This window comes from Caballeronia sp. LZ001 (assembly GCF_031450875.1).
Classification (GTDB): Bacteria; Pseudomonadota; Gammaproteobacteria; order Burkholderiales; family Burkholderiaceae; genus Caballeronia.
The window spans coordinates 802,878-891,253 of sequence record NZ_JARTVX010000005.1 but is presented as its reverse complement, the minus strand read 5'-3'; the positions used below and the strand labels follow the sequence as shown (position 1 = coordinate 891,253).

Genomic DNA, 88,376 nt, shown 5'->3' with positions numbered 1-88,376 from the left:
AGCGCGCCGAGCGCAAGCCAAATGCCCATCACCGCATGCACGTTCTTCCACAAGGGCCGGCCTTTAAGCGAGAGCCGCGGCAGCAGCGCATCGCGCGCGGTGGTCTTCGTGCGTGGCCACCATAACGCAACCCCGGTGCCGATCATCACGAGCGTCCAGCATGCGGCGAGTTCCATCAACAGCTCGCCAGCCTTGCCGAGTAACAGTTTGCGATGCACCATGCGATCGAGCTGGATGAACCGGTTCTCGACGCTTAGCGTGCCGAGCACCACGCCGGTGTACGGATTGAGGTAGACACTTTCCTTTTCGCCGCTCGGCAGCTTGAAGACGAATTCGGCGCTGCGAGAAGGATCGTCGAGAACGTGCACCGTCGATGTGACCGCGCCATGCGGCACCGCCGCGCGTGCATCGTGCATCAGTTGATCGGGAGGCAAACGTGGCGTGGTTCGCGGTGCAACCACCATTTGTTGTCTGTATAACAACGGCTCGATTTGCGGCTGAAAACAATAGATCGTTCCCGTGATGGCGAGGACGATCAGAAAGGGCATCACGAAGAGCCCCGCGTAAAAGTGCCAGCGCCATAGCGTTCGATAACTGCCCTGGGATGCGCTGGCCGCCTGGGCCGCACTCGAGGCGGCGCTGCTGGTCTTCGCGTGCATTGTGTTTCTCCATGCCACTTTCGGTGGCGTACCGTGGGATCGGGACATCACGATGCGATGCGCGCGCATGCCTGCGCGGCGTTCGGCATCGATCAAGCGGATATCGGCTTCAGGAGAAAGCGGGCGGGGCGCGCGCATGGCGCGAGGTGCGCGGCTCGATGCGTAACGTGCTGATAAAACGCGTGGCGACGAGTTGCGCGATGGCGCGAGCGGTGACCGCAAAGCTCACCGGCAAGCCCGGAATGAAGGGCACATGCGCAAGCAGGCCGCAATAACCGCATGCTTGTCCATCCGGCATCGTGGTGTGCGAGTGAGACGCGTGGTCTGCGTCGTCGCTCATCGATTGCATTCGTTCCATCGGGCAATCCGCGTCCATCGTCATGGCCGGCATGCGCGCGGCGACGACGAGTTGCGAAACCGTAGGCGCGAGCGTTGCCATGAGGATCGCAAGCAATCCAAGCAAGCTGCACCATGTCCGAAAGAAACGGCTCTGCATGTCGCGGTGGGTCAATGAAGATGCCTTAGAAAGCGTAGCGCATGCCCGCGAAAATGCTACGTCCTTCGCCCGGATAGAAGATTGCGTTCGAGGTCGTGCGAGCATCGGCGACCGTGCTGATGTCGCTCACGTAACGCTTGTTCGTCAAGTTGCGCGCATCGACGAAAACCGAGAGACCATTGCGAAAATCCATTCCCGCCTGCACGCCGAGGAGCGTGTAACCGGGCACGCGCAAGGTGTTGGCGTCATCCGCCCATGCGCCCGCCGGAACCCAGTCCACCGATGCCGATATATGAAACCCGTTGGGCCGCGAATAGCCAAGCGCCGCGCGGATCACGTTCACCGGCACGCCTGCGATGCGGTTGGAGCCGTATTGCGGATCGTCCTTGAAACGGAAATCGCTCAGATTCCAGAGCCCGGACAACGTGATCTTGTCGCCCGCGCCGGCATGCGTGATGTCGCGCAGCACATCCACCGATACACCCGCCTCGATGCCTTGCAGCACGGTCTTGTTGGCGTTGAACGTGGAGGCCGGAATGTCGGGATCGGTCGTGTATTGAAGCAGCTGATCGCGCACGAGCGAGCGATATGCGGTCAGGTCCCAACTCACGCGATCGCGCGTGCCGCGCGTGCCGATCTCGAGCGTCCATGCATGTTGCGATGCCAGCGGCGTGAAGCGCGTGGTGTTCGAGAAGGTCTGCGTGAGGTCGGTGAAGTCCGGAACATCCTGGCTGCGCGTGACATCCACGAATGCCTGAATGTCCTTGTTCGGCTGCCACAGCAGGCCGAGCTTCGGATTCACGCCGCTGAAATTTTCGCTCGCCGACTTGTAGTTCGGATCGGCGGCGAGACCGCCATGATCGACATATTTGCGCACGTCGCGCAGCGCCTTGAAGCCAGCCATCACGGCGAAGGTCGGCAGAAAGAAGAGCCGGTCTTCGACATACGCTTCGTAGTTATAGGCGCTTTGCGTCGAGTCGAGCGTTTGCGTGCCGCGCTCGCCCGACACGTTCACGTACTGCCGCGCCTGGGTGTTGCCGCCGAAGAAGCGCGCGCCCGCGATCACATCGTTGCGCATGCCGCCCACGTCGATGGTCGCCGTATAACGCGGCGCGAAGCCGTAGGTCCAGCCATCCTGATCGATCAACTGGAAGATCGGGTGATAAAGGCTCTTGTGAATGGCCCACGTGACGAAATCGAGCTGTCCGACATCGAGCTTGACCGTCGTGCGATTGGCAATGCGCTCGGTGCGCGTGTCGCGCGCCTGATCGCCGGCAAGCGCGCTCGCGGAAGCCTTCGTGGGATTGTTCAGGGCATCGCTCAGCGACAGCGTGCCGGGCAGTTGCTGATCGATGATGTACGCGCCGAGATAGAAGCGCGTTTCGACATCGGGCGAAAATTTATAACCGATATTTGCGTTGAATTGCTCGTACTGGCCGCGATCGTGATCGCGATAACCGTCCGCATGATTCACCGAGAAAGTGCCGATGAAGTCCAGCGGCCCGACCACGCGCGAGAACTGCGCGCTGCCCCGGATGGTGCCGTAACTGCCGCCCTCCAGCCGCACGATGTTGGGCGCATCCGCCGTGTAGGCGGTGGGCGTAAGGAAATCGATGGCGCCGCCGAGCGTCGACGAGCCATACGCGAGACCGTTGCCGCCTTTATAGACCTCGGCGGATTGCAGCGCGAGCGGGTCGATCTGGTAGTAGTCGCCGCTGCCATCGGCGAGATTGGTGGGAATGCCGTCCTGAAGAATTTCGAGGCCGCGCGTGTGATAGCCGCGTGCGATGCCCGAGCCGCGAATCGACAAGCGCAACTCTTGTCCGTAGCGCGTCTGCACGAATACGCCGGGCACGTTCTTGAGCACGTCGCGCAACGTGAACGCGTAGGTGTCGCGGTAATCGGCGCTATCCACGAAGCCCACGGAGCCGACGGTCTGATCGAGCGTCTGCTTTTGCTTGACGACAGTTTGCGATGTCAGCGAGTTCGCGGACTGGCCCTGGACGATGACTGCGGGAAGTGTGGCGGTCGCGTCGTCTTGCGGCGTCTGCGCAATGGCGCGCGTTGCGAAGAGCGCCGTCATGCCTGTCATCAACGCGCCCTTTCTGGCAAGTCGTCTCATGATCGCGTCCCCCGTGCGGAAGACGCGGAAGACGTCCCGGCGGGGACGTGCGTATGACGCGTGGACGGCAAAGCGCCGCCACGTTCGAATGTGGTGAACATGGTTCATCTCCGAGTTCGATTGATCGGGACTCGCACGAACAGACGAACGTGCGAGACCGCGCAACGCCTCACGGCAGTGCGGCATTGCGTTGGCAAAACGAAGTCAGATCAGAACGGGAGGCGCGCGCGGTTGCGCGGTGGTGAACGGCTGTGCGGGACGCTCGATCTCGGTCCGTGCGACCGCGATAGCGCGTGCTGCGGGAACATCGAGCGCGAAGCTCGCGCTTGCGCCCGGTACGACGGGTGTATGCGCGAAGAAGTGACAATAGCCACACGCTTTGCCGTCGAATTGCGAGAGCGCGTCGGGCGAGTGATGACCGGAAGCAGCATCGCCCGATGCAGCATGTGCCGAACACAATTCGGCGAGCGGGATGCCGTCATGCGTATTGGCGGCAATCAGCTGCGAGACCATCGGCGCGAACGTAATCAGCAGCATTGCAAGCAATGCCAGCAGAGAACCCGTTCGTTGATGAGTGCGGCTGCGCATAGGCCCAGGCGGGGAGGCAGATAAAAGTTAGCCGATTATGCCATCCGGCTAACTGTCTTTACACGCCGCTAGCGTGAAAAATTCCCGCTATAAGAAATGCTGCGTGGATCCATGTCGCAGGCGGGATCAGCCGCGCGCGTCGATCCAGTCGCGTGCCCAGATGCGTGAGTAATTCACGGCGTCGGCTTCTTTCGAAAAATAGCCGAGCGAATAAAAACGATACTGCGTGTCGATAGGATCTTCGTCGGAACGCTCGAGGAGGAGATTCGCCGAGAAGCTTTGATCGCGCAAACGATGCGCGGACGGATATACCGCATAACCGCGGTAGTTTTGAGAATGTGCCATTTTAATTTTAATGAAGAGGCCTTCCGGCAATAAACACGGAAAGTCAGCGGACTAATGCCGCAAAAACGAAAACTGAAGGATGTCAGGCGAATTAGCCTGTTTGATGAACTGCGCGGGAGAAAATCTGGACTGCGAGATTTGGACTGCGAGGCTCAACTAAAACCCAACTGATATAAAAAAGGACCCGGTTTCCCGGGTCCTCACGCTACGAAGCTACTTGGAGCTTACAGCGGCGTGATGTTCGAAGCTTGCATGCCCTTCGGGCCGCGCTTCGTTTCGAAGCTTACCTTCTGTGCTTCGACCAGGGTCTTGAAGCCTTCCGAACGGATTTCGGAAAAATGGGCGAAGAGGTCGTCGCCGCCGTTATCCGGGCTGATAAAGCCGAAGCCCTTGGTGTCGTTAAACCACTTGACGGTACCGGTATCCATGATATTCCTTGGAAAAAATTTGGATGAAAATTGCTTTGAAACAGCGAAGCTGCAAGGAGGGAATGGACAACGAATACCGCGGAAAACGCACTATTGATGAGCAGCAATCAACTTCTTGAACTTCAGAACGGATTATCACAATTCCACATATTTTAGTCAAGTATATATTTGTCACCGTGAATAAAAGGCGGACCGGAGGTCCAAAAACCCGGCTCCGAACCCGCCCGTAACCCATGCTCAGGCTGCCGCAAGCGCGTAGCGCCGGCAATGTTCGAGATAGCCGGTTTCGTGACTGCCCACGAGTTCGACGATGCTGCTCCAAAGCCACAATGGCGCGTCGATCGATTTGGTCTTCGTGCGCCGTAGCTCCGAGAGCCAGCTACGGCGCGTGTTCTTGTCCATTTGGCGCGCGTGCGCCTGACCGACGACGAGCGCGAGATAACGCGCGACTTCCATCGCCTCCGTTTGTCCGATCTGCTCGATCTCCAGCTTCAAATCCTGCGGCAACAATTCGCGCAGGATTACCGGCCGTCCCTGCAGACTCGCGGCGCGCATGCGTTCGCCGAGATGAGGCGAGAGATGGCGCGCGCCTTCCACGACGCGTTCGGCGTGATCGCGCGGCATCGACGTGCCGGGATAGCGCGGCGCGGCGGCCTTGACGCCTTCCTTGATGTCCATGATGCACAGGTCGTCGCCTTCGATCACGCCGCCGTCGACATCCAGCAGCACGGCGTAGCGCAGACGTCCGAGCGAGCTACAACCCTTGACCCAGTAGGCGGCGTCGAGCACCGTGACTTCGCCGGTATCCGGGCGTCCGCGCAGGCTCGTCGCGAGTTGCGTCACGCTGGCCTTTTCGAAGAGCGATACGATTTCGGCGCGCTCTTTCTTGCTGATCGGCCAGAAACGGTTGCCGAATGGAATGGTGGGCTGCACGTCGTCGAGCCGCTCGCGGGCAAGATGCTTCCACGAACGGCGTACCGCTTCGCGCATCACCACGCGAACAACTTCGGGCCTGCGCACGGAATTGGCGTCGCTATCCTTGTCGAAGGCTTCGGCGTAACCCGCGAACAGCGCTTCGATCATGTTGATGGTCGTAACGCCTGGCAGCGCCGATCCGCGCGCGGCCGTCGCGAGCGACAAGCCAAGCCGGATCAAATCGTGCGCGGGATTGCCGATAACCGTCTGGTCCAGATCGCGTATCTGGATTTCGATCTTCCCTTTCGCGTCCGCGATCGGGCCGAGATTGCCGGTATGACAATCGCCGCAAATCCAGATGGCCGGACCGTGCGGCAAACTGCGAATCTCGGCTTCTTCGAGCCAGTCGTAAAACTTGATCGTGTTACCGCGCACATAGGCGTGCGTCGAGCGTGCCATCTTGGCGTTGCGCTTGAGCTTCAGGATGTCCTGACGGCTTTCGGAATCAGGCACCTTGGTTTTAGGTTTGAGCATGTGGAGCAAGTAGTCGTGGGCAGAACGGGCGCATCGAGCGCGATTCGACGCTGGCTGCCGATCATCCGGCGCGCCATGTCGTTTTCGAAGCGATGCAATCGCACACCGTGTGCCTGAGCGGCAGACGCGGATTACATCTCCGGAATGCGGATATCCGCCTGGACGATTTCGCTGCCGCGCGCCGATGCGGCGTTGACGGCTTCGTCCTTCTTGCTATATGGACCAATGGTTTCGGCGCCATCGAACGGAAAGAGCAGACGGCCGTCGGTCTTTCTGACGACTTTGAGCGTGCCGAAAAACCCGGAGGTGGGCGAGCCGCGGTAAGACGCATAAATTTCGAAGTCGCCGGCGCTGACGCCAGGCGCGGGAACGGTATAGCGGGAGGGGGAAAGCACGAGCTTCGGTCTTCGTCCAGTCATGATCTTCATCGGTAGCGTACGAGGGCTCGCCGGGAAGCAGCCGGACACCGGGGCAACGGTTTGAGCATCGCGCCGCTCGGGTTTGTCGATCTTTCCGACGAGCGGTGCGAGTACTGACTACCCAGCACTAACCGTTCCAGTCATCGGCCGCCTTGCTGTGCGGGTTTCGACAGGATGAAAAGAAAGCGGTATCCGCTCAACGCGACGCTTATGGCGCAAGCAACGGGTCGATAAGCTTGGTGGACCAGGGAAGGATGACGGGCGCGGGCATGGCCAAATGCTGCACGGACAAACGCGAATGCCACGTAACGTGCGACGCGGAACGTGCCGTTACTTCGCGCGGCCCGCAAACCGTTCCATTGCCTTTTCGAAGCGCGGATCGCCGAGATAGCCGACGTTGAAGCGGAACCACGGCGAGACGCTATTCGCGTGCGCCGAGAAAATGGTGCCGGGCGCGAGAATCACGTGCTTGTCGAGCATCTCGCGTGCGAAGGCGATGGAGTCGTCGCAACCGGGCAGCCTGGCCCACAGGTACAGACTCTGATCGCTCACCTTGTAAAGCGTCGCGCCGCAACGCGTGAGCACTTCGACGCCGTTGGCCGTAGCGCGCCGCAGCCGGTCTTGCAGGCGATTGGTATGCCGCAGGAAATGACCGTCGCTGACGATGGCGTCTAGCGTGCGTTCGCAGTATTCCGAGCTGCTGACGTGTGTGAGCATTTTCACGTCAGCCAGATCGCTTGCCAGATCCGCGCCGCACGCCAGAAAGCCGACCCGCAGTGCTGCCGATACCGACTTCGAAAAGCTGCCGACATAGATCGTGCGCCGCAATTGATCGAGCGCGCAGATGCGCGTGGCCGAGCGCGGCTTAAGATCGGCGAGGGCATCGTTTTCGACGACGATCAGATCGTGCGCTTCGGCAAGCCGCAAGATGCGATGGGCCTTGGCCGCGCTGATATCGGTCGCGGTCGGATTATGGCCGACCGATTGCGTGAAGAAGAGCTTCGGACGATGCGTCTTGAGCTGCTCTTCGAGCGCCACGATATCGGGCCCGTCCACACCGCGCGGCACGCCGACGATATTCGCGCCCGAGAGTTTGAGCTTGCCGAAGAGCGCGTAGTAACCGGGGTCATCGACGAGAACCGTGTCGCCTGCGCGCACGAAGTAACGCACGACCATGTCCATGGCCTGATTCGCGCCATGCGTGAGGACGATCTGCGGCGGCGCGGCCTCGATCTCGTATCCGGCCAGCTTTTGCTGCAAATGTTGGCGCAACGGCAGATAACCGAAGCGGCTGCCGTACCGAAAGAGCGACGCGACGCCCGTGCGCACCACGCGCTGATGAAAGTGATCGAGCCGCGTCTCTTCGAGCCACGCGACGGGCGGAAAGCCTTCGCCCACGTTGAGAAAGTCGGGCTTGCTCTGCAACTGTTCGCGCATGAGCCAGACGGAATCCATCGCGCGATCGAGTGTGGGCGCGTCTTCATCCGGTGGTTGCTGCCCGGCGACGCTCGCGACGAAAAAGCCCGCGCCGCGTCTCGGTTCGATCAGACCGCGCGCGGTCAACGCGTCGAACGCGCTGATGACGGTGTTTTTCGAGCAACCGTTCGCCTCAGCGTATTCCCTGATGGAAGGCAGTTTGTCGCCGGCGCGCAGGAGCCCGTCTTCGATCTGTCTGGCCAGATTGTCCGCCAGTGTTCCTGACAGGCTGGGCTTCTCATGGCGCATTGCATCTTCCTCTTATCGCATGTTCGCGTCTGTCATGGGTACAGTGCGCGCGCTGTCTTCTCGAATTGTACCTTTCCATTGGGTACAGCAAGCCTATTATTCGCCCAACCGCCGCACGCCCGCAAGCTTCGCGGGCGACGGATCGGACATCCATCGAAAGAGATAAGAGGAAGACACATGACAGATTCGCAATTGCCCAACTTTCGCGCGATGTCACCCGCGCAGCGCCTGAGCCATATTGCCCAGGCGACTGGCATGGACGACGCCGAGCACGCGCTACTGAAGACGCCCGGCGCGCTGTCGCTCGAAACGGCGGACGGCATGATCGAAAACGTGATCGGCACGTTCGAGTTGCCGATGGCCGTCGCAGGCTACTTTCAGATCAACGGTCGCGACGTGCTGGTGCCGATGGCGGTGGAAGAGCCGTCTATCGTCGCCGCAGCCTCTTATATGGCGAAGCTCGCGCGCGTGGAAGGCGGCTTTCGCACGTCGAGCACCGGTCCGCTGATGCGCGCGCAGGTGCAGGTGGTCGGCGTGTCGGACCCGTACGGCGCGCGTCTCGCTATCCTCAAGCATCGCGACGAGTTGATCGAGATGGCGAACGCACGCGACAAGGTGCTGATGGGTCTTGGCGGCGGTTGCCGCGATATCGAAGTACACGTGTTTCCGGAAACGCCGCGCGGCGCGATGGTCGTCGCGCATCTGATCGTCGATGTTCGCGACGCCATGGGCGCCAACACGGTCAACACGATGGCCGAAACGGTAGCCGGGCGTATCGAGGAAATCACGGGCGGCAAGGTGCGGTTGCGTATCCTCTCGAATCTCGCGGACTTGCGGCTTGCGCGCGCCTCCGTGCGCTACAGCGCCGCCACGCTGCAAACGAAGGAGTATTCGGGCGAAGACGTGATCGCCGGTGTGGTCGATGCCTATCTCTTCGCCGCCATCGATCCGTATCGCGCCGCGACGCATAACAAGGGCATCATGAACGGTATCGATCCGGTGATCGTCGCGACCGGCAACGACTGGCGCGCGGTCGAAGCGGGCGCGCATGCCTATGCGAGCCGCGGCGGCCGCTATACGTCGCTGACCACGTGGGAGGTGGCGAACAACGGCGACCTCGTCGGCACCATCGAAATGCCGATGCCCGTGGGGCTCGTCGGGGGCGCGACCAAGACGCATCCGCTCGCGCGGCTCGCGTTGAAGATCATGCAAGTCGAATCGGCGCAGGATCTCGGCGAAATCGCCGTGGCCGTCGGCCTCGCACAGAACATGGGCGCGTTGCGCGCGCTTTCCACGGAAGGCATCCAGCGCGGCCACATGGCGCTGCACGCGCGCAATATTGCGCTGGCGGCGGGCGCGAGCGGCGCGGATATCGACTGGGTCGTGAAGAAGATGGTCGCCGCGCGCAACGTGAGCGTCGACTACGGCATGAGCCTGCTGCAGGGGCCGCGCGATGCATGAGCTTCCGAAGCGCGTGCGGATCGTCGAAGTCGGTCCGCGCGATGGCTTGCAAAACGAACCGTCGCCTGTCTCGGCAACGGTGAAGGCCGAACTGATCGAGCGTCTGATCGATGCTGGCGTGCGCTATGTCGAAGCCGCGTCGTTCGTCTCGCCGAAATGGGTGCCGCAAATGGCCGATGGCGCGCAAGTGCTCGAGCGCGTGTTGCCGTCCGCGCGCCGCACGGGTACGACGCTCGCCGCGCTCGTGCCGAATCTCAAGGGACTCGAAGCCGCGCTCGCCGCACACGCGGATGAAGTCGCGGTGTTCGCGGCGGCGTCCGAGTCGTTCTCGCAGAAGAACATCAACTGCTCGATCGACGAAAGCATCGCGCGCTTCGAGCCGGTAATCGGCGCGGCGCGCAAGGCGGGCGTGCGCGTGCGCGGCTACGTGTCGTGCGTGCTCGGCTGCCCGTTCGAAGGCGAAATCGCGCCGGAAGCGGTCGCGCGCGTCGCCAAACGCCTTTACGATCTCGGCTGCTACGAGATCAGCCTAGGCGACACCATCGGTGCGGGCACGCCGCTCAAGACGCAAGCCATGCTCGACGCGTGCGCCGCGCAGGTTCCGCTGCAGGCGCTCGCCGGCCACTTTCACGACACGTGGGGCATGGGTGCCGCCAACGTGCTGGCCGCGCTGCAACGCGGCGTGGCGACCTTCGACAGCTCGGTATCCGGTATTGGCGGATGCCCTTATTCGCCGGGCGCGACGGGCAATGTCGCGACCGAGGACATCGTCTACCTGTGCGAAGGCATGGGCATGACGACGGGCATCGACCTCGACAAACTTGCGGATGCGGGCGCGTTCATTTCGGCAGCGCTCGGACGCGCAACATCGTCGCGCGTGGCGCGTGCACTGGAGGGCAAACGCCAGCGGGAAAGTGCGGCGCGCAAGGTTTGACGCACGACATCAATACGATACGAACTCCGTATAAGGAGGAGACATGGAACAACAACTCGCCGCGCATCAGCGCGGTCATCGGGCAACGACGAACGCGGCCGAGGCCGACTACAAGCTCGTCGAAATCTGGGGCGATACCGTCGATACGCGGCATCTCGCTTGGTCGGTCGTGCTCGGCATCGCGATCAGCTATGGCGCGTTCGCGGCGGCCAATCGCGTGCTCGCGGCCTATGTACCCGACCCGGCGATGGCGCGCGCCTACGCAATGCTCGTCGGTCTCGCGGGATGCCTGATTGCGGGCGCGGTCTGCGCGAAGTTGTTCCGCCCGAAGCGCGAAGTGATCGAGGAAGCGCATGGCGCGGCGGGCCGCGAGGAAGTGCTCGCGCAACTTGCGAGCGAAGCGGGTGGGCTCGGACGCGTCGCGGATCTGCCGCCCGCGGTGGCGGCGGAAATGAAGGAACTCGGCCTCTACGAACTCTTCGCCGATTACGAAAAGCGCGCCGATGTGCGCGAAGGAGCGCGCTGATGGAACCGCTCGTTCAACAACTGCTCGTCGCGCTGTCGATGGGTCTCATCGGCGCGGTCGTCTTTGCGGGCATCGGCCTCATCTCGGGCACGGACGAAACCACCACGCTCGCGCCGCTCACGCTGCTCGTCGTGTTGCTGGGTGTGCCGCCTGTCGGCGTATTCTCGTTCTTCATGGCGGGCGCGGTCTCCAAGCACATGACACACGCGATACCCACCGCGCTGCTCGGCATTCCCGGCGACACGCTCGCCACGCCGCTTCTGCAACAAGCGACGATGCTGCGCAATCTCGGCGTGCCGCACATTGCGCTGCGCAAGATGATCTCGGGCGCGATCATCGCGGCATTCGTCGCGGTCCCGCTCGCGGTGCTGTTCGCCGTGCTGCTCGCACCGTTCGGGCCGGTCATCACGAAGGCCGCGCCGTGGGTGTTTCTGGCGGCGGCCATTGCCATTGCATACTTTTCGTCGGGACGCTGGGCTTCGGTGCTGCTGCTCGTGCCGTTCGTGCTTTTGATCATCGGCTTGCAGGCGCTTACGGGCAAATATGGCGTCAAGCTCTCGGTCAGCTACTTTCTCGGCATCGCCATCGGGCCGCTTATCGCCGATCTCTTTTCGATACTTTCGCCCGTGGGCCGCGCACATATGCGGCGCGATCGTCCGCGCACGTTTTCGCTCGCGCCCGATGTAAAGGGCTGGACTGGTTACTTCCCGAATCCGCTGAAGGTGCTCGATGGCCAGCAACGCGGCTGGGTCGTCGCGACCGCCGCCATCTCCAGCGCGACCTTCGTGTTCAGCCCGGTCGCCATGACGGTCGTGCTCGGCGAACTCGTCGGCTCGCGCGTGAAGCATGCGTATCACCGGCTCACGACCGTGATTTCGGCGCGTAACGGTGTGACCGAGGCCACGTATATCGCCGAGGCGCTGATTCCGCTCATCGCTTTCGGTCTGCCGCTGAGTCCGGTCGCGGCGGGACCGGCCGCGCCGCTCTTCAACGCGCCGCCGCGCTTTACCGTGGATACCGCGACGGGTCACATCAACAATCTTCACACGATGATGACGACCTGGCAGTTTCTCGGCTTCGGCTTGCTTGCGGTGGTGCTGGCGGCACTCGTGGCCTATCCGCTGTCGATGAACTACGCGCATCGCGCGGCGTCGTTCGTCGCACGCAAGCTGAGTCACGAGGCGATCATCGCGACCTTCGTCGGCTTGATCGTGGTGATCAGCGTGTGGGAAGGGCAACTGCTCGGGCTGCTCGTGATCCTGACCGTGGGGCTGATCGGCGGACTGTTGTCGCGCTTGTTCGGCTTCAACACCGGCGTGCAGTTCATGGGCTACTACACGGCGGTCCTGAGCGTGCCGGCCATCACGAAGCTCTTCGGCGGCTAGCCGCGCGCGGACGTATCCTTGATGGTTCACGCCATCGAGGAGCGAATGTGACGAGTCAGGACTTGAAAGAGCGCGCGGTGTCGCCTCCCGTGGTGCGGCACGCCGCGCCGCAAGGTCCGTGCGATGAACTGATCATTCGCACGCAGCCTGAAGCGACCGATCGACCCTGCCGGCGCAAACGGCTCGCGCTGGCGGCGACGATCCTCGGTTCCAGCATGGCCTTCATCGACGGCTCGGTCGTCAACGTCGCGCTCTCGTCCATTCAAAGCCAGCTTGGCGCGAGCGTCGCGGCCATGCAGTGGGTCGTGAACGCGTATCTGCTTTCGCTCGGCTCGCTCGTGCTGGTCGGCGGGTCGATGGGCGACAAGCTCGGCCGTCGCACCGTGTTCATCGCGGGCATCGCCATCTTCATGCTGGCTTCGGCGGTATGCGGCTTCGCGCCCGATACCGCGTGGCTCATCGGCGCGCGGGCGGTGCAGGGCATCGGCGCGGCGCTCCTCGTGCCGAGCAGTCTCGCGATCATCGGCGCCGTGTTCGAGGGCGAAGCGCGCGGACGCGCCATCGGCACATGGGCGGGCGTTGGCGCAATTACGTCGGCGCTCGGTCCGGCGGCGGGCGGCTGGCTCGTCGATGCCTACTCATGGCGCGCGATCTTCTTCCTCAATGTGCCGCTGGCCGCTGCGACCATCGCGCTCGCCATGCTGGCCGTTCCCGACAGCCACAAGCCCGACGCGACACAGCGCCTCGACTGGCCCGGCGCGGCCTGCGCGGCGGCGGGACTCGCGGCGCTGACCTATGGACTCACGGAAGCATCGGCACGCGGTTTCGGGAATCCGCTCGTGCTGTGCGCGCTGGTCGTCGGCGTGCTCGTGCTTGCCGTGTTCGTCGCGATAGAAGCGAAAAGCGCGGCGCCGATGATGCCGCTCGATGTCTTCCGCTCGCGCGACTTCAGCGGCGCGAACGTCGTCACGTTGCTGCTGTACTTCGGCTTGGGCGGCGTGTTGTTCTTCCTGCCGTTCACGCTGATTCGCGCCTATGGCTATACGGCGACGCAAGCGGGCGCCGCGCTCTTGCCGATGCCGCTCATCATCGGACTGCTGTCGCGCGTGACAGGCGGCGTGACGGGGCGCTTCGGCGCGCGCACATTGTTGACCGTGGGGCCGTGCGTCGCGGGCTTCGGCTTCGGCATGCTCGCGCTGCCTTTCGTGAGCGGCAGCTACTGGACGGGCTTTCTTCCCGCGCTCGTCGTGCTCGGCATCGGCCTCACGATCACGGTCGCGCCGCTCACTTCGGTCGTCATGGCGTCGGTCGAGAGCGAACGCGTGGGCGTGGCATCGGGGATCAACAATGCGGTTGCACGCGTGGCGAGCCTGCTTGCGATTGCGCTGCTCGGCATTGTGTTCGTGTGGTCGCACGACGCCGCGATGGCTTCCAAGGCAGCATCTGTCAGCGATGCCAGCGCGGTCGCCGGCGCATTGCGCGCCGTCGCGTTGCTGTCCGCGCTATGCGCTTTCGCAGCGGGAGGCGTCGCGGTCGCGACGATTCGCTCCGGCCGTTAAGTGTTGTTTATGTTCATTCGACGCTCGGCGGCGTGACGCGCGATGAGCTCGTCGAGCCGCGAAAGAAAGAGGCGCAAGGTCGGCGACTGATTCGACTTGCTATAGCCGACAGCCAGGTCGATAGTCGGTGCATCGCCTGCCAAGGGACGGCTGACGACGGACCACGGCATCAAATTCTGAACGTACGATGGAATCAGCACGAGACCGCGCGTCGATGCCACGAGCGACATGACCATCGCCGGGTTATCGACGCTCTGCGATGGCACGATATGCACGCCCGAGCGCTCGAGATAATCGTCGACGACGGAACGCAGCACCTTCGCCTTGCCCGCCATGGCAATGAACGGTTCGCCCACGAGGTCTTGCGGCGCAATCTCGGCGCGTGCGGTCAACGCGTGATCGCTCGGCATCAACACGACGAGCGGTTCTTTATCGACGATGTAATACGCCAGATCGAAGTCCGGCTCCGCGCGCATGAAGGCGAGGTCGAGCTTGCCGCGCGCGACGCCTTCCGCGAGTTCGGTCGAATAATCGCTCGATACCGTGACATCGACGTTGAGCAATTCGTCGCGAAGGATATGCATGGCGCCCGGAAGCCAGTTCATCTCCTGGCCCGTGAGAAAGCCGAGCGCGAAACGTTGCTTGCTTGGCGTCGCGGCACGGCGCGCGGCTTCGACGGCGGCATCGACCTGATTCAAGGCGATTTTCGCGTGTTCCATGAAGGCCTTGCCAGCGGGCGTCAGATCCACGCCGCGCGCGCTACGCTCGAAGAGGCGCGTGCCGACCTGATCTTCCAGATCACGGATCTGTCTGCTGAGCGAAGGCTGCGACGTGAACAGCCGCTCTTCCGCCGCTTCGGTCAGACTGCCGGTTTCCGCCACTGCAATGAAGTACCGCAGATGCCGCAGTTCCATGGGCTTCCCGTGCGAGTCGTTGAACGTATCACCCGGAGATTATCCGGGCAATCGTCCAACTGCACGAGTCGTCATGCGCGTTCAACGGTCAAAGCTTCGAGCCGCCGTCCACGTGTAGCGTCTCGCCCGTGACCCAGCGTGCGGCATTCGAAGCAAGAAAGGCCACGGCGTCGCCGATGTCGTCCGGCTGCGCAATGCGTTTGAGCGCCTGCATGCCGAGCGTGAGTGCGCGGCCATCGTCGGTCTTCGTGAAGTTCGACATATCGGTTTCCACGACGCCCGGCGCCACCGCATTCACGCGAATGCCGCGTTCGCCGAGCGTCGCCGCGAAGTGCTTGACGAGCGTATCGACCGCGCCTTTGGTCGCGGCGTAAGCGGACAGCGAGGTCACGGACGCGCGCGCCACGAGCGACGACAGCAAGACCACGCTGCTGCCCTTGCACATCGCGGGAAGCAGTTGCTGCACGAGGAAGTAGGGCGCGCGCACGTTCACGGCGTAGAGCGCGTCGAAGTCATCGACGGTCGTATTCTCGATGCTCGCGGCCTTCGAGATGCCCGCGTTGGCAACCAGGATGTCGAGCCTGTCGCCGACCACTTCACGTACACGCCGTGCGAGTTGGTGCGGTCCGTCTGCATCGCGCAAATTCGCCTGCACTTTCTGCGCGGTGCCGCCTGCGGCGCGAATCTGCGCGACGACGGCTTCGGCTTCCTGTTCGCCGCTGCTGTAGTGAACCAGCACGCTTGCCCCTGCACGCGACAGCGCGATAGCCGTTGCGCGACCGATACCGCGCGATGCGCCCGTGACGAGCGCGGTCTTGCCTGAAAGATCGTTCATGTCGTTGCTCCTTTAATAGGGAAGAGAACGCGTCAGCCCGCGGTCTTGCCACCATCGACGGTGACGATCTGACCCGTGACGAACGAGGCCGTATCCGAAGCAAGAAAGACGATTGCGCGCGCGATATCGACAGGCGTGCCAACACGTCCAAGCGGCACCTTCGATGCAAGCGCGGCCTTGCGTTCGGAGGTTCCGGTGAAGCGGTCGAGCATGCCGGTATCCGTGGGGCCGGGCGCCACTGCGTTGACCCGCACGCCGAGCGCCGCGACTTCGAGTGCGGCGGACTTCGTCATGCCTTCGACCGCATGCTTGCTGCCCGCATAGACCGACGCGAACGCCGCACCTTCATGCCCGTAAGTCGACGACACGTTCACGATGCTGCCGTGCTTCTGCGCCTGCATGACGCGCAGTTCGTGCTTCATGCTAAGGAGCGTGCCGAGCACGTTGGTATCGAAAGTCGATGCATAGCTTGCGGCGCTCTGATCGACGATCGCACCGGGCTGGCCTTCGGTGCCCGCGTTGTTCACGGCGGCATCGATACGGCCGAAGTGCGCGACGGCTGCATCGACGAGATCGCGCACGCTGTCTTCGTGGCGTACGTCGGCGGCAACGAAGAGCGCTTCTCCACCGCGTTCGCGCAGTTCGGCTTCGAGCGCGCGTCCTTCGGCTTCACGCCGGCCCGATACGACGATGCGCGCGCCGCTGTCGGCAAAAGCAAACGCCGTTGCGCGGCCAATGCCGGTGAGCGCGCCCGTGATGAGAATGACTGGCTTGTCCATTTCGTGACTCCATCGAGGTCTGAGAGAGACGGGGTTGTGTTGCAGACCCGTCGGTGGAATCAAATGTAGGGTGCGTGCTTGCTCAAGAAAAAGACTTTCGAGGCAGCCGGTCATGCCTGCGAGGCATGACGCATTGGAATCACGAACTGGCCTCGCGTTCGGGAAAACGCCACTCCTGTCCCGCGACGCTATGTGCGTCACGTCACATTCAATCGCCAGGCGCGAGTCTATAAAGACTGGTCGCGACCATCCAGACGTTGCGCGTCATTCGTCGTACTTGCGTACATTCGCAGCCCGCCCCCAACGGAGTTTCCATGAACACGACGATGAGCATGAGCTTCAAAACCCGAATGAAACGCACGATCAAATGGCGGCTGATCGCCGTGGTCGCCGCGTTGCCGGACTGGGTTCAGACGCTGCTCTTCGTCTCGTGGATCAGGCGCTTCGGCGAACGCGTGCCCGTCTTGCGCGTGCTTTATAACGGCTGCTATAGAACGCATCCTATCGACCGCATGCTCGGCACCGATACAGGCGGCATTTATCCGCCCGAATCCGACAGCGGCCCCGGCGCCGATGCGGGCAATCTACCGTATATGGGATCGCAGCCAAGCATTGTGCGGCATGCGCTGCAGCAACTTGGAGACGTGCGTGGCAGCACGTTCATCGATATCGGCTGCGGAAAAGGGCGGCCGATGATCGTGGCCACCGAGTTTCCTTTCGACGCCGTGCTCGGTTATGACCTGGCCGAGCCGCTCATCGAGATAGCGAACCGCAATGCCGAGATCGTTGCGCGCCGGTTTCCGCAGAGGATACGCATGCAGGCCTTCGTCGAGAATGCGCTCGAACTCGCATTTCCGAAGGGCGATCTCGTTGTCTTCCTGTTCAATCCCTTCGGCGCCGCGCTCATGGCAACGCTTCTGAACAATCTGGAGAAAGCGGTTGCAGATGCAACTATCCGCAAACTCACGGTGGTTTATATCTACCCCGTCTGCGCGCATGTCTTCGATCAATCGCCGATCTTGACGCGACAGCTCTCGTGCTCGATTCCCTATGACAGTCACGAAATAGGCTATGGGGCAGAGTCGGAGCAGACTGTGATCGTCTGGAGCAACGCAGCACGAACGGACGTTTGAGTTCCGGCAATGTGCGCTAGTACACGTTCACTTTCGTTGGGTATTCTAAATATTCGTTGAACCCTGCGCGAAGTGAACCATACTTCCTTGGCATTTTCCGATCACTACTGCCACGTCGGCTGACTCATTAGAAGAGTCGGACGCGGAGCGTTCGCGGGCAATCCGCGGGCGCGAGGGGACAAACATGGCTTCCACGATTACCCGGCGCTCGTTCGTCACGGGGACGGCGTCGGCGCTTGCGCTTGCGTCCATACCCGAACTCGGTTTCGCCGCGACGCCCAATGTCATACGGCTCGAATGGCAAGTCTTCAAGACAACGCCTCACTACGCGTCGTTTCTCAATGCCATCCGCACCATGCGAGCCACGGCCGACAGCAGCAAACCGGCATCATGGCAGTACTGGAGCAACGTGCATTCGAATTATTGCCCGCATGGCGTGGCGTACTTCCTGACGTGGCATCGCGGTTATATCTATTACTTCGAGCAACAACTGCGCACTGTGTCAGGCGATAACACGCTGACGCTTCCGTACTGGGATTACTACACGTATCCCGTGATGCCCTCCGAATTCACCGATACCGCGAGCGGCAATCCCTTATACACATCGCGTGTGAACACGAACGTCTATCAGGCGCTCGATTTGAGCCCGTTCGCGCGCAGCGTCGCCAATTTTCAGCGTGGCACGAGCAACGCGTTCGAGACTAAACTGGAGAATGCACCGCACAATCCGGTGCATGACATCATCGGCGGATACATGGCGGATATCATGACCGCGCCGCTCGATCCCATTTTCTATCTGCATCATGCGAACCTCGACCGCCTGTGGAATGCGTGGTCGTTGCGCTCGACGAGCAAGGTTCCTGCAGCCAACAACAAGTACTGGTCCGGCAGCTTCACGTATGCGACCAACCTCACGATGACGAAGGCCAAGACGCGGACGACCACGGGGCTGGGATACGATTACGCCAACGATACCGTTCCAGTCATCTTGCCACCGCAAGCAGAACGCGGCGGAATCATTCGGGTTCAGGCGCAAATGTCACCTATAAGCGGACGTCCTCAGATAGGCACCTTTACCGCAAGCGCGGGGCGCACGGTGTCATCCACGCGGCGTTCGCTTGGCGGCGTGAAGGGCGTGGCCCTTGCCGACAACTCCATCAGCGCGCGCATTGCGCTTCAAGCCGCCAATGCCACGTTGCTGCGCGATACGCTTGCCGTGGCTCCGGAAGCGGACGACAGCAGCGCGATCGAATCGCAAGCGCAGTCGCAATCGCAAGCGGCCAGGCCCGCCGCTTCGGGATTTCGTCATGTGAATCTCGTGCTGGACGGCGTGTCCATGCCGGCGGCGGCACGTGCCGGCGGATTCTTCTACAACGTCTATGTGAATTTGCCCGCAACCGGCGACCCGGATGCTCAACGCGATGCTCACTTCGTCGGCACGCTCGGCGCGTTCGAGGTATCGACAGCGACGCATCACGGCGGCAGCTCGATCGAGTTTCCCGTGACTGAATTGCTCGCGCGCGCGGGCGTGACGAACCCGAATGAAGTGGTCGTGTCGTTCGTGCGCGTGAGCGGTGTGAATGCGGTTAAGGGAACGGCGATATCCATCGGCGAGATGCGCGTCGAACTTGCCGCGGATGCCCCATAAGCCGCGCTCACTGCGTTGATTTCTGTCCGTTTCTCGCGGTGAGTTGCTCGTACACGTCGTGCGACACCGCGAGCAATTGCGGCCGTGCAATCGCGCCCGATACCGCATAGCCGAAGTCGCCATCGACCCAATAGAACACGTTGACCGAGCCGTCCTGATACAGCTTGAACGCGGTGACGTCGCGGCTCACTTTGCGATGAGACACGTTGAGCGTGATGCGTTCGCCATTGGCATCGTGATACATGAACTGCGCGATAGGACCTTCATCGCCGGGCAAGAGACGGCCGCCCATCAGATTGAAGCCCACGCGCGTGAGCACGGGCGCGTGCACGTCGGTGCCGAGGCGGCTCGATAGCCACTTCACGAGTTCTTCTTCCTGATCCGCGCCGACTTCGACGGGACGCGTGACCATCGGCGCATACGTGACATAGGCGATAGCCGATTGCCGCGCGAACGATTCGTCGCGGGAGAGGCTGACGTGACGAAGCGAAGTGTTCTCGCCATTCGGCATGAGCATGTCGCGCGCTGTTTCGCTGAACATGCCGCCCACGCCGATGCCGATACCCAGCACGAGTGCCGCAGCAAGTCCCGCAAAGCGCGGCCAATTCGCGGCTTCACGTCGACCCGCATCGACCTTCGTGACAGTGCTGGATGCCGATTCGAGCGGCAGCACGAGACGTTGCGGCAGCGGCTCTTGCAATACGCGATCGTACCGTTCATGCAGCATGCTGTTGAGCGAAAAGTAGTCGCTCACGCGGCCCGCGAGCGCGTCGTCGGTTTCAAGCAGCCGATCGATTTCCTCGCGCCGTTGTTCGGCGATCACGCCATCCACGTAAGCCTGGATTTCGTCCTCGCTGACGGGAGTCGATTGTCTGTTCATCGCACCACCTTCAATTGAGCGCTGTCCTGCTTGCCTGCCATTAGCGCGCGAAGCCGCTCGCGTCCGCGCGAAAGCCGCGACATTACCGTGCCGAGCGGTATTTCGAGGGCGAGCGCCACTTCCGCATAGCTCATCTCTTCGAGCCCGACGAGCAGCACCACTTGCCGCTGTTCGATGGGCAGACGCTGCAGCGCATAGTCGAGATCGCGCATTTCCAGCGATTGCGTGTCGCGGCTAGCCACCGCGAACTCGCTTTCGTCGATAGCTTCTTCATCGACGGAGACATGCACGGCTCGCGCATCCGCACGGCGCGTTTGGTTGGCGAACACGTTGTGCATGATCGTGAAAAGCCACGCGCGCAGGTCGGTGCCGGATTCGAATTTTTCGGTGTTGCGCAGGGCGCGTTCGAGCGTGTCCTGCACGAGATCGTCGGCGAGTTCCTGATTGCGGATGAGCGCACGCGAATAGCGCCGCAAACGCGGTACGTGGTCCATCAATTGGTCTCGCACGCTCATTGCGGCTCCTTGCAGCGGGCGGTTCGATTGTCGGCGCGGGCGTTCACGAGGCATTCCCTTGCATGTTTTGTTGCTTCGCCAGCAAGTCGGCCGCGCGCATCAGTCCTTGCGTGCCCGCTCTAGCGCCCACCACTGTGCGCACGCCAGCGGTCGAAGTCCATTCGAGAAGGCGCGCCGCATCGATTCTATGCGCCTGCCACGGCGTTCGCATGGATGCCGCGGGTGCGCGCATCGAGAGCAGGACGAGCGGTTCATTTAAAGCGTTGCGATAGGTGATTACGCTGACCGTCGAGAAAGCGCCGAGCGTCACGTTGCGTATGCAGTTAGCGCGAAATCCAAGCGACGAAAGATCGGGCGCGGCAGCGGCGGGAACGGGCGTTGTCGCTTTTGGTGCATCTATCGATAGTGCTTCGACAGCTGCGCGTTCGAGTGCCGCGTCAGGGACGCGCACGGTGACCCAGATCGCCGAAATCATGAGCGCGAAACACGCCAGGATCGCCGCGAGTAACCGGAAGCGCAGGTCGATCGTGGGACGGCGCGATGCTGGTTGAGCGTGGCTGACGTCGTACATCGAACGCAGTTGCACGTTCAGTCGATCGTAAAACACGACTCTGCGCGCTTCGTCCGGCCGCCGCGCCAGATAGGCGTGCAAGCGTTCGGTCCGTTCCGACGCGAGCACGCCGTCCGCGAAAGCCTGGACATCGGCTTCGGATAGACGCATTTCAGAGGGCGGATTCACGATTGCGGGCCTGTTCGAGGATCGGGTCAATGACGCAAACAGCGCCACGCCGCGTTTATTCCGCAAGACGCGAAATATTTTTCGATGCAGCGGCGGGCGAGCTTGCGGCCATCAGGAACCGGCGTAGATATGGCAGAAGCTGTAGGGCCCCACGCATTGCGAGGCGCTCATGTTCATGCGTGCGTTGCCCGAGTCTCTCGTGGACGCGGCGCCGCCGTATGAGGTCGTATCCGCGGAATTCGCATGCGCAACCTGGTTCTGATAGATCGGGCTGACGTCGGGATACGAGGCATCGACCACGAGTCGCGAGCCGTTTTGCTCGGCCTGAACGAGTTGTGCGCGGACTTCGGCGCGTGTGAGACTCTGCGCGAAAGCGCCTGAGGAGAGGACGAGTGCGGCGGATACAGCGGCGAGTTTGACGAGGTTCATGTTCGGCTCCTTGAGCGTGTTTAATGGGCTTGCATGTAGACAAACAACCGTTGCGGCAAATCTATTCCCGAGAATTTTCGGCATGAACGTGCTTGCTGACTGAGGGTTGGTTACTTCGCTTTGTCGTCACGTGCGAGCAGTGCGCGAATCTTTTCCTCGGTCTGCGCGTATTGACCTTCGCCGAAGTGGCTATAGACGAGTTTGCCGTTCTGATCGATGAGATAGAACGCTGGCCAGTATCGATTCCCATAGGCTCGCCATGTCGCGAACTCGTTGTCTTGCGCAACGGGGTATTCAATGCCATTGCGAACGATGGCTTTCCTGAGATTGCCCGTATCGCGTTCGAAGCCATACTCGGGCGAATGCACGCCCACCACGACGAGTCCTTTGTCGCGATAGCGCGCATGCAAGTCCTTCACGTAGGGCAGCGTGTGAGCGCAATTGATGCAGTCGAAAGTCCAGAACTCGACGAGCACCACCTTGCCGCGCAGTTGCTTAAGATCGAGCGGCGCGCTGTTGAACCAGTTGTCGATACCCTTGAAGTCCGGCGCGTTTGCACCGTTCGCTACGGTTGCGGTAGCGGGCAACGAGACATGAGTGGATGCAAAGACCGCGAACGCCGCGCTGCCCGCGATGCCCGCTGCAACAGCGGCGATCCTGAAACGACTGAACATGATTTACTCCTTTGGAGTCGATGTCAGGTCGTATTGGATCGCGGCGGTGTATCTCGCTTGTGGTGGTTATGAATCGGCGTGTGTCGCTTCAGGATGCGGATACGCTGTGATACGAAGCGTATCCGCAAGGCATCAGCATGACGACGCTGTAGCGCAAGCTCAATGGCTCGCGTTGAACGCAAGATAGCGCCAGACGAATTCATCGCCGATGCGCTGCACCTTGCCTGCTGAGGTCATCGGGAAATGCGCGGGAAAGACCGTTGCATTCGTCTCGGCTGCATGGTTCAAGAGCCATTCGCGCGAAGCGCGTGCAAGATCAGGTCGAAGGCAGAAGGTCGAACCGAACTGCGGTCTTGATACTTGCAACGGGCTATGCATGACATCGCCCGAGAAGAGCGCACGCTCGTTGCCGGACGTTATCTCTATCGCCATGTGTCCCGCGCTATGCCCGAAGGTTGGCCAAAAGCGGATGCCTTCGCGAAGGATTGCGCCTTCGTCCGGCACGGTAAGCGCGATGCCCGCATCGATCAAAGGCGCAACGCTGTCATCGAACACCATGCGTCGCGGTGCGCCCGCGGGCGTGTCGAAGAACGCGCGCTCACGTTCGCTGAATACATGAGTCGCGTTGGGAAACACAGGCGTCCAGCGCCCGTTCTCCCAATGCGTATTCCAGCCGACGTGATCGACATGCAAATGCGTGAGCAGCACATAATCCACGCGATGCCGGTCGAAGCCCGCCGCTTCGAAACGCTGCAGTACAGGGTTGTCGAGCCGGTCGAATAGCGCACTGAAGGGTCTTGGCTTTCCGTTGCCGATGCCCGTATCCACCACGAGCGTCAGCCCGTCGATCTCGACGACCCATAGATGTGTGCGTAGCGTCACTTGCTGATTGTCCGAACCGATGCTCGCCAAATCTTCGTTGGGAAACAGCACGTCGGCCCTTAACGAAAATTCCGTTTCGTCGATACGCGTGACCCGCATTTCGTTAAGACGCCAGTCGAGCGCTGTGTTCATGCGTTCTTCCTCGTAGTCGATGCAATGCGCGTCGTCGCCAATGCATAAAGCAGGGCGCTCGCAAGCGCGGATACACCGCCGACGATGGCGAGCGCCGTGCCTAAGCCGGCATGCGCACCCGCGAGATGCTCGTTGAGGTAGCCTACCGCGAGCGGACCGACGCCGCCGCTTATCGCATTGGTCATGAAGACGAGCAGCGCGATCGAACGGCCGCGCATGCGATTAGGCACGGCGATTTGCAGCGGCACAGGGGCGAGCGCCATCGCAATGCTCGCGGCGAGCGCACATGCGCCGTAGAGCAAGATCGCGAGCGTGCTGTTGGTCACGAGCGGCATGGCGATGGCGGCGGGCACCAGCGCGGTCACGGCGCATGTCGACAGCAGGAGGACTTTGTGTAGCGTGCGTTCGTCGGTGACGCGCGCGGCGAGCATGCCAGCAAGCGCCACGCCCATCATGCCGCCGATCATGTAAGCAGGCGCGGCCATCTTTCCGACCATGGCGGGCGCAAGATGGAAGTGCCGCATGAGCAAGGTGGGAAACCACGCGGCATGCGAATAGAACAGCGTGATGAGCGCGACATAAGCGGCGAAGTACGGTGCGCAGAAGCGATTGCGCACGAACAGTTCGGCGAGCACTTCGCGTAGCGAGGGCAGGGCTTCATCAAAATCCGTATTGGCGATGCTGATAGTCGTGGCTTCGCGTCTTGCCGGCTCGCGAATTGTCAAGGCAACGAGTGCTGCCAGCACGAGTCCTGGTGATCCGACGAGCACGAAAACCGCTTGCCACGGCTGAAAGCCATGCGCGGCGAGCCATGTACTCACGTCGCCGCCAGCGGCGGATAGCAGCATGCCGCCGCCGAAAAGTGCAAGCCCGCCGCCGATATACGGTCCCAGCATGAAGACGCTGCTCGCTCGCGCGACCTTACGCGGCGCGAAGATATCGCTGAAGATGGAGAGCGCCGCAGGACTCAGCGCCGCTTCCGCGATGGCTGTTCCCGCGCGCGCGAACAGCAGTTCCGTGAAGCTCGTCGCGAAGCCGCAAAGAGCCGTGGAAATGGCCCAGATCGCGACGCATAGGGCGATCAGCCTGACGCGATTGGCGCGATCCACGAGACGCGCGACGAACACACCCGCAGTCGCATAGCACATGGTGAACGAGAAGCCTTGCAGCAGTCCGATTTGAGTATCGGTGATGCCGAGCGTGAGCTTGATCGGCTGCACGAGAATGCTGACGATCTGACGGTCCAGATACGAAAACGCGAAGCACGTGAAGAACAACAGCACGACGTACAGCGGATGACGGACGTCGAGCGGGGCATCGGCGTTAGAAGCCGACGCAAGCGGATGAGCGCTCATGCGAATGCTCCTTGAAATCAGTCGAGGGATGCTTCGGCGGCAAGAAGCGCAATGCAATCGCCAGCTTCGACGCGGGCAAAGGTGCGCGCACACATCACGCGACCATCGCCACGAAATGCGATTTCGCGCGGCGCGCGCCACGGTTCTTGTGGATCGAAGAGACGGCCCGCGAGCTGACCCGAGCGCACTTCGTCGTTCAAGGCGAAGGCGGGTTCGAAGACGCCCGCATGCGGCGCATACACGTAATGCTGCGTGCCTTCCACGCGTAGATAACGCGTCCTGGGCGGCGCATCGTGCGCCGCATCGTGCAATACATCGAGGCGATGCAGCACGCGCTGCAAACCGCTTTCGACGATAGCGAGATTTGCCGCGTCGCAGCCGGCATGGCCGCCGAATTCGCCGCATAGGAAGAGCGTGTCGTGGCGTTCGGCCGCGGCTGCGAAGGTGCGATCCTCGCCGAGCAGATCCATGATCATGGTGTAGGGCGCGCCGAACGCGCGCACCAGATCGAGATAGCGCGCGCGACGTGCGGCATCGCCCGATGGCGGCGATGCAAGCAGTGTCGGCGCATGTTCGAAGCTCGCGCCGCCCGCGTGCAGGTCGATGACGACATCGGCGCGCGGCAGCAGTTCTGTCTCGACATAATGCGCAATCATCTCGGTCGGCTTGCCGTGACGTGAGCCGGGGAAGAGCCGGTTGAGATTGCCGCCGTCGATAGGCGATGTGCGCGAGCCATTCACGAACGCCGGAAAATTCAGCCCCGGTATGACGATGATACGACCTCGAATCGAAAGCGATGGCATGCGCTGCATGAGCTTCATCAGCGCGACGGGGCCTTCATATTCGTCGCCGTGATTGCCGCCGGTAAGAAGCACCGTGGGGCCGTCGCCCGCGTTCAGGACGGCGAGCGGAATGGGGATATGACCGTATGCGGAACGGTCATGCGACCACGGTAGACGCAGTGTGCCGGTCTGAAAACCGTGGCGTTCGTAGTCGATATCGGTTGCAATGAGCGAGGCTGTAGTGGACATGAGCGGATCTCGAATCGAGTAGGTTCGTATCCACTATTGCCGACGAAATATCCGCTGGCCAATGCCGTTTTCTGCAGCGGGCGATGCCTTCAGGGCATCACGCTTCAGGGTGCTTTTGCGCTTCGAGCAGTTCGATGAAGCGTTGCAATGCCGCGCTGCCATGCTGCGCAAGAAAGCAGAATTCGAGCGGCAACGGCACCGACAGGTCCTCCACTTCGACGAAGCGCACGCGTGCGGGCGGACGTTCGCGATTGGCCGCATTTACGAGCGCCGCGCCGACGCCTGCCGCGACGAGCGAGAGAATCGCGGTTTCGGTGGAGGCTTCCTGGCGAATATTCAGCGTGAGACCGCGCTCGGCGCACGCGGAGATGAGGCGGTCATAGTAGGCCGCATAGACGTGTCGCGGAAACGCGATGAACGGCAGCGCGGCAAGCTCGCTTGCACGCACCCTGGCTTGCGCGGCGAGCGGACATTGCTCGGGCACCGCAAGCACCACGTTCTGTTCGAGCAGCCGGATGCTGGCGAAGCCATCGGGCAGCGCGCCGAAGCGGTAACAAAAGCCGCCTTCGAGCCGTTCGGCGGCGATGGCATCGAGTTGCTCGGGCGTGTTCATCGGCTGCAATTCGAGCGCTATGTCGCGAGCGTTCTGCTGAAACGCGTTGAGCGCGGACAGCACGAGACCGCTCCACGATGCATTCTCGACGAAACCCACACGCAAACGTCCTTGTTCGCCCGATGCAATGCGATGCGCGAGCCGGTTCGCGGCATCGACATGGGCGAGGATCGCGCGTGCTTCGGAGAGATAGGCAATGCCGGCAGCGGTCAGCTTCAGGCCGCGCGGCGTGCGTTCGAAAAGCGTCGCGCCGATGGTCTGTTCGAGATCTTGAATCTGCCGGGAAATGGCGGGCTGCGTGACATGCAGATGCTCGGATGCGGCGCGCACGCTGCGCAATTCGGCAACGGCAATGAAGTAACGAAGATGGCGCAGTTCCATGTGTTGGTCGGGCGTGAGACGGCCATGTGAGCGGTGAGAGACACGAAGAAGTCTCTCACTTTGCCCGAGGAACTGCGATGCGAATGACCTTGGAAGAAGGCTTGGTGTTATGCGGCACGCGCCTGCAACGCGGCGCTTTCTTCGCGCGCGGCCTTTGCGGCCTTGGTCTTGCCTGCACGCGACGGCGGCTGGCAGATTCCGCAGACCATGCCGGTCGTGATGTCCTGCGAGTGCGCCACGAACTTGCCGTGGCAGCGCTTGCAGCCCGCGAGGCGCAGCATGCCGGCTTCCTTGAAGCGCACCAGCGTCCATGCGCGCGTCAGGTCCATTTGCAGCGGCTCGCCTTGCATCGTGAAATGCTCGGCATAAAGACCATAGGCGCGGCTCAAGAGATCGACGCGGTCCAGTTCGCGGCTGTTGGCTTCGAGAAACGCATAGACATTGGCGAACATGGATGCATGGATGTTCGGCCCCCATGTCAGATACCAGTCGGCGGAGAAGGGCAGCATGCCCTTGGGCGGTGAAGCACCCTTCACTTCGCGATAGAGGCGAATGAGACGGTCGCGCGAGAGCTTCGGAAACTCCGACTCGAGCACTTGCATGCGTGCGCCGAGCTTGATCAGCGTAACCGCGCGCAGCACCTGGCTGGCGTCGTCGGCGAGACTCTTCGTCGATGCAGTCGTGCTCATGTTCAGGCCACCAGAAGCGATGCGTTGGATGCGGCAGAAGCGCTTTGCGCGCGTTCCGTGAGACTGGCGAGGCCTGTGAGCAGCGCATCGCCGCCAAGGCGGAAGAAGCACAGCAGTTGCGACGACGAAGCCAGCCGCACGGTCTGGTCGGGCGACAACTGCGTCAGCGTTTGAGCCATTTCGGCGGACAGGCCGAGATGAGCCTGCGCCGCGTCCCGGTCTTCGGTCAGCACACGCTGCGCAAGCAGCAGATAAGACAGGTTCAATTCACGAATCGAATCGAGGGTTTGGCTGTCGTGCGTCATGGCGTTGGACCGAAGTTGACTGTGACGGGGAGTGTCGGAAACATCAGTTGTTTCAGAGCACGGAACCGATTGTGAGGCGATTCCATTTGTCATGCAACACAATGTTACAGAGGCAAACCTTTGCGATCGGACTTTTTTGAGTAGGCAAACGTTTATGGAAAGAAGATAAATACTTTATTGGCGTCCTGTCCGGAGAAAGAATCTTCTCACATGGACGAAATATGGGTCCGCCAGTGACGCTTCTAGTCTGATCAATCGTAAATATTTCCGCTGGTTTAAGAAAATGCTGCTCAGGGATTCGACCGTTAAAAAAGTCATTTTCGGCAAAATGTTCCGTAAAAATTTCTTTCGCCTGATGTATGAAAACGACAGAGTTACCACCCGTGAGGCGGAATTGTTTCCGCAAAACTTGAATCCAGATGTGATTCGGCGGTTCTTTACAGAAGGTTGTCGGCAGGCGAAAACGAGAGTGGGTATCTGCAATGCAACAATTTTGGCCGGGTTTTTGTCATCCCTTCTCCTCAAGGCGCTCGGACCGCCGAGATGCCGCAATTGCTTGCACCGCCTGCCTCGGCGGGGCGTTCTGCAGTCTAGTTCTTCCCTATCTTGGTTTCAGCGCGCATCTATCGTGCAGCACTGCAACAATTTTGAAGCAAGTCTTTAACGGGCTCAAAAACATTGCCATTAAAAAAGCACCACTGGCCGATAAAGGCGCGCAAACGCTAAAACCGGTATTCGAGAAACACTGAAAGACGCTTGAAATGTAAGCAGGGTCATTAAGCGGCGATTTAACGTGTTCGAAACTGAATCATTTTTCATCGGCCGCACTTCGTATGGCCCGGCACATTCCGGCTGACCCCTTGCTGGTATGAGGATTGAGGTCTCCTGGCACGCCTCTCGCTTATGTATGACAAAGCACGGTAAATAGTCGCGAACGGGAATCGAACAAGCGGCTAACGGTGCTACGGGGCTGGCCCTGAGGTTTCGATGATCGCCGTCCGATGCGATCACGAAACCTCAAGTGGCCAGAAAAAAGCACAGCGCAATGCGCACAGACCAAAAAGTCAAAAATCATGTTGAGCCTTCAATCAGACCTGCACGGCAACCATTTGTTGGGCGCGCTTCCGGCGCAAGAATGGCAAGCAATCGCTCCTCATCTCGAACTCGTCCAGTTGCGCACGGAACAGTTGCTTTGCGATTCCGGACAACGCATTCACCACGTGTACTTCCCGACCACGGCTATCGTCTCGCTTCTGCATACGATGGAAGACGGCGGCTCGGTGGAAGTCGCGGCAGTGGGCCGCGAAGGCATGACGGGCGTTCCGGTGCTCACGGGCGGCGACACTATGCCGACGCGCGTTCAAGTGCAGTGCGCGGGTTTTGCGTATCGCATGAGCGCGGGCGCATTGCGTGAACACTTCGGCAAGTCGGACTTTCTGCGTCGTGTGATGCTGCTGTATATGCAAGCCCTGCTGACGCAAGTCGCGCAAACGGCCGCTTGCAATCGTCACCATTCGCTCTCGAAGCAACTGTGCCGCTGGCTGCTGATTCAAACGGACCGCACCCCGTCGGATCAACTGCGCGTGACGCAGCAAATGATCGCGGACATGCTCGGCGTGCGTCGCGAAGGCGTGACGGAAGCCGCAGGCAAGCTGCACGACGCGGGTCTGATCCATCACAGCCGTGGCTGTATCAAGGTGCTCGACCGCGCCGGTCTGGAAGAGCGTGCGTGCGAATGCTACGGCATCGTCAAGCGTGAGTTCGAACGCATGCTGCCGCGCACGCGTCAAGCCGAGGCGCTGGTGTAAAGGCCAAAGCGCTCAGATTGGAAAGCGCTCGATGGTGTCGCGTACCTGCTTCAGTACGTGTTCGAGCGTTTCCATGGGCACTGAACTCAAGCCTATACGTAAGGCTCGCGGTGCATGCCGCGTCGTCGCATAGGACTCTGCTTTCGATACGGCGATGCCCTGCGAAGCCAGCGCCGTCGCTATGCGATCCGCGCGCAAGACTTCGGGCAAGCGAAGCCAGAGGAACAGCGAGGACGGGTGCGCGAGCATCTCCATGTTCGCGAACACGTCTCGCGCGATCGCTTGTCTGCGGCGCGCTTCGCGGCGCAGCATGACTTCGTGCCGCGCGACGGTGCCGTCGGCCATCCAGCGCGTGGCTATCGCGGTGACTATGCTCGGCATGCTCCAGTAACTTGCGCGGATCGTGGCCTTGGTGCGGCTCGTGCAGTCTTCTGGCGCGACGATAAAGCCAAAGCGCAGGCCGCTTGCGAGACTCTTGGCCAAACTCGATACATACACCGTTCGCTCAGGCGCCAGCGCCACGAGCGGCGGCGGTGCGTCGTTCACGAGATACGCGTAGGCGGCGTCTTCGATCAACATACAGTCGTGACGCCGTGCGCTCTCGACCAGACGATGACGCTGTTTAGCCGACAGCACCCAGCCGAGCGGATTGTGCACGGTTGGCATGGTGTAGATCGCGCGTATGCGGTGACGGCGGCATAGCTTGTCGAGCGCGTCGAGATCGGGACCGTCATCCAGGGCGGGGATCGCATGCACAACGCGGCCTTGCGTATGCGCGAGCATCTTGAATCCCGGATAAGTCAGCGCGTCAGCCGCAACGGAATCGTGCGGCTCGAGCAGTGCGCGCGTCGTGATGTCGAGACCTTGCTGCGCGCCAAGCACTAAGAAGATTTGCTCGGCTTCCACGCGAATTCCACGCGCTTTGGCCAGAAACTTGGCGACAATGGCGCGCTCATGAAGCCGGCCACCAGGCGGTTGCTGATGCATGAGCGCGGCAAGGTCGCCTGAAGATGCGAGTTCGCGCAACATCGAGCGCAATAGGTCGGCCTGACCCGGCCACGTTGGATGATTGAACGACAAATCGGCGGTGCTGCCTGAAAGCCGCGCTTCATCGCCGATATCCCACTCGCGTTTTTGCGGCCGGTCGCGCACGAAGGTGCCACGACCGGTTTCGCCGACAACTAGACCCAACGACTTCAGTTCCGCATAGACCTTGGTCGCCGACGCGATGGCAATGCCGTAACGCGTGGCAAGCTGCCGATGCGTGGGCAACAACGCTCCCGGGTGCAGTTTGCCATTGCGTATATCGGCTTCGAGCGTGGCTGCAACTTTCCTGACCTGTGTCGTTGCGCTCATGTGTATGTAGGACAATTATTTGATTGTCCTAGTTTAAGCGATTATCTTCGGCAAAACACCGAGTTGGAGCCGACATGACCGATAGCGCACACCGCCACGTTCCCGTCCTCGAGTTCCTGAAGCGTCAACTAGACGGCAGCCTCACTGCCGATACCGTCACGCACATGCGTTATCCCACCGCGATATCGGCGCTGCTCAAGTTTCGCATCGTCGAAATAGGCGAAGCGCTGGCCGTTATCGAGCTCGATGCCGATTGCGCCATTCACGGCAATCAACAAGGCACCGTGCACGGCGGTCTTTTGTGCGAACTCGCCGATGCGGCTATCGGCACGGCGCATTCCACTGTGATGGACATCGAGGAGAGCTTCACGAGCATCGACCTGAGGGCGACCTTTCTGCGCCCCGTGTGGAAGTCGAGGCTTTCGGCGCGCGCATGGGCCGAGCATCGCGGCAGGACCATCAGTCATTACCGATGCGACATTCAGCGCGAAGACGGCAAAATCGTGGCGAGCGTCGCGAGCACGGTAATGACATTGCGCGGCGCATTAGCAAAAAACCGCTAAGTACCAAGCGGGAAAACACCTACAGATCACGAAGGGAAATGCCTTTGACCTTCTTTCGAATCGAAACTAGACTCTTACGGAACAAAAGACATTTCGACTCGACAATTCGATGCTCACCAACAAGAGTTCGCTTAAGCGGCGGCTGCAGATCGTCGAACTTGTGCGCAAGCGCGGCGAAGTGTCTGTCGAGGAACTCAGTCAGGCGTTCGACGTTTCGAGCGTCACCATTCGAAGTGATCTGACGTATCTCGAGCAGCAGCGTTATTTGCTGCGCTCGTTTGGCAAGGCGCGCTATCTCGTGCAGAAAACGGGCGACGACATTCTTGTGCCGGCGTCGGATGGCGCCACGCGCAAGGCGTCCGAGACCATGATCGCGCGCATTGCCGCTGAAGCCGTGGGCGATCACGAAGCACTCTTGCTGGGAGCGGGAGAGATCATTCACAAGATCATTCCGTTTTTGTCGGACCGCGCCAACCTGTCGCTTCTCGTGCAGGACGTCGCGGTCGCCGGCATGGCGCAGCGCTTTCTGCATTGCGAGTTACTTCTGACCGGCGGCCAACTGGAGCATGGCGCAACTGCCATGACTGGACCTGACGCCGAGGCATCGGTGGCGCGTCATTCGCTCGATCTGTGCATTCTTCAGGCGTCGGGACTCGATCGCGACGGCAATTTGCTGGCTGCCGACCCTGCGCAGGCACGCGTTGCGCAAGCGGCAAGACGTACGGCCAAGCGGACGGTCGTCGTCGCTTATCAGCCGCTGCTCGACGAGCGCAACGGCGAAGTCTTCGCAAGCGTGGCCGATACCGACACGTTGATAATGGATGACGGTATCGATTCGCCGACGCTCGACACCGTGTCGCGCAACGGTCTGCAATTGCAGCGAAGGGATAGCGGCATTCTGGAGTTTAGGCAGACTTAAGTTGAAAGCGCGGTACGCCCTGAACGTCAATCTGCCTTGTTGGCATCCTGACCAAAGAACGCCATGGACGAAGCTCAAGCTCAAGCTCAAGCTCAAGCGCAAGAGGCCGGCCGCACCGGCTACATCGTAACGATGGGCGAGATCCTCGTCGAAATCCTAGCGACTCAAATCGGGCAGTCGTTTCGCCGGCCAGGCACGTTGATGGGACCGTATGCGAGCGGCGCGCCTGCCATCTTCATCGATCAGGTGGCGAAGTCGGGCAGTCGCTGCGCGATCATCGGCTGCGTCGGCGACGACGACTTCGGCGTGCTCAACGTCGAACGGTTGCGTGACGACGGCGTCGATGTGTCGGGCATCTCCGTGATCAAATCCGCGACGACAGGTAGTGCCTTTGTGACGTATCGCGAAGACGGCGACCGCGACTTCATCTACAACATTGCGAATAGCGCGTCGGGGCATTTGTCAGTCGGCGAGATCCGCGAGCACTTGCTGAAAGAATGTGGTCACTTTCATGTGATGGGCTCATCGCTGTTCTCGTTTCGCATCATCGAGGCGATGAAGAAGGTGATCGAGACCGTGAAGGCAAACGGCGGTACGGTTAGCTTCGATCCAAACATTCGCAAGGAAATGCTGCGCATTCCGGAGATGCGCGAGGCGCTCGACTTCATTCTCGACTACACCGATGTGTTTCTTCCGAGCGGCCACGAAGTAATGCTGCTTGCGAATGCGCGAACGGAGCAAGGCGCAATCGACGAACTGCTTGCGCGCGGCGTGCGCGAGGTCGTCATCAAGCGCGGCAAGGACGGCTGTAGTCATTACGACGGCAATCACGCGAGCCACTTCGCGGCATTGTCGGTTACGGAGGTCGATCCTACCGGCGCGGGCGATTGCTTCGGCGGGACATACATTGCGTGCCGCGCGCAGGGCTTTTCCGTGGAGCGCGCGCTCGAGTATGCAAGCGCGGCGGGCGCGCGGGCCGTGACGTTCCGTGGACCGATGGAAGGCACGGCGACCCTTGCCGAACTCGATGCGTTCATCGCCGCGACATCGGAGGCAAAGCATGACTGACATCGTCACGCGCTTGACCGGCGACGAGCGCGCCGCCGGGCGCCTGAAAGGCATCTATTCGATTTGTTCGGCGCATCACTGGGTGATCGAAGCCGCAATGAAGCAGGCGCTCGATGACGACACGCCCTTGCTCCTGGAATCGACATCGAATCAGGTGGATCAGTATGGTGGTTACACCGGCATGAAGCCTGCGGATTTCGTTCGCTTCGTGCATGGGCTTGCCGATCGCATGGGATTTGATCGCCATAGATTGCTTCTCGGTGGCGATCATTTAGGCCCTAACGCATGGCGTAATCTGCCTGCCGAAGATGCCATGCAACGCGCCGATGCCTTGATCGATGCTTACGCCGCCGCAGGTTTCAGAAAGCTTCATCTCGATGCAAGCATGCCCTGCGCCGATGACCCCGCGCGTCTATCCGACGAGGTCGTGGCCGAACGTGCCGCGCGTATGTGCGCCGTCGCCGAAGCGGCTGCCGCGCGCGTGGGGCTCGCCGAAGGTCCGGTGTATATCATCGGCACTGAAGTGCCCGTTCCGGGCGGTGCATCGGAAGAACTCGCCACCGTGGAAGTTACGCACGCGAGCGCTGCGCTCGATACCGTCGCCGTGCATCGCAAGGCTTGGGATGCACGCGGACTCGGCGCGGCGTGGGAGCGTGTGGTGGGACTCGTCGTTCAACCCGGCGTGGAGTTCGATCATACGAGGGTCGTCGACTACGCCCCCGCGCTTGCAAGCGGACTTTCCAAGGTGCTCGAAAGGCTACCGGGTATCGTGTTCGAAGCGCATTCCACCGATTATCAAAAGCCCGAGGCGCTCTCGGCGCTGGTCGATGATGGCTTCGCCATTCTCAAGGTGGGACCGGGCGTAACCTTCGCTTTGCGTGAAGCGCTTTATGCATTGGCGGACATCGAGTGCGAACTCCTCGCGCCGAATGTCCGGTCGAATCTGCGTGAGATAGTCGAACGCGTGATGCGCGAGAAACCCAACAACTGGGAGAAGTACTATCACGGCAGCGACGCGGAGAAGCGGTTGCTGCGAACCTATAGCTATAGCGACCGCGTGCGCTACTACTGGTCCGACCATGATATCGATGAGGCGACGCGCAAGCTGGTGGCGAACCTCGCGAACATCGGCATACGGGAAAACCTCATCAGCCGCTATCTGCCGGAGCAATACTGGCAGGTGAGGCGGGGGTCGATCGATGCATCGCCCATGAGCCTTATCTACAGCAAGGTCCGCGACGTAATCCGTGTTTATGCGGAGGCCTGCCGCATGCATACGCAGGCAAAGTGATCGAATGAAAACTAAGGAATCCAATATTTGAAAGCAGGTTCATAGGTGAACCGGATCGCGCCTCAAGCCCGGCAGGGAAAACCCGCTTTGACTGGGTTTCGACCCGAAACTAAACTCTTTCAGCACAAAAACAGCTTGTCCATGACACGCGACGGGCGCACAGAGGCACTGGAGGCGACACCATGAGCAAGCCAACGCTGGCAGCCAGCGAGCGGGCGAGACCCCGTCGCGGGTTCGCCGCTCAATTGCTGCACTCGCGCGAAACCGGTATCGTCGGCGCCCTGCTGATCATGGTCGTGCTTCTGTCGATCTTCGCGCCCGACTTCGCGAGCAAGGGCAACCTCCTCAACGACGCGCGCAACCTGTCCTTCATCGGCATCGTGGTGCTGGGGCAGGCAGCGGTGATGATCACGGGCGGCATCGATCTCTCGGTCGGCAGCGTATGGGGACTGGCCGCCGTCGCGTCAGCCGCGATGATGCAGGCCGGCATGCCTGTGTTTCCCGCTTGCGTGCTGACGCTGCTCATAGCCGCGTGCGTCGGCCTCTTCAACGGCTTCTGCGTCACCAAACTGCGCATGCTGCCCTTCGTGCCCACGCTTGCCACCATGAGCATTGCGCGGGCGTTGGCGCTCGTCATTACGCGCGGCAAGGCTATCGATGGCTTTCGTCCCGACGGCGATTCGTTTTTTGCCCTCGGCGGCGGCGACTTTCTCGATCTGCCCGTACCGTTTCTGATTTTCGTGGCGCTCGCCATCGTGTCCGCCATCGTTCTGAAGCGTACCGTCTATGGCCGCCAGTTATACGCGGTAGGCGGCAACGAACGCGCGGCCATGCTCACCGGCCTCAACGTCGACCGCCTGAAGATGAGCGTCTACGTGATGTCGTCGGTGCTCGCGGGTCTCGCGGGCATCATCGAAGTGAGCTATCTCTCGTCGGCAATCTCCAATCAAGGATTGGGCAAGGAGCTGAGCGTGATCGCGGCGGCTGTCATCGGCGGAACGGCATTGTCCGGCGGCGAAGGCACCGTGATCGGCGTATTCGTCGGCACCGTCATTCTCGAAGTGCTGCGCAACGGTCTCGTTCTGCTCGGCACGGACGCTTACTGGCAAGGGGTGTTCGTCGGTTCGGTGATCGTTCTTGCCGTGTTTATCGATCAACTTAGAAAAGGCGTCTGGCGACGTCGATGAAAGCTGTATTACAACGACTCTGGAGAAGACCATGACACGCACCATGCTCAGTGCCGTAGCCGCTACGCTCCTGCTCGGGATCGGCATTGCCCAGTCGCAGGCGGCGGACAAGAAGGTGTTCGCCGTCGTACCGAAAGCGCTCGGCGTCGCGTTCTATGCCGACGCGGAAAAAGGCTGCAAGGAAGAAGCCGCGAAGATCGGCGCCGAATGTCTGTTCACCGGCCCGGCCCAGCTCGACGATGCAGAACAAGGCCGTATTGTGCGCGATCTGATCACCAAGAAGGTCGCGGGTATCGCCATCGCGCCGAACAATGCGGATTCGATCAGCGGCGTCATCAGCGCGGCATTGGCGAAGAACATCCCGGTCGTGACCTTCGACTCGGACGCACCGAAGTCCAAACGCATCGCTTTCATCGGCACGAACAACGAAGCAGGCGGCGAAGCGGCGGGCGAAGCATTTGCTAAGGCGCTGCCCAAGGGCGGCACGTATGCGGTTCTGACGGGCGGTTTGTCGGCGGCGAATCTCAACGAGCGCATCAAGGGCTTCAAGTCGAAGCTCAATGGCGACTTCAAGGAAGTGTCGGGCTCGCCTTTCGCCTGCAACGACGATTCGAGCACGGGCGTGCAGCTCATTCAGGACATGCTCGCGAAGAATCCGAAACTCGACGGCATCTTCTTCGCTGGCGGCTGGCCCATGTTCGCGCCCGAGGCCTATATTCGCGCGGTTCGCAACAAGGCTGCCGATATCAAGGCGGGCAAGTTCGTGATCGTTTCGTTCGATACCTTGCCATCGCAGATCAAGCTGCTGAAGGAAGGTTATGCGACGACGCTGATCGGTCAGCGGCCGCTCACGATGGGCACCGAATCCGTCAAGCAACTCGATGCGCTGACCAAGGGTGGCAAGGTGCCACCGGTCACGGATACGGGCGTGGATATCGTCAACTCGTCGAACGTCGATAAATTCGTCGGCGGTAAATGAACCGCGCGCGGGGCCTGGCCACGCGCTGCGCCCCGCGTCATTCGTGAGAAAGAGTGCTGCCATGACCGTGCTGTTGAGCGTTGAGCAGATAACGAAGACCTATCCCGGCGTGAAAGCGCTGCAGGAAGTGTCCTTCAATGTCGAGGCCGGCACCGTGCATGCGGTCATGGGCGAGAACGGCGCGGGCAAGTCGACCTTGATGCAAGTGATCGCAGGGGCACATGCGCCGACCTCGGGACGCATGATGTTCGACGGTCAGGAGGTCGAGTTTTCGAGTACGCGCGATGCCGCCGCCAAGGGCATCTCCATCGTCTTTCAGGAGTTGATGCTCGCGCCGAACATGACGATTGCCGAGAACATCTTTCTCGGCGCGGAGCCGCGCATGGCGCGCGTGCTGGTCGATCGCGGCGTGCTGTTGACGAGAGCGAAGGCCGCGATGAAACGGCTCGGCATCGCACTCGATCCCGATACGCGTCTCGGCGATCTCACCATCGCGCAGCAGCAGTTGATCGAGATATGCAAGGCGTTGATTCACGAGCCGCGTCTTTTGATTCTCGATGAACCGACTTCGAGTCTTTCCGAAGCCGACTCCCTGACGCTCTTCAAAGTGGTTCACGAACTGCGCGCGAGCGGCGTGACCATTCTCTATATCTCGCATCGCATGCGCGAAGTGTTCGACAACTGCGATGCGGTGACCGTTCTTCGCGACGGCAAGCACGTGCGTACCGCGCGTCTTGTCGATACCTCACCCGATGAAGTCGTGCGCCTGATGGTGGGCCGCGATCTCGCCGAAGTACGGCGCATCAAGCCCGATAACGCGCATCAGCCAATCGTGCTGCAAGTGGATGGTCTGGGCGACGACGAGCGTTATCGCGACGTATCGTTTTCGTTGCGACGCGGCGAGATCGTGGGACTTGCCGGACTGATCGGCGCGGGACGTTCAGAAGTGGCGATGGGTATCTTCGGTGCGCCGCCGCCGAAGCATGGCAACGTCACCATCGAAGGCAAGCCGGTCAGGATCGCGAAGCCTCGCGATGCAATGAAGCTCGGGATCGGGCTCGTGCCCGAGGACCGCAAGGATCAGGGGCTCGTGCTCGGCATGTCGGTGGGCAGCAACCTGTCGCTCGCTGCGCTGGGGCTTGGGCGTCTTTCGAAGGGCACGGTCATTCGCCCGCTGCAGGAAGCGCGCATGATCGACAGTTACGTCGGGCGCTTCAACATCAAGACGCCGACCGTCGAACAACTCGTGGGTCTCTTGAGCGGCGGCAATCAGCAGAAGGTGGTGCTGGCGAAATGGCTCGCATCGAAACCGCGTGTCCTGATAGTCGATGAACCCACACGCGGCGTGGACGTCGGCACTAAAGCCGAGATTTACGCGCTCATGCGCGAACTTGCCCGAGAAGGTCTCGCCATTCTCGTCATCTCCAGCGACCTCCCGGAGATACTGACCATCTCCGACCGCATCCTTGTCATGCGCGGCGGTCAGCTTGCGGGTGAAGTCGGCTTTGACGACGCCTCCGAGGAACGCATCATGTCGCTGGCCGCGCTCGAACATGCTGACCCGGCACATCCCGAGGTCAAGCCAAAAGGCTTCGTGGCCTAGCAAGTCAGGCAAACATCAAAGGAGTCGTGCCTTGAATAAAGTCGGCATGTTCTACACGTATTGGTCGACCGAATGGCTGGTCGATTTTCCGGCCGTGGCGAAGCGCATATCCGGCTTGGGCTTCGACATGATGGAAATTTCGCTCGGCGAATTCAACAATCTTCCCGATGCGAAGAAGCGCGAACTGAAGACCGTCGCCGACGATCTCGGCCTCACCGTGATGTGCTGTATCGGTCTCAAGCCCGAGTACGATTTCGCCTCTCCCGAGCAAAGCGTGAGAGATGCAGGCACGGAGTACGTCAAGCGCTTGCTCGACGATTGCCATATGCTCGGTGCGCCCGTTTTTGCAGGACTCACTTTCTGCGCGTGGCCGCAATCGCCGCCGCCCGGCATGACGGACAAGCGTCCCTACGTGGAGCGTGCCGTGGACAGCGTGCGTCGCGTCATCAAGGTAGCGGAAGGCTATGGGATCATCTACGCGCTGGAAGTGGTCAACCGCTTCGAGCAATGGCTTGCCAACGATGCACGCGAAGCGCTCGCGTTCTGCGATGCGGTCGACAACCCTTACTGTAAGGTGCAGCTCGACACGTTCCACATGAATATTGAAGAGCACTCTTTTCGCGATGCAATCCTCGCGTGTAAGGGAAAGCTCGGACACTTCCATCTGGGCGAAGCGAACCGCTTGCCGCCAGGCGAAGGGCGTCTGCCGTGGGACGAGATTTTTGGCGCGTTGAAAGAGATCGAATATGACGGGACAATCGTCATGGAGCCTTTCATGCGCAAGGGCGGAAACGTGAGCCGCGCAGTAGGAGTCTGGCGCGACATGTCGAACGGCGCGACAGACGAACAAATGGACGAGCGCGCACGCCGCTCCTTGCAATTCGTGAGAGGCCATTTGACGTGAACTGAGGCCGCATCGGAACCGACTACATGGCATCTTTGGAACGCGCTCGCCGCCTGCTTGCACTGGCGCAAACCGGATTGCACTACGCAACGAGCGTTTTCGATACCGAACGTTACGATGAGATCGCGCAGATCGCGCACGCTGAACTCGCCGCGCTCTCATCGACTGATTCGACCAAGATAGCCGAACTTTTCGCGTTCGAAACAGGCTATGCCAATCCAAAGCTCGATGTGCGTACCGCGGTATTCAATGAAGCGGGGCAGATTCTGCTCGTGCGCGAAATGGCGGACGGCATGTGGTCGCTTCCAGGCGGCTGGGCCGACATAGGCGTTTCGCCCGCCGAGAACGCGGCGAAGGAAGTGCGGGAAGAAAGTGGCTATACGGTTAAGATTCAGCGCTTGCTCGCGGTATGGGATGCAGACAGACATCCGCATCCACCATCGGTCTTTCACATCTGGAAGCTGATTTTTCTCGGCGAGATCGTGGAGGCGGGCGAGGTCATCGGTGCGGAAACGAGTGCCGTCGGATTCTTCAGCCTCGACGATCTTCCCGCGCTATCGCTTGGGCGCGTGCTGCCGCAGCAAATTTTCAGGCTGGATGAGCTGAGACGAAGCGGTCATATCGACTTCGACTGAAGCGACGAAAGAAGCGACACTGGAAGCGAGCGGTCAAAGCCCGAGACATATCGCGCCCGCCGCGACGACCATGCATGCGAGCCAGCGCTTCACGCTGACGGCTTCGCGCAGAAACACTCTACCGATCAGCACCGCGAACACCACGCTCGTCTCGCGCAATGCCGATACCGCGCCCATCGCACCCGACTGCATCGCCCAAATGACGATGCCATATGCGCCGATCGATACCAACCCGCCCGCAAGCGATGAGCCGATCGACATCGGGGCGGTGCGCATCGGCGTCCATAGTGCAGAGAGCCCGCGCGTCGCCATGAAGAGCAGCGGCATCAGCCAGTAGAACATGAACATCCACGCGGTATAGGCAAGCGCGTTGCCCTCCGACAAGCGCACGCCGATACCGTCGATCACGGTATAGACCGCGATGGTCACGCCAGTCAGAAATGCCGCCAACGCACCTGCGCGCGATACGTGGCTACCTTGCAGCGCCAGCGAGATGATGCCGCCCGAGATCATCACGATGCCGAACGCATGCAGCGGCCCGATGGCCTCGTGCGCGAAGAGCGCTGCGCCGAGCGTGACGAGCAGCGGCGACGAACCACGCGCAATCGGGTAAGCCTGCGCGAGATCGCCTCGCCGATACGACCGCACGAGGCTCACGTTATAGACGATATGCACGAGCCCCGATGCAACGATGCATGGCCAAGCGGCGGAAGCGGGCATCGGCAAAAAAACGATCACGATGGTCGAGACCACCGCGATGGCAATGCTCATCCACGTCATGGAGAGGAAGCGGTCGCGATTGCCATGCAACATCGCGTTCCAACTGGCGTGAAGCACGGCGGCGATAAGGACGAGACCGCCGGTATAACTGAGCATGCGGATTCCAGGCTAAGGACGCGAAAGAGGGATGTAAGCAGGTTATCTATCTTGTGAGCGTGCGGCAAACCAGTTAAATTGGCCGCTCGCGTTAGATAAACTCTTTCGAATGAAACGAGTCCTGCCTCCGCTCAATGCACTGCGCGCGTTCGAAGCCGCAGGGCGTCTTGCCAGCTTCAAGGAAGCCGCAGCCGAATTGCATGTGACGCATGGTGCAATCAGTCAGCAAGTGCGCCTGCTCGAAGAGTGGCTCGGCGAACCGCTGTTCGAGCGGCATAACCGGCGCGTGGTGTTGACTCCCAAGGCAAAGGCCTACCTGGATGAAATCGGTCCGCTCTTCGAGCAATTGTCGCAAGCCACTGCGCGATACGGTTACCCTGGAACGGTTTCGCGCACGTTGTCCGTGAATGCGCCCGCCACTTTCACGTTGCGTTGGCTGGTTCCAAGGCTCGCGAAGTTCCACGCCGAGCATCTCGATGTAGACGTCAAGGTGGAGACATCGAACGCATCGGTCGAGAGCCTGAAAGATATTCACGACATCGTGATTCGCGGCGGTCCCGACACGTTCTATGGCTACTCTATGCGGCCGTTCCTCGTCGAGGAAAGAGTGCCTGTGTGCAGCCCCGCGTTAATGCAACGCGTCGCGCTGCGCACGCCGGAAGATTTGCGGCAGCATACGTTGTTGCATACGTCGAGCCTCCCGCGTTTATGGCCGGACTGGCTCGCGCGTGCGGAGATTCCCGCGCTGCGGCCTGCCGCGATCCTGACCTTCGATCACTTCTATCTCACCTTGCAGGCGGCCATCGACGGACTCGGCATTGCGATGGGACCGACCGCGCTCGTTGCCGACGATCTGGCCGCTGGCCGTCTCGTCACGCCGTTTGCCGAGCCGCGCCTGCCATCGCGGAGCTATTGCACCTACGTGCCGGATGCGAAGTCCGACGACGAACTCGTCATCCTGTTCCGCTCATGGCTCGAAGGTGAGGGAATACGCTGATTCACGCGCGGTACACGATATCGACATCATCGGCCTGTCACAGACCTCCGTCACACTCGCGCCACACGAATTTTCGTCCGTCTCAAGTCGTCACGCTGACGAATCGCTTACGTATGGGAGTCACGCAATGAGCTTCGATCATCTGGACTCACAGCAGGTCCGGCGCTTTCAACGCAAGGTCACGCTGCTGTCCGCCGGAGGCACTTTCCTCGATGGCTTCGACTTGACGATCGTCGCCGTCGCGCTGCCTTCGGTGATCAAGCAGTGGCATCTCGGCGCGGGCGTGCAGAGTCTCGTGGTGTCGTCGGCGATCATCGGGGCCTTCATCGGCGCGGCCTGGCTGGGGCGGCTGACGGATCGCTTCGGCCGCAAGGCCATGTATGTCGTCGATCTGCTGGCGTTCGTGCTGTTCGCGCTATTGACGGCCGTCTCACAGAGCGCGTGGCAACTCATCCTGTTTCGCTTCTTGCTGGGCGTGGGCATCGGCGCGGACTATCCTATCTCCGCCACGCTCGTCGCCGAATTCAGTTCGCGGCACAAGCGCGGACAGCACGGCACCTTTCTTGCGGCGATGTGGTTTGTCGGCGCGGTGGCCGCGTATGTCGTGGGGCTTGCGTGCCTGCCGCTCGGCGATAACGCATGGCGTTACATGCTGGGCGTGGGCGCCATCTTCGCGTTGATCGTGTTCTTCTTTCGCATGACGCTGCCGGAATCGCCGCGCTGGCTGCAATCCAAAGGCCGTCACGAGGAAGCCGAAGCCGTCATGCTCGCGGTAACGGGCGAGCGTGTCGTGCTTGCGCGCGAGCTCGAGTCGAAGGGCAGTCTCGCCTCGCTCTTTTCCAGGCCCATGCTACGCCGTACGATATTCGTGCTTGGTTTCTGGTTTTGTTATGCAACTGCCTATTACGGCATCTCGATGTACGCGCCGACCATCATCTCGCCGTTCTCGCATGGCTCGCGCGTGCTGACCATCATCGGGTCGGGTCTCATCGCCATTCTCGGGATGATCGGCGCGATCATCGGCATGAATCTGGTGGATCGCTGGGGACGCAGGCCGCTGCTGATCACGTCGTTTGCCGGGCTTTCCGCCGCGCTTCTCGTGCTCGCGCTCAACTCGAAGCCGACCTTCGGCTTTCTGGTCGTGCTGTTCAGTTGCGCGGTTCTGTTCGCCAATTCGGGCGGCGGCATTCTCAACTTCGTCTATCCGACCGAGCTCTTTCCGACGAACGTGCGCGCGGGCGCATCGGGTCTCGCGACTTCCGTAAGCCGCATCGGCTCGATTCTCGGCGTACTCGTGTTCCCCAATTTTGTCGCGTGGTGGGGCGCGAGCGCGGCGCTGTGGTTCTTCTTCGGCATCGCGCTCGCGGGCTTGCTGATCTCCGTGTGGCTCGCGCCTGAAACGCGCAATCTGAGCCTCGAACAACTGAACGCGCTCGAAGAAGGGAACAAAGGCAAGCGCGCGGCGAGTGCGTCGAACGCAGCCGATGATCTCGGCATGGCGCGACGCTAAAAGCACCGCTTAGTCGATGAGCGCGTCGTTCTCGTCATAGAACGGATAAGCACCGCCGTAATCGCCGATGAATGCCGTATGCGTGACGAGCCCTTCGCCCGCGACATAGCGATGCAACTGGAATGCGGGCGGTTCCATCACAAAGCGCGACGGGCCGCGTTTGCGCAAGTCGAGCGCGACTTGATGCGCGGTCGACGGACACACGCTCGCGATCGTGCCGGCAAAGCGCATTTGAATGGCGCGATGCACGTGCCCGCACAGTAGACGCTCGATCTGCGGATGACGCGCGACGATAGCCGCGAGCTTCGCTGCATCGGCGGCATCGAGCTTTTGCTCGTCCATATGCTCGATACCGCAATCGAACGGCGGATGATGCATGGCAAGCAAGGTCGGCTGCGCAGCGCTTCTTGCCAGCGTCTCTGCAATCCAGTCGAGCCGTTCATCGCACAGCCGGCCGCCTCCGTGTGGCGGGTCTTGCGAGTCCGCGACGACAATGCGTACGCCGCCTAGCTCGAACTCATACTGAACAAAACGCGCTTGGTCTCGCAGATACGCATGATCGCCGAATACCTCGCGCAGCGCTTCTCGTCCATCGTGATTACCGATGCAAAGGTAATACGGAATCGCAAGCGGATTCAGTAGCGTACGTAGATAGGCGTATTCCTCGGTATCGCCGAAATCCACGAGATCGCCCGTGATCAGCACGGCGTCGGGTCGCGGATCGAGTGCGTTGAGGTGCTCGATGCATCGGCTGAGATAGGCGGCGGTATCGACACGTCCATAGGCGAGCTTGCCGGGCCGCTTGATATGAAGATCGCTGATTTGCGCTAATAGCATGAGAGTCGACAGGCCGTGCGGGTGCAGGGTCCATGCGAAGAATGGGCTAATCAGCAGGATAGCGCGGACAGGTGGGTAGTGCGCGGGAAAACGCGAATGCGAACGCGCGCGATGCGCGTCCGCATGTTCCTCAATCAATGATGGTCGTGATCGTGATCGCGGTCGTCGTCGGCCCTGTAGAGCAGCGAGAGATCGACAGCATTGGCCATGGCCGCATAGCCCGCATCGTTGGGATGCAGATGATCGCCGCTGTCATACACTGCGCGAATGTCGATCGGATGCGCAGGATCGCGCAGCACCGCATCGAAATCCACGACCGCATCGAACGCGCGGCTCGTACGTATCCAGGCATTGACGGTCTGACGGATCGCTTCCTTTTGCTGCGTCCAGTAGCCTTGGTTCGGCGTGCCTTGCAGCGCGTTGTGGAACGGTGTCAGTGTGCCGCCCACGATCTTGATGCCGCGCAGATGAGTCCGCGCGATGATCTGCTTGTATCCGTCGATGATGTCCTGCGCCGGAACGAGTCCCGCCGTCGGGTCGAGCACGGTCTGAGGCCAGCCGATATCGTTGATGCCTTCGAGGAAGATCACTAGCTTGACGTTCGACTGGCTGAGGACATCGCGGTCATAGCGCGCGAGCGCACTGATGCCCGAGCCATCCTTGATCACGCGATTGCCGCTGATCCCCTGATTCAGCACGGCATAGCTGCGCCGCGCCGAGCCGCCATTCAGCCGTTGCGAGAGATCGTCGGGCCAGCGGCGGTTCGCATCGACGGTGGAGGCGTAGCCATCCGTGATCGAATCGCCGAAGGTCACGACGGCGGGTGTGTCGCGGTCGGTATCGATCAGCACGCCGGACAGAAAAAAGCGGTTTGTGTATTTTTGCGGAGAAGGTTGATCGGCCGTGGCGGTGTTGTCGCCACTCGATACATACGCGTTCTGCACGGCCAGTTGATGCACGGTTTGTGCTTGCGTGGCGTCGGGCAGGAAGAAGCTCACGGCAATGTCCGCGAACGGCGGCAGCTTGATATCTACCGGATCGCTGAGAATCGGCGCACCTGCATAAAGCGCGACCGTGGTCTTTCCGCCGAAGGTAAGCGTGCGATCGGAGTTCGGCGCGATCTTCGCGCCGCCGACGGATAACGCAATATGTACCGGTCCCACCGTTACTGGCGTCGTGCCGAACTCGTTGGTGAGACGCACGCGAACGCGGTCGCCGCCAACGCTCAAGTGCACGACCTGGCGAATCGTCGTCGACGCATTGAAGCTCTGCGGCGTGGTCAGGTTGTTATTGCGATCGGCACTTGCTGTCCATGTGGAGATCCATCCATCGTCGCGGCCGTCTCCTCGCGATGCCGAGACGTTCGGCGCGGCGAGAACGAAATACGCTGCGCATAGCAGCGCCATCGCGCGGCCAGCCGCGCGGAAGAACAGACGTTCGCTCATGGATGTCTCCGTTATTTATTTGACCATCCTGTAAGGATAGCCAAGTAAATATGGACGACGAATTGGACGATGTCACTATCGTATACCCCGCTGCTTGCGGGCGTGTCATGTGCTTTCGCGGTCGATGATCGTAAAGCCCGTGTCGATCTTCACGCGCGAGGAAACGGCGCCCGTGCGGCCCTGCAAAAAACGCGCGAGCAAGGTATCGGCCGCTTTCATGCCGATGGTCGCGCCATCCACACGTACCGTCGAGAGTGCAGGGTACACGTGCGCGGCGGTGCTCAAGTCGCCGAAGCCCATCACGGCGATATCGTCCGGTACGTTCAACTTGCGGCTGGCGGCTTCCGCGAGCACGCCCTGCGCGAGCGTGTCCGAACTGCATACGATGATGCGCGGCGGCCGTGCCTGCAACAGCTTTGCCGTGCCTTCTCGTCCTGCCTGCAACGTTGCCGACGCGGGCATTATCTCGAACGCGGTGTTCCTGATTCCCTGTGTCGCGAGTTGCGCAATCAAACTCTTGCAGCGCCGCAAACCGCGTGGATCGTCCACGGACAACACGCCGAAGTCACGATAGCCCTTCGCGACGAGATGTTGCGCGACCTCTTTACCCACCTGTTCGTGCGAGAAACCGATGACCGTATCGATAGGTTTGCTCGTGAGATCCCATATCTCGACAACGGGAATGTTGGCCTTCACCAGCCGCGCGACGGTGACCTTGCTGTGACTGGTGCCAGCGAGCACGATGCCATCCGGGCGGCGTCCGAGAATGGCTTCGACGAGCGCTTCCTCGCGCGAGATTGAATAAGCGGTCACGCCCAGCAACGTTTGATATCCCGATGCCGTCAGACGGTCCACCAGCGCCTGCACGGTGTCGGCGAAGATGGAGTTGGCAATGGTCGGCAACAGAATGGCCACGAGACGGCTTTTGCTGCTCGCCAGTCCTCCAGCGAGCAGGTTGGGCACGTAACCCGTCGCGCGAACGGCGTCGAGCACCTTCTTCTGCGTGTCGCTGCGCACGAGTTCCGGCCGGTTCAGTGCGCGCGACACGGTCATCGGCGCGACGCCCGCCACGCGCGCGACATCGATAAGCGTCACGCTTTCCGCCGTCGCCTGAACACCTTCGTCTTTCTTCGCCATATTTCCCCGACTTCGTTTTCTTCAAAGCGCCACGCATCGGATTAGACCATGAAGGCCCACCGATCAAAGACGTTTGCACTCGTGCATTAAGCGTAAACCATGATGATTGCGCAATCAATTAAGCTTGAATGATTGCGCAATCATTGTATGATCGACTCATCGCTAAAGGCTTCGAACTCGTCACTCAAGGAATCGGCACATGAACGCAACGTCTTCGCTTCTCGCAGGAACATCGAACGATTCAATAAGGTGGATTCGCGTCGCCTCCACGTTCTTGCCGCTCGCCAATCCCATCAGCGACGCCAAGGTGCTGACCGGCCGGCAGAAGCCGATGACCGAGATCGCCATTCTTTTCGTGGAGATCGAAACGGCCGATGGTCAACGCGGACTCGGCTTCAGCTATTCAAAACGCGCGGGCGGTCCGGGCCAGTTCGCGCATGCGAAGGAGATCGCGCCCGTGCTGATCGGCGAGGATCCGAGCGACATCGCGCGGCTGTGGGACAAGCTCGCGTGGGCGGGGGCGTCGGTGGGGCGCAGCGGCATGGCGGCGCAAGCCATCGGCGCGTTCGATGTCGCGCTGTGGGACCTGAAGGCAAAGCGCGCGAACCTCTCGCTTGCCAAGCTGCTGGGCGCGCAACGCGAGTCGGTACGCTGCTACAACACGTCCGGCGGTTTCCTGCATACGCCGCTCGATCAGTTGATGACCAACACCGACATATCGCGCGAAAAAGGCATAGGTGGCATCAAGCTCAAGGTGGGCCAGCCGGACTCGGCGCTCGACATTCATCGCGTGCAAACCGTGCGCAAGCATCTGGGCGATGCCTTCCCGCTCATGGTCGACGCCAACCAGCAATGGGACCGTCCGACCGCACAACGCATGTGCCGAACGTTCGAACAGTTCAATCTCGTCTGGATCGAGGAGCCGCTCGATTGCTACGACGCCGAAGGCCATGCAGCGCTCGCCACGCAATTCGATACACCGATCGCCACAGGCGAGATGCTGACGAGCGTGTCCGAGCACTGGGAGTTCATCCGGTTGCGCGGGGCGGATTATCTGATGCCGGATGCACCGCGCGTCGGCGGCATCACGCCGTTTCTTAAAGTCGCGACGCTCGCGGATCACGCGGGTCTCATGCTCGCGCCGCATTTCGCCATGGAACTGCATGTGCATCTCGCGGCAAGTTATGCACGCGAGCCGTGGGTCGAACATTTCGAATGGCTCGAACCGCTCTTCAACGAACGGCTCGAAACGCGCGATGGCCGCATGCTCGTGCCGACGCGTCCCGGTCTCGGTCTCACGCTCAGCGACCGCGTTGCGGGCTGGACCGCGCAGGAAGTGGAGATCGGCGCACGCGCCTGACGTTTCCATCGGCCAGAAAGAACGCTTTTCGACAGGAGTAGCGATGAAGGATTCCGCGGTTGCAAGCCCAGGCCTCGCGTCAGTGAGTGCGCCGGACGTCGACAGATCGAGAGTCGCGATCAAGCCGATCATTCAGGTCGTCGCCGGCAATGCGCTGGAAATCTACGACTTCATGATTTACGGCTATTACGCGAGATACATCGCGCAGACGTACTTTCCGAGCGACAACGAATACATCTCGCTGATGATGTCGCTCATGACCTTCGCGTTCGGGTTTCTCGCGCGGCCCGTGGGCGCTATCGTGCTCGGCGCTTATACGGACCGTCATGGGCGCCGCAAGGGTCTGATTCTCGCGTTGTCGTTGATGTCGCTCGGCATCATCTCCGTGGCATGCACGCCTTCCTACGCGAGTATCGGTATCGCGGCGCCGATCATCGTCTTGCTTGGACGGCTGATGCAAGGGTTCTCCGCAGGCGCCGAACTCGGCGGCGTAGTGGTCTATCTCGCGGAGATCGCGCCGGCCAGACGCCGCGCGTTTTATACGTGCTGGCAAGCCGGCAGCCAGCAAATCTCCGTGATGGTGGCGTCGCTCGTCGGACTCGTTCTGCTTTACTGGCTGACGCAAGACGAACTGCACGCATGGGGATGGCGCGTGCCACTTCTGCTCGGCTGCATGGTCATTCCCGTCATGTTCTGGCTGCGGTCGAGTCTTCAGGAAACGTCGGTGTTTGCGGCCAGAAAGCGCGCGCCGAAGATGTCCGAGATCTGCACGAGCCTGGTCTCGGACTGGCGCACCATCGTGCTGTGCATGGGCATGGTGTCGATGGCGACTGTGACTTCGCAGACCATCACCACTTACGCGCCGACCTTCATCAAGAGCCTGAATCTGGGCGCATCCGCGGGCTTCATCATTCTCTTTTTCGGCGGTTTGTCGGTGCTCGTCTGGCTGCCGATCATGGCGCTCGTGGCCGATCGCTTCAACCGTCGCACGGTGCTGATCGTCGTCACGTTGCTGGCCGCCGTCACCGCGTATCCGCTGATGTCATGGCTCGCCACGCATGCAACCGTGCTGAGGTTTGCGGTGGTCGAACTGTGGTTTTCGTTCATCTATGCAGCCTACAGCGCCGTTCAGGTCGCGGCCATGGTCGAACTCGTGCCGCCCAATGCGCGCACATCCGGCTATGCGTTCGCGCAGGCTATCGCAGCGGCCGTGCTGGGCGGCTTCACGCCCGCCATCCTCACATGGCTCACGCACACGTTTCATAGCAGCGCAATGGTCGGCGTGTGGCTCGCGATCAACGCGGCGATCAGCCTCGCGGCGGCGCTTTGCCTGAATCACGAGAAGACGGGAGCGCGGCAAAAGGTCGAGTTACACTGAACCTCCGACCTTGCTGGAGTAGCGACCCGCCATGCACATCGAGCCATTCAAGATTGCCGTTCCCGACGAAGCGATAGACGACCTGCGCCGCCGGCTACGCGATACCCGCTGGCCACCCATGACGCCATCCGAGTCTTGGAAACAAGGTATCGATATCGCGTGGCTGCGCGAACTCGTGCAGTACTGGACCGATACGTTCGACTGGCGCGCCGCCGAACGCGAGCTCAACCGGCAACCGCAATTCATTGCGGATGTGAACGGCCAGCGCGTGCACTTCGTGCATCGGCGGGGCGTGGGTCCAAAGCCGTATCCGGTCATCATCACGCACGGCTGGCCGGGATCGTTCTTCGAGTTTCATGCGCTGACGGAGATGCTGTGCGATCCCGCATCGTTCGGAGCGGACCCGGCCGATTCCTTCGATGTCATCGTGCCGTCGCTGCCGGGCTTCGCGTTTTCCGCCGCGCCCGCGCAGCCCGGCACGTCCGCGTTTCAAGTCGCCGATATCTGGGCCGCGCTGATGCAAGGTCTAGGCTACGAGCGCTTCGGTGCGCAAGGCGGCGACCTGGGTTCGGCGGTATCGGTTGCGCTGGCGTTGCGGCATCGACGGCATGTCGATGGTATTCATCTCAACTTTCTGCCGGGCTCTTACGAACCATCCGTGGATCCGGCAAACGCGCCGATGAATGCTGCCGAACAAGACTTCGTGCGCGCGCGAAGCGAGTGGGTCGCACTAGAAGGCGCCTACGCGCACATGCACAGCACGAAGCCGCAGACGCTTGCTGCATCGCTCAACGATTCCCCCGTGGGACTCGCCGCGTGGATCTGCGAGAAATTCCGCGCATGGAGCGATTGCGACGGCGATGTGGAGCGCAGTTTCTCGAAGGACGAGTTGCTGACGAATCTCTCGCTCTACTGGCACACGCAGAGCATTGGCACGGCGGTGCAGATGTACTACGAAAACCGCCTGCAACCCATGCGTTTCGCTGCGGGTCAGCGCGTGTTGCCGCCAGTGGGTTACGCGCGCTTTCCCAAAGAATTGAGCCGGCCGCCGCGCGAATGGCTCGAACGTGTCTTCGATGTCGCGCAATGGACCGAGATGCCGCGCGGCGGCCACTTCGCCGCGATGGAAGAGCCCGAACTTCTTGCCGTCGAAATGCGCACGTTCTTCAGGCGCTTTCGTTAGTCATGCCGCGGCGGGCGCCGCTTCGCACAAGGTCAGCGTGAACGCCGCGATCTTGCAGACCGACGCGGTCAAGCCAAGATCGGTCACGACGCAACATTCAGCGTGATCGACCCGAGCGCGGCGCCGAGTGAGAAGCCGATACACATGAACCATGCATTGAGCGATAACGCGACAGGCGTACCGCGCAACCCCGCAACGTTCCGAGCGCGAGCCAGCAAAGTGGCGTCAGAGACATCGGCGGGGAAGTAGCGTTCATGGCGGCCTCCGGCTTACGCGGCCCGTGCTTCGGCGCGATGGAACGGATAGTCGGTATAGCCAGCTTCGGTTCCGCCAAAGAACGTGGGACGGTCATACGCATTGAGCGGCCACCGATTGCGAAGGCGTTCGGGCAAATCCGGATTGGCGATGAAGTCGCGTCCGAACGCCACTAGATCGGCATCGCCTGCTTGCAGGATGGCTTCGGCCGTCGGCCCCTTGAAGCCGCCCGCCGCGATGATGACGCCCTCGTAATGCTTGCGGATCAGTTGCGCGGCCACGGGTGCGGGGTCTTTGCTGTCGTCATCGACATTGCCGAGCACGCGCGGTTCGATCAAGTGCAGATACGCCAGATCCAGCTTCGACAATTCACGCGCCACGTAGGAGAAGAGCGCTTCGGGATTGCTGTCCGACATATCGCCCCACGTGCCGCTCGGCCCGAGGCGCACCGCGACGCGCTGGCTGCCCCACACGGAGATGACGGCGCGCGTGACCTCCAGCAGAAAGCGCGCGCGGTTTTCGAACGAGCCGCCGTAGATGTCGGTGCGCATGTTGCTGCCGTCTTGAAGGAACTGATCGAAGAGATAGCCGTTCGCGGCGTGCAGTTCGACACCATCGAAACCGGCTTTCTTGCCACGCTCCGCTGCCGTGCGGAAGCGCTCGACGAGTTGCGCGATTTCCGGAATGGTGAGCGCGCGGGCCGGGGTGTTGGGAATCCAGCCAGCTTCCGTATAAGCGACGCCGCCATGCAATACCGCCGACGGAGCCACCGGCGCGCCGCCATCCGGCTGCAACTGGCTATTGGACTGACGGCCCGCGTGATAAAGCTGAAGGAAGATGCGGCCGCCTCTTTCATGCACGGCTTCCGTGACTTGCTTCCAGCCTTCGAGCTGGCTGTCGTCGTAAAGGCCGGGCGCGCCGAGGTAGCCGTTGCCGTTCGGCGCGGCAATGGTCGCTTCGCTGATTAGGAAGCCGCCTTTCGACGTGCGTTGCGCATAGTACTCGGCCATCAACGGGCCGGGGATGGCGCCTTCCTCGGCACGCATGCGCGTGAGCGGCGCCAGCACGACGCGATGCGAAAACTCGTAGGGACCGACTCTGACGGCTGAATGAAGTTTGGACATGTTCTCTCTCCGGAATGCGGATGACCGTCGAATTCCTCGACGGCAGGTGTTAAGGCTTGAAGAGAGTGTATGAACCGGACGACATAAGAAAAATGGGCTAAGGTTCCGAATATATCGGACAAGAACTTCCTTAATCGGCGGATCGCGTCGCGCGAGTCGGCCAGTTCTTCGGGATACTCATGGACAGCCTAGGCGGCATTTCGATGTTCGTGCAAGTCGCTGAAACGCGCAGCTTCACGGAGACGGGACGGCAATTGGGCGTGTCGTCGTCGGCGGTGGGCAAGGGCATTGCCCGCATGGAAGAGCGTCTCGGCGTGCGGCTTTTTCATCGCAGCACGCGCAGCATTACGCTGACCGCCGAGGGCGCGCTCTTTCTCGAACGTTGCAGGCGCATCCTCGGCGAAGTCGAAGCCGCCGAAGCCGAACTGTCCAATGCAGCGGGCAGCCCGCGCGGGCGTTTGCGAATCAGCACGCCGCAATTGTCCGCGCTCATCATGCCCGCGCTGGACGGGTTCATGGCGCAGTATCCGGATATCGAAATCGATGTCGATTTGTCAGACCGTATGGTCGATATCATCGAGGAAGGTTTCGACACCGTGATCCGCACGGGCGCGCAGCACGATTCGCGGCTCGTTTCGCGGCGTCTTGGTTCATGCGGGCAAGTGGTCGTCGCGTCACCCGGATATCTGAAGCAGCATGGCGTGCCGCGTCATCCGGCGGAACTCGTGAATCACGCGTGCCTGCTGCATAAGTTTCCCGCCACCGGCAAGCTCGAACGCTGGCCGTTTCAGCTCGGCACGGCGAAAGCGGAGCCCGAGTTGCCGCAGACGTTCGTGAGCAACACTATCGAAGTGCTGGCGTTCCTGGCGCTGCAAGATAAAGGGCTTATCTTCGTGCCAACCTTTCTCGTGCGCGATGCGCTTGCGAGCGGCGCGCTGCAAATCGTGCTGGACGATTACATCGATCAGACGGTGACATTCTGGATTCTCTGGCCGGCGACGCGTTATGCATCGCCGAAGCTGCGCGTGTTCATCGACTACATCAGCGAGCATTTGCGGATTGCTTAGTCTCTATCGCGAATGACATCCGCTTTCGAGCGTGTTCGATATCTCGTAAGCGCCACGTGAATCATGCGGATCGTATACGCTAGCTGTCATCGAACGTCTACGTCGAGGATAAGCGCATGATCAACCGCATCGAGACCGACTTGCTTGATATCGCTTATGAAGAGTCCGGGCCGACAGACGGCTGGCCCGTTGTGTTGCTGCATGGCTTTCCCTACGACATTCATTCATTCGATGAAGTCGCGCCGCTCCTCGTGGCACAAGGCGCGCGCGTCATCGTTCCTTATCTGCGTGGTTACGGTCCAACGCGCTTCCTTTCCGCCGATACCCCGCGTTCCGGTCAGCAAGCGGCGTTGGGCGCTGACCTGCTCGCATTGCTCGATGCGCTCGACATCGGGCGCGCAATGCTCGGCGGCTACGACTGGGGCGGACGCGCCGCGTGCATCGTCGCGGCGCTGCATCCCGAACGCGTCAGGGCGCTCGTCACGCTCAACGGCTACAACATTCAGGACATCGCGGCATCGGGCAAGCCGTCGTCGCCGGAAAACGAGCTTCGCTACTGGTATCAGTATTACTTTCATGGCGAGCGCGGCCGTGCCGGCCTGACCGCGAACCGCCGAGAACTCTGCCGCTTGCTGTGGACGCTATGGTCACCGAGCTGGCGCTTCGAAGACGACACTTACGCCGCGACGGCCGCATCGTTCGACAACGAAGACTTCATCGATGTCGTGATCCATTCGTATCGGCATCGCTATGGGCTCGTGAATGGCGATCCGCGTTACGACGCGCTCGAACAGCAACTCGCGAAGGCGCCGCCCATCTCCGTTCCCACGATCTCGTTCGACGGCGCGGACGACGGTGTCATGTCCACCGGCGGCACCGCGCATCACTCCGTGCATTTCAGCGGACCTTTTGAATATCGCGTCGTCGAAGGCGCGGGACACAACCTGCCGCAAGAAAAACCCAAGGCATTCGCCGATGCCTTACTAACGCTGCACGCGCAAACCTAAACCCCTCGCCGTCGCCTCCGTTCAATCCGGTCCGCGCTCAATGCACGGGCCGCGCCTCCGCACGCCCGTCCCTTTTCATCTTCGAGATCGTTACTAAGGGTAATCCCTCATTTGCCGATTATTTTTGAACCCGGCATCGTAAACGTATGTTGTCAACGATGTACATTTAAGTGCCCGGTGAAAGCGAAGCAATGCTTCGAACCGACAACGCAGCGCTCAAAGGAGAAAAGCAGATGGCCAAGGAAATACTCGTAGCATTCGGCATCGACGTCGATGCGGTCGCCGGATGGCTCGGCTCATACGGCGGCGAAGACTCGCCCGACGACATCTCGCGCGGCCTCTTTGCGGGCGAAGTGGGCTCCATGCGCCTTCTCAAGCTCTTCGAGCGCGAGAAGATCAAGACCACATGGTTCATTCCCGGCCATTCGATCGAGACTTTTCCCACGCAGATGCAGGCGGTTGCGGACGCGGGCCACGAGATCGGCATCCACGGCTATAGCCACGAAAACCCAATCGCGATGACGCCGGAGCAGGAAGAAGCCGTGCTTGATCGCAGCATCGACCTGGTGACGAAACTCGCGGGCAAGCGGCCGACGGGCTACGTCGCGCCGTGGTGGGAGTTCAGTAACGTGACGAACGAGTTACTGGTGAAGAAGGGCATCAAGTACGACCACAGCCTGATGCACAACGACTACCACCCGTACTACGTGCGCGTCGGCGACAGCTGGACGAAGATCGACTACAGCAAGCATCCGGATACGTGGATGAAGCCGCTTTCGCGCGGACAGGAAACGAATCTCGTGGAGGTTCCCGCGAACTGGTATCTCGACGATCTCCCGCCGATGATGTTCATCAAGAAGGCGCCCAACAGTCACGGCTTCGTCAATCCGCGCGATATCGAGGAGATGTGGCGCGATCAATTCGACTGGGTGTACCGCGAGCACGACTACGCGGTGTTTCCCATCACCATTCATCCCGATGTATCCGGCCGCGCGCAAGTATTGCTCATGCTCGAACGTCTGATCGCGCATTTCCGCAAGCACGAAGGCGTGCGCTTTTGCACCTGCAATGAAATCGCCGACGACTTCCTGCGCCGCCAGCCACGCAAGTCCTGACCCTACCGATACGAGCCCATCCCATGACTCCTTCCGAGCTCAGCAAGAGCGCGCCGGCGAAAGCGAACCCGCTGTCGGCATCAAGTTTCAAACTCGAACAGATAACGCCCGGCGACGTAAAACGCGCAACCGTGGTCGCTTTTTTCGCGTGGGTGTTTGCCGTGTACGACTTCATCCTGTTCGGCACGCTCTTGCCCGAGATCGGCAAGCACTACAACTGGGACGCCGCCTCGCAAGCCGAAATCGCCACGCTGGTGGCAATCGGCACGGCGGTGATCGCCTTCGCCATCGGACCATTACTGGATCGTCTCGGCCGCAAGGCAGGGCTCTTGTGGACGGTGGCTGGCGCGGCGTTGTGCTCGGGACTGACGGTCGTGGGCGGCGCAATGGGTCAGTGGCCGCTCGTGTTCATCCGCGCACTCTCGGGTCTCGGTTATGCCGAGGAAACCGTCAACGCGACTTACCTCAACGAACTGTACTCGACCGCCAACGATCCGAAGCTCAATCGCAACAAGGGCTTCATTTATAGCCTCGTGCAAGGCGGCTGGCCTATTGGCGCGCTGATCGCATCCGGTCTTACGGCGCTCTTGTTGCCGCGTATCGGTTGGCAAGGGTGCTTCATCTTCGCGACGTTCCCGGCCATCGTCATCTTCTTCATGACGCGGCGTCTGAAGGAAAGCCCGCAATTCCTGCTGCACAAGCGCATCAAACAGTTGCGCGAAGCCGGTCACGACGGCGAAGCGCGCAGTCTCGCGGGCACGCATTCGGTGGACTACGAGGAGCACAGCCGCGCAGGTCTTTCCGAAGCGTTTCGCGGCAGCGCATTGCGTGCGACGCTCGTGCTCGGCGGCGGCATTTTGCTGAACTGGTCCGCGATTCAGGTGTTCAGCGTGCTCGGCACGACGGTGCTCACTCGCGTGCATAACGTGTCGTTCGAAAGCTCGCTGCTGATTCTCGTGTTGTCGAACGTGATCGGCTATTGCGGTTATCTGAGTCACGGATGGATCGGCGACAAGATCGGCCGGCGCAACACGCTCGCCATCGGCTGGATGCTCGGCGGTCTGTCGTTCGCGGGCATGCTTTATGGTCCGAGCAGCCAGGGCGTGGTCGTCGCGCTCTATAGCCTCGGTCTCTTCTTCCTGATCGGACCGTATTCGGCGGCGCTGTTCTTCATCGGCGAAAGTTATCCGACGGCCATTCGCGGCACGGGCAGCTCGATCGTCCATGCAATGGGTCCCATCGGCGCGATCCTCGCGGGCGTCGGCGTCACCTCGATGCTCAATCACGGTAGCGACTGGCTGCACGCGGCGCTCTGGTTCGGCGCATTGCCGTGTTTCCTTTCCGGCGTGCTAATTTTGTTCGCGCGTCATGTCGATCCCACCGAAATCAAGTAACTCCACTGGAGGTCTTTCGTGAAAGCAGCATTGGTAACGGGCGCGGCGAGCGGCATTGGGCAAGCGCTGGCCGTGGCATACGCGCAGATCGGCGTGGCCGTGGTCGGCGGATACTTTCCTGGCGATCCGCATGACCCGCAAGTCACGGCAGCCGAAGTCGAGAAGGCGGGCGGTCAGTGCGTGATGCACGCGGTGGACGTGACTTCCGCCGAGGAAGTCGAAGCCTTCGCGAACGAAGCGATCACGCGCTTCGGACGCATCGACTATGCGGTGGCGAATGCGGGCTTGCTGCGCGCATCGCCGCTCACGGAGATGAGCGACGAACAATGGCATCAGATGCTCGATGTCGATCTGTCCGGTGTCATGCGCACCTTCCGTGCGGCAGCGCGGCATATGACCGATGGCGGCGCGATGGTCGCGATATCGTCCATAGCGGGTGGCGTCTATGGATGGGAGAACCACACGCATTATTCCGCCGCGAAGTCGGGCGTGCCGGGACTATGCCGCGCAGTGGCGATGGAACTCGCGCCGCGCAACATCCGTTGTAATGCGGTCATTCCGGGCCTGATCGAAACGCCCCAATCGCTCGATGCAGTCAATTCGCTCGGCCCCGATGGCTTGCGCGAAGCCGCGAAGGGCATTCCGCTCGGACGCGTCGGCAGGCCGCAAGAAATTGCCGCGCTGATTCGCTATCTGACGAGCGACGACGCCTCCTACATCACCGGCCAGTCGATCATCGCGGATGGCGGACTCACCGTGCGCTGGCCCGGCTGATTCTCACGCACAGGAACAACAGCACATGGCATCCTTTTCACTCGAAGGCCGTCGCGCGGTCGTGACCGGTGCGGCAAGCGGTATCGGCGCGGCAATTGCGCTCGCTTATGCGGAAGCGGGCGCGCGTCTCGTGCTCGCGGACCTCAACGAAACGCGTCTGGCCACACAAGCGGACGCATGCCGCGCGCTCGGCGTCACAGTGCAAACCGTGATCGCCGATGTCGGCGAAGAGGCGGGCGCGCACGGTATCGTGGATCGTTGTATCGAGGCTTATGGCGGCATCGACATTCTCGTGAACAATGCGGGCATGCTCACGCAGGCACGCTGCACGGACCTCACCACGTCAATGTGGGACGACATGATGCGCGTGGACTTACGCAGCGTGTTTCTCTGCTCGCGTCGCGCATTGCCTTCGATGACCGCGCAGCGCTGGGGACGCATCATCAACGTGGCGTCGCAGCTCGGCATCAAGGGCGGCGCGGAACTCACACATTACGCGGCGGCCAAGGCGGGCGTGATCGGCTTCACCAAATCGCTCGCGCTGGAAGCCGCGCCCGACAACGTGCTCGTCAACGCCATTGCGCCGGGGCCGATAGAGACACCGCTCGTCGATGGAATCAGCGCATCATGGAAGGAGATGAAGGCGAAAGAACTGCCGCTGCGCCGCTTCGGCCGCGCGGAAGAAGTTGCGCCCACAGCGGTCTTGCTCGCCTCCGACCCGGGCGGGAACCTGTTCGTCGGGCAGACGCTCGGACCGAATTCCGGCGACGTCATGCCTTAAGAGGGAGGTTTCATGTGCGGCATGTGCGGATTACTGGGCGGCGGGCGGCACTGGTCGAATACGGTTTCGGCGGGCGCGGGCGTGAATGCGCGCGCGCAGCGCTATGCGCAGGTCGCGCATGCGAACCGCGTGCTCGAAACGTTTCGTCTGCGTCTTGCCGACTTTCACGGCCAATCGTTCGTACTCTCTTCGCCGACCGGCGCGCAATTGATGATCGAAGACTTCATGCAGATATGGAAGGCCGCGGAAAGCATGCTCGGGCGTCCGCTCGATCCGCTGACACTTTTCGCCGATGACGAGGCCGCGCCATGAGCCTTGCCTACGATGTGATTCCGGTGATCGTCGTGACGGGCTTTCTCGGCAGCGGTAAATCGACCTTGCTTGCAGATGTCCTCAAGGGCGATGCCGCGCGCGATACGGCCGTGCTCGTCAACGAATTCGGCGAAGTCGGGCTGGACCATTTGTTGATCGGCAAGGTGGAAGCCGAGACCGTGCTGCTCGACAACGGTTGCGTGTGCTGCGCCATTCGCGGCGAGTTGAAGGACGCGCTTGCGCACCTGTTCTCACGACGCGCACGCGGTGAAGTGCCGCCGTTCTCGCGTGTGGTGCTGGAAACGACGGGGCTTGCCACGCCCGCGCCGATCATGGCGACCTTGCTCGGCGATCGCGTGGTATCGAGTCATTATTCAATCGCGTCGGTCGTCACCGTGGTCGATGCCGTCAACGCGCGTCAGCAACGCGAGCGGCATCCCGAATGGCTCGCGCAAGTCGCGGCTGCGGACCGTCTACTCATCAGCAAGACGGACCTCGTGGATGAAGCTCACGTCGCGGCACTCGAAGCCGAACTCGAACGCGTGAATCCGGCCGCGAGCATGGCGCGCCGTACCGTTCACGACGATGCATCCGCGGTGCTCGGCCTTGCAGCGCATGTGCCGGATTTCGCGGACTTCGTGCGTCGCACGGGCATGACATCGAACGCACGACGTGACGATGGCGAGCGTCCATTGGCGCGTCTTTCGCAACACCGGGAGAACCTCTCGACGCTGACTTCCTTCTCTATCGATTTCGACGTGGCGCCCGACTGGCCCGTGTTCACGTTATGGTTCACCATGCTGCTCAACCGTCACGGTGATAACATCCTGCGCGTCAAGGGACTGCTCGCCATTCGCGGCGAGTCCCAACCGGTCGTGCTGCATGCCGTGCATCATCTCGTGCATCCCGTATTGCATCTCGACGCTTGGCCCGGCGGCGCGCCGCTTTCGCGACTCGTGTTCATTGCGGAAGGACTGGATCGCGACGCAGTGGCTGCTTCCTACCGGCGCTTTTGCCGGCACCTCGAGACAGAAGCCATAGATTGAATCCCGTCCGCTCGAATCTCTCCGGTCCACAAGCGCCCGCCGTGCATCCGTCGAAAGTCGAGTTGCGCGTGCTCGGCACATCCGTCACGCTACAGGAACATCTGCGCAAGCGCGCGGAGCAGGACCTGGGTATCAAACTGCGCTTCATCGTCGATGACGGTTCGAGTGTGCAGCGCGAAGGCGTGATGCACCCGGACCGCTACGAACTCTACGATCAATGGTTTCATAGCATCGAATGCCTGTGGCCCGCGCATGCGTTGCAGCCTATCGATGTCGCGCGCATTCGTCGTTGGGACGAGGTCAACACACTTGCGCGCACCGGACATACCGGACGCAATTTGAGCAATGGCGTGGGCTGCGTGCCCGCCGACCGCCTCTTCGTGCAGACGGACGGATCGCTTGCGCGCAAGCCGAGCAAGCGCATCAGCATGCTGCCGCTCACGCACAATGCGGACAGCTTCGTCTACCTCGAAGATGCCATGCCGCCTTCGCTTCTTGCAGGCGAGGAAAGCTGGGCATGGCTGCTTGCGCCCGAACTTGCGGGACGCGTGGCGCTGCAGGCGGATGCGGCCATCGGCGCGATCGATGCCGCGCTGGCGGTGCAAGCCTGCGGGCTGATGCGCTTCGAGGATATCGGCAACCTGAGTATCGAAGAGATCGATGCGTTGATCGCCACGCTCATCGACTTCAAACGGCGCGGTCATTTCGCGGGCTTCTGGTCGAGCTTCGCCGAAGCCGCGCAATTGATGATCGCGGGCAAGGTCGTGATTCAAAGCATCTGGTCGCCGGCGACGGTCGAACTGGAACGCGCCGGTTTGCGCTTTCGGCTCGCGCGGCCGCGTGAGGGGTATCGCGCTTGGTTCGGCGGTATCGGTATATCGCGGCTCGCGCATGGACGCATGCTCGATGCCTCCTACGAATATCTCAACTGGTGGCTCGAAGGATGGGCAGGCGCGACCATGGCGCGTCAGGGCTTTTATATCTCGAACCCGGAGCGTTCGCGCGAGCACATGAGCGACGCCGAATGGGCGTACTGGTACGATGGCAGGGAAGCGCCCAAGGACCTTCCCGGCCCGACGCGCAAGCATCTCGTGCCTGCCGGACAGATGCGCGACGGCGGCAATTACGTCTCGCGCATGAGCCGGGTCGCCGTGTGGGACTCGGTGATGGACGAGCATAACTATCTCGTACGCCGCTGGACCGAATTCATGCGGTCCTGACAGCGAAGTTCGTTCAACGATGACAAGACGCGCAAGCGCTTCCCGAACCACCGCTCCTCTCGCAGACGCAGAGGACACGGCAGACGCATCGATGGCATCGGTCGACTCTATCGAACCGGACAGCCGTCTGCGCTACCGGTTGATTCACGATCATCTCAAGACCGCGATTGCACTCGGCAATATCGCGCCGGGTCTCGTGCTGCTCGAAGGTCCCGTCGCGCGTATCTTCGGCACGAGCCGCGTGCCGGTGAGAAAGGCCTTTGAGATGCTACATGCGGGCGGCCTATTGCATACCTTCGACGGACGCGGTTATCTCGTGGCGCATCCCGATGGCGGCGTGCCGGAGCCGCTACGTGCGCCGCTTTCCGAAGATGCGCTCGGCTTCGACCGCCCGCCCGAGCCGCTCGACATTCCCTCGAATAGCGAGCGCATTTACAACGCGCTCGAAGGTGTGATTTCGCTTGGCATCGTGTTCGGACATTTTCGGATCGACGAAAGCGACGCGGCCGAAGCGTTCGGCGTGAGTCGCGGCACGGTGCGTGAGGCGCTCAACCGTTTGCGCGATCGCGGGTTAGTGGAGAAGGCGGCGTATTCGCATTGGCTATGTGGACCGCTTACCGCGCGTGCCGTGGCGGAAGACTACGAGTTGCGCGTGTTGCTCGAACCTGCTGCGCTGCTGGCAAGCGCGCCTTCGTTGTCCCGCGCGCAACTGGAAGCGGCGCTGGTTGAGATCGAGCGTGCGATTGCACTGCCCGATTCCGTCGATGCCGCAGCGCTCTATCGCATCGAAACCACGCTGCACGACAGCTTGCTGAGTTTTTCGCGCAACCGCAAATTACGCGCGGCCATCGGTCATGCGCACATGCCGCTCATCGTGAATCATGCCTTTTACGATGCCTTCAATCTGCATCCGGAAGCGGGTATGTTGAGCGAGCATCGCGAGGTCGTTCGTCTTCTTCTGAAGGGCAATGCGCAGGCTGCCGCCGATGCGCTCACGCAACATCTTCGCGCCGGACAGAAGCGCACGCTGCAGCGCTTGAAAGTGCTGGCGGTCTTGCCCGATCCCGACTTGCCGGCGTATATGCAACGCATCGCCTGATAGTCACGTGACAAGCGCGCCGCTGTGCGATGATGCGACGTATAGCCCGAAGGAGCCCGAGCGTGCGTCGAATGCCTCTTGGCGGTTGCATCGTTGCTGGCGTTCTTGCGAGCGTGGCCATGCCTCGGGTCGCGTTTGCGCAGTCGGTCGCGGATCAGGTCGCGGGCGTCCGGCTCGGCTCGGGCTATGCGCAACTGCTGAATCTCGCCGCCACGCCGGATATCAATTCCGCTCACTTCGACCTCTCCAATGCGGGCATCAAGCCCACCATCGACATCTTTCGCGTGCCGTTTGAGTCGAAGCTCGCCACGATCACACCCGGAAGCGATATCTTCTGGCGTGTTTCCGCGGGCTATCTTTCCAATCGCGCGACCTTGCCAGTGGATTCGCCATCGCCCGGAGCGGGCAGTATCGGAAGCAAATGGTCCGCTTTCAGCCTGGGCGGCGGCGTAGTGTTGCGCCAGAAGCTCGGCTATGGCTTCACACTCACGCCCGCCATCGATGCCGGACTCGCGCGCCTTATCAACGGCGCCAGCTACGAAGGCTCCGCGAAGCCGCTGAGTTCACTCACCGATGGTGTGCTCTTCAACTGGCATACGAATGCATGGCTCGTCACGCCGAACGCCGGCATCGAATGGATGCGTGAGCAGGACGAGCAAAGCCTCAGCGTCAAGGCACATATTGCATGGTCGTGGATCTCGACCTTCGATGAATCGCCGGGACTCGAGGGCTTTCGGGAAACCGCCGGCGTGTACTCGCTGCGTGTGGAATATGCGCGGCCGACATCGCTCAGCGTGTTCGAGCGCAAGCTCGACTGGTTCGTGCGCAGCGGCTACGGCGGCTTCTTCGGCGCGAACCGAAGTGCGCTCGGCTTTTCCACTGTTGCCGAAGTCGGCCTCGGCTTGCTGACTCCGTTGAGCGCCAAAACTCAGGGTGGAACCAGCGTGAAACTAGGCGTGAGCTATTTGTTCGGACCAAACATCCGGGGTTGGTCGGCAAGCCTGGGCCTGCAGTACTGAACAAAAAAAAGCGCACGGCGCAATGCCGTGCGCTCCGGCAGCAAAGGGCGGGGGTTGGAGGAGTCCACCCATCGATGCCTGCAAAGCGGACGAGAAACAACCTCTATCCGCAACCGTTGACGGCTCCATGACGAGAGCCATCACTCGCCACACTACAGCACGGCATTCGCCGCATAAATCGCTCTGTCTGAACACACATGACACGGCGCGCGAACAATCGCGCAGAGCCTTGTCCGGCCGAAGCTTGCGCACGTTCCGTTTTTCATATTCCGGTTGCGACTATTGAAAACGCTTGACCAATAAGATTGTATACGTAATCTAAACGCCTTTAGACGATGGTCGACATCCAAACGAGCCGGACGGGATAGGTCTTCCCGAGCGGCGCTCGGCGGACGATCCCAATTCTCTTGAGGTGAACGCAGGTGGATACGAAAGCAAAACTCGATGACGAGGCAGAGGCGGGGCAAAGCCATCGTCCGCCAGCCCGGCGCCGCACCGCCACGTGGATCGCCATTGCAGCCATGCTGGCCATAGGCGGTGGATGGTTCTACATCAACCATCGCAATGCCGGAAGCACCGCAAGTGTGCAAGCCGCACCGCCTCGTCATGACGTTACCGTGAGCAAGCCAGTGGTGCGCGACCTCGATACGCGCTTAGGGTTTCTCGGTCAGTTCTCGGCTGTGGATCAGGTCGAGCTTCGCGCGCAAGTGGGCGGAACGCTCACGGGCATCCACTTCAAGGATGGCGATGTCGTCCGCAAAGGCGATCTGCTCTTCACTATCGATTCCGTGCCGTACGAGATTCGGCTCTCTCAGGCAAAGGCGCAGCAGCAGACCGCGCAAGCGCGTCTCGTGCTTGCGAAGCAGGAACTGGAGCGCGCGCAGGAGTTGCAGCGAGGCGATGCCGGCACGCGGCAAAGCGTCGAACAACGCACTTCCGAACTGCATGGCGCAGAGGCCGCGTTGGACGATGCCGCCGCGCAGATTCGCGACGCGCGCTTCGATCTCGATCACTGCAAGATCTTCGCGCCGTTCACGGGACGCATTGGCAGGCATCTGGTGTCGGCGGGCAATCTGATCGCGGGCAGCCGCGCGGCGACGAGCCCCACCACGCTGCTCGCCACGCTCGTTTCGCTCGATCCCATCTATCTCGACTTTGACATGAGCGAGTCTGACTTTCAGTCGTTCTCACGCTATCGCGCGGATACGAAAGGGCCGCTTGCGAACAGGGTCGAGCTGGCCTCCGGCGAGGGCACGGACGCGGACTATTCGCGTCAGGGCACGCTCGACTTCCTCGATAACGTGATCGACCGCGCGAGCGGCACCATTCATGCACGCGCCACCGTGCCGAACGCCGACTTGCGGCTCACGCCCGGCGAGTTCTCGCGCGTGCGGCTTGCCGTGGCGCATCCCGCGGCGACCTTGCTGGTGCCGGATGCATCCGTGTTGCCGGATCAATCCGAGCATGTCGTGATGACCGTTGCAAACGACGGCACCGTCACGCCCAAGCGCGTGGAGATCGGCGAGATGCGCGGCGGCTTGCGCGTGATCCGTGCGGGACTGACACGCGATGATCGCGTGATCGTGGATGGTCTGCCATTCGCCGCGCCCGGCTCGAAGGTGACTACGCGCGACGGTACCGTCCGCTATGAAGCGAACGACGCGCAGACGACGCGGACCACGCAGACAGCGCAATCGAAATAGCGGAACGACACACTCATGCGTATTGCTCACTTCTTTATCGACCGTCCACGATTCGCGACGGTCGTCAGTGCCTTCCTGACGTTGATCGGACTCGGCGCCATGTACGTACTGCCGGTTGCGCAGTATCCCGAGATCGTGCCGCCGACCGTGCAGGTGACGACATCGTATCCGGGTGCGTCGGCGGAGACGATCGCGCGTACGGTAGCGACGCCGCTCGAACAGCAGATCAACGGCGTCGAAAACATGCTCTACATGGGCAGCCAGTCGACCGGCGACGGCAGGCTCACCGTAACAGTGACATTTCGCATCGGCACCGATCTGAACGTTGCGCAGATGCTCACGCAAAACCGCGTGCAGGATGCCTTGCCGCGCTTGCCTGAAGACGTGCAAAGACTCGGCGTGCAAGTGCGCAAGTCCACGCCGAGCATTCTGCTCGCGGTGCATCTCTATTCGCCCGACAAGCTGCGCGACACGTTGTATCTCTCGAATTACGCGACGCTGCATGTGAAGGACGCGCTCGCACGTATTCAGGGCGTGGGCGATGTGCAGTTCCAGGGCGCACGCGAATACGCGATGCGCATCTGGATCGACCCCGATCGTGTCGCGGCGAGCAACCTCACCGCAAGCGAAGTGCTGACGGCACTGCGTGCGCAGAACCTGCAGGTCTCCGCGGGCGTGCTGAACCAGCCGCCATCGGGCAACAGCGAGGCGTATCAAATCAACGTCGAGGCACTGGGGCGTCTCGCCACGCCGGAGCAGTTCGGCGATATCGTCGTGAAGTCGGACGGACAGGGGCGCATCACGCGTATTCGCGATATAGGCCGCGTGGAAGTGGGCGCGGCGGACTACGGTTCGACCGCCTTCATGGATCGCAGCGATGCGTCGACCTTGCTCATCTATGCCGAACCCGGCGCGAACTCGCTCGCGGTCGAGAAGGCCGTGCTCGGCGAGATGCGTGAACTCAAGCGCGACTTTCCGGCGGGTCTCGACTACAAGATCATCTATGACCCGACGATCTTCATCGGCAAGTCCGTCGATGAAGTCGTGACGACCATCTTCGTTGCGATCCTGCTCGTGGTGGCCGTGGTCTTCGTGTTCCTGCAGAACTGGCGCGCGACGATCATTCCCGTGGTGGCCATTCCCGTGTCGTTGCTCGGCTCTTTCATCGTGCTCGCTGCGTTCGGGATATCGCTCAATAACCTCTCGCTGTTCGGGCTCGTGCTTGCGGTGGGGATCGTGGTGGACGATGCCATCGTTGTCGTCGAAAACGTCGAGCGGAACATGCGCGCGGGCATGTTGCCTGTGGAAGCCGCGCATCGCACGATGGACGAAGTGGGCGGTGCGCTGCTTTCGATTGCGCTCACGTTGTGCGCGGTGTTCGTGCCATCGGCGTTTCTGAGCGGCATCTCGGGACTTTTCTTCCGGCAGTTCGCAGTGACCATCGCGGCGTCGACGGTGATCTCGTGTTTCGTTTCACTCACGCTGAGTCCGGCACTGTGCGCCGTGCTTTTCAAGCCGCATAGCGAACACGATGCCGAGCGTTCGAACTGGGCTTCGCGCATCATGCACGGCGGCTTTGCGCGCTTCAATCGCGGCTTCGAGCGCCTTTCGTTCGGGTACGGTAACGTCACGCGAAGGCTCGTGCGCGGGTTGACCGTGGTGCTTGCAGTGTATGTCGCGCTCATCGGATTGACCGCGCTGCAATTCGCGCGCACGCCGACGGGCTTCATCCCCGAGCAGGATCAAGGTTACCTGATTACCGTCGTGCAGTTGCCGCCAGGTTCCTCGCTGCAACGCACTGAGAAGGTCGTGCGTCAGGCCATCGATATCATCTTGTCGACACATGGTATCGAGCACGTAGCGCCCTTCGTCGGGCTCGATGCAACCACGCTCACGGTGGCATCGAATTCTGGCACGGTGTTTTCAGGCTTGCCTTCGCTCTATAGCCACTCGCTGCCGGGCGTGACGGCCAACACCGTACTCGCCGATATGCGCAAGCGCCTCTCGGTCATCAAGGACGCTTACGTGTTGACCATTCCGCCGCCGCCGGTGCAAGGAATCGGCAATGCAGGCGGCTTCAAGATGATGCTCGAAGATCGTGCGGGCCTTGGACCGGAAGCGCTCGTGAAGGCCGCGAACGCACTCGTCGCGGCGGCCAATCGAGATCCGAATCTCGCGGGCGTGTTCACGCTCTTCAATGCGGGCTCGCCATCGGTGTTCGCGAACATCGACCGGGTCAAGGCGCAAAAGGTCGGCTTGACGCCCACGGATGTGTTCTCCACTTTGCAGGTCTACCTCGGCTCGCAATACGTGAACGACTTCAACTATCTGGGCCGCACGTATGAAGTGATCGTGCAGGCGGACGGGCGTTTCCGGCGGACAGGTGAGGACATTACGCGGTTGAAGGCGCGCAATCAGGCCGGCGATATGGTGCCGATAGGAACCGTCGCGCATCTGGAAGACCGCACGATTCCGTATCGCGTGCCGCGCTATAACCTCTATCCGGCAGCGGAAGTGCAGGGCGTTGCAGCGCCGGGCGTGGCGACGGGCACCGCGCTGCATCGCATGGAAGAGCTTGCGCATCAGGTGCTGCCGCAGGGCATCGGGTTCGAATGGACCGAGCTTGCATATCAACAGCAACAACGCGGCACGCCCACGCTCGTCGTGTTCGGCGCGGCGGCGCTCTTCGTGTTCCTCGTGCTCGTGGCGCAATACGAGAGCTGGAAGTTGCCGCTTGCCATCGTGCTGATCGTGCCGATGTGTATTCTCGCGTCAGTCACCGGGCTTTCGTTGCGTGGCATGCCGATAGATATCCTCGCGCAGATCGGCTTCGTCGTGCTCGTCGGGTTGGCGGCGAAAAACGCGATTCTGATCGTCGAGTTCGCGAAGCAGAAGGAAGACGAGGGCGTGTCCGCCGTCACCGCTGCGGTGCATGCGGCGCGTACCCGTTTGCGGCCCATTCTCATGACCTCTTTCGCGTTCATTCTCGGCGTCGCGCCGTTGGCCGTGGCAACCGGCGCGGGCGCGGAGATGCGGCAGTCGCTCGGCACCGCCGTGTTGTTCGGCATGCTGGGCGTGACAGGCTTCGGTCTGCTCTTCACGCCAGCCTTCTATGTATTCATTCGCCGGTTCGGCAAGGGGCGTGCATGATGAAGCCATCGCTCACATGGATTGCGTCATCGACGTTAATCGCGGCGCTTGCCGGTTGCGCAGTCGGCCCCGACTACGTCACGCCTGAAACGGCCCTGCAACCGCTGCAGCACGTGCCCGCACAAACCGGCAAGACCGCTCCACCGCTCGATACCTGGTGGACCGGCTTCGACGATCCCATGCTCGTCACCGTGGTCGAGCGCGCGTTGTCGCAGAACCTCGATCTCGCGGCGTCGTTCGCGCGAGTACAGCAGGCGCGGGCGGCAGCGGCATCGGCGGGCGCGCAGTTATTGCCGACGGTGGACCTCGATGCATCGGCGAGCGCGCAGCATCAAAGCCTCGTCAGCCCGCTCGGCTCGCTTGCGCGCACTTTCCCTGGCTATAGCCGCGATCAGCGCGAATACACGGTAGGCGCGGCGGCAAGCTGGGAAATCGATCTGGCAGGCGGTCTGCGTCGCGATGCGGCCGCCGCCACGCGCGAGGAAGAAGCCGCGCAGGCCGAGCAGGCCGGCACACGCGTGACAGTTGCCGCCGATGCCGCCGATGCCTATCTGCAAGTGCGCGGCTTTCAGGCACGTCTTGCGGTGGCGCAGGACCAGATATCGACGGATGCGAGACTGCTCGACATCGTGCGTCTGCGTGTGGCCGCAGGCGCCGCCGACGAACGCGAAGTCGCGCAAGCCGATGCACTGCTCAAACAAGCGCGCACCGTGGTTCCTACGCTGCGTGTGCAACTCAACGCGCAGTTGAATCGACTGGACGTGCTGATGGGCGTGCAGCCCGGCACGTATGCGAGCGAACTGGCGACAGCGGCGGATATCCCCGGCATTCCATCCATCGATGCGTCGCCCGATGCCACCGCGCTGTTGCGTCAACGTCCCGATGTGATCGCGGCGGAGCGGCGTCTCGCGGCATCAAATGAACGTATTGGCGCTGCGATTGCCGACTATTATCCGAAGCTTTCGCTAACTGGTCTGCTCGGCTTCGATAGCGGCGGCTCGCATGAGCTGTTCACGGCGCGCGCGTTTCAACCGGCGATTACGGCGGGACTGCGCTGGCGTCTCTTCGACTTCGGCAAGGTGGATGCGGAAGTCGCGGCGGCGCGTGGCGCGAATGCGGAGGCGCTGGCGGTTTATCGGCAGAGCGTGTTGCGTGCGGCGGAAGATGTCGAGAACGCGTTCGTCGCATTGAGCGAAACGCAGAACCGGGGTATTGAACTCGATGCCGAGGTGGCCGCGCTCACGCGCGCACGCGACTTGTCGCAGCGCGCTTATAAGGCCGGTGCGATCACGCTCACGGACGTGCTGGATGCAGACCGTCAGTTGCTCGTGGCACGCGACGATCTCGATGCCACGCGCGCCGATGCAGCGCGTGCGGCGGTCGGCGCATTCCGCGCGCTTGGCGGCGGCTGGCGCACGCAACCCGCCGCTACCGCAGACGATGCCTCACTGAGCGAGCGCCTTTCTGGCCTCGCGAAGGATGGTGTCAGATAGCGCTGGCTCGTTGACCATGCGCGCCAGCGTCAGCGCGCCGATCATGGTGGAGAGCATGACGAGCGCCTGCTTCCTCGCGGCGGCGGGCGGCTCGTCGAGACTACCGGCGAACAGTTCGACCAGGCGCTCGATGCCCGCGGTCGCGGCGGTGCGCACTTCGTCGCTGGAACGCGCGAGTTCGCTCGACAGCGCGACGAACGGACAACCCGCGCCCGCGTTGTCGCGATGCTCCGGCGAAAGGTAATCCGCAACGGCGGCGTTGATGCCGCTCTTGCGCGTAAGCGCCGACGACATGGTCTCGCGCAACGTGTCGCTCGCCAGTTCGAGCGACTCCAGCACCACTTGTTCCTTCGATCCGAAATGCTTATAGAAGCCGCCGTGCGAGAGGCCGGCTTGCGCCATGAGATCGGCGAGCGCGGTGCCATCTATACCGTTCTCACGAAAGCGCGTGGACGCCGACTCCACTATGCGTTCGCGCGTTTCGGCTGCTTCCTGTCGGGACTTGCGCATGACGTGTCTATCTCTCTTCCAAATGGATGTAATTTAACATCCAAAAGCGTGCGTGACCAATCGCATCTTCAACGCTTTTTCAAAGGCGCGCCCACGCTGCCGATGTCGTTCAACGCTTCGAGAAAGGCCGCGACCTTCGGCAATTTTTCGCGGCCATGCGCGTAAGCTGCGAAGACTTCGAGCGGCACGAAGGAAAGTTCAGGCGCGGCATCGACGACACTGCCATCGGCCAACGCAGACCCTATCGCGTACATGGGCAGGACCGCGACGCCCAGCCCCGCGCGGCAAAAGTCCGCAAGCGCGAACAAATCGCTCACGACCATTTTCGGCGTGAAGCTGATCTCGGTTCGTTTGCCCTGCCAGATGACATTCCAGCTCGTGCGCGGCGCGTAGGTCTGCAGCGCGAGGCATTCGTGCGCGACGATTTGCGCAGGCTCGGTGATCGGCCCATGCATGGCCACGTACGCCGACGACGCGCACAAGCAAAGATCCGCCGAGGCAATGTGCCGCTCGCTGATTCCCGATTGCGATGTCGATGCAAGGCGCACGGCGACATCGAAATTGCCTTCGAGCAGGTCGGCATAGCGATCCGAGAGATCGACCTCGAAACGCAGCCGCGTATGACGGTTTGCAAGCCGCGTAACACATGGAATGACGCAGGCGCGGCCGAATGCGGTCGGCATCGTGATGCGCAACAGGCCTTCGGGTTCGGCCGCGCCGCGTTGCGCTTGCGCTTCGGCGTGTCGAAGACGCAAGAGGATGTCGCGTAACTCACTCGCGTAGGACTTGCCGGCATCGGTCAATGCGACGTGTCGTGTCGTGCGTTCGATGAGGCGCACGCCAACTCTGCTCTCCAGAAGCGAAATGCGCCGGCTGATGGTGGATTGCGTGACACCCAGTTCGCGCGCCGCAGCGCCGAACCCGCCGTATTCGGCGACGAAGAGAAACGTTTCGGCTTCCAGCAAGCCTGTGCCATTCATGCGTTTCCTCGATTTCTCATATCCACGCTGGCGATGTTAATCGAGTTGGCGGATGGATGTACTCTGGCTTCGTTCGCTGCATCGTCGTCGCAACGCTCAAGCGCACGCACCGAAAAACCATCAAAGGAGTATCAGATGAATTCCAACGATCGAACCCGCATTCACTACGCAAGCGCAACCGAACTCGCGCGCCTCATTCGCACTCGCGAATTGTCGAGTGTCGAAGTGATCGAGGCTCATTTGCATCGCATCGAGGCCGTGAATCCCAAAGTGAATGCCGTGGTGACGCTAATGGGCGAACAGGCCCTCGAAGCCGCCAGGCAGGCGCAACGAGCCGTGATGAGCGGCGCCACGCTCGGGCCGCTGCATGGCGTGCCTTTCTCCATCAAGGATGCACTCGATACCGCCGGCGTGCTCACGCAGCGCGGCTCGCGGCTCTTTGCCGGCAACGTACCCGCGCAGGACGCTACGTCGGTCGCGCGCTTCAAGGCCGCAGGCGGCATCCCGCTCATGAAAACCAACTTGCCCGAGTTCTCGGCGTGGACCGAGACCGATAACCTCGTTACCGGCCGAACCAATAATCCGTGGAATCTCGAACGCACGCCGGGTGGTTCATCAGGCGGCGAGTCGGCGGCGATCGCGGCTGGCATGTCGCCAATCGGTATCGGCAGCGATGTCGCCATTTCGGTGCGCGGGCCGGCGGCGTTCACTGGCATCGCCGCACTCAAGGCCACGCATGGCCGCGTGCCCTATACGGGCCACTATCCGGGCGTGATCGCGCGCTGGTGGCATGTCGGGCCGATGGCTCGCACGGTCGGCGATGTCGCGCTCGGTTACTCGATTCTGAAAGGCCCCGATGGCTTCGATGGTTACGCCGTGCATGCCCGCAACGCCGACGCGGACCGTGCCGGGATCGCAGGTCAGCCCGTGCGGGTAGGATGGGTATCGGATGCCGCGTTCGGCCCGGTCGATCCCGAGATCACCGCCGCGGTCAAGGCTGCCGCCGCGCGTCTTGCCGATCTCGGCTGCGATGTCGAAGAGGTACGCCTGCCGTTTCTCGGCGAGCCGCTCAGTGGGCTGATGACGCTTGTCTTCGGCGAGCTCGTGCCGTCCGTCAAGGCCATAGTGAAAGGCCGCGAGCACGACTTGCACGCGATAGGCAAGGGCATCGTCGAGACGCCGGACCCTGCGTTCGCCGACTTCATCGGCGCCGAAGCGAAAGCGGAAGCGCTCAGGTCTGCGTTCGCCGGATTCTTCGAGCAATACGATGTGCTGCTTTGCCCCGTGAATCCGATGACCGCAACGCCGCACGGCGCGCAGGAACTCGTGGTCAATGGCGTGACGGTGCCGTGGACGCATGTGATGAGCGCAACGTCACCGTTTAATCTGACCGGCTTGCCGGCGCTTTCGGTGCCCTTCGGCTTCAGCTCGGAGAACTTGCCGATCGGCGTTCAGTTGGTCGCGAAGTGGCTCGATGAAGCCACGATCTTGCGGCTCGGCGCGCTCATCGAGCGCAAGGGCGGCCTCGGCGAGCGGCGGCCTGCTATCTGAGCGGTGCGCGGCATCGGCGAATGTGTGCGCTTGCGTACGCAGACGAATGCAAATCGCGAGGGTTCGTCGCCTATCGCCTAAGCTTTCAGAGCGCCGGGTTCGTCCCGGCTGCCTTGAGCTTCCATGACGAAAAGGGCGGGGGAGACGATGCCGGACAAACTGACAGTGATTCAGTCGCAGCAGATGAACGCGCACGGCGAGCCGGACGTGGGCACGTTCAACTGGCAGTTCCTGGCGCAAGGGGACTCGTGGTTCACGACCAATACGGTCGAGCATTGGAGTTCGTCGAATCTGCTAAAAAACCTGGAGTTCGCGCAGGCGGCGGTCGCCGTGAATTGCGCCGACCCCGGCGATACGCTCACTCACATGGTCGACCTTCGTCGAGACCCTTTGTTTTATTCGCTGCTGGCCGGTCCAAAGGAACAACCGTGGAGCGCGATTTTGCTTTCGGGCGGCGGCAACGACCTCATCGATGCCGTGCAGGTCGCGGCGATCGGCGACAACGGTGTGCCTGTCGCGCCGCACGAAAGACTGCTTCTCACGAGCGACGAATGGGGTGGGCCGCTCGCCGCCGCCGATAATCGCTACATCTCGGCGCAAGGTTGGGAGACCTTCAGGCTGCATCTGGAGCAGCAGTTCAAGGCGCTGGACTTCATGCGATCGAAGAGCAAACACAACACGAATACGCCGATCTTCACGCACACCTATGACTACGCGACGCCTCGCGCGAGCGGCGCGGGTTTGGGAATTGGACCGTGGCTCTTGCCTGCGCTGACAGACTATAAAATCCCTGCGAACGACTGGAACGCCATTGCGGACGCGTTCATCGACAAACTTGCTTCGATCAGCATGAGCCTCACGTTGCAAAATTTTTATGTGATCGATACGCGAGGCATCCTCACGCGCGCCGATGCGCAAGCGTCGGGCATCAGCAATGATTGGGAAAACGAAATTCACGCGACCGAAGCCGGATACGGCAAGCTCGCGGTGCCTTTCGTCAGTCGCGTGAGCACGGTGCTGGGGTTGGCTGCGCCAGCGTCGCCGCTCGGTGTGATCGAGACGGCGCCAGCGCCCGTGGTGACACCGGCCGTTGCAGCGAAGCGTCGCGGGCGAGGCACCGGCGTCAGACCGGCGTAAAGGTACTGCGGTCTATTTTCGATGCGCGCGCTCGACGCGCGTCATCGAAGCGCGTTCGTCCGTCCGTTTGGGCGGGAGCGTGTGCGGTTCGCAAACGGTCGATATCGCGTTCTTGTAGATGGTCTGTATGCCGTTCGGCGATTGCACCGCGAGCACGTATTTATCGAACGATTCGATCAGTCCTGTCAGCTTGATCCCGCTCACGAGAAAGACCCATACGGTTTTTCGCTCGGCGATCAAGGTCTCGAGGAAAGTCGACTGAATGTCAGTATCGGCTTGAGTCATGGCGGCCGTCCCTTTCCGTGAGTACATCGCCCCCAGAATACGCGCCGCGCAAGCCCCGACGTGTGGGGTGGGCCACAGGCAAAACCGGTCTCTCTCGGAATCTCCGTGAAAATACGGTGTTTCGTGTTGATTATTTCCTAGTATGTTTAGGTGGACTGGGTTTTAAGTGTTGATATAAAACGGGTGAACGCCGAAACGCGTCGCCCTCGTCTGCTACTCCTTCTTGTCATCCACCTGCATGATCCAGTGGCCGCCCGCATTGAGAAACCGCGCCTCGGAAGTCTCGCCGCCACCGCTGCCAAGCGTCGTGAACATGCCACGCATGGCATCGGCGGGTCCGCCCGATATGTTCATCGAATAGTCGCAGACATAACCCGGCTTGCCCGATGCCGGCGCGCAACCGAGCTTCTGAAACGAGTCGATCCGCATGGGTTCGTTACCGCGCACCGACTTGCTGCCCATGAACATGGTGGTCAGGCAGAGCATGGCATCGCCGCTCGTGAGCCTTGAACGGTCGGCCTGCTGGCAACGCTCGTTTTGCGACGAGATACCTCGCGCGATGGCCTGCGCCCGATTGTTGACCGCATCGTACATTTCCGCCGCCGTGGGTTCGCCGCCCGAATGCGATGCCCGCTCGGATGACTTCGATGTGGCGCGCGGCTGTGCATCGGCGACGGCGACCGGACGCGCCGAGTCGTTGCCGGACGATGCCTCGTACGCATCGCCGAGCGCGCTGCGTTTGCGCAAGTCTTCTTGCTGCGCGACCATCGCTGTGGCAATCGCCACGCCGGCCGGCGCGTTGGCATCGCTATCCATCAGATATCGCGACTTGATCTGCGCGATCTCCTCGCCCGAACGAGCGTGCCTGATCTGCTGCTCGATTTCTCCTCGCGAGCTTTCGAGCGCCTGGGCGCGCCGGCTCAGAAAATATTGGTAGGTTTCCTGAACGCTCGGCACACGCTCCATGCCGTCGTAGCGCCGGCGGAAGTCCGCGCTCCACGTACGCCCCTGCTGCAGGCCGGCCAAACCGGTGCCGAGCGCATCGATGCTCTGCCGCTCGACGGCTTCCTGCGCCGTGCCCAACTGATTGAGCGCGACGCCGATCTTCGCCATCTCGGCGTTGCGCGATGTCGTGAGCGCCGTGGAGAACGCTGGCCGGCTTTGCATGCGATACAACTTCGCCAGTTCCACCATGCCGGGATAACCGCGCGCGTTGTCGATGGCCTGCGCCGTCTGCGCGTCCTCGACAGGTATCGCCACGCGTTGCTCGACAACCGTCATGCGTTTCGCGAACTCATCGCGCTCGGCGCGGAGTGCTTGCGGCAGAATCTTTTGCGCCGATGCTTCGATCTCGATCAAACGCGCGTGGCCCGTTTCATCGGCTTTGAGCGACTCCGCTTCCGTCGCGAGTTCCGTGAGTCCGCCAGTCGCGGCGCGCGACTGCGCGAGCAGGCGCAGATTGCTGTTATAGCGGAAAGAAGTCATCGCGCGAGTGGCGGCGGCCTTCTGATCGGGCGGAATCGATGCGAGCGGTCCGGTCGTGCTGAAACAGTGCGGCAAGATCTTGCTGGTGTACTCCGTCAGCATCTTCGGGTCTATCTGATCGTAGGTCTTGCCGAACACGGGAGCAAAGCGCGCGTCCTGAATCAGCGCTGTCACGGCCGGGTCCGATTGCGGCGATTGCGCCGCACTCATGCCACCGCCGCCAGCGGGAAGCGGTCCGGATGTGAGCCACGTTTTTACGTCGTCACACTGCGCCTTTGCTTCGTATTTCTCGTATTGTCCCTTCGCTGCGTTGACGAGCGGTTGCACATGAAGGTTCGCTCCGCCGCCACGCAGACTGTTCATGATCTGGCCGAAATTGAGGCCGTCGGCAAAGGCCTCGGGCGCGAGCGCCGCACAACAGAAGCCGGCGAGAACGACGCCGGTGCGGCGCAACGACAACGAACTTGCTACGACGCCAGCGCGCGCCATATTCCGGGCGGTAATCATGTTCGCTCTCCCAAATGACTGATGAATTGCCCTGGTATCCGGATCTTATGAAGGATGTACAGCACGAAGACCACGCGACGATCAACCGGCGCGGGCCGCTCGTAATGCATGGTCTCCTCGCGATACGATTCGTCGCGCCAGCATGAAAACGCAGGGCGGCTCACCCAGAACAGGGCGGCCATGTCGTGATCGCGCTCGGTCGTGAATGACGCGCTCGGAACGCGAGACGCTATGAATCTACGGCGGACGGGGCGGGCAGTCGTCTCCCAAATAGGAGATGCGTGAGGGGTTACGGATGAGGCGAAATGCTCGCGACGCTACGGGCCACCAGTGCGGCAAGCGCGCCTTGTCTGCTGGTGCCGGTCTTGGAAAGCACTTTCTTCAGATGCGAGCGCACGGTGCCGAGCCCGACGCCGAGCGTGGCGGCAATCTGATCGAGCGATTGTCCTTCGCCGATAGCGACCGCTATTGCCGCTTCCGCGCGCGTCAGTCCGAACAGGTCCCGAAGCGTGCGCGTGGCGGAATCCCCGGAAACCTCAGGATCGCGAATGAAAATGCTTGCCGCTGGGCGTGACACATCCGCCGACGCCCAATTGGCACGCCACGGCGCCACGAGCAAGGTGAGCGGCAATCTGCCTTGCCGTGGCACGGCGAGCGCCGCGCCAGCCGCGTGAGCCGCGCCGTTCGAGGTTTGCACGGCGTCGCGTATCAGCTTTGCAAGCCGGCTGTTCAATGCGGGACTGTTCATGCACACGCGCCGTGCATGCGTGCGAATCTCGGATGACGAAGCCAGTAGATTCTCGGCAGCGCGGTTCGCATACAAGACCATGCACGATGCATCGACCACGAGCACGCTGGTCTCGATGCAATCGAGCGCATCCACTGCCGCGCGTTGTGCGAGCGCGGTGTCGCGCAACCGTTCGCGCAAGCCGAGCGCGCGGCGCACATGCGGAAACAGCACGCCCAGTTCCTGACGATCGTTCTCTACAAAACGCCCTGCGGAAAGCGGCCGATGCACGCCAAGCACACCTGTCTCACCATTGCCAACGGGAAACAGCACCCCAACCATATGATAAATATCGAGCCGCCGCGTCCAGTCCTGATAGAAGCCGGTGCGCTCGAATTGCGTATCGGGCATGAGGCTTTGGCTCGTGAATACTTCGCCCGGATGAAGCCGCGCGGAGTGTTCGACCCATAGATCGTTCCGATGCCAGTAATCCGCCCAGGCCTGTTCGTTCGGCGCGACACGCAGATTGTCGGTCACGCTTGCGAGCTTTGGACCGCGAGGACCGCCGCATGTCTTGAGCACGCCGCTCGTGGCGTCGAACGCTCGTGCAATGGCCGAAGCCACGCCGACCCATTGAGCGTCGTCGAGCGCGGCATCGTAGAGAAGACTGATTACCGGACCGAGCCGGTCTTGATGTCCGACCGGTTTATTGTCTGCGTCCATGATCTTTGCCTCGCGGTTGCTCACGAGTTCAGGACCGAAGCGTGGTCCGTAGACGAAGGCCTTCGGGTTGCAAGGCCTCGAATGGAATTGCAGATTACACCTTAGGTAACCGAACTAAAAGGGAAAGCTTTGAGTGAAGTGCACCGGCAGAGTGCGAACGTGTCCGCAATGTATTTATCGTCGCAGCTCGCCAGGCCCTTTGCCCGTCCACCGCTTGAGCGCGCGGCGGAAGTTCGCCGCATCGCTGAAGCCGAGAAGCATCGCGACGTCGTCGGTGCTCATCTTCGTCGTCTTCAGATATTCGAGTGCGAGCGAACGTTTTACATCGTCTACGATAGCCACGAACGACGTCCCTTCCTCATCCAGACGACGCCGCAACGTGCGCGTGGTGAGATGCATCGATTCGGCGACCGCTTCCATGCCCGGAAAAACGCCGGGTGTGCTCATCAGGACCTGATACACCTCACCCGATACACCGCTCGATGTCTTCGCCTGACCAATCAACCGGTCGCACGTCTCCTGTAGCAGCGCTGCCGTGAGCTTGTGCGCGAGTTGCGGCTTGCGGTCGAGAATGGCGCTGTCGTAGACGAGCTCGCATTGCGGCTGATCGAAATAGCACGGGCAGCCGAGATATTTCGGATAGATATCCGCGTGCGCGGGCGCAGGATACGAAAAGCACGCCTTGACCGGCGGACAGACGCTGCCCGCAACATCCTGAAGATGCGTCACATGCTGCGTGTATTGCTGTTCGATGATGAACTCGCGCAGTTCACGCGATGGGCTCGAGATAAATGCATCGGGGAAAGTCCAGACCATTCTGTCGGGATATTCGGTCCATTCGATAGCGACTGTCGGTGTCGCGAGCCGGTGATACCGCACGCCCAGCTTGAAGTAGTCGCGCAATGAGAGACACGACATCAGCGCGTATCCATACATGCCGTAAGCCGACAGATGCAGCTTGCCGCCGACCTTGAACGGCGTGGCCGGTTCGCACGATAGCGCCACTGCATTTCGGCAAACGGTAGCGTATTGCCCGATGGAGGTCAGCACGGAAGCGTCTTGCAACTCCTCCGCGCTCACGCCTACGCCACGCAGACTGTCCGCCGCAGCAATGCCTTGCTCCGCCAGCACCTCGACCAGCGCGGCGATCTTGTAGGGCGCGTAGATGCGCTCGTTGAGCGGCGGGCGGGTCGTCGCCATGGCTCTCCTCGCAATGTCCTCGCGGGACTTCCGTGTGTCCGAAAATGACCTTTTCGACGAGATGCTATCTCACTACTATCAGTGTCACAAGAGTTCGTCCGTCGATACGGGCGGCATCGAGACCCGATGAAAACTCAGTGGAGACAAGGATAGTCAGATGAGCAATCCGGCCCGCAAGGTCATCATTTCGTGCGCCGTCACGGGCGCGACTCACGTTCCGTCGATGTCGGAACATCTTCCGCTCACGCCCGCGGACATTCGCGATCAGGCAATCGAAGCAGCCGAGGCGGGTGCCGCGATCATCCATCTGCATGCGCGCGATCCCGTAGACGGAAGGCCCACGCCAAGCCTCGATATCTTCAGGCAGTTCGCGCCGGCCATCGCGGAGGCGACCGACGCTGTCATCAACATCACGACAGGCGGCAGCACGCGCATGACGCTCGAAGAACGGCTCGCTTATCCGCTGCATGCCGCGCCGGAGATGTGCTCGCTCAACATGGGCTCGATGAACTTCTCGATTCATCCACTCGCCGCGAAGATGTCGACGTGGCGTTACGACTGGGAGAAGGACTACGTCCAAGGCATGGAGGACATGATCTTTCGCAATACCTTCAGGGATATCAAGCGAATCCTCCAGCAACTCGGCGACAAGGGCACGCGCTTCGAGTTCGAATGCTACGACCTTGGGCATCTCTACAATCTCGCGCATTTCGTCGATCAGGGGCTCGTCAAGCCGCCGTTCTTCATTCAATCCGTGTTCGGCATTCTCGGCGGCATGGGCGCGGACCCGGAGAACATGACGGTCATGCGCACAACCGCGGATCGTCTCTTCGGACGCGACAACTATCACTTCTCGGTGCTCGGCGCCGGACGTCATCAGATGCCGCTCGTCACCATGAGCGCCATTCTTGGCGGCAATGTGCGCGTGGGTCTGGAGGACAGCGTGTATATCGCAAAGGGCGTGAAGGCCGAGTCGAACGCGCAGCAGGTCAGAAAGATTCGCCGCATTCTGGAAGAGCTTTCGTTCGAGATCGCGACACCTGCCGATGCACGGCAAATGCTCGGTCTCAAGGGACGTGACGAAGTCACGCTCTGAATCCCATGCTCAACGCTGCCACATAAAAGAACAGCAGCGGACTTATCAGGAGACGACATGAACCACGGCTTGGTCAAAGACAGTATCGATGCGTTGCATCGCGTGGCGACGAAGAAGGCGATGCTGAAGCTGATCCCGCTCATGTGCGCGATCTACTTCATGTCCTTTCTCGATCGCACGAATGTCGCGCTTGCAAAGGCGCAGCTTGCCGCCGATGTCGGCATCAGCGCGGCGGCATATGGGCTCGGCTCGGGCATCTTCTTTATCGGCTATGCGTTGCTGGAAGTGCCGAGCAATCTCGCGGCGCATCGCGTGGGTCCACGGCGATGGATCGCGCGTATCGCGGTGAGCTGGGGCATTCTTTCCACCGCGATGATGTTCGTGCAAGGCGAATGGTCATTCTATGCGCTGCGCGTGCTCTTGGGCATCGCCGAGGCCGGGCTCTTTCCGGCGCTCATGTACATGGTGACGTTATGGTTCGCGCCCGCCGACCGGCCCATCGCGGTCGGCTGGATTTACACGGCGCCCGCGCTTGCACTCGTTCTTGGCAATCCGCTCGGCGGCGCGTTGATGCAACTGGGCGGCATGGGCGGTCTGCACGGCTGGCAATGGATGTTCATGATCGAAGGCATCCCGAGCGTGCTGGCGGGCGTGCTGCTCTACTTCAAGCTGCCGGAGCGTCCGCGCGATGCCCGCTGGCTTTCGACCGATGAAGCGCAAGTGCTGGAAGCACGCGCCGTCATCGATACGCACGGTCATTCCGAACTCACTTCGGAAGACTGGCTCGCCGCGATCAAGCGGCCGACGACCGTGCTCATCGGCCTCATCTATTTCTTGAATCAGGTGGCGTTCGTCGGGCTTTACTTCTTCACGCCTGCAATGATTCAGCAGATGCATGTGAAGACGCCGTTTATCGTCGGCTTGTTGTCGAGCAGCGTGGGTATCGGCTTTCTGCTGGGCGTGTTGATCTTGCCGCGCATTCATCGGCGCTACGGCAACGACTGCGTGTATCTCGGCATTCTGACGGCGGGACTCGTCGCGGCCGGATGCGTGTTCGTCGCGACATCTGTTCCTGCGGCGCGCATGGTGTTGCTCGCGGTCACGGCGTTTTTCGCGGGCGGCGTGTTGCCTTCGTACTGGGCTATCGCAATGAAGCGACTGCAAGGCATTCAGGCGGCGGCGGGGCTTGCTTTCATCAACACCGTCGGGCTGATCGGCGGTTTTGTCGGGCCGTATCTGTTCGGTATGACCGAGACCATCACGGGCCGCAGCGATTCGGGTTTCATGGTGATTCTCGCGGCGTCCGTGCTTGGACTGGCGCTCATTCCGGTGTTCGCGAGAGCGATTCGACGCGAAGATGTGAGTGCATCGCGTGTGACTGAAGGCGGTGCGGCGAGCGCGCATTCGTAAGCGATTGAGCAGTTGCGGCGTGATTCTTCGCGAACGCATGGGAGGCACGATTGCCGCGTCTGCGGGAAGCGCTAGCGTCGCAAGCGACGGCAACATCACAGGGCAGGCCATCCGTCTCGATGGCCTGCCCCATGTACGAACCTTAGCCAGGAATAACCTTCGCCGCCTTCAGCTTCTCGAACAACTCAAAGAATGAATCAGGCGTGCTTTGATAGTCGAGAAATCCGGCTTTGCGGCTCTTGGTCATATCGGTGAGCACTTCCATTGGCCGGCCAAGGTCGGCGTCGGTATGCCACCACGAAGCCAGCTTCTCCACGTTCGCTTCGATAAGACCGAAGCGCGCCGCGATCTCGGCCCACAAACGCGGCGCGTCCTGCATGCGCGATTCGAGCGGACGCGTTTCGCCATCGAACGGCGCGGCCTCGATGCCGAAGTATTCTGCGAGCTGCGACCACATCCAGTTCCAGCGGAAGACATCGCCATTGACCACGTTGAAGTCTTCGTTACGCGCATTGGGCGAAGTCGATGCCCATTCGAGATGACGCGCCAGAAGGCGTGCATCGGTCATGTCCGTGAGACTGTTCCATTGCGCGGGTGAACCGGGGAACACGAACGGTGCGCCGGTTTCCTTGCAAAGCGTCGCGTACACGGCAAGCGTGACGCCCATGTTCATGGCGTTGCCGAGCGCAAAGCCGATGATCGTATGCGGCCGATGCACGCTCCAGCCGAAGCCATATTTCTTCGCGGCTTCAAAGACCTTATCTTCCTGCTCGTAATAGAAGTTGTCGACGTCCTGCCGCCCTTGTTCCTCGCGAAACGGCGTGAGCGGCACCTTGCCTTTACCATATGCTTCGAACGGGCCGAGATAGTGCTTGAGGCCGGTCACGAGCGCGGCATGTTCGAGCTTGCCGGTGGGTCCAAGCGCATCGAGTACATGTCGCACCATGGCGCCATTCACGCGGATGTTTTCTTTCTCGGTGGCTTGCCGCGCCCATGCCGTGAAAAACACGTGGCTGAAGTGCAGCCCGTTGAGTGCTTCGCTGACCGACTCCGCTGAAGTCAGGTCGGCGGTCACGGATTCGACGCCTTCGCGTAGGGCCGAGCGGCCGCGCGAAAGACCGGTTACGTGCCAGTCGTCGAGCGTTAGAAGATGTTCCGCGAGATTGCCGCCGACAATACCCGTCGCGCCGATGATAAGTGCTCGTTTTTGCATGGAGATGTGCCTGTGATGAGGATCGATGCGAATCTTGGTGTCGCTCGATTGTAGGCGGGATCGTGCAAACGCGTACTTTGCATACGGCGGTGCTTCATCGGACGAGCCTCACGCAAAAAGAGCGAAGCCCGCAAAGGCTTCGCTCTCGCAGTACCGCGCTGACTGTCGGACAGGAGATCAACCGCAAGCGGGCGCCGCCTTCTTGCAGGCATCGGCCAATTGCGGCGGCGGGTCTTTCTTGAACACGGTCTTGTAAGACTCGAGCACATTCGACTGCACGACCGGCAGCGACTGCACGCCAATCCACGCGGGCGGTGTCTGGCCGATCAGCGCCTTCATCATCGCCATGGCTTCGGCTGCGCCCTGATCGTACGGACGTTGCGAGCCCGTCGCCTTGAGCGGACCGCCCTTGGCGATCTCGATTGCCGATTCGAGCCCCAGGTCCACCGTCGTCACAGGCGTGTTGATGCCCTGCGCGCGCATCGACGTAAGCGTGTCCAGCGCGGGCTGATCCCACACGGCGAACACGCCCTTGACGTCCGGATTCGCCGTCAGAAAGTCGCCCGCAATCTGCCCGACTTTCGACGGATCGGTGAACGCGACCTGCTTGATCTTGATGTCCGCGCGATTCTTCTTCAGCCAGTCGTTGACGGCTTTGGTCCGCTCCGTCGTGCTGAAGTAATCGACGCCGAAGTTCACGAGACCGACCGTGCCGCCTTTCGGCACGCACGACGCAAGCACCTTCGCCGCGATCTGGCCGTTGCCTTCGCTATCGGCCGAGACCATGGCCGCGTACTGCTCGGGATGCTTGAGGCCGGTTGGCACGTTGTCCATGAACACGAGCTTGATGCCCGCTTGCGAGACCTTCTTGTAGGTCGCGGCCGTTGCCGTGCCATCCACGGGAATGGAGATGATGCCGTCCGGATGGCGCTGGATCGTGTTCTCGATATCGGCGATCTGCTTGTCGACCTGATACTCGGCCGATGCCGTGCCGATCACTTCCACGCCGTATTTCTTGAGCGTATCCGTAATGCCTTGCACTTGAAGTTGCGACCAGTCGAGGTTCATCGTCTGCATCGAAATGCCGACCTTGAACTTGCCGGCCTTGACCTTGGCGGCTTCGGCGTCGGTCAGCTTGACGGCATCGACGGCTGCCGCCTTCTCGCCATTCGGTCCCTGGCCGACGATGCCCGTTGACCCGATCGACGCCACATTCAGCTTTTCGCACGATTGCGCGAACGCCTGCGCACAGCACAGAGCCATGGCAGTCGCCGCCGCGACACTCGCCAGCTTTACACCTGATCCACGACGATAGTTCATGTCTTGCCTCCATTGGTCGCGTTGTACTTCGTCTCCTGCTTTTTTGACTTGCCTTTCGTGGTCTCTCACGCAATGTCGATCTGCGCGGGAAACCAAAACTACTTGCGCGTGAACGCGACTGCCGCAACGATGATCACGCCCTTGATGACGAGTTGCAGCGACGAACTCACGCCGAGCAGCACGAGCCCGTTATTCAGCGTGCCGATGATGAGACTGCCTAGCAGCGTGCCTAGAATGAAGCCGCGTCCGCCGAAGAGACTGCACCCGCCGAGCGTGACGGAGGCAATCACGTCGAGTTCCATGCCCTGCACGACGTCCGGGCGCGCCGCATGCGAACGCGCGGACAAGACGAGCGCGGCGAGGCCGGCAAGCGCGCCCGTCAGCACGAATGCGAGCGTCGTCACGCGGCGAATGTTGATGCCCGAGTAGAGCGCGGCCGTGGGATTGCCGCCGGCTGCATAGATTTGCCGGCCGAACACGCTGTAATGCAGAAGCAGAATGCCGCCGATCACGGCAAGCAAGGTCCAGATGATCGGCACCGGCACGCCTGCAATGTCGCCTTCGCCGAAGATCGCAATGAAATGATCGTTCGTGATGATCTCGGGCCGCGTCGTCGTGACCATCAATGCAAGTCCGCGCGCCGCGCTCAAGCTGCCGAGCGTCACGAGAAACGAGGGAATGTTCAAACGCGTCGTGACGAGACCGTTGATCGCGCCGACGATCGCGCCCGTGCCAATGCCCGCGATCGCGCCGATGACCCAGCTATCGCCGATATGCGACATCGCGAGCGCGGCGGCCATGCCGGACAGCGCGAGCGACGATCCCACCGACAAGTCGATCTGCCGCGCGATGATCACGAATGTCATGCCGATAGCGATGATCGATACGAGCGCCGTCTGGCGGCCGATGTTGAGGAAGTTGTCGATGGAGAGAAACCACGGCGACGCGAAGCTGAACACCACCAGCAGAATCGCGAACGCAAAGTACAGCATGTAGGGGCGGTCGCCCTGCAGCAGAAGCTGCGCAATGCGCCGTGCGCGCGAATGACGCTGGGCGCCTTGTTGTTCGGCGGGCATCGGCGAAACAGACTCGTTCATGTTGCGGGCTCTTCGGTAGGGCGGGCCAGTTGTATGAGATGGTGCAGTTCTTCCGCGTGACGAATCTCGGCGCGCTCGACAGTGCGTGTAATCGCGCCATTGGCGACGATGGAAATGCGGTCGCAGAGCCGCAGCAGTTCGTCCAGATCCGACGACACCACCACGACGCCCGTGCCTGCGCGCGCCGCGTCCTGTACCACGCCGTAGATTTCCTCGCGCGCGCCGACATCGACGCCGACCGTGGGTTCATCGAGCAACAACAACTTCGGGCGCGGATGATTCCACTTCGCGAATACGACCTTCTGCTGGTTGCCGCCGGAGAGAAACTTCACGTGTGTCGATGCATCGGGCGCTTTCACGGAAAGCTGCTTCATCGCGACGCGTGCTTGTTGCGCGGCGGCTTTCGCGCGCAGCCATCCGCCGCTCGAAAACCGCGGCAGGCGCGGCAAGGTCAGATTGCGTTCGATCGAATGATCGAGCACGAGCCCTTGCAGATGACGGTCTTCAGGCACGAGCGCGACGCCGCGCCGGATTGCATCGGAGGGATTGCGCGCGCCGAGCGGTTCGCCGTCGAGATCGAGGCTGCCCGACTCCACGGGCAGCAGACCGAAGATGGTTTGCAGAATCTCCGTGCGGCCGCTGCCGATCAGTCCGGCAATGCCATGCACTTCGCCCTTGCTCACGGACAAGTCGACGGCGCAAAGATGCGCGTTGCTTACCTTCGACAGCTTCAGCACGGGCGCATCGGCAGCGCGATCGGCCATCGCGACTTTGGTTTGCGCCGCCGCACTCGCCGAGGTTTCCTGACGCGCCTGCATGGCCGCATGACGCGGGCCGACGATAGCCGCGACGAGCTGCTTCATGTCGGTCTCGGCGGTGGCGAAACTTCCGGCGTTTGCACCATCGCGGAACACGGTCACGCGCTGCGAGATGCGAAAGACCTCGTTCAGCCGATGCGTCACGTAGATCACGCCGACGCCGCGCGCCGTCACGGTGCGAATGGCGTCGAAGAGAATCCGTTCTTCGCCGCCTGTCAACGCGGACGTGGGTTCGTCGAGAATCAGCACGCGCACGTCGCCCATCAGCGCCTTGCAAATCTCCGTCATCTGGCGATAGGCGAACGGCAAGGAATCCACGGGCACGCGCGGATCGAGCGGAATATCGTGCTCGCGCAAAAAGGTGCTGACCTGGGCCATGAGTTCGCGTTGCCGGACGAAGCCGAGGCGCGTGCGCGGTTCGCGCCCGAGCATGAGGTTGGCGCCGACGGACAACGATTCGACCAGACTCAAGTCCTGATACACGACGGCAACGCCTGCCTCGCGCGACTTTGCGGGCGATTCGAATGCGACCCGGCTGCCCGCGATTTCGATCGATCCTTCGTCGTAGGCATGGACGCCGCTCAATATCTTGATGAGCGTGGACTTGCCCGCGCCGTTTTCGCCGAGCAGCGCGTGCACTTCGCCCGGCAGAACTTCGAGATCGACGCCGCGCAGCGCCTGGACGCCACCGAACCTTTTGGTGACGCCGGTTACACGGATCAACGGAACTGGCGGCGATGAAGCGGCCGCGACCGGCTGACTCATCCTGATGTCTCCTTCGTCAAATAGACGAATTCTTATGTTTTCGCGGTCGGGCCGCGTGTTGTGTTGTGATCTTCGCATCATGTAAATGGTGCGTCAATAACAGATAGCCCTAGTTTTCGTGTTCTGAACGGGAGAATCGCAACAATATCGACCGGTTTTGTGATGATCTTATCGTTCCGGGGACGGCGTTCTGTGACGGAGCGCTACGAGTAATTGTCCGTCAGGCGCGCAGACGCTCGACTACGTTGCCGATGCGAAGGAGCCGCCGAGTAGGGAGCGGTGCGCGGGAGTATCGTGTGCGACAAGCACGCCTTCTTTGGGAGCGCACGATGAACGACGCCCGACGACTCGCCGCCTTGCGCATCGCGCTGATTGCCGTGGGTTTAATCGCCATCTTCGCGTTATGGCCGCTCATGATCCTGTGGCCTTCCGGATGGAGTTGGCAAAGCAGCCATTCGGACTACCCGCTGATGATCGTCGGCATCTACGCGACGCTCGGCGTGTTTCTACTGATGGCATCGCGCAACCCGATGAAGCATCTGAGCCTGATCTGGTTCACGGTATGGTCGAGCGTCGTGCACGGCGCAATCATGGCTGTGCAGTCGTTCGGCGCCGAGATGGACGGCACGCGCCACGTCGGTCATTTGCTCGGCGATGTGCCTGCGCTATTTATTGTCGCGGCCGTGCTGGCTTTCCTTATGCCGCGCGAAAACAAGGCACGAGCGCTTTAATCCGCCGATGCAGTGTTCGCGGTGCGTCCCGAGTCTGTAGGACGTACCGCGACCAATACCTTATATGCGCTCAGGCTTGCGCTTGAGTTTCCTTCAACGCTTCATGCTTGTGCGAATGCGTCGCTCCGTATTTCAACTCGAAGTGCGCGCCTTTTCCGTTTCGCGTGGGCGGAAAATGTTCGCCCTCGACGCAGGTGACTTCGAAGGTATCTTTCCCGTCCTCATAGACCACTGAGTAAATGCCCGATACTTTGACGATTTCACCGGGCTTGTACGAACTGTCGCCTGCCATTTAGCTTCTCCTTTTTGAACCACATACGGACCGACGAAAGAGCAATCGGCGTTCCGAGCGGTGTCATGCCGGTCGGTAAACGGCGCAGGGAGTCGAGTTCGTGTGAACGCGAGCGGGCGTTATTCGCTCGCTTCTCGTCGTGCTTCAGCCGAAATCGCCGATTATTAGTCGTTGCCTGCGGGACGTCGCCAAACTGTTATTTATGGGCACGGGAGCACGGCACGGGAATAGCGATTGCGCTAGTCCAGCGGTGAAACCGTCGCCCACAACAAGAGAAAGACGATACGGTTCGAACGACAACGCGACATTAGTTTGACCAACGAAGTTTCAAGGCGGGCGATCAAGGTCTGATCGATCCTTGTCGATGCAGGCAAGATCGTCTCCCTGAAGGACGCTTCCTGGCTTTGGACTTCATCAGGAGCAGGGCCATGATGCACGAATTTCTCAAGAATAATCGAAGCATCTTGCTTGAACGTTGCCGCATCATGACTTTCAAGCGGAACGCCGAATCTCCGGTGATGGCGGATATAAAGATCGTCCTTCCCGAACTGCTTACGCAAATAACCGAACTTCTGCGCCAGCACCGTACCACCGAAACTCCGAATTCGACATCGGGGCTTCCCGAACGGGGTGAATCGAAGGATACCCCGATAGGCAGAACCGCACGCGAAGCAGGCAGGGTGCTATTCGGAACGGGACTCAAGATCGAAGACATCGTCGTAGGTTACGGCGATCTATGCCAGGCGATTACCGAACTGGCCGTAGAACGGGATGCGCCTTTCAAGGTACAGGAGTTTCGAATACTCAATCTGTGCATCGATACGGCGGTTGCCAATGCCGTGATGGCTTATTCGGCCGCGCGAGACAACGCGCGCACGAATAGCGGCGCTCAGACGCAGACCGA

84 protein-coding genes (1 of these 84 only partly in view) are annotated in these 88,376 nt (G+C 61.3%); 43 read left to right on the top strand and 41 right to left on the bottom strand.

Annotation, left to right across the window (positions count from 1 at the left end):
• The 9 genes from P9292_RS40595 to P9292_RS40555 form a co-directional block, all read right to left on the bottom strand.
• Positions 1 to 659: PepSY domain-containing protein (locus tag P9292_RS40595; RefSeq protein WP_309965388.1), on the bottom strand; the 659-nt coding region annotated here is incomplete at its 3' end.
• A gap of 109 nt (positions 660 to 768) precedes the next feature.
• Positions 769 to 1,170 (bottom strand): DUF2946 domain-containing protein, encoded by a 402-nt coding sequence (locus tag P9292_RS40590; protein ID WP_309965385.1) that lies wholly within the window; start codon positions 1,168 to 1,170, stop codon positions 769 to 771.
• Positions 1,171 to 1,180: 10 nt separating this feature from the next.
• A complete protein-coding gene (locus P9292_RS40585) occupies positions 1,181 to 3,277 on the bottom strand; it encodes a TonB-dependent receptor domain-containing protein (RefSeq protein WP_309965382.1) in 2,097 nt (698 codons plus the stop codon).
• Between the two features lie 204 nt (positions 3,278 to 3,481).
• Positions 3,482 to 3,865 (bottom strand): DUF2946 domain-containing protein, encoded by a 384-nt coding sequence (locus P9292_RS40580; protein ID WP_284503509.1) that lies wholly within the window; start codon positions 3,863 to 3,865, stop codon positions 3,482 to 3,484.
• Positions 3,866 to 3,991: 126 nt separating this feature from the next.
• A complete protein-coding gene (locus tag P9292_RS40575; protein WP_244831790.1) occupies positions 3,992 to 4,210 on the bottom strand; it encodes a hypothetical protein in 219 nt (72 codons plus the stop codon).
• Between the two features lie 224 nt (positions 4,211 to 4,434).
• Positions 4,435 to 4,638 (bottom strand): cold-shock protein, encoded by a 204-nt coding sequence (locus P9292_RS40570; protein ID WP_244831789.1) that lies wholly within the window; start codon positions 4,636 to 4,638, stop codon positions 4,435 to 4,437.
• A gap of 237 nt (positions 4,639 to 4,875) precedes the next feature.
• Positions 4,876 to 6,087, bottom strand: a complete 1,212-nt coding sequence (locus P9292_RS40565; RefSeq protein WP_244831788.1) for a DUF2252 domain-containing protein — start codon at positions 6,085 to 6,087, stop codon at positions 4,876 to 4,878.
• A gap of 131 nt (positions 6,088 to 6,218) precedes the next feature.
• The gene (locus tag P9292_RS40560; RefSeq protein ID WP_250469853.1) at positions 6,219 to 6,506 is read right to left on the bottom strand and encodes a DUF6723 family protein; all 288 of its coding nucleotides are present in this window, start codon (positions 6,504 to 6,506) and stop codon (positions 6,219 to 6,221) included.
• Positions 6,507 to 6,836: 330 nt separating this feature from the next.
• A complete protein-coding gene (locus P9292_RS40555; RefSeq protein WP_250494918.1) occupies positions 6,837 to 8,231 on the bottom strand; it encodes a PLP-dependent aminotransferase family protein in 1,395 nt (464 codons plus the stop codon).
• On the opposite strand from P9292_RS40555, the gene P9292_RS40550 reads away from it, so the two are divergent.
• From P9292_RS40550 to P9292_RS40530, 5 genes are read left to right on the top strand one after another with little or no spacing between them, the layout of a single operon-like run.
• Positions 8,223 to 9,692, top strand: coding sequence for a hydroxymethylglutaryl-CoA reductase, degradative (locus P9292_RS40550; RefSeq protein WP_309965378.1), 1,470 nt, complete (start codon positions 8,223 to 8,225; stop codon positions 9,690 to 9,692). The two genes, P9292_RS40555 and P9292_RS40550, sit on opposite strands and share 9 nt — an antisense overlap.
• The gene (locus tag P9292_RS40545) at positions 9,685 to 10,626 is read left to right on the top strand and encodes a hydroxymethylglutaryl-CoA lyase (protein WP_250511451.1); all 942 of its coding nucleotides are present in this window, start codon (positions 9,685 to 9,687) and stop codon (positions 10,624 to 10,626) included. The genes P9292_RS40550 and P9292_RS40545 overlap by 8 nt, the downstream gene beginning before the upstream one ends.
• Before the next feature lie 43 nt (positions 10,627 to 10,669).
• A complete protein-coding gene (locus tag P9292_RS40540) occupies positions 10,670 to 11,152 on the top strand; it encodes a hypothetical protein (protein WP_309965373.1) in 483 nt (160 codons plus the stop codon).
• Positions 11,152 to 12,537, top strand: a complete 1,386-nt coding sequence (locus P9292_RS40535) for a tripartite tricarboxylate transporter permease (RefSeq protein WP_309965369.1) — start codon at positions 11,152 to 11,154, stop codon at positions 12,535 to 12,537. The genes P9292_RS40540 and P9292_RS40535 overlap by 1 nt, the downstream gene beginning before the upstream one ends.
• A 47-nt stretch (positions 12,538 to 12,584) precedes the next feature.
• Entirely contained in the window at positions 12,585 to 14,096 is a 1,512-nt protein-coding gene (locus P9292_RS40530) for an MFS transporter (protein WP_409015555.1), read from the top strand.
• Here the strand turns inward: P9292_RS40530 and P9292_RS40525 are convergent.
• The 3 genes from P9292_RS40525 to P9292_RS40515 form a co-directional block, all read right to left on the bottom strand.
• Positions 14,093 to 15,010 (bottom strand): LysR family transcriptional regulator, encoded by a 918-nt coding sequence (locus P9292_RS40525; protein ID WP_309965366.1) that lies wholly within the window; start codon positions 15,008 to 15,010, stop codon positions 14,093 to 14,095. The genes P9292_RS40530 and P9292_RS40525 overlap by 4 nt on opposite strands.
• Positions 15,011 to 15,098: 88 nt before the next feature.
• Positions 15,099 to 15,845: an SDR family NAD(P)-dependent oxidoreductase gene (locus P9292_RS40520; protein WP_250469848.1), complete on the bottom strand. Its 747-nt coding sequence runs from the start codon at positions 15,843 to 15,845 to the stop codon at positions 15,099 to 15,101.
• A gap of 32 nt (positions 15,846 to 15,877) precedes the next feature.
• Positions 15,878 to 16,624 (bottom strand): glucose 1-dehydrogenase, encoded by a 747-nt coding sequence (locus P9292_RS40515; RefSeq protein WP_309965363.1) that lies wholly within the window; start codon positions 16,622 to 16,624, stop codon positions 15,878 to 15,880.
• Between the two features lie 314 nt (positions 16,625 to 16,938).
• On the opposite strand from P9292_RS40515, the gene P9292_RS40510 reads away from it, so the two are divergent.
• Both P9292_RS40510 and P9292_RS40505 read left to right on the top strand, forming a co-directional pair.
• Positions 16,939 to 17,757 (top strand): class I SAM-dependent methyltransferase, encoded by an 819-nt coding sequence (locus P9292_RS40510; protein ID WP_309965360.1) that lies wholly within the window; start codon positions 16,939 to 16,941, stop codon positions 17,755 to 17,757.
• A gap of 184 nt (positions 17,758 to 17,941) precedes the next feature.
• On the top strand, positions 17,942 to 19,405 hold the full coding sequence (locus tag P9292_RS40505; protein WP_309965357.1) for a tyrosinase family protein: 1,464 nt from the start codon (positions 17,942 to 17,944) through the stop codon (positions 19,403 to 19,405).
• Between the two features lie 7 nt (positions 19,406 to 19,412).
• Here P9292_RS40505 and P9292_RS40500 read toward each other — a convergent pair whose 3' ends face one another.
• The 11 genes from P9292_RS40500 to P9292_RS40450 all read right to left on the bottom strand — a co-directional run bounded on the left by P9292_RS40500 (position 19,413) and on the right by P9292_RS40450 (position 28,030).
• Positions 19,413 to 20,285 carry an anti-sigma factor gene (locus P9292_RS40500; RefSeq protein WP_309965354.1) on the bottom strand — a complete coding sequence of 291 codons (873 nt, stop codon included), beginning with the start codon at positions 20,283 to 20,285 and terminating at the stop codon, positions 19,413 to 19,415.
• Entirely contained in the window at positions 20,282 to 20,800 is a 519-nt protein-coding gene (locus P9292_RS40495) for an RNA polymerase sigma factor (RefSeq protein WP_244831775.1), read from the bottom strand. The genes P9292_RS40500 and P9292_RS40495 overlap by 4 nt, the downstream gene beginning before the upstream one ends.
• Before the next feature lie 43 nt (positions 20,801 to 20,843).
• Positions 20,844 to 21,539 carry a transcriptional regulator gene (locus tag P9292_RS40490; RefSeq protein WP_309965351.1) on the bottom strand — a complete coding sequence of 232 codons (696 nt, stop codon included), beginning with the start codon at positions 21,537 to 21,539 and terminating at the stop codon, positions 20,844 to 20,846.
• Positions 21,540 to 21,650: 111 nt separating this feature from the next.
• Positions 21,651 to 21,968: a DUF4148 domain-containing protein gene (locus P9292_RS40485; RefSeq protein ID WP_309965347.1), complete on the bottom strand. Its 318-nt coding sequence runs from the start codon at positions 21,966 to 21,968 to the stop codon at positions 21,651 to 21,653.
• Between the two features lie 110 nt (positions 21,969 to 22,078).
• Positions 22,079 to 22,642, bottom strand: coding sequence for a thioredoxin family protein (locus P9292_RS40480; RefSeq protein ID WP_309965345.1), 564 nt, complete (start codon positions 22,640 to 22,642; stop codon positions 22,079 to 22,081).
• Positions 22,643 to 22,801: 159 nt separating this feature from the next.
• Positions 22,802 to 23,656: an MBL fold metallo-hydrolase gene (locus P9292_RS40475; RefSeq protein WP_309965342.1), complete on the bottom strand. Its 855-nt coding sequence runs from the start codon at positions 23,654 to 23,656 to the stop codon at positions 22,802 to 22,804.
• Positions 23,653 to 25,011, bottom strand: a complete 1,359-nt coding sequence (locus P9292_RS40470) for an MFS transporter (RefSeq protein WP_309965339.1) — start codon at positions 25,009 to 25,011, stop codon at positions 23,653 to 23,655. The genes P9292_RS40475 and P9292_RS40470 overlap by 4 nt, the downstream gene beginning before the upstream one ends.
• Positions 25,012 to 25,028: 17 nt before the next feature.
• Complete coding sequence (locus P9292_RS40465; protein WP_250469839.1) at positions 25,029 to 26,042, bottom strand: succinylglutamate desuccinylase/aspartoacylase family protein; 1,014 nt, start codon at positions 26,040 to 26,042, stop codon at positions 25,029 to 25,031.
• Between the two features lie 97 nt (positions 26,043 to 26,139).
• Positions 26,140 to 27,036 carry a LysR family transcriptional regulator gene (locus tag P9292_RS40460; RefSeq protein WP_244831768.1) on the bottom strand — a complete coding sequence of 299 codons (897 nt, stop codon included), beginning with the start codon at positions 27,034 to 27,036 and terminating at the stop codon, positions 26,140 to 26,142.
• 107 nt (positions 27,037 to 27,143) lie between these two features.
• Positions 27,144 to 27,725 carry a flagellar transcriptional regulator FlhC gene (gene flhC, locus P9292_RS40455; RefSeq protein ID WP_244831767.1) on the bottom strand — a complete coding sequence of 194 codons (582 nt, stop codon included), beginning with the start codon at positions 27,723 to 27,725 and terminating at the stop codon, positions 27,144 to 27,146.
• 2 nt (positions 27,726 to 27,727) lie between these two features.
• The gene (locus P9292_RS40450) at positions 27,728 to 28,030 is read right to left on the bottom strand and encodes a flagellar transcriptional regulator FlhD (RefSeq protein WP_250469837.1); all 303 of its coding nucleotides are present in this window, start codon (positions 28,028 to 28,030) and stop codon (positions 27,728 to 27,730) included.
• A gap of 482 nt (positions 28,031 to 28,512) precedes the next feature.
• Here P9292_RS40450 and P9292_RS40445 point away from each other — a divergent pair, with 482 nt between their 5' ends.
• Both P9292_RS40445 and P9292_RS40440 read left to right on the top strand, forming a co-directional pair.
• A complete protein-coding gene (locus P9292_RS40445) occupies positions 28,513 to 28,779 on the top strand; it encodes a hypothetical protein (protein WP_309965335.1) in 267 nt (88 codons plus the stop codon).
• Positions 28,780 to 29,103: 324 nt separating this feature from the next.
• Positions 29,104 to 29,838, top strand: a complete 735-nt coding sequence (locus tag P9292_RS40440) for a Crp/Fnr family transcriptional regulator (protein WP_244831764.1) — start codon at positions 29,104 to 29,106, stop codon at positions 29,836 to 29,838.
• Between the two features lie 12 nt (positions 29,839 to 29,850).
• On the opposite strand, the gene P9292_RS40435 is transcribed toward P9292_RS40440, so the two are convergent.
• Positions 29,851 to 31,194, bottom strand: coding sequence for a PLP-dependent aminotransferase family protein (locus P9292_RS40435; protein WP_309965332.1), 1,344 nt, complete (start codon positions 31,192 to 31,194; stop codon positions 29,851 to 29,853).
• 74 nt (positions 31,195 to 31,268) lie between these two features.
• On the opposite strand from P9292_RS40435, the gene P9292_RS40430 reads away from it, so the two are divergent.
• The 9 genes from P9292_RS40430 (at position 31,269) to P9292_RS40390 (ending at position 40,343) form a co-directional block, all read left to right on the top strand.
• Positions 31,269 to 31,757, top strand: a complete 489-nt coding sequence (locus tag P9292_RS40430; protein ID WP_250509183.1) for a PaaI family thioesterase — start codon at positions 31,269 to 31,271, stop codon at positions 31,755 to 31,757.
• Positions 31,758 to 31,866: 109 nt separating this feature from the next.
• Positions 31,867 to 32,676, top strand: a complete 810-nt coding sequence (locus tag P9292_RS40425) for a DeoR/GlpR family DNA-binding transcription regulator (RefSeq protein ID WP_250469686.1) — start codon at positions 31,867 to 31,869, stop codon at positions 32,674 to 32,676.
• 63 nt (positions 32,677 to 32,739) lie between these two features.
• Positions 32,740 to 33,744 (top strand): sugar kinase, encoded by a 1,005-nt coding sequence (locus P9292_RS40420; RefSeq protein ID WP_309965329.1) that lies wholly within the window; start codon positions 32,740 to 32,742, stop codon positions 33,742 to 33,744.
• Positions 33,737 to 35,035 (top strand): D-tagatose-bisphosphate aldolase, class II, non-catalytic subunit, encoded by a 1,299-nt coding sequence (locus tag P9292_RS40415; RefSeq protein WP_309965326.1) that lies wholly within the window; start codon positions 33,737 to 33,739, stop codon positions 35,033 to 35,035. The genes P9292_RS40420 and P9292_RS40415 overlap by 8 nt, the downstream gene beginning before the upstream one ends.
• Before the next feature lie 182 nt (positions 35,036 to 35,217).
• Entirely contained in the window at positions 35,218 to 36,222 is a 1,005-nt protein-coding gene (locus tag P9292_RS40410) for an ABC transporter permease (RefSeq protein ID WP_244831758.1), read from the top strand.
• A gap of 31 nt (positions 36,223 to 36,253) precedes the next feature.
• A complete protein-coding gene (locus tag P9292_RS40405; RefSeq protein ID WP_244831757.1) occupies positions 36,254 to 37,201 on the top strand; it encodes a sugar-binding protein in 948 nt (315 codons plus the stop codon).
• A gap of 61 nt (positions 37,202 to 37,262) precedes the next feature.
• Entirely contained in the window at positions 37,263 to 38,804 is a 1,542-nt protein-coding gene (locus P9292_RS40400) for a sugar ABC transporter ATP-binding protein (protein WP_250528124.1), read from the top strand.
• Between the two features lie 31 nt (positions 38,805 to 38,835).
• Positions 38,836 to 39,708: a sugar phosphate isomerase/epimerase gene (locus tag P9292_RS40395; protein WP_250528125.1), complete on the top strand. Its 873-nt coding sequence runs from the start codon at positions 38,836 to 38,838 to the stop codon at positions 39,706 to 39,708.
• 26 nt (positions 39,709 to 39,734) lie between these two features.
• Positions 39,735 to 40,343 (top strand): NUDIX hydrolase, encoded by a 609-nt coding sequence (locus P9292_RS40390; RefSeq protein ID WP_250509179.1) that lies wholly within the window; start codon positions 39,735 to 39,737, stop codon positions 40,341 to 40,343.
• Between the two features lie 33 nt (positions 40,344 to 40,376).
• Here P9292_RS40390 and P9292_RS40385 read toward each other — a convergent pair whose 3' ends face one another.
• The gene (locus P9292_RS40385; protein WP_309965321.1) at positions 40,377 to 41,219 is read right to left on the bottom strand and encodes a DMT family transporter; all 843 of its coding nucleotides are present in this window, start codon (positions 41,217 to 41,219) and stop codon (positions 40,377 to 40,379) included.
• Positions 41,220 to 41,328: 109 nt separating this feature from the next.
• On the opposite strand from P9292_RS40385, the gene gcvA reads away from it, so the two are divergent.
• Positions 41,329 to 42,216, top strand: coding sequence for a transcriptional regulator GcvA (gcvA, locus tag P9292_RS40380; RefSeq protein ID WP_309965318.1), 888 nt, complete (start codon positions 41,329 to 41,331; stop codon positions 42,214 to 42,216).
• A 127-nt stretch (positions 42,217 to 42,343) separates the two neighbouring features.
• A complete protein-coding gene (locus P9292_RS40375; protein ID WP_309965314.1) occupies positions 42,344 to 43,726 on the top strand; it encodes an MFS transporter in 1,383 nt (460 codons plus the stop codon).
• A 9-nt stretch (positions 43,727 to 43,735) separates the two neighbouring features.
• Here P9292_RS40375 and P9292_RS40370 read toward each other — a convergent pair whose 3' ends face one another.
• The 3 genes from P9292_RS40370 to P9292_RS40360 form a co-directional block, all read right to left on the bottom strand.
• Positions 43,736 to 44,563, bottom strand: a complete 828-nt coding sequence (locus P9292_RS40370) for a phosphodiesterase (protein ID WP_309965312.1) — start codon at positions 44,561 to 44,563, stop codon at positions 43,736 to 43,738.
• 134 nt (positions 44,564 to 44,697) lie between these two features.
• Positions 44,698 to 46,008 (bottom strand): SGNH/GDSL hydrolase family protein, encoded by a 1,311-nt coding sequence (locus P9292_RS40365; RefSeq protein WP_309846140.1) that lies wholly within the window; start codon positions 46,006 to 46,008, stop codon positions 44,698 to 44,700.
• 105 nt (positions 46,009 to 46,113) lie between these two features.
• On the bottom strand, positions 46,114 to 47,145 hold the full coding sequence (locus P9292_RS40360) for a LacI family DNA-binding transcriptional regulator (protein WP_309965308.1): 1,032 nt from the start codon (positions 47,143 to 47,145) through the stop codon (positions 46,114 to 46,116).
• Positions 47,146 to 47,344: 199 nt separating this feature from the next.
• On the opposite strand from P9292_RS40360, the gene P9292_RS40355 reads away from it, so the two are divergent.
• From P9292_RS40355 to P9292_RS40345, 3 genes are read left to right on the top strand one after another with little or no spacing between them, the layout of a single operon-like run.
• A complete protein-coding gene (locus P9292_RS40355; protein WP_250528131.1) occupies positions 47,345 to 48,505 on the top strand; it encodes an L-talarate/galactarate dehydratase in 1,161 nt (386 codons plus the stop codon).
• Positions 48,506 to 48,548: 43 nt separating this feature from the next.
• Entirely contained in the window at positions 48,549 to 49,883 is a 1,335-nt protein-coding gene (gene tcuC / locus P9292_RS40350; RefSeq protein ID WP_250494951.1) for a tricarballylate/proton symporter TcuC, read from the top strand.
• Positions 49,884 to 49,914: 31 nt separating this feature from the next.
• Positions 49,915 to 51,066 carry an epoxide hydrolase gene (locus tag P9292_RS40345; RefSeq protein WP_309846132.1) on the top strand — a complete coding sequence of 384 codons (1,152 nt, stop codon included), beginning with the start codon at positions 49,915 to 49,917 and terminating at the stop codon, positions 51,064 to 51,066.
• Positions 51,067 to 51,335: 269 nt separating this feature from the next.
• Here the strand turns inward: P9292_RS40345 and P9292_RS40340 are convergent, their stop codons facing one another.
• On the bottom strand, positions 51,336 to 52,445 hold the full coding sequence (locus P9292_RS40340) for an alkene reductase (RefSeq protein WP_309965303.1): 1,110 nt from the start codon (positions 52,443 to 52,445) through the stop codon (positions 51,336 to 51,338).
• A 179-nt stretch (positions 52,446 to 52,624) separates the two neighbouring features.
• Between P9292_RS40340 and P9292_RS40335 the strand changes: the two genes are divergently transcribed.
• From P9292_RS40335 to P9292_RS40270, 14 genes are all read left to right on the top strand, one after another.
• Entirely contained in the window at positions 52,625 to 53,512 is an 888-nt protein-coding gene (locus P9292_RS40335) for a LysR substrate-binding domain-containing protein (protein ID WP_309965299.1), read from the top strand.
• A gap of 116 nt (positions 53,513 to 53,628) precedes the next feature.
• Complete coding sequence (locus P9292_RS40330; protein ID WP_250509168.1) at positions 53,629 to 54,519, top strand: alpha/beta fold hydrolase; 891 nt, start codon at positions 53,629 to 53,631, stop codon at positions 54,517 to 54,519.
• 233 nt (positions 54,520 to 54,752) lie between these two features.
• Positions 54,753 to 55,634: a polysaccharide deacetylase gene (locus P9292_RS40325; RefSeq protein WP_309846124.1), complete on the top strand. Its 882-nt coding sequence runs from the start codon at positions 54,753 to 54,755 to the stop codon at positions 55,632 to 55,634.
• Positions 55,635 to 55,657: 23 nt separating this feature from the next.
• A complete protein-coding gene (locus P9292_RS40320; protein ID WP_309965296.1) occupies positions 55,658 to 57,028 on the top strand; it encodes an MFS transporter in 1,371 nt (456 codons plus the stop codon).
• 18 nt (positions 57,029 to 57,046) lie between these two features.
• Entirely contained in the window at positions 57,047 to 57,802 is a 756-nt protein-coding gene (locus P9292_RS40315) for an SDR family NAD(P)-dependent oxidoreductase (protein WP_244831739.1), read from the top strand.
• 25 nt (positions 57,803 to 57,827) lie between these two features.
• Positions 57,828 to 58,583, top strand: a complete 756-nt coding sequence (locus tag P9292_RS40310) for an SDR family NAD(P)-dependent oxidoreductase (RefSeq protein ID WP_250509166.1) — start codon at positions 57,828 to 57,830, stop codon at positions 58,581 to 58,583.
• 12 nt (positions 58,584 to 58,595) lie between these two features.
• Positions 58,596 to 58,895, top strand: a complete 300-nt coding sequence (locus tag P9292_RS40305) for a hypothetical protein (protein ID WP_309965293.1) — start codon at positions 58,596 to 58,598, stop codon at positions 58,893 to 58,895.
• Positions 58,892 to 59,941 (top strand): GTP-binding protein, encoded by a 1,050-nt coding sequence (locus P9292_RS40300; RefSeq protein WP_309965289.1) that lies wholly within the window; start codon positions 58,892 to 58,894, stop codon positions 59,939 to 59,941. The genes P9292_RS40305 and P9292_RS40300 overlap by 4 nt, the downstream gene beginning before the upstream one ends.
• Before the next feature lie 41 nt (positions 59,942 to 59,982).
• Positions 59,983 to 61,161, top strand: coding sequence for a PotD/PotF family extracellular solute-binding protein (locus tag P9292_RS40295; RefSeq protein ID WP_404989379.1), 1,179 nt, complete (start codon positions 59,983 to 59,985; stop codon positions 61,159 to 61,161).
• A 91-nt stretch (positions 61,162 to 61,252) separates the two neighbouring features.
• Positions 61,253 to 62,260 (top strand): GntR family transcriptional regulator, encoded by a 1,008-nt coding sequence (locus tag P9292_RS40290; protein WP_309965286.1) that lies wholly within the window; start codon positions 61,253 to 61,255, stop codon positions 62,258 to 62,260.
• 62 nt (positions 62,261 to 62,322) lie between these two features.
• Positions 62,323 to 63,279, top strand: a complete 957-nt coding sequence (locus P9292_RS40285; protein ID WP_309965283.1) for a hypothetical protein — start codon at positions 62,323 to 62,325, stop codon at positions 63,277 to 63,279.
• A 422-nt stretch (positions 63,280 to 63,701) separates the two neighbouring features.
• Positions 63,702 to 64,982, top strand: a complete 1,281-nt coding sequence (locus tag P9292_RS40280) for an efflux RND transporter periplasmic adaptor subunit (RefSeq protein ID WP_309846112.1) — start codon at positions 63,702 to 63,704, stop codon at positions 64,980 to 64,982.
• 15 nt (positions 64,983 to 64,997) lie between these two features.
• Positions 64,998 to 68,132: an efflux RND transporter permease subunit gene (locus tag P9292_RS40275; RefSeq protein ID WP_250494960.1), complete on the top strand. Its 3,135-nt coding sequence runs from the start codon at positions 64,998 to 65,000 to the stop codon at positions 68,130 to 68,132.
• Positions 68,129 to 69,625: an efflux transporter outer membrane subunit gene (locus P9292_RS40270; RefSeq protein ID WP_309846109.1), complete on the top strand. Its 1,497-nt coding sequence runs from the start codon at positions 68,129 to 68,131 to the stop codon at positions 69,623 to 69,625. The genes P9292_RS40275 and P9292_RS40270 overlap by 4 nt, the downstream gene beginning before the upstream one ends.
• On the opposite strand, the gene P9292_RS40265 is transcribed toward P9292_RS40270, so the two are convergent.
• Entirely contained in the window at positions 69,578 to 70,135 is a 558-nt protein-coding gene (locus P9292_RS40265; protein WP_244831730.1) for a TetR/AcrR family transcriptional regulator, read from the bottom strand. The two genes, P9292_RS40270 and P9292_RS40265, sit on opposite strands and share 48 nt — an antisense overlap.
• A 68-nt stretch (positions 70,136 to 70,203) precedes the next feature.
• Positions 70,204 to 71,115, bottom strand: coding sequence for a LysR family transcriptional regulator (locus P9292_RS40260; RefSeq protein WP_250509160.1), 912 nt, complete (start codon positions 71,113 to 71,115; stop codon positions 70,204 to 70,206).
• A 135-nt stretch (positions 71,116 to 71,250) separates the two neighbouring features.
• On the opposite strand from P9292_RS40260, the gene P9292_RS40255 reads away from it, so the two are divergent.
• Both P9292_RS40255 and P9292_RS40250 read left to right on the top strand, forming a co-directional pair.
• Complete coding sequence (locus tag P9292_RS40255) at positions 71,251 to 72,666, top strand: amidase (RefSeq protein ID WP_309965278.1); 1,416 nt, start codon at positions 71,251 to 71,253, stop codon at positions 72,664 to 72,666.
• Between the two features lie 123 nt (positions 72,667 to 72,789).
• Entirely contained in the window at positions 72,790 to 73,803 is a 1,014-nt protein-coding gene (locus P9292_RS40250) for a hypothetical protein (RefSeq protein WP_309965275.1), read from the top strand.
• Between the two features lie 12 nt (positions 73,804 to 73,815).
• Here the strand turns inward: P9292_RS40250 and hfq are convergent, their stop codons facing one another.
• From hfq to P9292_RS40225, 5 genes are all read right to left on the bottom strand, one after another.
• On the bottom strand, positions 73,816 to 74,088 hold the full coding sequence (gene hfq, locus P9292_RS40245; protein WP_250469659.1) for an RNA chaperone Hfq: 273 nt from the start codon (positions 74,086 to 74,088) through the stop codon (positions 73,816 to 73,818).
• Between the two features lie 213 nt (positions 74,089 to 74,301).
• Positions 74,302 to 76,080, bottom strand: coding sequence for a hypothetical protein (locus tag P9292_RS40240; RefSeq protein ID WP_309965272.1), 1,779 nt, complete (start codon positions 76,078 to 76,080; stop codon positions 74,302 to 74,304).
• Positions 76,077 to 76,262: a hypothetical protein gene (locus P9292_RS40235; protein ID WP_244831724.1), complete on the bottom strand. Its 186-nt coding sequence runs from the start codon at positions 76,260 to 76,262 to the stop codon at positions 76,077 to 76,079. The genes P9292_RS40240 and P9292_RS40235 overlap by 4 nt, the downstream gene beginning before the upstream one ends.
• 107 nt (positions 76,263 to 76,369) lie before the next feature.
• Complete coding sequence (locus P9292_RS40230; protein ID WP_309965269.1) at positions 76,370 to 77,530, bottom strand: LuxR family transcriptional regulator; 1,161 nt, start codon at positions 77,528 to 77,530, stop codon at positions 76,370 to 76,372.
• A gap of 174 nt (positions 77,531 to 77,704) precedes the next feature.
• Positions 77,705 to 78,730, bottom strand: coding sequence for an AraC family transcriptional regulator ligand-binding domain-containing protein (locus P9292_RS40225; protein ID WP_250469655.1), 1,026 nt, complete (start codon positions 78,728 to 78,730; stop codon positions 77,705 to 77,707).
• Positions 78,731 to 78,887: 157 nt separating this feature from the next.
• Between P9292_RS40225 and P9292_RS40220 the strand changes: the two genes are divergently transcribed.
• Positions 78,888 to 79,826 (top strand): 3-keto-5-aminohexanoate cleavage protein, encoded by a 939-nt coding sequence (locus tag P9292_RS40220; protein WP_309965264.1) that lies wholly within the window; start codon positions 78,888 to 78,890, stop codon positions 79,824 to 79,826.
• Positions 79,827 to 79,883: 57 nt separating this feature from the next.
• Positions 79,884 to 81,236 carry an MFS transporter gene (locus P9292_RS40215; RefSeq protein ID WP_309965261.1) on the top strand — a complete coding sequence of 451 codons (1,353 nt, stop codon included), beginning with the start codon at positions 79,884 to 79,886 and terminating at the stop codon, positions 81,234 to 81,236.
• Positions 81,237 to 81,378: 142 nt separating this feature from the next.
• Here the strand turns inward: P9292_RS40215 and P9292_RS40210 are convergent, their stop codons facing one another.
• The 4 genes from P9292_RS40210 to P9292_RS40195 all read right to left on the bottom strand — a co-directional run bounded on the left by P9292_RS40210 (position 81,379) and on the right by P9292_RS40195 (position 86,449).
• Complete coding sequence (locus tag P9292_RS40210; RefSeq protein WP_309965258.1) at positions 81,379 to 82,449, bottom strand: SDR family oxidoreductase; 1,071 nt, start codon at positions 82,447 to 82,449, stop codon at positions 81,379 to 81,381.
• 177 nt (positions 82,450 to 82,626) lie between these two features.
• Complete coding sequence (locus P9292_RS40205; RefSeq protein ID WP_309965255.1) at positions 82,627 to 83,769, bottom strand: substrate-binding domain-containing protein; 1,143 nt, start codon at positions 83,767 to 83,769, stop codon at positions 82,627 to 82,629.
• A 98-nt stretch (positions 83,770 to 83,867) separates the two neighbouring features.
• Complete coding sequence (locus P9292_RS40200; protein WP_250528150.1) at positions 83,868 to 84,866, bottom strand: ABC transporter permease; 999 nt, start codon at positions 84,864 to 84,866, stop codon at positions 83,868 to 83,870.
• The gene (locus tag P9292_RS40195; RefSeq protein ID WP_309965251.1) at positions 84,863 to 86,449 is read right to left on the bottom strand and encodes a sugar ABC transporter ATP-binding protein; all 1,587 of its coding nucleotides are present in this window, start codon (positions 86,447 to 86,449) and stop codon (positions 84,863 to 84,865) included. The genes P9292_RS40200 and P9292_RS40195 overlap by 4 nt, the downstream gene beginning before the upstream one ends.
• Before the next feature lie 329 nt (positions 86,450 to 86,778).
• Between P9292_RS40195 and P9292_RS40190 the strand changes: the two genes are divergently transcribed.
• Positions 86,779 to 87,180 carry a DUF6632 domain-containing protein gene (locus P9292_RS40190; RefSeq protein ID WP_250528242.1) on the top strand — a complete coding sequence of 134 codons (402 nt, stop codon included), beginning with the start codon at positions 86,779 to 86,781 and terminating at the stop codon, positions 87,178 to 87,180.
• Positions 87,181 to 87,250: 70 nt separating this feature from the next.
• Here P9292_RS40190 and P9292_RS40185 read toward each other — a convergent pair whose 3' ends face one another.
• Positions 87,251 to 87,472 carry a YjzC family protein gene (locus tag P9292_RS40185; protein ID WP_244831714.1) on the bottom strand — a complete coding sequence of 74 codons (222 nt, stop codon included), beginning with the start codon at positions 87,470 to 87,472 and terminating at the stop codon, positions 87,251 to 87,253.
• A gap of 428 nt (positions 87,473 to 87,900) precedes the next feature.
• Between P9292_RS40185 and P9292_RS40180 the strand changes: the two genes are divergently transcribed.
• Positions 87,901 to 88,376 carry the start of a sensor histidine kinase KdpD gene (locus P9292_RS40180; protein ID WP_250469649.1) on the top strand. The gene runs 649 nt beyond the window's last position, so only the first 476 of its 1,125 coding nucleotides appear in the window; it begins with the start codon at positions 87,901 to 87,903; its stop codon lies off the right edge, out of view.

Coding starts and splice junctions, on each gene's coding strand:
- P9292_RS40235 (WP_244831724.1), bottom strand. CDS start 76,262: ATGGCCGCCCTGTTCTGGGTGAGCCGCCCTGCGTTTTCATGCTGGCGC.
- P9292_RS40440 (WP_244831764.1), top strand. CDS start 29,104: ATGTTGAGCCTTCAATCAGACCTGCACGGCAACCATTTGTTGGGCGCG.
- P9292_RS40310 (WP_250509166.1), top strand. CDS start 57,828: ATGGCATCCTTTTCACTCGAAGGCCGTCGCGCGGTCGTGACCGGTGCG.
- P9292_RS40385 (WP_309965321.1), bottom strand. CDS start 41,219: ATGCTCAGTTATACCGGCGGTCTCGTCCTTATCGCCGCCGTGCTTCAC.
- flhC (WP_244831767.1), bottom strand. CDS start 27,725: ATGAGCACGACTGCATCGACGAAGAGTCTCGCCGACGACGCCAGCCAG.
- P9292_RS40185 (WP_244831714.1), bottom strand. CDS start 87,472: ATGGCAGGCGACAGTTCGTACAAGCCCGGTGAAATCGTCAAAGTATCG.
- P9292_RS40190 (WP_250528242.1), top strand. CDS start 86,779: ATGAACGACGCCCGACGACTCGCCGCCTTGCGCATCGCGCTGATTGCC.
- P9292_RS40195 (WP_309965251.1), bottom strand. CDS start 86,449: ATGAGTCAGCCGGTCGCGGCCGCTTCATCGCCGCCAGTTCCGTTGATC.
- P9292_RS40300 (WP_309965289.1), top strand. CDS start 58,892: ATGAGCCTTGCCTACGATGTGATTCCGGTGATCGTCGTGACGGGCTTT.
- P9292_RS40575 (WP_244831790.1), bottom strand. CDS start 4,210: ATGGCACATTCTCAAAACTACCGCGGTTATGCGGTATATCCGTCCGCG.
- P9292_RS40370 (WP_309965312.1), bottom strand. CDS start 44,563: ATGCTATTAGCGCAAATCAGCGATCTTCATATCAAGCGGCCCGGCAAG.
- P9292_RS40460 (WP_244831768.1), bottom strand. CDS start 27,036: ATGGAACTGCGCCATCTTCGTTACTTCATTGCCGTTGCCGAATTGCGC.
- P9292_RS40420 (WP_309965329.1), top strand. CDS start 32,740: ATGGACGAAGCTCAAGCTCAAGCTCAAGCTCAAGCGCAAGAGGCCGGC.
- P9292_RS40560 (WP_250469853.1), bottom strand. CDS start 6,506: ATGACTGGACGAAGACCGAAGCTCGTGCTTTCCCCCTCCCGCTATACC.
- P9292_RS40405 (WP_244831757.1), top strand. CDS start 36,254: ATGACACGCACCATGCTCAGTGCCGTAGCCGCTACGCTCCTGCTCGGG.
- P9292_RS40485 (WP_309965347.1), bottom strand. CDS start 21,968: ATGAACCTCGTCAAACTCGCCGCTGTATCCGCCGCACTCGTCCTCTCC.
- P9292_RS40555 (WP_250494918.1), bottom strand. CDS start 8,231: ATGCGCCATGAGAAGCCCAGCCTGTCAGGAACACTGGCGGACAATCTG.
- P9292_RS40330 (WP_250509168.1), top strand. CDS start 53,629: ATGATCAACCGCATCGAGACCGACTTGCTTGATATCGCTTATGAAGAG.
- P9292_RS40365 (WP_309846140.1), bottom strand. CDS start 46,008: ATGAGCGAACGTCTGTTCTTCCGCGCGGCTGGCCGCGCGATGGCGCTG.
- P9292_RS40260 (WP_250509160.1), bottom strand. CDS start 71,115: ATGAATGGCACAGGCTTGCTGGAAGCCGAAACGTTTCTCTTCGTCGCC.
- P9292_RS40480 (WP_309965345.1), bottom strand. CDS start 22,642: ATGTTCAGTCGTTTCAGGATCGCCGCTGTTGCAGCGGGCATCGCGGGC.
- P9292_RS40225 (WP_250469655.1), bottom strand. CDS start 78,730: ATGGCGACGACCCGCCCGCCGCTCAACGAGCGCATCTACGCGCCCTAC.
- P9292_RS40240 (WP_309965272.1), bottom strand. CDS start 76,080: ATGATTACCGCCCGGAATATGGCGCGCGCTGGCGTCGTAGCAAGTTCG.
- P9292_RS40435 (WP_309965332.1), bottom strand. CDS start 31,194: ATGAGCGCAACGACACAGGTCAGGAAAGTTGCAGCCACGCTCGAAGCC.
- P9292_RS40390 (WP_250509179.1), top strand. CDS start 39,735: ATGGCATCTTTGGAACGCGCTCGCCGCCTGCTTGCACTGGCGCAAACC.
- P9292_RS40360 (WP_309965308.1), bottom strand. CDS start 47,145: ATGGCGAAGAAAGACGAAGGTGTTCAGGCGACGGCGGAAAGCGTGACG.
- P9292_RS40470 (WP_309965339.1), bottom strand. CDS start 25,011: ATGAGCGCTCATCCGCTTGCGTCGGCTTCTAACGCCGATGCCCCGCTC.
- P9292_RS40250 (WP_309965275.1), top strand. CDS start 72,790: ATGACGAAAAGGGCGGGGGAGACGATGCCGGACAAACTGACAGTGATT.
- P9292_RS40540 (WP_309965373.1), top strand. CDS start 10,670: ATGGAACAACAACTCGCCGCGCATCAGCGCGGTCATCGGGCAACGACG.
- P9292_RS40430 (WP_250509183.1), top strand. CDS start 31,269: ATGACCGATAGCGCACACCGCCACGTTCCCGTCCTCGAGTTCCTGAAG.
- P9292_RS40355 (WP_250528131.1), top strand. CDS start 47,345: ATGAACGCAACGTCTTCGCTTCTCGCAGGAACATCGAACGATTCAATA.
- P9292_RS40230 (WP_309965269.1), bottom strand. CDS start 77,530: ATGGACGCAGACAATAAACCGGTCGGACATCAAGACCGGCTCGGTCCG.
- gcvA (WP_309965318.1), top strand. CDS start 41,329: ATGAAACGAGTCCTGCCTCCGCTCAATGCACTGCGCGCGTTCGAAGCC.
- P9292_RS40450 (WP_250469837.1), bottom strand. CDS start 28,030: ATGACGCACGACAGCCAAACCCTCGATTCGATTCGTGAATTGAACCTG.
- P9292_RS40270 (WP_309846109.1), top strand. CDS start 68,129: ATGATGAAGCCATCGCTCACATGGATTGCGTCATCGACGTTAATCGCG.
- P9292_RS40520 (WP_250469848.1), bottom strand. CDS start 15,845: ATGAACGATCTTTCAGGCAAGACCGCGCTCGTCACGGGCGCATCGCGC.
- P9292_RS40550 (WP_309965378.1), top strand. CDS start 8,223: ATGGCGCATTGCATCTTCCTCTTATCGCATGTTCGCGTCTGTCATGGG.
- P9292_RS40215 (WP_309965261.1), top strand. CDS start 79,884: ATGAACCACGGCTTGGTCAAAGACAGTATCGATGCGTTGCATCGCGTG.
- P9292_RS40410 (WP_244831758.1), top strand. CDS start 35,218: ATGAGCAAGCCAACGCTGGCAGCCAGCGAGCGGGCGAGACCCCGTCGC.
- P9292_RS40495 (WP_244831775.1), bottom strand. CDS start 20,800: ATGAGCGTGCGAGACCAATTGATGGACCACGTACCGCGTTTGCGGCGC.
- P9292_RS40565 (WP_244831788.1), bottom strand. CDS start 6,087: ATGCTCAAACCTAAAACCAAGGTGCCTGATTCCGAAAGCCGTCAGGAC.
- P9292_RS40585 (WP_309965382.1), bottom strand. CDS start 3,277: ATGAGACGACTTGCCAGAAAGGGCGCGTTGATGACAGGCATGACGGCG.
- P9292_RS40340 (WP_309965303.1), bottom strand. CDS start 52,445: ATGTCCAAACTTCATTCAGCCGTCAGAGTCGGTCCCTACGAGTTTTCG.
- P9292_RS40290 (WP_309965286.1), top strand. CDS start 61,253: ATGGCATCGGTCGACTCTATCGAACCGGACAGCCGTCTGCGCTACCGG.
- P9292_RS40305 (WP_309965293.1), top strand. CDS start 58,596: ATGTGCGGCATGTGCGGATTACTGGGCGGCGGGCGGCACTGGTCGAAT.
- P9292_RS40255 (WP_309965278.1), top strand. CDS start 71,251: ATGAATTCCAACGATCGAACCCGCATTCACTACGCAAGCGCAACCGAA.
- P9292_RS40425 (WP_250469686.1), top strand. CDS start 31,867: ATGCTCACCAACAAGAGTTCGCTTAAGCGGCGGCTGCAGATCGTCGAA.
- hfq (WP_250469659.1), bottom strand. CDS start 74,088: ATGACTCAAGCCGATACTGACATTCAGTCGACTTTCCTCGAGACCTTG.
- P9292_RS40205 (WP_309965255.1), bottom strand. CDS start 83,769: ATGAACTATCGTCGTGGATCAGGTGTAAAGCTGGCGAGTGTCGCGGCG.
- P9292_RS40200 (WP_250528150.1), bottom strand. CDS start 84,866: ATGAACGAGTCTGTTTCGCCGATGCCCGCCGAACAACAAGGCGCCCAG.
- P9292_RS40445 (WP_309965335.1), top strand. CDS start 28,513: ATGCAACAATTTTGGCCGGGTTTTTGTCATCCCTTCTCCTCAAGGCGC.
- P9292_RS40275 (WP_250494960.1), top strand. CDS start 64,998: ATGCGTATTGCTCACTTCTTTATCGACCGTCCACGATTCGCGACGGTC.
- tcuC (WP_250494951.1), top strand. CDS start 48,549: ATGAAGGATTCCGCGGTTGCAAGCCCAGGCCTCGCGTCAGTGAGTGCG.
- P9292_RS40210 (WP_309965258.1), bottom strand. CDS start 82,449: ATGCAAAAACGAGCACTTATCATCGGCGCGACGGGTATTGTCGGCGGC.
- P9292_RS40345 (WP_309846132.1), top strand. CDS start 49,915: ATGCACATCGAGCCATTCAAGATTGCCGTTCCCGACGAAGCGATAGAC.
- P9292_RS40475 (WP_309965342.1), bottom strand. CDS start 23,656: ATGAACACAGCGCTCGACTGGCGTCTTAACGAAATGCGGGTCACGCGT.
- P9292_RS40415 (WP_309965326.1), top strand. CDS start 33,737: ATGACTGACATCGTCACGCGCTTGACCGGCGACGAGCGCGCCGCCGGG.
- P9292_RS40320 (WP_309965296.1), top strand. CDS start 55,658: ATGACTCCTTCCGAGCTCAGCAAGAGCGCGCCGGCGAAAGCGAACCCG.
- P9292_RS40570 (WP_244831789.1), bottom strand. CDS start 4,638: ATGGATACCGGTACCGTCAAGTGGTTTAACGACACCAAGGGCTTCGGC.
- P9292_RS40510 (WP_309965360.1), top strand. CDS start 16,939: ATGAACACGACGATGAGCATGAGCTTCAAAACCCGAATGAAACGCACG.
- P9292_RS40375 (WP_309965314.1), top strand. CDS start 42,344: ATGAGCTTCGATCATCTGGACTCACAGCAGGTCCGGCGCTTTCAACGC.
- P9292_RS40545 (WP_250511451.1), top strand. CDS start 9,685: ATGCATGAGCTTCCGAAGCGCGTGCGGATCGTCGAAGTCGGTCCGCGC.
- P9292_RS40580 (WP_284503509.1), bottom strand. CDS start 3,865: ATGCGCAGCCGCACTCATCAACGAACGGGTTCTCTGCTGGCATTGCTT.
- P9292_RS40335 (WP_309965299.1), top strand. CDS start 52,625: ATGGACAGCCTAGGCGGCATTTCGATGTTCGTGCAAGTCGCTGAAACG.
- P9292_RS40535 (WP_309965369.1), top strand. CDS start 11,152: ATGGAACCGCTCGTTCAACAACTGCTCGTCGCGCTGTCGATGGGTCTC.
- P9292_RS40525 (WP_309965366.1), bottom strand. CDS start 15,010: ATGGAACTGCGGCATCTGCGGTACTTCATTGCAGTGGCGGAAACCGGC.
- P9292_RS40500 (WP_309965354.1), bottom strand. CDS start 20,285: ATGAACAGACAATCGACTCCCGTCAGCGAGGACGAAATCCAGGCTTAC.
- P9292_RS40515 (WP_309965363.1), bottom strand. CDS start 16,624: ATGGACAAGCCAGTCATTCTCATCACGGGCGCGCTCACCGGCATTGGC.
- P9292_RS40220 (WP_309965264.1), top strand. CDS start 78,888: ATGAGCAATCCGGCCCGCAAGGTCATCATTTCGTGCGCCGTCACGGGC.
- P9292_RS40505 (WP_309965357.1), top strand. CDS start 17,942: ATGGCTTCCACGATTACCCGGCGCTCGTTCGTCACGGGGACGGCGTCG.
- P9292_RS40465 (WP_250469839.1), bottom strand. CDS start 26,042: ATGTCCACTACAGCCTCGCTCATTGCAACCGATATCGACTACGAACGC.
- P9292_RS40265 (WP_244831730.1), bottom strand. CDS start 70,135: ATGCGCAAGTCCCGACAGGAAGCAGCCGAAACGCGCGAACGCATAGTG.
- P9292_RS40400 (WP_250528124.1), top strand. CDS start 37,263: ATGACCGTGCTGTTGAGCGTTGAGCAGATAACGAAGACCTATCCCGGC.
- P9292_RS40325 (WP_309846124.1), top strand. CDS start 54,753: ATGGCCAAGGAAATACTCGTAGCATTCGGCATCGACGTCGATGCGGTC.